Source organism: Bacillus sp. RC51 (assembly GCF_044908115.1).
GTDB lineage: Bacteria > Bacillota > Bacilli > Bacillales > Bacillaceae_G > Bacillus_A > Bacillus_A mycoides.
On sequence record NZ_JBIYCW010000006.1, the window covers coordinates 55,655 to 170,997 of the forward strand.

Here is a 115,343-nt window from a genome sequence, read left to right on the forward strand (position 1 = left end):
ATTTTATTAATTATCGGTGCAATACAAATGTTTTATGATGAAGATTCTACAAATGATCATTTCGGTTGGTTATTTATGATGGTCTTTTTTGGAATTAAAATAATTTCTAATTTTATGATAACTTTAAAAGAAGGAGATAAAAAGTCAGTATTTATTGATTTAGGTTTAGTAGTTTTTGTTGTTCTTCTTTTAGTTGTTTCTAGTGTGAAATATTTTTCTTGAAGGTTAATATATTCATTAACGAGGCTTTAATGGAATAAGCCTCGTATCTTTCTGTGTTATTTAATACTTGCGTCTGATTGTAAAAAATCACTCTATATTAGGTGTTTTTCTTTGAAAATAGGACTTAATTCACTCCAAACATCAAATTTATTACCATCTAAATCATAAAAAATAAAATTCTTCCCAGCATGCCCTCTGTTTTCAATCTCTCCAACTAGAATTTCCTTTTCAATAAATTCACTATGAATTGATTTTAGTGTATGTAATCCATTAACTTCGAATGTTATAGAAAAGCGTTCTTCACCGTGAAAATCAAAAAAATTTAAGGTTTGATTATCTTGGGATTTAACTAGAAAAAAGCTTTGATTTGCAAAGTTAATAATAGCTTTGTCTTCGTCTTTAAAGTTCAACTCTGCTCCCAATTTGTTCACATACCAATTTGAAGAAAGTTCTACGTTGGTAACTGGAATATAAGTCGTTCCAACTCTTAATAATTTTTCTTTCACCCTATTTCCCTCCTTTAGCAAAACAGCACTAATAAACTTGTTCTCTCTTCCTAGACTTATTGCCTTTGTGAGTCCTTAATTTTCTTTTTAATCCCAAAAAATTCTTGAGTAATAGAAGTAAACCGACTGGCTTCTTCCAAAAAAGGATAATGGTTACTGTCCTCAAACGGCACAAAAATAGAATTACGAATGCCCCCATGCATTTCGATAGAATATTGAATTGGGCACTGCACATCATGTCTTCCGCAAATAATTAGCGTTTTTATATTGATAGAAGGTAAGTACTTTCTTAAATCAAATGAAGGATATTCGTGAGAGAAAGAGTTCATCCGGCTAGCGGACATTGTTTTTTCGATTGGTTTACCAAAATAAGAGTTGTAGTTTTCTGGTTTATACAATGATAATTTTGTTCTCTTAGTAGATAATTCTTTTCGTTCTGCATTTGTAAGATGAGGGCTTTTCAAGTTTTCGATGAGTTCTTGCATATAATGAAACTGTGGATGTTTTGGATGATAAATACAAAATGGTGTTTCGGTATAGTTACTTGCTGCGGCTCCAACGATAACTAATGATTGCAAGGAAGTTGGATATGTAATGGCATATAAAAGTCCAAGCATACCGCCTGTTGAATGACCAGCGAAATGCCACGATGGAAGTTGTAAAGCATCTCTTATTGCTTCTAAGTCATGAATCGTTTCAATCATGGTCAATTCTTTTTCTGAATTGGCTTTTACAGAATTACCAGCATCACGTAAATTAATAAGGAATACACGATGCGTAGAAGTGAAAACATCCGCAAAGTAATCACCAGTTTCATTAAATTGCGAATAGTGATGTGTAATGCAAAGCGGTTCGCCATTTCCTTTTGTAAAGATTTCAAATGTGCCACGTTTCGTGTTGATTATTTGTTGTGTCCACATAATATCACGACCTTTTCTCATAAAAGTTGGACCGGCTAATTCTTAAATAAAATATATCAGCGAATCTCAAAATATATCGACTTACCGACGGAAAACGACAATAATAGCTAGCTATAAAAGAAAGGAGGCTGTTCAAAAAGCGAGCCTCCTCTCTGTTTAATATAAGGATTTTGTCATATTATTCCGAATAATTTCAAGAGATTTCGCTACAGTTAATGCATTTTTTTCTTCGATTTCTGGTTTTCTAGGGATAGGTTGATACATGTTGTCTGGATCTTCCCATGTAAGGGGAAGGTCGGTTTCTGCTTGTCCTTTCCAAGCGTCAATCCATTCTGGAGGGAGATAACCTGAGATGTTTTGGATGTTGTTCATTTCGAGCCAAATGAGTGCCCAAGCTCTTGGTACGACGCGCCAGTGATCATAGCCACCACCGCCGACAGCAATCCAGCGACCGTCGCAATATTCATTAGCGATTTCACGAGCGAGCTTCGGTATTTCACGGTAAATGTTCATCGTTGCGCAAAGGTGTGTAAGTGGATCGTAATAATGTGCATCAGCACCATTTTGCGTTAAAATAATATCCGGTTTAAAGTATGCTGCCACTTCTTTTACAACTGTTCGATATGAATCTAAAAACGATGCGTCTTCTGTAAAAGCGTCGAGTGGAACGTTAAAAGAATAATTATATCCATTTCCTTGTCCACGTTCATTTACTGCGCCAGTTCCAGGAAATAAATAACGCCCAGTTTCGTGTAATGAAATGGTGCATACGTTAGGATCGTCGTAAAAAGACCATTGTACCCCGTCACCGTGATGAGCATCTGTATCAATATATAAAACGCGTAAACCGTATTTCTTCTGAATATATTTCATTGCGATAGAGCTATCGTTATAAATACAAAAGCCAGATGCTTTACCACGGAAGCCATGATGTAAGCCGCCGCCTAAATTGAGGGCGTGCTTTACTTTTCCGGAAAGAACAGCATCGACAGCTGTTAATGTTCCGCCAACGAGTAATGCACTTGCTTCATGCATATTTGGAAACATCGGTGTATCTTCTGTTCCGAGTCCGTATGTCATCGCAATTGATTTTTCTAACTTACCTTCTCCAGCACGTTTTACCGCATTTATGTACTCCTCTGTATGAACATAGGCAATCTCTTCATCTGTAGCCATCCGTGGCGCGATGACTTGAGAGGAAGAGATAAAACCGCTCTTTTGTAATAAATCATACGTGAGTGTGACGCGCAGTTGGTTAAAAGGATGATCAGGGCTAAAAGAATAGCCCCGAAAGTCATCCGAATAAATGAACGCGCTACTCATGCTTGCATCCCCATTATATTCGGCCATAAAACACGATAGCCTTCTGTTTCAAGTGCTTCAATCACCCTTAAAGGATTCATCGTTTGAATGCGGAAAACGAGTACTTTATCATTCTCATCTTTTGCTGGATAGACGAGAACGCTCACAATATTTATTTGTAAATCACTAAAAATAGCAACGACTTTTCCAAGAATACCAGGTTCATTTTTCACTTGAATTTCAATTTGTGAACTCGGTTGATGAGCTCCTGTTAATTTTACTAACGTGTGCAGCACTGTAGATTCAGAAATGATACCTACGAGTTTTCCAGCTTTCGTAACAGGAAGACAGCCTATTTTATTTTCAAAAAATAAAGTCGCAATTTCCTCAACGAAATCGAGAGGATGAGAAGTCATAACAGGGTGTTTCATTATGAGTTCAAGCGGTTGCTTCAGCATATCGAGTGAAACTTGTTCATCTAAAATAGACGGACTTGCATCTCTTACATCCCGATCAGAAATAATGCCTACGACATGATTATTTTGATCGACAATTGGAATGTGCCGAATGCCTTTCGTACGTATCGTTCGGATTGCTGTTTCGATTGTATCGTTTGGATGTAGTGTTACTACATTTTGATTCATAATTTCTTCTACAATCATTCCAGTTGCCCCCTTTATTAATACATAAAACGATTGTGAAAACGTAGACGATCGAATGCTTGAATGGAATCCGTATCAACACGTTTACCGATGCGGACCATTAGACAGTTGGCAGGATGTGAACAAATTTCAGGATCATCTGTAGCCATCCATTGTAAACCACCAGCATTCATCATTTTTTCCATTACTTTTCGGTATTCCCAAACATTTAAGCCTGTTTGTTTTAAATCCCAGTGCCAATAATATTCAGTCGTTAATATAATGTAATCTTCCATATGATTGTCCATCATTGAAACTTCTAATAAATTTTTTCCGACAGAGCAACCGCGAAAGGCTGGGACAACTTCAATCGCCCCGAGTTCAATTAAGTTTTCAATCTTTCCTTCTGACCATCGCTCGAGCGGATCAGGATATAAGTATGTAACATATCCAACGATCGTTTGGTCATGTCTAGCAATAATGAGACGAGCTTCTGGTAATTTAGAAATTTCGACAATTGCTTTATATTGCTGCTCGGCAGGACGAAACGCAATTAAGTCTGGATGAAATTCATACATTTCAAGATTATGTGTAGAGACAGGACCTTCAATAATTAAAGTGCCTTTCGCTGTTTTTAAGTTTCTGGCATTATATATTTTTTTATGAATCAATTTATTGCTCACCACCTTGAGGGTTTGTGAATCTATTAATATCGTACTTTATAATATATGCGATGTGAATCGAATTTTGTCATTAAAAATTTGTCTAAAAATCAACAAAAATACTGAAAATTTTAAATAATGTTATTATAATAGATAATAGAATACATAGGAGGGGGATGTAAAGTATGAAAGTGGAAACGCTTCCTGTCATTAAAGGAGAAAATAATTTGCCGAATTATGAAGAGGCATACGCGAATTTTAACTGGGAAGAGGTTAATAAAAATTTTACTTGGAATGAAACTGGCCGAGTAAATATGGCGTATGAGGCAATTGATAAGCATGCGAAATCCGATCGAAAGAATAAAGTAGCACTTTATTATCAAGATGGATCGCGAAAAGAGAAATATACGTTTAAGGAAATGAAGGATTTTTCTAATAAAGCAGGAAATGTCCTGAAAAACTATGGCGATGTTGAGAAAGGCGATCGCGTTTTTATTTTTATGCCGCGTTCCCCAGAATTATATTTCGCACTTTTAGGTGCAGTGAAATTAGGGGCAATTGTTGGACCATTATTTGAAGCATTTATGGAAGGCGCAGTTCGCGATCGTTTAGAAGATAGCGAAGCTAAGGTGTTAATTACAACTCCTGAATTGTTAGAGCGCATACCATTAAATGATTTACCTGCTTTAAAAACAGTCTTCCTTGTTGGAGACAATGCAGAAGAAGGCGGTAAAACTGTAGCGTTCAATCCTTTATTTGAACAAGCTTCAAAAGAATTACATATCGAGTGGTTAGGCCGTGAAGACGGTTTAATTCTACATTACACATCTGGTTCTACTGGTAAGCCAAAAGGCGTCCTTCATGCTCAAAACGCAATGGTTCAGCACTATCAAACAGCGAAATGGGTATTAGATTTAAAAGAAGATGATGTATATTGGTGTACAGCTGACCCAGGCTGGGTAACTGGAACAGCTTACGGTATTTTTGCACCGTGGTTAGTGGGAGCATCAAATGTTATTTTAGGCGGGAGATTTAGTCCAGAGGCATGGTATGAAGCACTGCAAGATTACGGTGTAACAGTTTGGTATAGTGCACCGACAGCGTTCCGTATGTTAATGGGAGCTGGACAAGACGCAATTAAAAAATATGATTTATCACAAGTGCGTCACGTATTAAGTGTTGGTGAGCCATTAAATCCAGAAGTAATTCGCTGGGGTATGAGCGCATTTGGACTTCGTATTCATGATACGTGGTGGATGACAGAAACAGGTGGACAAGTTATTTGTAACTATCCTTGTATGGAAATCCGTCCAGGTTCAATGGGGAAACCAATTCCAGGTGTGAAAGCAGCGATTGTTGATAATGAAGGAAATGAAGTGCCTCCATACACAATGGGGAACTTAGCGATTGGTAAAGGTTGGCCAGCTATGATGCGTGGAATCTGGAATAACCCACAAAAATATGATTCTTACTTCATGCCGGGAGATTGGTACGTATCAGGTGATTCAGCTTATATGGATGAAGACGGATACTTCTGGTTCCAAGGGCGCATTGATGATGTAATTATGACGTCAGGTGAGCGCGTTGGTCCATTTGAAGTAGAAAGTAAATTAATCGAGCACGCTGCTGTAGCAGAAGCCGGTGTAATTGGTATTCCTGATCCAGTACGCGGGGAAATCATTAAAGCATTTATCGCGCTTCGCGTGGGATACGAACCGTCTGATGAATTAAAAGAAGAGATTCGTCAATTTGTGAAAAAAGGCCTAGCAGCTCATGCAGCGCCAAGACAAATTGAATTTAGAGATAAATTACCGAAAACGAGAAGTGGTAAAATTATGCGCCGCGTATTAAAAGCGTGGGAATTAAACTTACCAACAGGCGATTTATCAACGATGGAAGATTAAAAGAGGAAGGGTCTGAATGAATACGTTCAGACCCTTCTTTTTTATGTTATTATAAACTTATATATACGTGTTGGGAGGGGAGAAGGAAATGAAAACAGAAACAGAAAAAGAAAAGATGATACAAGGGGAAATGTACATACCTGCTGATCCCGTTTTAGTACAAGAGAGGGAGCAAGCTCGTATATTAACAAGAAAGTTAAATGAAACACCAGAAGTAAAACTAGAAGAACGTAGTGCAATCGTAAAAGAATTATTCGGAACGACTGGAGATAACATTCATCTTGAATCTTCTTTTAGATGCGATTACGGTTATAACATTCACGTTGGTGAAAACTTTTACGCAAACTTTGACTGTACGATTTTAGACGTATGCCCAGTTACAATCGGAGTGAACTGTATGTTAGCTCCAGGTGTTCACATTTATACAGCAACGCATCCGCTTGATCCGGTAGAGCGCATAAGCGGATCAGAGTACGGAAAACCAGTTACAATTGGCGATAACGTATGGATTGGCGGAAGAGCGATTATTAATCCGGGCGTAATAATTGGAGATAATGCTGTCATCGCATCTGGCGCTGTTGTAACGAAAGATGTGCCAGGTAATGTAGTAGTTGGCGGGAATCCTGCGAGAATCATAAAAAAAATAAAATAATATTTGAACGAAGCGCCTTCCTCGTCTGTATACATTTATGAAAGAATAGATGAGGAGGGCTTTTTTATGTCTAATAAATTGATGCTGACTTTTGCTTTAATTGGAATTATAGTTGTGTTTTCTTGTGGTATGTTATTACCTATACCAATTGGATTTAAAATTTCAATGATTACATTTGGAATTATTATGATTGTTATTTTTTCAATCCTTATTCCGTTTGATAAGAAGTATATTGTGCGAAAAAATGGAAATAAAATTGATTTTACAAAAACAAAAATATATTTTCGTTGGAATGTATTTGATACAATTTCGGTCTGTCTTGCAGTGTATGCATGTATATGTGTGCTAGCGTTAAATATTTTAGTTTCAACCGGCCATACGATTCAAAACCCATATATTCAATTTTTTACGAATCAGTCACAAGCATGGGTCATTGTCGCAAGTGCATATTTAATTTCCCGTATTTCATTAACGTTAAAAGGAATAAAGGAGATCAAAAAAAATGGCGCAGATTGGGATTGAGGAGGAGCTCATGCTTGCGTACCAAAATGGAGATAAGCAAGCTGGAGAAAAACTATATGTTTTAATCAAACCAGCGCTATATACATTTTTGTATCGATTTAATCGTGATGAACAACTGAGTATAGATCTCGTTCAAGATACGTTTTTGACTCTAGAGCGTAAGAAACATATGTATGAAACCCGAAAAGGAAAAATTAAAACGTATTTATTTCAAATCGGTTACCGTCTTATGATTAATAAATTAAATAGAAGAAAAAAGTGGCGTTCGCTCTTACCGTTTTTAGTACCAATGCAAGAGGTAGAGTTTTCCCACGAAGACCGGCTTACGGTAAGAGAAGCAATTTTGAAAGTTCCTGAAGAACAGCGAGCGGTCCTGATTCTTTCTTATTATCATGATATGCAGCAAAAAGAAATTGCAGAGGTACTGGATATTCCTGTTGGAACAGTGAAGTCGAGACTTCATAACGGGATAAAGAAATTAAAACAATTGCTGGAGGTGGATGAAATTGAACGAAAATCCCTTTAAGAATGAATATAAATTAAAGCAGCATTTAGATAGCGATCATGTAGAAATACCGGATTTTCCAAAAACGGTAAGCCGCTTCGAGCGATTACTTGGATTTCTTGCTTCTCCAGCGAAAGATCCTGTGGAAGCGACGATTGGGAATGATTTATCGGTTGTGTTTCATGTGTCGTTATTAGTTGGTGTTCCAGTTATTTCTCTTATTACGATATTCCTTGCGACTTTATGAAGGATTGGTAGGGAAAGAACTCATACCTCTATTTGACACGCCTATATAAATGATGGTATAAAGAAAAGTATATGAATAATTGAGCGTGGAAAGGGAGAAGTAGTGATCATTTCCCTGTTTTAGAGAGCTGATGGTCGGTGGAAATCAGCACATAGATGATCGCGAATTACGCCCCTAGAGCATCTTTTTTCGATTGAATTGTATTCAAAAGGGAAAAGACGGTGCTAAGCCGTTATGTAAATAAGGTGGTAGGCTTTTTTTGCCTGCAACTAGGGTGGTAACGCGATAATCAAAATCGTCCCTTATTTAAGGGGCGATTTTTTTATGTTTTCAACCTTCACGCCAGTAATGAACTTAAAGGAGAGTATGTAGGATATGGGTATTTTACAAGATCTTGAATTTCGCGGTTTAATTAATCAGCAAACAGATGCTGAGGGACTTGAGCAATTATTAGAAAAAGAAAGCGTTAAATTATACTGTGGTTTCGACCCGACAGCGGATAGCTTACACATCGGTCATATGTTACCAGTATTAATGTTACGTCGTTTCCAATTAGCTGGTCACCAACCAATTGCACTTGTTGGCGGTGGTACTGGCATGATCGGTGACCCAAGTGGTAAAAAAGCAGAGCGTACATTAAATACGAAAGATACAGTTGCTTACTACACAGAAAGCATTAAAAACCAACTTTCAAACTTCTTAGAGTTTGAAAACGTGGACAACCCAGCAACAATGGCTAACAACTATGATTGGCTTGGTAACTTAGATGTAATTTCATTCTTACGCGATATCGGTAAAAACTTCGGTTTAAACTATATGTTAGCAAAAGATACAGTAGCATCTCGTTTAGATACTGGTATTTCATTCACTGAGTTTAGTTATATGATTTTACAATCATACGACTTCTTAAACTTATACCAAAACCATAATTGCCGTCTACAAATCGGTGGTAGTGACCAATGGGGTAACATTACAGCTGGTCTTGAATTAATCCGTAAATCAGAAGAAGATGCGAAAGCATTCGGTTTAACAATTCCGCTAGTTACAAAATCTGATGGTACGAAGTTTGGTAAAACAGAAGGCGGCGCAATTTGGTTAGACCCAGAGAAAACAACTCCTTACGAGTTCTACCAATTCTGGATCAATACAGATGACCGCGATGTAGTTAAATACTTAAAATACTTCACATTCTTATCTCATGAAGAAATTCTTGAGCTTGAGAAGCAAGTAACTGAAGCACCAGAAAAACGTGCAGCACAAAAATCATTAGGATCTGAAATGACAAAACTTGTTCATGGCGAAGAAGCGTTAGAGCAAGCAATTAAAATTTCAGCTGCATTATTCAGTGGCTCTGTAGCAGAACTTACTGCAAGCGAAATCGAGCAAGGATTCAAAGACGTACCATCTGTAGAACGTACTGCAGAAGATACAGTATTAATCGACTTACTTGTAGAAAGCAAAATTTCACCATCTAAACGTCAAGCACGTGAGGATGTAACAAACGGTGCAATCTACGTAAACGGTGAGCGTACACAAGCGTTAGACTACGTTGTAACAGAAAACGACCGCATCGAAGGTAAATTCACAATCATTCGCCGCGGTAAGAAGAAATATTTCTTAATTCGTTACTAATCAGAAAAGAATTTAAAACAAATAGTACCCCGAATGGTAGGCTGAAAAGTCTATCGTTCGGGGTTTTTATGTATGCATTTAAATTGCCTCATGATTTCTTTTAAATAGAATATGAAGAATTAATGCGAGCATGTAAAGTAAGCTAATTAGCATAACGACAAATGCCCCGGGATAAAATTTTGCCGCATATATAAAGAAATCGATTTGATAAATATCGTCATAATGTGAAACGTACCCTTTAAAATAATTCGTAAACTTAGCGCTATATTTCCATTCATCAGGATTATCTATTAAATTACTCCCTTGATACCAACTCATAAGTGCTGAAGTAATAAAAAGCATACAGGCACTACCCAATTGAACCATTTGATTTATTGTCAAAATGAAACAACCTCCTATTTAATGGTTATTATAGCGTGCATTCGTATTCCTGTAACCTTTTTGTTGTAATCTCCTTTTCGAGTTCATACGGAAATCACATGTAAGCGGTATGATAAATGTATAACAAATAGAAAGGAGTGGTAAAACAAAATGTCACTAGAAGCGCTCATTATTTTTTCTTTGCTAAACGCTGGTCAGCTTGCAGAGAGCACGAAGGTTGATGTACATAAAGAGCAGAAAGATGCTTATGTATATGTTCAAAAAGAGGAAAATAAATAATTTTATTTTATATATAAACGAAAAAAGCCAATCCAGAGGATTGGCTTTTTGTCAGGGGTTTGGAAAAAGAATGGGAATTTCTCTCTTTTAAACATTAGCTAAAATTTGATCATAGCAAGAAATAATAAGTGGTTCCAAATCTTTTAAATCATTAACATTATCAATGAAAATTCTACTCACTCCCTGTGATTTTGGGGCTTGTTCAACCACGAAATTAGAGCATAGCTGCTTAGTAGCTTCTAAATCTAATCTTACCACTAAGGATTTTGCTTCTCCATCGAGGAAGAGACGTATAAACCATTTTGTGATTACACGATTCATGATGCAAAAATAACTAATGGTATCTTTATATTTAAGGTCGCTGATGTTTCTTTGATTTTCAGTTAATATCTCTTTAACAATGTTAAAGGCAGTCAGTTCATCTTCGGTAGTGAAAACTTTATCTGTTTTGTCTTCTTTGCTAATATCTTCAATTATTTCGGTAGAAGCGGCTGCAACTAGGCTTGTTTCTATTTTCTCCGATGTTTTTGTTTCTTTTGGTGTTAAACCATCACTGATTATTTCTAATAGTGTTCGATTAATTGCTTTTTTAACAATTGGTCGAAATCGTTCTAAAACGTTATTTGTAATTCTAGTTGAGCTAAAGTCTTTAATTAGAAAACGAAGGAAGTCATCTGAAGGGTTTTTAAATAATTCTTTAATTGTAGAGTTTAAATTGGTCATATAAATAAGCTCTTCGGCATATTTTACGATTTCTTCAGCTTCAAAATTTTCTTTTGTAAAAGTTTCAATTGTTTCAATATCTAAATTGGTTAAATTATCCATTCTGAATGTGAAGAAAGGTTTTTCATCCATCACATTGTCATTTGTTAAATCGGTATAAAACTTGTATTCTACACCATTAGTTAGTACCCCTACTTTGACATCAGGTAAGGCATTGAAATACCTAGATAGTTGCGCATCGTGTTTAAGGAGATTTTCTGTTACAGATTTTGCCTCAATTAAAATAATTGGAACTCCATTTTTGAAAACCGCATAATCGACTTTTTCTCCCTTTTTAGTTCCAAAATCTGCAATATACTCAGGTCTAACTTCTAAAGGGCTAAAAACGTCATAACCTAGCTTTTGAAGAAAAGGAATAATTAATGATTGCTTGGTCATTTCTTCATTAGTTATGTACTCTTTTCGTTCTAAAATTTGGTTAGCTATTTTGTTTATGTCATTTCTGAATTCCATATCAACGTCTCCTCGTTATAAAGTTTAAAAAGCCTTAATATTATTGTTATTCTGCGAAATTTCATAATATAACAGGAGTTCTGTATGAAAATAGGAAGGTTATTCTTTTTGTTTGAATTTGATTAAATAAAAAATATTTGTTTTAGAGGGGAGTATAGAGTATTGGGACTTTTGTGTTACGTGGGATATAAAAAATTATGGTGAGAATTGAAAAAAGCCAATCCAGAGGATTGGCTTTTTGTCATTAACGAGAGTAGAACTCTACGATTAATGCTTCGTTGATTTCAGCTGCTAACTCAGAACGCTCAGCGTGACGAGTGTAAGTAGCTTCTAACTTATCAGCATCGAAAGTTAAGTATTCTGGTACGAAGTTGTTAACTTCGATCGCTTCTTTAACAACAACAAGGCTGTTAGATTTTTCGCGAACGCTGATAGTTTGGTTAGGTTTAACGCGGTAAGATGGGATATCTACGCGAGCGCCATCAACCGTGATGTGACCGTGGTTTACTAATTGGCGAGCTGCACGACGAGTGCGAGCTAAGCCCATGCGGTAAACTAAGTTGTCAAGACGAGCTTCAAGAAGGATCATGAAGTTTTCGCCGTGCTTACCAGGCATTTTACCTGCTTGGTCAAATGTGCGACGGAATTGACGTTCAGTCATGCCGTACATGTGACGAAGTTTTTGTTTCTCTTGTAATTGTAAACCGTATTCTGAAAGTTTCTTACGTTGGTTAGGGCCGTGAGGACCTGGTGCGTAAGGGCGTTTTTCTAATTCTTTTCCTGTGCCGCTTAGAGAGATTCCAAGACGACGAGACAGTTTCCATGCTGGACCTGTATAACGAGCCATAGTTGACTCCTCCTTTAAAAATGTTTTTATTTTCGTAAAATAAAAACAGACGTAATCGATATTTACGGGTATTTTGTTTTCATGTACCTTCGCTCCAGCAGCAGGGAGTTACGAGATACACCTCCGCAGAGGAACAAAATACAAACGATAAACTCACATTACAAGGCTGCCTTTTTATTTTACACAAACGCTATTATATCTTTTACTTACAGTTTCGTCAAGAGACTCCCTTTTGGTTTTATGCAGATAAATTTTGGAAATTAACAAGAAGGAATTTAAAACAATATAAAAGAAAAGATAGAAACACAAATAAAACGCTTACATAAAATGTGGTAAAAACGTTCATCAGTTTTTTCCTGGTGGATATGTGGCAATAAAGACATAAGGGGGATGTTTTTATGAAAAAGAAGCATATGGAGACAGCGTTAATTCATCACGGTTATACATCAGAGGAACATAAAGGAAGTTTAACACCACCTTTATTTCAAACTTCTACATTTACGTTTGAGACAGCACAGCAAGGAGAAGCGAGTTTTGCGGGAGAAGATCCATCTTATATTTATTCAAGGCTTGGGAATCCAACTGTGAAATTATTTGAAGAACGTATGGCTGTTTTAGAAGGTGGAGAGGAAGCGCTGGCGTTCGGTTCAGGTATGGCAGCCATTTCAGCAACGTTAATCGGTTTTCTAAAGGCTGGAGATCATATTATTTGTTCAAATGGATTATATGGATGTACTTACGGTTTTTTAGAAGTATTAGAAGAGAAATTTATGATTACTCATTCGTTTTGTGATATGGAGACAGAGACTGATATTGAAAATAAAATTCGTCCAAATACAAAGCTCATTTTCGTTGAAACACCGATTAATCCAACGATGAAATTAATTGATTTAGAAAAGGTGATCGGGGTAGCGAAGCGAAATGACTTGCTTGTTATTGTCGATAATACGTTTTGTTCACCTTATTTACAAAGACCTCTTGAGCTTGGTTGTGACGCCGTCGTTCACAGTGCGACAAAATATATTGGTGGTCACGGGGATGTTGTAGCGGGTGTAACAATTTGTAGAACGAAAACGTTAGCTGACAAAATCCGTCCGATGCGAAAAGATATCGGAGGTATTATGGCACCGTTTGACGCGTGGTTATTGTTACGTGGATTAAAAACATTAGCAGTAAGAATGGATCGTCATTGTGATAATGCGGAAAAAATTGTATCGTTTTTGAAAAATCATGAAGCAGTAGAAGGTGTTTGGTATCCGGAGGGAGAATTAGCATCTCGGCAAATGAAACGAGGTGGGGGCGTTATTTCTTTTTCAATTAAAGGCGTGAAAGAGGAAACACAGTCGTTTATCAATGACCTCCATTTTATTACAATTGCCGTAAGTTTAGGTGATACAGAAACGTTAATTCAGCATCCAGCGACGATGACACATGCAGCTATTCCGGCTGAACTAAGAAAAGAAATGGGTATTTTTGATAATTTAATACGCCTATCTGTCGGCTTAGAATCATGGGAAGATATCGTTTCTGATTTAGAACAGGCACTAAAGAAGATATCTACTGTTAGTAATCAATAAAATGAAACTTTAATCAGTGGGGGTTTTGTCCATCCCCGGCTGATTATTAGCCCTCACCAATCGGGCTTTTACGGGCAGTTATCTCCCACTTAACTTCCTTGTATTCGCCGAATTTACTGCTCGTTAATGCGGGATAAAAAAGAGTGAGCTATCGGTTTCGTACGTTACGTACGTAATCGATAGCTCACTCTTTTCTTTATTAAATATGTTTTAGGAGTGTTTCCACAAACTTTTCTAAATAGTGCTGATCTACTTCATCGAAACGATTTTTTTCAGGACTATCAATATCAAGCACACCAATGATATTTCCTTCTTTTATAATCGGTACAACGATTTCAGAATTAGAGGCACTATCGCAAGCGATATGTCCTGGGAATTGGTGAACATCTGCTACAAGTTGCGTTGTTTTTGTTTCAGCTGCAACGCCGCAAACACCACGTCCGAACGGAATACGCACGCAAGCTGGCATCCCTTGGAATGGTCCAAGAACAAGTTGATTTCCTTCTGTTACATAAAAGCCAACCCAATTAACGCGATCTAAAAATTGATTTAATAGTGCGGACGCATTTGATAAGTTTGCGACTACGTTCGGTTCGCCAGTTAATAATGCATCCAGTTGTTTAATTACTGTCTCATATTGCTCTTCACGAGATCCTGCATAACTTTCTTTTGTAAACATGGAAACAACTCCCTTTTTAGCGAGATATGTAAAACGATAGCAAAATACGATGTATTTCACATGACTTTGTCGATAGAAAATTAAAGGAATTTGTCTTAAAAGTCAAGAAATTTAAACTATAGCTGTTCATTGAGAGGAAGTGAGCGCATGAAACAGACGAAACAAAAAGTAATTGATGCGGCAATATCGTTGTTTAACACGAAAGGTTATGATGGAACGTCGGTGCGAGAAATTGCAAAGCGAGCGGATGTGAATGTAGCGAATATTTCATATTATTTTGCTGGAAAGCAAGGGTTATTAGAACAGCTTATTACTGATTTTTTAGAAGGATATATTCACGTAATTGAAACGTCATTTGAACAGAGAGAATATTTATCGGCTAAAGATGTGATGGTGCAAATGGTGCGCGGGATTTTACGATATCAATTTGATAATAGAGAACTGACACGTTTTTTTTATAGAGAGCTTTCGCTTGATACGACATTAATTCGTGAAGTGATGACCGTCTATTTTTCTAGAGAAAGATATTATATAGAGCAAATCATTAAACAAGGACAAATGAAGCAAGAATTTAAAAAGGTATCTTTTACAATGTTTATGACGCAATTAAAAGGCATGATGAATATGCCGTTTTTATATCCACAATATATATCAGAGGTGCTACACTCATTTCCGTCTGAGACGTTTTTCTTAGAAATGTATACGAAGGAAATTGAGCAATGGATGGAACGAACATTATATAAAGCGAGTATGTATTATGAACTACCAAGAGCTGTTCATATGTGAAAAATCCCCACCTAACGAACTGAGGTGGGGATTTTTATATGTTGTTTTCTTTGCCATAAATTGTTGCATACTAGCGCAATAATTGTTAATGAGGCAACGGCAATTTCTATGTTATCGACAGTATAACTTTGAAACATAGAACCGATAAGTGCAAATACAGGAACTAAATTCATAAATAATATGCCGTTAATAGATGAAATATATCGATTTCCCGTGTTCCAGCAAAATACAGTGATACCCCCCGCAACAATCGACATATAAAGGAGTTCAAAACGAACGCTCATAACGGTATGTAGTGACGGTACAGAAATTATATTTGTACCGAGTTTAGCGGCTCATTACATATCAAAGTGTAAAGACTTATTAGAGGATACATATGAAATAGAATGGAAAATTGAGCATATGAAAGTATTAATAGAGTTATTTAAAGAGTGAAAAGTTGAAGCGATGTTCATCGATTCAGTAGTAGAAGGCGCTACATATATATAAGAAATGCGGGAAGAAAAAATCGTTTGTGCTGTTTCAAATGATCATCCGTATAGAGTGAAAAAGGTAATCCGAATGGAAGAGTTGCAAAATGAACAGCTAATTGTATACCCAGAAATATGTGATGTAAGGAAAATGATTATGAATGTGTTTCAATGTATGGGCGCGAAACCAATAATTGCGATGGTAGGAGCTGGACTTGGTATAACATTGCTTCCGGAAACCGCTTTACAGTAAGCCGTAATGCAAGGTAACGTACGTGCGATTTCTGTAGAACCACCACTAATGCGAAAGATTTATTTCGTCTCTCATATGAAAGAGAGCTCGTTATCCTGCATTAACTGCCCGTAAAAGTCTTACCTTTATTGCATTCATTTGAGGACGGATAATGGAATAAGTGGAATATTAAGAAATATTACAATCACATGTAAAGAAACATGAAATTTTAAAAAAAACTAGGTCAAAAACACGTCATTACATGGTATGATTAGAACATTGTTAGTTGTTAAATATAGGGGAATTCCCTTTTTATACATAATGCCTTCCATTTCATAAACGGAACGGACAAAAAAAGAGATATAACTAGGAGGCTTTTTTGCATGGATTCTATCCTGACGATCGTTATCATTGTAGTAAGCTCTATTCTAGTGCTGCTCATGATAGAGCTTGTGATAAGAAATCGTTCATATAAAGATATTGAAGCACTGGAGCAGTGGAAACAAGAGATAAAAGATAAACCTGTGGCAGATGAACTAAAGCGGGTAAAAGATTTAAATATGACAGGTCAAACGGAAGAGCTGTTTGGTAAATGGCGTGAAGAGTGGGATGAAATTGTATCAACAACTCTTCCGAAAGCTGAAAAAGATTTAGGGCAAGCGCGAAAATTCGCCTCGCAATTCTCCTTCCGCAAAGCAAAGCATGCGATGAAAGAATCCATAAGTGGTTTAGATGACGCTGATAATCGTATTACAGACATTTTAAATGAATTACAGCAACTGTTAGAAAGCCATGAGAAAAATAGCGCGGAAATTGAAGGGTTACGTGATACATATCGTAGTATGAAAAAGAGCGTTCTTGCTCATCGACACATGTATGGAGCAGCTGAGCAAAAAATTGAAGAGATGTTAGATGTTGAATCCGAGAAGTTCAAAACTTTTGAAGAGGCAACAGATAATGGTGATTATTTAAAAGCGAGAGAAATTGTTATTAGTTTAGAAGAAGGTTTAGCAAGTTTAGAAATCGTTATTCATCAAATTCCGGATTTATTGGTAGAGTGTCAAGCGACATTACCAGTTCAGCTGGAAGATTTATTACAAGGCCATGATGATATGATAAGACAAGGCTATGTATTAGAGTATTTGGAAATCCCTAAAGAAGTCCGCGATATGACGACACAACTACACACATGTTTAATGGATATACAGGAACTTCATATAACAGAAGCAGCAGAAAAAGTAGAGAACTTAAAAACTCGTTTAGACAGTTTTTATGATCAACTTGAACAAGAAGTGCATGCGAAACATTATGTGGAGCAAAAAACACTGTCTGTTTATGAAGATTTAGAAGAAATTCGTACAGAAACAATTGAAACGAAAATAGAAACACAACTTGTGAAACAAAGTTATCAATTACAAGACAAAGATATTGAGTCACAAAAAGTAATTGAAAAGCAAATGCATATTTTAATGAAACGTTTTGAAGTGTTACAAATACGCGTTGCTGAACAAGATATTGCATTCTCTATTATTCGTGAGGAACTAGAAGAGGTTTATGAGCAATGTGAAACTTTAAAAGTACTTCATGCAGAATATAAAGAAATGCTGCAAACGATGCGCAAAGAAGAATTTGAAGCACGTGAGAAGTTACAAGAAATGCGAAATACAATTTTTGAGACGAAACGTTTTATGCAAAAGTCGAATTTACCAGGTCTTCCAGAGAGTATTATGGAAGATTTACAAAAAGGGCAAATGGCGATGCAAGCTGTATATGAGCAATTAGAAGTAAAGCCGTTAAATATGAATACTGTAAATAGCAGTTTAGAAGAAGCATACACAGTTGTGAATGGTGTATCTGAAATGACAGAAGAATTAATTGGACAAGCTTATTTAGTGGAAAAACTAATTCAATACGGTAACCGATACCGCAGTCATGATGAGAATCTTGCAGAAAGCTTAAATTATGCGGAGAAATTATTCCGTGAATATCAATACGATGCAGCTTTAGAACAAGCGGCTTCTATATTAGAGCAACTTGAACCTGGTGTTGTTCAAAAAATAGCTGAATATGTAGACAATGAGCAAACCCTTTAATAAAGGGTTTGTTTTTTTGTGTAATTTTGAAGTCGATGTTGCTATAATGAATAGCGGAATACAGTAAGGTTGTTCGTTTCAAAATAAAGTGAAACCATAAGTGATGGGGTTTCATCCACCACTGATTATTAATCTTCACCACTCAGTATGCCTGCAAATGGCCGGGGAAAATGTACACTTTTATATAAAAACGGAACCTTTGAGTAGTCTTAGCGTAATTACACGTATTTGTGATATGATTATATGATGTGATAGCGCTGAAAGGGGAAGAACGATGATCTATTTTGATAATAGTGCGACGACGAAGCCATATCCAGAAGCGCTTCAATCGTACGTAACGGTTGCAGGGAAATATTTTGGTAATCCTTCTTCTATTCATTCGCTTGGAGGAGAGGCAGAGCGTCTATTAACACAATCGAGAACGATTGCGGCACAGCTCCTTCACGTTAAACCTGCTGAAATTATTTTCACATCAGGTGGAACGGAAGGGAATAACCTTGCGATTAAAGGGATAGCGATGAGGAATCGTTCGCGCGGCAAACATATCATTACAACAAATATTGAACACGCGTCTGTGTTTGAAGCATATAAACAATTAGAAGATCTCGGTTTTGATGTAACGTATTTACCGGTTAACGAGCACGGTGTTGTATCGGTAGAAGATGTAAAACGAGCACTTCGTGAAGATACGATTCTTGTGTCAATTATTCACGTGAACAACGAGACTGGAGCGATTCAGCCCGTTACTGAAATTGGAGCATTATTAACGAACTATCCGAAAATAAGATTCCACGTGGACCATGTACAAGGGATAGGAAAAGTACCACTTGATTTATACGCTTCTCATATTGACCTTTGTTCAATATCTGGACATAAATTTCATAGCGTAAAGGGGACAGGTCTTCTTTACGTACGTGATGGTGTAAGATTAGATCCAATCTTATCAGGTGGTCAACAAGAGCTCAAGTATCGTTCAGGTACAGAAAATTTACCTGGTATTGTAGCGATGGTGAAAGCACTTCGTATGACGATGGAACAAGTGAAAGAAAAGATAGTTCATTTGCAAAATTTACAAACAGAGCTGGTCCGTTTCTTTAAAGAGATGGAAACTGTAACGATTAATACATCACTTGAATATGCGGCACCGCACATTTTAAATGTATCATTTGTCGGTTTAAAACCAGAAGTAGTCGTTCATGCTTTAGAAGAGCATGGTGTATATGTATCGACGAAGTCTGCTTGTTCTTCAAAAGCAAATGAAGTGAGCAGAGTACTAGTGGCAATGGGAGTACCGCACGCCGCAGCTACAAGTGCGATTCGCATTAGTCTAGCACCAGACAACACGATGGAAGAAGTAAAACAATTTGAAGGTATTGTTAAAGAGACGATGCCAAAATTATATGAAGTGATGAGGTAAAGAAATATGATGACATATGAATATATTTTAGTTCGTTATGGAGAAATGACGACAAAAGGAAAGAACCGTTCTAAGTTTGTAAGTACGTTAAAAGATAATGTGAAATTCAAATTAAAAAAATTCCCAAACATTAAAATTGATGCAACACATGATCGTATGTACATTCAGTTAAATGGTGAAGACCATGAAGCAATTTCTGAAAGATTGAAAGATGTATTTGGTATTCATAAGTTTAACTTAGCAATGAAAGTACCATCAGAATTAGAAGATATTAAAAAAGGTGCATTAGCAGCTTTCTTACAAGTAAAAGGTGATGTGAAAACATTTAAAATTACAGTGCACCGCTCTGATAAGCGCTTCCCAATGAAGACGATGGAGTTACTTCCAGAAATCGGTGGGCACATTTTAGAAAATACAGAGGATATCACAGTAGATGTTCATAATCCAGATGTGAATGTACGTATAGAAATTCGCAGTGGTTACAGCTATATTATGTGTGGTGAGCACATGGGAGCTGGCGGTTTACCAGTTGGTGTTGGCGGAAAAGTAATGGTACTTCTTTCTGGTGGTATCGATAGCCCGGTAGCAACTTACTTAACGATGAAACGCGGCGTATCTGTGGAAGCAGTTCACTTCCATAGTCCACCTTTCACAAGCGAGCGCGCGAAACAAAAAGTAATCGATTTAGCACAAGAGTTAACGAAATACTGTAAACGTGTAACACTTCACCTTGTTCCATTTACTGAAGTGCAAAAAACGATTAATAAAGAAATTCCATCTAGCTATTCTATGACAGTTATGCGTCGTATGATGATGCGTATTACAGAGCGTATTGCAGAGGAGCGTAATGCACTTGCAATTACGACTGGTGAAAGTCTTGGACAAGTAGCGAGCCAAACGTTAGATAGTATGCATACGATTAACGAAGTGACAAACTATCCTGTTATTCGCCCGCTTATTACGATGGATAAATTAGAAATTATTAAAATTGCAAAAGAAATTGGAACGTATGATATTTCAATTCGTCCATATGAAGACTGCTGTACAGTATTTACACCAGCAAGTCCATCGACGAAACCGAAGCGTGAGAAAGCAAATCGTTTTGAAGCGAAGTACGATTTTGCGCCGTTAATTGAAGAGGCTGTAGCGAACAAAGAAACAATGGTATTACAAACAGTAGAAGTAGTGGCTGAAGAAGAAAAATTCGAAGAACTTTTCTAAACCCATAAATTACCACATTCAAATGTGCATGAAGTCATGTTGTTTATCACACTCTATACTCACAAGGAGGTGATACAACATGGCAAGCACAAATAAATTAGCAGTATCTGGTGCTCAAGCAGCATTAGATCAAATGAAATACGAAATCGCTCAAGAGTTTGGTGTTCAACTTGGAGCTGATGCAACATCTCGCGCTAACGGATCTGTTGGTGGCGAAATTACTAAACGTCTAGTTTCACTAGCTGAGCAACAATTAGGCGGTTACCAAAAATAATCCCATATACGATGGCTTAGAAAGAGCGGGTTCTCCCGCTCTTTCTTTTTGTCGTTTTCGTCGTTATTTGCCGATGAATCGTTATGTTAAAAACAACGTCGCTATACATTCATACATCATTTCGACATAAATATAAAAAAATTGTCAAAAGAAGAGGGTTCAAAATTTACTGAAAATTCTTTATTATATAAGGGAGGCATAGAAATAAAGGAGGATGTTATATGAAGAGAGAGGAATTGTTAGCGCCGCCGTCTTATAATTTAGTTTCGGAAATAGAGAAATATACGAGTGATAAAGAGAAGCTTGCTTTAATTTGGCAAGATGATAAAGGGAATAGACGAGAGATTACATATTTTGAATTAATGCAAGGTGCGAATAAAATTGGAAACGCTTTTATAAAAAGTGGCTTACAAAAAGGGGACAAGCTCCTTATTATGATGCCGCGCTTAATTGAAGCTTACATGACGTATATTGCTGCAATTAAAGCAGGATTTGTCGTTATTCCAAGCTCAGAAATGTTGCGTAAAAAAGATATTGAGTACCGTATTGGGCACGGAGAAGTGAAAGCAATTGTAAGTTACGAACCGTATATTGGACAATTCGACGGCGTAGAAGCGGTGGAATCTCTTCAAAAATTCGTTTTGAGCGAGCGTTCAGTAGATGGATGGACGAATTTAAAAACAGCATTAGAAACGGAAAGTGATACGTTAGAAATGGCGAAGACGGATAAAGAAGATATGGTCTTTTTATCTTATACGTCAGGGACGACAGGAAATCCAAAAGGAGTTGTTCATACGCATGCATGGGCATACGCTCATTTACGTACAAGCGCCCCGAACTGGCTCGGAATCGAAGAAGAAGATGTTGTATGGGCAACGGCTAGTCCAGGTTGGCAAAAATGGATTTGGAGCCCGTTTGTAGCGACTCTCGGTTCAGGTGCAACAGGATTTGTATACAATGGTAAGTTTGAACCAAAAACGTATTTAAATTTATTAGGCGATAATAAGGTGAATGTGCTTTGTTGTACGCCGACTGAGTATAGATTAATGGCAAAGGTAGAAAATTTAAGTGAGTACAATTTAGAAGCGTTACATAGCGCTGTATCAGCTGGTGAGCCGTTAAACAGGGAAGTTATTGAAACGTTCCAAAGGCATTTTGATATTACGGTAAGAGACGGTTATGGGCAAACGGAAAACACATTACTCGTTGGGATAATGAAAGGGATGGACATTAGACCAGGATCAATGGGAAAACCGACGCCAGGAAACCATGTTGATATCGTAAATGAAGAAGGAACTCCTGTACAGGTAGGAGAAGTTGGTGATATTGCAGTTCACATTGAAACACCAGCACTCTTTAAACAATATTATAAAGACGATGAGCGCACAGCGATGCAATTCCGCGGTGATTATTATATTACCGGTGATAAAGCGAAAAAAGATGAAGAAGGCTATTTTTGGTTTGAAGGTCGCGGTGATGATATTATTATTAGCTCTGGTTATACAATTGGACCGTTTGAAGTCGAAGATGCACTTGTAAAACATCCATATGTAAGAGAATGTGCGGTTGTCGCAAGCCCTGATGAAATTCGCGGAAGTGTCGTGAAGGCATTTATCGTATTAAGAGAGAATATAGACAAGAACGAAGAAACATTAATTCCAGTGCTCCAACAACACGTCAAAGAATTGACTGCACCATATAAATACCCTCGCAAAATTGAATTTGTAGATGAACTACCAAAAACGATTTCCGGAAAAATTCGCCGTATTGAACTTAGAAAACAAGAGATGGAGCTGCCTTCAAAATAATTTTGAAAATAGTGAAGTAAATAGTTGAATGAAATGTTAAATGTATGATATTATAAAAACGAACATAAGTTCGATTTTATAAATTAAAAAAAGAGGTGTCCGTATGATTTTAGGTATTAATCCGTACTTAGTTTTAGATGGTGGTGGGCAAGAGGCTGTACAGCTTTATAAAGAGGCGTTAGACGCAAAAGTAGAAGTAATGCAAACTTTTGGTGAGATGCCTGAAAATCCAGAATACCCAATTCCAGCTGAAGCGAAAGAGCGCGTTGCACATGCTCATTTGAAAATTGGTAATACGGAACTTATGATTTCTGATACATTCCCAGGTCAGGGGCATACGATTGGATCTCAAGTGACAATTGCAGTTCGAATTAGTAATGCAGAAAAAGCGAAAGAAGTATTCGATAAGTTACAAGAAGGTGGAGAAGTTATTATGCCACTTCAAGAAACTTTCTGGAGCCCAGCTTACGGACAAGTAAAAGATAAATTTAGCATTGAATGGCAAATTACAACGAATCCTACTGAACAAAATTAATTTTTGGAAAAGTACCATTTTTAATCGAAATGGTGCTTTTTTTATACGAATGAATTTCGTAGACTAAAGGGAAAAGGGGGATGAGTATATGGGAGAAATTTGGTATGGCGGCACCATTTACACTATGCGAGAAGAGAATGAAAAAGTAGAAGCTACTTACGTTGAAAATGGCGTCATTGTTGATATAGGGAATAAAGAAGAGTTAGAAAACCGATATTCAGAAGTGAAGTTATATGACTTAAAAGGGAAAACGATGATTCCAGGGCTGGTTGATAGCCATATGCATCTTATTGGGCATGGGGAGAGGTTACTTCGTCTAGATCTATCAAATTGCAAATTTTATAGCGAAGTACTTACTCTTGTTCAGAAGCGCGTAGAAGAAGCGCCAAAAGGATCTTGGATTATCGGAGAAGGATGGAATGAAAATAATTTTACAGATACAAAACAAGTTCATGTACGTGATTTAGATGAAATCTCTAAAGAACATCCGATTTTATTAAAGCGTGTTTGTCGTCACGTGACATGGGTGAATTCATACATATTGCAAGAAGCGAACATAAGAGAAGCGACGCAAGATCCAAAGGGCGGGAAAATTGGCCGTGATGCGTCAAATAATTTAACAGGACTTTTATATGAGCAAGGACAAGAGTTAATTAAACATGTTCAGCCCGAAATAGATGGAGTGTATTTGCAAAGTGCGCTGCAAACGGCGATTTCAGACTGCTGGCAATACGGACTCGTTGGCGGACATACGGAAGACTTAAATTATTATGGCGGCTTTCAAAAAACGTACAATGCGTTTTCACACGTTATAAAAGAAATGCGGTTTAAAGCGCATTTACTCGTTCACCATGAAGTAGCGAATGAACGAAAAGAATATGAAAATGAGCACTATATTGAATTTGGTGCGATGAAAATTTTTTCTGACGGCTCTTTTGGCGGAAGAACAGCTTTATTAAGTGAACCGTATGAAGATGCGAAGGAAACAAATGGAGTTGCCATTTTCTCACGTGAAGAGCTTGCAGGTTTAGTGAAAAAAGCACGAGATTTACATATGCCAGTTGCGATTCATACAATTGGTGATTTATCGCTTGAATATGTCATTGATGCGCTTGAATTACATCCACCAGCAGAAGGATTACGTGACCGTATTATTCATTGTCAGCTAGCTCGTGAAGAGTTGATTGAAAGAATGAAACAATTGCCAGCTATTATTGATATTCAACCAGTCTTTGTTTCATCGGATTTTCCATCAGTGATTGAAAAACTAGGAGACCATCGTCTTCGTTATGCGTATGCTTGGAAGACGTTACTGGATGCAGGATTACACTGTAATGGAGGCTCTGATGCTCCAATTGAACAAGTGAATCCGTTTTTAGGTATATATAGTGCTGTTACACGTAGAAGTTTTATTGATGGTGTATGTTATATCCCAGAAGAAAGATTAACGGTATATGAGGCTGTTTCTTTATTTACAACAGGAAGTGCGTATGCAATTGGAAAAGAAGGAAAGCGAGGACAAATTACAAAAGGATATGAAGCAGACTTTACGATATTAGACCGCAATATTTTTGAAATTGAGGCGGAAGAAATAAAAGAAGTACAGGCAGAAATGACCGTCATTGATGGGAAGATTGTTTATAGAAAAGACGTCTAAAAATTTGAGGGAGCGGCTCCGAAAATACATTTTGGTGCTGCTTCCTCTTTTTAGATAGGTTGATGATGTCGGTAAATTGATATTTTGGGTAAAATCGTTGATATAATTTCATATACTGTTGTCCTGTTCCAAAATGTTTTGTGAAACAGCGTCAAGTTGCATTTGATAAATAAAAAACCCTCGAATTATGGAAATTCCATAATTCGAGGGTTTTTTGATTACTATAAAAACGTTCTCTGTACTTTTTCCCAGAAAGAGTTGTTTTTTAATTTAACAGTTTTAATTTGTTTATCGCTTAAACGAACAACGGCTTTTTCCACTTGTTTAATGCTAAGTGCTTCGTTATCCATTCCGATAACAGGATAATCATTTCCATCTGGTTTAAGTGTTAAAGTTAACGTACGCTCGTGATTTAAAAGGAACGGTGACCCGAGTGTACGGTATGTGTTGTTATTTAAAGATGCTAGTTCGCTTACTTGGAAACATGGGATAAGTGGATCGACAACTGCACCATGTAATGATTTATTGTAAGCGGTACTTCCTGTTGGTGTGGAGATAACTAATCCATCACCTCTAAAGGTTTCGAAATGTAAATTGTCGACGTGTACATCTACGACAAATGTTTTAATGATACTAGAGCGTAATGTGAATTCATTTAAACAATGGAAAGATGTACCGTGATCTACATCTACTTTAATTGTTGGATATTTTCGCACTTCAATTTCGTTTTTTGTAATTTCTTGAAGGGCTGTATCAACGTGATCGATGTGGAAATCGCAGTAGAAAGAAATTTCATCTTTCGTAGAAATACCTGCGTATAAGCAATCTTCTCTAAAGCCGGTTTTACGAACGGCTTGTAAGAAAGTCCCATCATCTCCAACGCTGACGATAGCGTTTGCATTTTTTGGATGATCTAATATGGTAAATCCATTCTCCTCTAAAATACGATATACTGGTTTCATTTTTTCAACGAGCGTTACTTTGTCATCACCATAAAAGAAAAATAAATTGCGACGATTTGCCATTATGTATCCCTCCACTGCAGTTAAATTTTCTAGTCTTAGTGCTACATATCGTCAGAGTATGTTTCTGGATGATATGTTCAAATAGTATATTTCGATATAAATTGTCAAAATTCCTTTTTATTTTTAGAAAAATTTTTATATTCAATTTTATCAAAGTCTGTTTAATGATGAATAAACTTGTCGATAATGGGTATGGAGTGAAAGGATGGTACGAATGAAGTGGCTCGTAATTGGAATGATAATTCTTCTACTTTTTATTTTGCTTATACTATTATCGAAAATATCGCTTAAGGTGACGTTTTTATATTCAGAAATGGAAAAACAATGTTTGTTTCAAGTGAAAATATGGATGATTCGATATACGTTTGATGTATTGGAAAGAATTGAAAAACAGCAGAAGAAGACAGGACAAAAAATTAAAAAAGCTGAAGAGGACGGCGGAATAGATAATAAAATTATGGCACAACTCGATAGTATAGGGGAACTGATAAAAAAGCTTCAAGACGTTCATACTATTGTTAAAGATTTTCTCAAAAGAGTGAAAATCAATGGTTGGAAATGGCATACGCAAATTGGAGCAGGCGACGCGGCTAGTACTGGAATTGTCACTGGATATGCATGGGGGACAAAAGGAATGGCTGCTGGAGTTGTAGGACAATATATGCATATTGTCGACGTACCAGAATTTGAAATTACTCCTGTTTTTCAAGGAAAGGGATTTGCATCAAGATGCGAGTTAACAGCATCTTTTCGTATATTCCGTACTGTAAAAACAGCGATAAAATTACTCATGTTTATGAGAAAGCAAAAATCTGGTATGACAGAAAAATCTGTTCAAGCATAGGGGGGATATAGAATGGACCATCCAATTCAAGGTTTAATGACAACCGCAATGCAGCATTTAAAACAAATGACTGATGTAAATACAATTGTTGGTGACCCAATTAAAGCGGCAGATGGAAGTGTAATTCTTACAGTTTCGAAAGTCAGTTTTGGATTTGCTGCTGGTGGAAGTGAATTTGGTAAAGTAGAACATTCAGGCCGTCATCCATTTGGCGGGGGAAGTGGTGGAGGAGTTTCTATTAATCCTGTTGCCTTTCTTGTTATAAATGGAGAAGGTGTGAAAGTATTACACTTAGATAAGCAAACACACGTCATCGATAAAATAATTGAATTAGCGCCACAAGCTGTTGATAAAGTGAAAGAAATGATGGATAAACGAAAAGAAGATGATCCTGAATTTCAAATTTAACGAATAAAGAAGCTGATCAGTGGATTAGCTTCTTTAATTTTTTTGTAAATAAAGCGATTTTATTTGCATTATCGATAGGGACAAACTATCATTTACATTGTACATATTTTGTTTAAAATAAGGGAGGATTTTTAAGTGGCAAATGTAACTTTTAAAGGTAACCCAATGACTTTAGTTGGAACAGAAGTTAAAGTTGGCGATCAAGCGCCTAACTTCCAAGTATTAGCAAATGACTTATCTCCAGTAAGTTTAGAAACATACAAAGGTGAAGTGAAATTAATTAGTGTTGTACCTTCAATCGACACAGGTGTATGTGATGCACAAACTCGTCGTTTTAACGAAGATGCAGCAGGTATTGAAAACGCGAAAGTATTAACAATTAGCGCTGATTTACCATTCGCTCAAAAACGCTGGTGTGCAGCAAACGGTTTAGAAAATGTTGTAACACTTTCTGATCACCGTGACCTTTCATTCGGTGAAGCTTACGGCTTAGTAATGAAAGAACTTCGTTTACTTGCTCGTGCAGTATTCGTAGTAGATAGCAATGACAAAGTAGTTTACGCAGAATACGTAGGCGAAGGTACAAGCCATCCAAACTATGAAGCAGCATTAGAAGCAGCTAAATCTGCGAAGTAATGTAAATGAAGACGACCTCTCATTAAAGTTTTACTTTAGAAGAGGTCGTCTTTTCTCATGTATTGTTAACCGAACCAATATATGAGAAAAGACGTTACATCATAAACAACTTGAAGGGGAGCTCTTTGCAAGAGGTCGCTTTTTCTTTTGGGAAAAATTTAGATTATGGTATGATATAAGTTATGTGTAAAAGAGAGAAGGAGGAATGTACGTGAGTCAGGCAGTAGAAACATTATTTTCTATTTTTGATTCTTCTACGGTAGTTTTACGTAAAGAATTAGATGTAACATATTTAGAGGCGCTTGTAGAAACAGGTGATAACTTGTTTGAAGGAGCGATTTTACAAGAGGAATTATCCGAATCAACAATTGAAAGGTTGAATCGTGAATATAGTACGTTTAATGAAGAAACATATAAAGGGGAAGAAATTCGTAAAGCATTTCAGCTAGCCATTTTAAAAGGAATGAAAGAGGGCGTACAAGCGAATCACGAAATGACGCCAGATGCAGTTGGAATGTTCATGAGCTACTTATTCCATAAATTTATGCAAGGTCAAAAAGAAATTACTGTTTTAGACCCTGCAATTGGAACTGGTAACTTAATGACTACATTGTTTAATAGCGCCAAAGAAGAACTAACAATGAGTGGATTTGGTGTAGAAGTGGATGAGGTGTTAATTAAACTTGCTTTAGTAAATGCAAATTTACAAAAGCATGCAATCGAATTCTTCCACCAAGATGGACTAGCACCACTTTATATTGATCCAGTTGATGCAGTCGTTTCAGATTTACCAATTGGTTATTATCCAAATGAAATTGTTGCAAGTGAATATACATTAAAAGCAGATGAAGGAATGTCATATGCACATCACTTATTTATTGAACAAAGTGTGAAACATACGAAAGAAGGCGGGTATTTATTCTTCTTAGTACCAAACTTCATTTTTGAAAGTGATCAAGCGCCAAAGCTACATGCATTCATTAAAGAGACATGCTTTATTCAAGGATTATTACAGCTTCCTGTTTCCATGTTTAAAAACGAGAAAAATGCAAAAAGTATATTTGTTCTCCAAAAGAAAGGTCAAGGTGTAACAATGCCGAAACAGGCACTACTAGTGGAATTACCTAAATTCTCTAACATGAAGGCTATGGAGAACATTATGGATCAATTGAATACTTGGTTTGCAACACATAAATAATAAGATATATATGTAACAGGGTTAGTAATTAATGTAGTACAGTTTTATAGGATATGTAATGTTTTTTAATATATACAAGATTTAACTGAATTTTTTTGAAATCTGTAATATATTTTTTTTCTTGGTGTTATAATTTTTTCACTTGAAATATATGTCGGACGATGTTTAAATTAAAATCGTGAGTATAAAATTTACTAATGATGAAACGTTTTCATAATGAGTGAATTTAATTAGATAAAATCGAGCGGTTTGTGGAATGATCCACACAACTACCAAGAGAAAAAGGGGCGAAAGACTAGATGTCAAAAATCATCGCGATTAACGCAGGAAGCTCTTCCTTAAAGTTCCAATTATTTGAAATGCCAAGTGAAACAGTATTAACAAAAGGTTTAGTAGAACGTATCGGTTTAGAAGATAGTATCTTCACTATTACTGTAGATGGCGAAAAACAAAAAGAAATTACAAACATCCCAGATCATGCAGTAGCAGTTAACATGCTTCTTAAGAAATTAACTGAAAACGGAATCGTAAAATCTCTTGATGAGATTGGCGGTATCGGTCACCGTGTTGTACACGGCGGCGAAAAATTTGCTGATTCTGTTTTAATTGATGCTGAAGTATTAGCTGATATCGAAGAATTAAGCGATTTAGCACCACTTCACAACCCAGCAAACCTTGTTGGTATTAAAGCATTCCAAGAAGTACTACCAAACGTACCAGCAGTAGCAGTATTCGATACAGCATTCCACCAAACAATGCCGGAATCTGCATTCCTATACAGCTTACCATATGAGTACTATGAGAAATTTGGCATCCGTAAATACGGTTTCCACGGAACTTCTCATAAATATGTAACTGAGCGTGCGGCTGAATTATTAGGTCGTCCAATTGAAAGCTTAAGCCTACTTTCTTGTCACTTAGGTAACGGTGCAAGTATCGCAGCAGTAGAAGGCGGTAAGTCTATCGATACTTCTATGGGCTTCACTCCACTTGCTGGTGTAACAATGGGTACACGTTCTGGTAACATTGACCCTGCGTTAATTCCATACATCATGGAAAAAACAGGCCAAACTGTAGAAGAAGTAGTTAGCGTATTAAACAAGAAGAGTGGTATGTTAGGTCTTACTGGTTACTCTAGTGACCTACGTGACATCATTGCGAAAGAAGAAGAAGGCGACCACCGTGCGAAAGTAGCACTTGACGTGTTCGTGAGCCGTATCCATAAATACATCGGTTCTTACACAGCTCGTATGAAAGGCGTTGACGCTATCATCTTTACAGCTGGTGTAGGTGAAAACAGTGCAATTATTCGTGAGCGCGTATTAGAAGGCCTTGAGTACATGGGCGTATACTTCGACGTAAAACGCAATAACGTATTCGGTGAAGAAGCATTCATTAGCTTCCCACACTCTCCAGTAAAAATTATCGTAATTCCAACTGACGAAGAAGTTATGATTGCTCGTGACGTATTACGTCTTGGAGATATTGGTTAATATACTATATAAAAAAGACGAGATCCTATAGGATTTCGTCTTTTTTCTTTTGGATATAGTTTAAAATTCCATCTGGATATAGCACTTTTTCCTTCTGAATGAAAGCTGTAATGGGAATCCATTTCGCATACGATACGGTTTGCTCATCTTGTATATTCATTTTTTCCATTTCATATAGTGATGTGTCTAATAAGCGTAAAGAATATAGCTGAATGATTTCATGACCAATTTCTCCATCAAGATGAAAGATATTTTCTAAGCAGCCTAAATAATTGGTGATTTCCACTTCTGTGTGAAGCTCTTCTTGAAATTCGCGAATAACAGTATGTGCTGATTTTTCACCAAGTTCAATTGATCCGCCAAGAGGTCGGTAATATGTTTCATCGCCTGTATGATATTCTTGTACGAGAAGGCGACCGTGATGTATAGCAATGCCAAAAGCTTTTGCACGTGGATACATATATAATCACTCCTTATTTATTTTGTATAAGGATGATTATAAGGCAGGGTGTGATAAAAGGTGACGTGTATTTAAGCGTTTGGCCGAATCGTGATTCCATCAAATAAGTCATTCCAAAATGCTTCATTGTACTGATATACATCCATAATAGGGCATTTTATAACACAAATGTTTTGTAATCCCCAATCTTCTTGGGCGATAGTTGGTACATCTTCAGGAATGAGTAATAGGACAGAGAATGTATGTTTAACTATTTGAGATAAAATTTGTTCCAAGGAACGTGCTTCTTCGTATGTTCCTCCCGTCCGAATAAACAATGTGGATTCTGCCGTTTCGATTGTAGTTAGAAAACGATTAATTCGATGCTCATAGTTTAACTTAATTTCTGTATAAGAAGGCCAGGATGTTGGTGTGTTTACATCTGTTTTAAAGTCGTGACAGGAGTCGATTTCATATAGGTTGTCACGGAGTCTTAATTTCGCATCATCATCCCAAAATGAGATGAAGGATAAGTTTTCGAACTGTAAAAAACGGTCAAATCGATTTTGTAATAATAAATTCACTTTTTCTAATGAAGGGCTTAGCATAAAATCGATAACACCAAAAAATGGTGATAATTCGAATTGATATAAAGCCCAAGCAGGCCAGCAGTTTTGTCCTAAGCTGAATACTGCATTATATTCTTTTTTTATATTGGATAGATTCATGTGATTCATCTCATCCTTTTTGCTAATATTTTATGTCACTAAAAAATGGTATGTGAATAAAGATAGACAAGCATATTTGCAAAGAACAAGCGGAAATATGTTACAATAGAAAAAAATCGAACGAGGTGGTTGTTGCGATGCGATCGAAGCGAGAACAAGCCATTTTAGACAATATAAAAGAATGGGAATCGCAATTAGTTGAGCAAGAAGCGACCGATTTTCAAAAAATGTTTGATAAATGGGTACATACTACAATTGCGAAATTGCCTGAGAAAAAACGAAAAGATTTCTTTACGAAAGCAGATGGATGGCTCTTTCATTTGCATGCACTTATTCAAAGTTCACAATCACAGTTAGATGCACGTAATCGCATTTTAGGAACATCGAGATTATTTGATGAATCAATTGAGCAACTTGAAGATTTGAAGGCGTTATCTATTGATCAATTAACATACATAGCAGAGCAGCAAACAGCACGTCATCGTCTATATTCATTCGTACAAGGCGGAGCAACAGGTGCTGGTGGTTTATTATTATTAACGGCTGATTTTCCGGTTATGATTGCGTTAAATGTGAAGGCTGTCCAACTTGTTGCGACATCATTTGGGCATGATGTGAACAAGCCGTATGAAATGATGCTTGCGTTAAAGGTATTCCATGCAGCATTATTGCCGGCGAGACTTCAGCAATATGCATGGTACAATTTACTGAGAGAACTCGAACAAGAGGATTCATTCTTCTATGAAGGAGACGAAGCAGTATTAAAGCCAGCTTCTACTGAGGTTGTGTTAAAACAAATTTTGAAGACGTTTTCGATTTATGCTCTTCGTCGTAAAGTATTCCAAGGCATTCCTGTACTCGGAATGGCGATTGGCTCTACAGTGAACTATCGCTTAACGAGGAATGTTACTGAATTTGCAAATAAGTTTTATCAAGTACGCTACATATTAGAAAAAGAAAAGAGAGCATGAAAAAAAGCGAGAGGCCGAAGCCTTTCGCTTTTTAGTTTGTCGCATGTTTTTTGGATATTGGAATAGAAACGGGTTGCTTTGCTGCTTTCTTTTCTGTTTTTGGATAGTAAATTAAATCCAATGTTTTTGCCTGTACGGCAATCGAAAGAATAGTAAAAGCAATTTCTGTCCAATTTAAATAATATAATGAAAGCGCAAGAACAATCGCGTCAAAGACGAAGAAAATTTGCCCAATTGTAAACCGAGTTCGTTTACTTAATATAATTGTTAAAATATCGTCTCCACCGGTTGCACCGCCAAATCGCAATATAAAACCGAGTCCAATACCAGCTAACGCACCGCCAACTACTGCAGCTACAAATAAATTATTTGATAAATCTACCGTAAAAGGAGAATAATTTTCCATAAGGGAATAAAATACTCCAAATGAAAGTGAACCTAAGAATGAATAGCCAACCATTTTTCTACCTAAAAATGAAGCACATAGTAAAATAATAGGGATATCCATTACTACAGTTGAAATAGATGGTGAAATATCATAAAAATTTTGGATAAATAGTGCAATACCTACAAAGCCACCTTCTGTTAAGTGGTTTTGGAAGTGAATGTGATATAGCGCTGCTGCTAATATAAATGAACCGATTAAAACCATAAAAACTTCTTTAATAATTTGTCGACTTTGGATGTTCCTCATCGTTATTCCTTCTTTCCGTAGTTAGTAGTCCTTTTGGTGTTGTAAACTAACTACGAGCTCACATGTAGCTTTCAGTTAGTTTACGAAAAAAACTAACTACGCTATATGTCGCTGAAGAAATAACGAATAATCCTCTCGTCCATCAATTCTCCCTACCTTCGTTTTAGTTTAAGTCTTAAAGCGACTAAACAAAACGGGGAGTAGGATTCTTCATTTAGCAATCCTGCTCTTCTTTGTTTTGTTTAGCTAGTAACAATTAAGTCCTAAACAAAACGCTATGTGTAAGAAGAGTCTTTTTTTTGCCAAATTATCCTTCGGGCAATCATAATTTCCCCACTCTCGTATTTTTTTTCGCTAGACTAAAGTATCTGAGCTAAAAAATACGCTACGTGTATGATTCGTCAATACGATGCCACATGCTCCTTCGAGCGATCATGATATCAAAATCCCTTCCTTCAAGATTTATATTATTATATCATACTTTCAAAAAATACATGCGGATGGAAACCGACAATAACCGGAGGGAATCTACAAAAAATGTTATGTTTAAATATTTTTGTAGAAAAGCCTAAGTTATTTCGTAGAACTGGACAACTTTTAGAAGTTTGTCCAATAAGTAAGAAAAGAAGGGTTTTTATTCAATTGTATTGTTCTCATCACTTTTATCTTTAAAAAATGCATCCCAGCTAATGATACTTAAAAAAGTTAAAGCGATAATAATGAAAGCTCGCATAAGTTTGAGACCTCCTTTTGTACATAGTATATGAATAATTTGTTTCGGAATGTGTCATTTTTTTACAAGCTCTAACTATTATGAGAGTATATTAATATAGATAGATGAGGGGGAGAATGGAGATATGCTAAAAGACATGTTTAAAAGAAAAGAATTAAAATGTGTTTCATGTCAGAAAAAGATTCAATATGAAGAAGAGCTAGTTGCTTTTGTAAAGTTGCCGAAAGAAAGAAGTATATTAGTAGGCCCGTTTGATGTATGTTTAGCAAAAACGGCGCAAGAAATATATTGCAAAGCTTGTTACGACAAAAAAGCATGACCCAAATTAATTGAGGGGCATGCTTTTTTCATTGGTGTGCTTTTCCCTCAGATACGTTTTGGGTTAGACGATACCAAAGCCAAAGATCGTTAATAATTGAAGCAAGATCGGCAATTTCTGAATTTAGCTTGCAAGAAATTCCAAAGTCTTCTTCGTTATTTAAGTGGTGTTGTTTAGCGTTAATATGGTGCTCAAGTTCCTTTATGCGATCAGGTATTTTTCCGCGAACTTGCTCCCATTTTAATAAAATAGAATGCTGCGCTTGTTCAGAGATGTCTTCCCATTTTTCTTGTATGTTCGGTACTTCAATTCCTAGATGTTCATTGTATATAAAATACTTTTTCATAGACACCCCTCCATTTCCCTTCCTCTATTTTACATAAAAAAAGAAAGAAGTTCGACGGAATTGTTTGAAAAAATTTTATAAATTCCCCTTGATTCATTTTATGAAAGGTGATAAAGTTTGGATTATTATAAGGAAAAATGAATATTTATTCTTTAGGGGGATGCAAAATGGAGAAGAAAAAAGTTGTATTAGCATATTCCGGAGGTCTTGATACTTCCGTTGCAATTAAATGGTTACAAGAGAAAAATTATGATATTATCGCGCTTTGCTTAGATCTAGGGGAAGGTAAAGACTTAGCGTTTGTAAAAGAAAAAGCACTTTCAGTAGGTGCAATTAAATCATATATGATTGATGTTCAAGAAGAATATGCGAATGAATATGCATTGATAGCGATGCAAGCTCACACGTTATACGAAGGGAAATATCCTCTTGTCTCTGCATTATCTCGTCCGCTTATTGCAAAAAAATTAGTAGAAATTGCAGAGCAGGAAGGCGCAAGTGCAGTTGCACATGGATGTACAGGAAAAGGGAATGACCAAGTTCGTTTTGAAGTTTCTATTCAAGCGTTGAATCCATATTTAGAAGTTATTGCGCCCGTACGTGAATGGAAATGGTCACGTGAAGAAGAAATTGCATATGCAAAAGAAAATGATATACCGATTCCAATTAATTTAGATAGCCCGTTTTCAATCGATCAAAACTTATGGGGACGCAGCAACGAATGTGGAATTTTAGAAGATCCATGGGCAGCGCCGCCAGAAGACGCATACGAGATGACGTTGGCATTAGAAGATACACCGAATAAACCAGAGTTTGTAGAAATCGGATTTGAAGCAGGGGTACCGACGACTTTAAACGGCACTGCATACCCACTCTCAGAACTAATTAAAACGTTAAATGCACTTGCTGGAAAACATGGCGTGGGACGTATCGACCATGTAGAAAATCGCCTTGTCGGTATTAAATCTCGTGAAGTATATGAATGCCCAGCAGCAATGACATTAATAACAGCGCATAAAGAACTTGAAGATTTAACACTTGTGAAAGAGGTCGCTCATTTCAAACCGATGATTGAGCAAAAACTAACAGAATTAATTTATAACGGTTTATGGTTCTCACCTTTAAAACAAGCGCTCAATGCTTTCTTACAAGAAACGCAAAAAAATGTAACAGGTACAGTACGTGTGAAATTATTTAAAGGTCATGCGATTGTAGAAGGGCGTAAATCTGAGTACTCTTTATACGATGAAAAATTAGCAACGTATACTGCCCAGGATGAATTTAATCATGATGCAGCAGTTGGATTCATTTCATTATTCGGTTTACCTACGAAAGTATACAGCCAAGTGAATCAAAAGAAGGTGGAAGCGTGAGCAAACTTTGGGGCGGACGTTTTACAGAAGAAGCGGAAGCGTGGGTTGAAGAGTTTGGAGCATCCATCTCCTTTGATCAACAATTAGTAAATCAAGATATAAAAGGGAGTATCGCACATGTAACGATGTTAGCAAAGCAAGGCATCGTTACGAAAGAGGAAGCAGAGAAAATAAAGATAGGGCTTCAATATTTACTAGAGGAAGCGAAACAAAATAAATTGAATTTCTCAGTCGAGGCTGAGGACATTCATTTAAATATTGAAAAGATGTTAATTGAAAGAATCGGTGAAGTAGGAGGGAAACTTCATACAGGCCGAAGCCGTAACGATCAAGTAGCGACAGATATGCATTTGTATTTAAAAGAAAAAGTAGAAGATATTATAAAAGCTACAAAACAATTGCAAACTGTTCTTGTTCATCAAGCGGAAAATAACATTGAAACAATTATGCCCGGCTATACGCACTTGCAACGTGCACAGCCGATTTCATTTGCGCATCATATTCTTGCTTACTTTTGGATGTTAGAGCGCGATGTGAATCGTTATGAAGATTCGTTAAAGCGTATTAACATTTCACCATTAGGAGCAGGAGCACTAGCTGGTACAACATTCCCGATTGACCGAGAATATAGTGCGGAGCTTCTTGGATTTAATGGAATCTATGAAAATAGTTTAGATGCGGTAAGTGATCGTGATTTCATACTGGAGTTTTTAAGTAACTCATCTATGCTCATGATGCACTTATCACGCTTTTGCGAAGAACTTATTTTATGGAGTAGCCAAGAGTTTCAATTTATTGAAATGAGCGATCAATACGCAACAGGAAGCAGTATTATGCCGCAAAAGAAAAATCCGGATATGGCGGAACTTATTCGTGGTAAAACGGGCAGAGTATACGGTAATTTATTCAGTTTACTTACAGTAATGAAAGGATTGCCGCTCGCTTACAATAAAGACTTACAAGAAGATAAAGAAGGAATGTTTGATACAGTGAAAACAGTAGAAGGATGCCTTCATATCATGGCAGGCATGCTTGAAACGATGACTGTAAACAAAGAAAAAATGGGGCAAGCTGTGACGCAAGACTTCTCTAATGCAACAGAAATTGCTGATTATTTAGCAAGCAAGGGACTGCCGTTCCGTCAAGCTCATGAAATTGTCGGGAAACTAGTTCTTCATTGTACGCAAAAAGGAATCTATTTATTAGATGTACCACTTGAAGCGTATAAAGAAATGAGTCCGTTATTTGAAGAAGATTTATATGAAGTTCTTTCACCTTATGCAGCTGTAAAGCGTCGTAACAGTGCTGGTGGGACAGGGTTTGAGCAGATTGAAAAGGCTTTGGAGAAGGCGAAGGGGTTAGCAATAGAGTTTGTTGGAAGTTAAATGATATATGATATAGAAGGTAAGGTGCTTTTTTAGAAAGTACCTTACCTTTTTGTATTTAGATTTTTAGGTATGTATCTATCATTTCATAATTATGTTTCATAATCATAAAATGATGCTTCTCATGAATCGCTAATAGTTGAATAGATTGAATAAGGTTAGGGTAGTGAGCAATTGGATCTAAAAATACGATATGTCCTGCAATATTTTCTTCTGTATTTTGAACTAGTTTTTTTATTTCATCTGTTTCACGTGAAAGTAAGTCTTCTAATTCTGTTACATTCATAGAATCATAAACTTTCTTTGAAGGGATTAAAATCCAAGGTGCTTTCATTCCTCTGCCATGCTTCTCCTTGTATTCGGCATAAATGTCATGCATGTCAGTTGCGAATGGGGTGTTTCTTCTTAGTTTGGCATAGGGGATAAGAGTGAAAGAGAATTTAATCGCTACTTTTAGCATCCTTGTAATTAAATATAAGTGATAAAAGTGCTCTCCAATAGACCATTTTCCGTCCTCTTTTCTATGCCATAGTTGTTCTTGTGAAAGTGAATGAAGCTCAGGAAGGAACTGGTTTCTTTGCACATGTAATGTGTGAAAATGTTTTGAGATATTTTCAGATTTCATATTCTGGTATCCTCTGCGTTTTTTTTCCTAATTATAACATTTTTCGTATAGATGTAATTAAGCCTAGAACAATATGTTCTAGGCTTAAAGCTTCATTGATTAATCATACTTGTGGCGATCTTCTGTAATTCGAATGTATTCAATATCCATTAAATCTCTAAGTAATGCACCGTGACTTAGTTCAAAACCATGTTTTTCTTTAAAATGCTCGCGAATCGTATTTAACATTTCGAGTTCTGTACCGTTCACATCTAAAATAATACGTTCATAATCATCCATGTAGCATCCTCCTTTTCTAAACACATATATTTTGTCCGTCTATTTCTAAAAAATGTATGTTAACCTAATGTTAGGAAATGAGAAAGGAATGGAAGATGAGACGTATTTATCCCGCATTAACGGGCAGTAAGACCCCCACCTCAAAATTCAGCGAAAGCAAAGAAGTTAGGTGGGGGATCAACTGCCCGTAAAAGCCCGATTGGTTCAACTAATAATCAGTGGGGGATGAACAAAACCCCCACTGATTAAAGTTTCACTTTATTTTGTAGGGTTAATTTTGTACACGTTAATCGTATTACACGTTGCATTCCCGATTGTATTTTCATTTGAGAATGTAGAAACAATACACGTTGCGATATTTATCTTTACTTTATTTGTAGTAGATTGCTGTATTTCTGTATGGCTTTCTAGAAAAAAGAAAGTACAAGAAGTAAAAGATAAAAAAGAAATAGAACGGAAAAAGAGAAAACGTTCATTTTGGATGACGACGTATTGTTTTTCTTTAGTGATTGCTGCTGCATTTTTTAGTGAGCATATTCCACTAGAAAGATTGGATATTGAATTTTGGGCAATTGTATTTGCATGTTATTTTTTCATGCATTTTCTTCCTTATATGAAAGAAAGGCGAGGAGAAGAGGAAGATCCGATTGAAGAAGAAGTGAGAGAACAAGAGAGTAAGAGAATAGAAGAAGACATAAAGAAACTTGGAGAACACAAGTGGTATTTAAAATCTAAAATCATATATGTTCTTTGTTTTATTACGCCGCCAATTGGTTATTTGTATGTTTTTTTACTTCGCAAAAAAATGACAGAAGATGCAAAACAAACGTACTTAACGGTTGCGACGATAATGATGGCGCTATGGTCTTTGAAATTCCTTCCGCCCTATGTGTTGGCAGTTACCGTTGTTGTTGTGGCTTGTCTTGTATTTATAGTGAAGTTTGTGAAATGAAAAACACCAAGCCCATGTGGACTTGGTGTTTTAATTATAAATTAAAGATCACCTTGCTCCTCATCACCACGAACAACAAGGACATCGCATTTCGCATAGCGAATAATATGTTCAGAGACGCTACCAATTAGGAAACGTTCTACAGCATTTAAACCAGTTGCACCACACATAATTAAATCCACTTTATTGTTTGGAGCGATTTCTTTTGAAATTTTAGATTTAGGATTACCAAATTCTAATACAGTTTCTACTTTTTCAAGACCAGCTTCAAGCGCAGTTTTTTTGTAGTCTTCTAATAAGTCTTCTGCAAATAGATTTGCACGTTCAGCAATTGCGCGGCTATAAGCCTCTACTGCTGAGTATGCTTTTACATCAACGATATGAGCAATTGTTAATGTTGCGTTGTTTCGTTTTGCAACTTGAATTGCTTTTTTAAAGGCTTTTTCTGCTTCTTTAGAACCGTCCACCGCAATTAAAATATTTGTATATGTATTATTCATAGTAAATTCCTCCCAATCATTTTTATTACCGTTTACAACTTTATTATAAAACAAATTTTGGTAATGTGCTTGTCGGAAACGTTACAGAATTTTGAAAACTTTGTTTCAATTCATTTTAGTTGTAATTGAAGCGAGAACTTGTTACATATGGAGTATAGCAATTTAAAAGGAGGCATGTTTGTGAGACACGCGCTCATTACAGCCGGTACGAAAGGTTTAGGAAAGAAAGTAACAGAAAAGTTATTGGATAAAGGATATTCAGTAACAGTAACATATCATAGCGATACAAGTGCTATGGAAACAATGAAAGAAACATATAAAAATATGGAAGAACGTCTACAGTTCGTGCAAGCTGATGTCACGAAAAAGGAAGATTTACATAAAATAGTAGAAGAAGCGATGAGCCGTTTTGGCAAAATTGACTTCTTAATTAATAATGCTGGTCCTTACGTATTTGAAAGGAAAAAATTAGTCGATTACGAAGAAGACGAATGGAATGAAATGATCCAGGGTAATTTAACAGCGGTGTTTCATTTATTAAAACTTGTCGTACCGATTATGAGAAACCAGCAATTTGGCCGTATTATTAACTATGGATTTCAAGGGGCAGATAGCGCGCCTGGATGGATTTATCGTTCAGCCTTTGCAGCTGCGAAAGTCGGACTTGTTTCTTTAACGAAAACAGTCGCATACGAAGAAGCTGAATACGGTATTACTGCGAATATGGTATGTCCTGGTGATATAATTGGTGAAATGAAAGAGGCAACGATTGAAGAAGCACGAAATCTGAAAGGTAGTAACACACCAATTGGTAGATCTGGAACAGGGGAAGATATCGCAAGAACCATTTCGTTTTTATGTGAGGACGATTCTGATATGATTACTGGCACGATTATTGAAGTAACAGGCGCTGTTGATGTTATTCATAGACATCGATAGAATTAAATAAAGTGAAGTTTCGAATAATTGGACAGTTTATCCTTTATACTGAGAGGTACGGATAATACTGTCCTTTCATGTAAGATTAAATCTATCGGAAAACTCGCATTATTTTTTGTCAAATATTGAGATATTATGTTAGAATATAAGAGTATAGAAAGCGCTTTAAAAAAAGATTCAGGGGTCATTTCATAACTCAAGGGGGAACTAATAATGCGTATCGGTATTCCAACAGAAATTAAAAACAACGAAAACCGCGTGGCAATGACGCCAGCGGGAGCTGTACATTTAGTACAAAATGGTCATGAAGTTTTTGTTCAAAAAGGATCAGGTGTAGGATCAGGCTTTACAGATGAAGAATACGTACAAGCTGGTGCGAAACTTGTTGAAACTGCTGAAGAAGCATGGAATCAAGATATGGTTATGAAGGTAAAAGAGCCAGTTGAAAGTGAATACGGTTATTTCCGCGAAGGTTTAATTTTATTCACATACTTACACTTAGCTCCAGAGCCAGAATTAACGAAAGCATTAATTGATAACAAAGTGGTATCAATTGCATACGAAACAGTACAATTAGACAATCGTTCTTTACCATTACTTGCACCTATGAGTGAAGTAGCTGGTCGTATGTCTGCGCAAATCGGTGCACAGTTCCTTGAGAAAAACAAAGGCGGTAAAGGTATTTTACTTGCAGGCGTTCCAGGGGTGAAACGCGGCAAAGTAACAATTATCGGCGGTGGTCAAGCTGGTACAAACGCAGCGAAGATTGCAGTAGGTTTAGGTGCAGATGTAACAATCATCGACTTAAGTGCAGAACGTCTTCGTCAATTAGATGACATTTTCGGAAACCAAGTAAAAACTTTAATGTCTAACCCGTATAACATTGCAGAAGCTGTAAGAGAATCTGATCTTGTAATCGGTGCAGTATTAATCCCAGGTGCAAAAGCGCCAAAACTTGTAACAGAAGAAATGATTCAATCAATGGAACCAGGTTCTGTCGTTGTAGATATCGCGATTGACCAAGGTGGTATTTTCGAAACAACTGACCGTATTACAACTCATGACAACCCAACTTACGAAAAATATGGCGTTGTTCATTATGCAGTTGCAAATATGCCAGGTGCGGTTCCACGTACATCAACTCTTGCATTAACAAACGTAACAGTACCATATGCAGTACAAATTGCTAACAAAGGCTACAAAGAAGCTTGCCTAGGCAACACTGCATTATTAAAAGGTATTAACACATTAGATGGCTACGTAACATTCGAAGCAGTTGCAGAAGCGCACAGCTTACAATACGCTGATGCAAAAGAGCTTCTTGAAAAAGCTCCTGCTTTATCATAATAGAAATAAAATAAAGACCTTTCCTTTGTAGGAAGGGTCTTTTTGTTTAAACTAATTATCTAATTTCTTCACAATTTTCAAGCCGAACATCATTGTGAAGAAAAGAATTCCAAACAAGTAATACAGGGCATACTCTACTCGTATCGTCGAATTTTTGTCAGTAATATATAAAATAAATAGTATCGCAGAGCCGATTAAATGAGAGAGACCGAAAATTTGCGCCATAAGCTTTAAGCCCATTTTTTCAATTCTTTCATCTGTCTCAGGTAATGGGTATTGCTCGGACTCTTTCTTTTTTTTCTTAAAGAATATTCGTTTCACTACTAATAGTACCAAGGCTAAGAGTATGTATACGCTAGCGAATAGAAGGACAGAACGAATCTTTTCTTCATCACTACTATTGAAATAAAGAAAGGCCGATCCTAACACTAAAATAGTAAGATGCGAAGCAAACCCTTGGATAAAATTATTTTTCATTTTTTTCCTCCCCAGTCTTATCTAATTGAAATAAATCCTCCACTTTACAGCCGAAAAACTCACATAATTTCAATGCTAATTCTAAACTTGGGTTGTATTTATTCTTCTCGATAGCGATGAGGGATTGTCTGGTAATTTGAACAGAGGAAGCTAATTGCTCTTGGGTGATGTCTCTAACGACGCGGAATTGTTTTACTTTATTTTTAATCAAATATACAAAGTCTCATTTTTGTAAATTTGTTACATTTATAATATCCATTTTTAGGTAAAAAGTAAATGAAACTTTACAAAAAGTAAATGAAACTTTACGAGAAATATTGCTTGTTACAATGTATATTTTTGTGATAATTTGGAATTAAACGGAAAATGAAGGTCGATAGAGGGGATTGGGTGTGGAGAACTATGGAAACAGTAAATCTATTAGAACTAACAAAAGATATTAAAGGCCAACATAAAAACTTCATCGTTTCAAATGTAAATAGTCATTGCTTACGAATCGCTGTATTTACTGGCGAATATGATTGGCACTATCATTCTAATTCGGATGAATTATTTATTGTGCTAGAGGGAGAACTATTGATCGATTTTGAAGATGGAGAAACGGCGGTTTTAAAGCCAAATGATTCTATCTTAATTCCAGCATGCACGATTCATAGAACGAGAGCATTCAAGAGAACGGTAAATCTTTGTTTTGAAAATATAGAGGCTGATACGATTAAAGTGGAGCAATTATGAAAACATTATCTGTAGCCGAGTATAGAAAAATTCTTCCGATTTTAGAAGGTCATACAAGGACAACAACCTTTGCTCATGCGGTATGTGATCAAATGATAGATGGTGAAGTTTTTGCAAACGAGAAGTTAACAGCAGGACTAATTCGTACAGCTAATGGTATCTATTATTTATTTGGTGATACGGATGATCAAAATTATAACGAATATTTATTTGCGTATTTAAAAATGGCTATTGAAAAAACAGAGAAGAGATTTACATTGTTCACTTCGAGTGACGAGTGGGAAATGATGTTAGAAGAGCGTTTTAGTAATGCATTTCGGAACATCCCACGAATGACATTTCAATTTCAAAGAGAAGTTTTTGAAGATAGAAGAATAGAATTAAACAAAAATACATATGAAATTAAACGTATTGATAAAAGTGATATAGAACGAAGTAATGAATTTACAGAGGATTATTACAAAGAATATTGGGGATCAAAAGAAGTGTTTTTAAATAACGGCTTTGGTTTTTGTATAGAACAAGATGGGATGATTGTAGCCGAATGCGTCTCAATATTTAGAGGGAATGGTTTTGCTGAAATTGATATTGCAACACATGAAGCACATCAAGGGAAAGGGTTAGCTCAAGCTGTCGCAACACGTTTCATTGAACAGTGTATACAAAATCATATTACACCATGCTGGGATTGTAATGTAGATAACATTCCCTCACAAAAATTAGCTAGTAAATTAAGCTTCCATAATCCAGTAGAATATGTTTTGTTTGTCCGCAAGAAAATGGGGGAATAAAAGATGAACGTAGAATTAACAAGATTCAAAGTCAAGCCAGGTAAAAGTCATCGCGTAGATGAATGGATGCAGCTTCTTAATGATAATATGAAAGAAGTGCTTTTGACATTAAACGACGAAAAGATGTATGTAGAGACAATTTTCCGGGAAATAAGAGATGGAGAAGAGTACTTATATTGGTATTCTGTGCAAGGAGAAGGCGGGGCTCTTGTCGAAAATTCTCATCATGAAATTGATAAAAAGCATTTAGCGTTTTGGTATGAATGTATTGATGAAGAAACACCGTCTGTTGATATGGAAACAGAAGTTGTTATGATTCAAGATGTTGTGAAGGAAGTAATGAAATAATAGAATAGTATGTTGGAGAGAAGCGCATCAAAATAGATGTGCTTTTTATTTTGAAAAAAATTTTAAAGAAAAGCGATTTTTATGTAGGGTTAAAAGATCCTAAAGATGGTGCGATATTAAATGCGGAAATGGCAAAAAATGTTTTTGGATTTGAAGGAAGTTATTCAAAAGTGAAAGAAGATATGAAAAAAGATATAACAATAAACTCAAAAGAATTTCTATACCAAATGAAGTATTTAGCAAAAAATAGTGAAGGTATACCAAGTGATTATTTTGAACAATATTATAAAGAAATAAAAAACACGAAACCAAAAGACCTACCAATATACGGTATAGTTGTAACAGGGAAAACAGAGGATTTACAAGGTTTACAAGGAGCACCATATATTAAGGCGGCTGTAAGAGGCGTAACAGTTGAGAAATATTGATCACAATTAATTAATGTGAATAATCAGAAAATTTATGTTATAATATGGGAAAAGGAGGCTTATATGAGGCAAATACATGGAGCAATTTATATTTACATAACAATGTTTTTCGTAGGAGCATCTTATGGATTAGGGCATGTGTATTCGCATCCTATATTAACTTTTTTAAGCGGAGCATGTATGGTGTTTGCGTTTCTTGTCCACCTTTTCTCAGTTTGGATCGTGAAATTTCAAATAAATATTAGTGAGATAGAAGAAGGCACTTTTTGAGTGGCCTTCTTTTTTAGTAATAATATTTATGAAGTTCTTGTAGTAATTTTTCAACTTCACGTTCAGTTTTTTTACATATAGACATTGTACGTAATTTGAAAAATAAGCTGCGCAAGAAAGATTTTATATTTCCGTATAGAAATTCATACGAGTCAATATGTAGTGTCGGTTTTTGAACTTGTAATTGAGCTACTAGATCACGAAGGGCTAATATGAGTATTTCTTCCTCCAAGCCATTTTGCAGCATTACGACAATCGGATAAACGAGACGCTCATCTTCTTCATATTTGTAATAAATGGAATGGACACAAACTTTGTTTAATAAAGTTTGTAGTATTTTTTCGTAATGTGAAGTTTCCAGTTTAGGATTATTAACAAGTGCCTCAAATGTATCGGAAGCATGAGCGATACTATGTGCCCAGCCTTGGTCTTGTACATACCCACGGAAATCCTGTTCTTTGTTCATATATAGAATTAATTTATCTTTTACATTTAAAATATCAGTCTGTGATAAGAAATTATGATTTGTATCAGCATCAATAATGAGAGCGATTAATAATGTTGTAAATGCACGGGTAAATACAGCATCGTCTTTATCCGAATGAATCTTATAAAATAAATATTTTTCACTGATGCTTTCTGATAATAGTTTCTGTAAGTGGGTGTGTGAAATATAGTCCTTCTTGATTAGATGATAAAAAGTAGAGTAAATGAGTTTGTCCCTTAAATAGCTATCAGTAACACCGATATGTTGAAGCATACTTGAACTTAAAGAATCAATATTGAGAGCACCATTGATTACGTAATTATTATCACGAATTTCTTCTAACTGTTTTTGTAACATGTAAACCCTCCTGTTTTAGAAAATTCTGTATATTATTAGTATAATGAGAGGAAGAAATAGACAAGAAATAAGTGCTTTTGAATGGGGGGACATTATGAAGAGAGCATTATTCTTTTTTATTAGTATTTTCTTTTTTGGAAGTTGTTCGATTTCGTATGTTACTTTTTCTAGCGAGAGCAAAAGTTGGACGGGGCAATATAAAGGTCATATTAAGGATGACAGTGAAGATGGAATGTTTACGTTTCAGTATAAGGGCGGAGATGGGATGATAAGTATGAAGAGAAGATGGTTTTAAAGCGGAAATAGCGAAGAGTGAGGGATTAAAAATGAATAGAAATATGAAAATTTCTATGCATATATTTTTAAGTGTACTTCTAATCATATTATCAGCGTGTACTACGAAAACAGTAGAGCAAGTAGGAGTAAAAGAAGAATCTAAAGAAGGGTATGTAATATTGAGAAATGGCACAATATTTTTTGACAGTGATAAAACTTTTAAAACAAAAGTAGAGTTGCAAAATTATATGGAACAACAAATGAATAAAGAGCATCCATCACATACAGTCTTGAGTTTTAAGAATAAAGACGCATATAATCAATTAAAAACAGGGGATAAAATAAAAGTATGGTCTTCTCAAACACTTGAGAGTTATCCATCAAAAATGATTGTAGAGAAATTTGAAATAGTAGAGAAATAGAAAAGGCAGCAATTACGCTACCTTTTTTATTATTTCACAAATTGTAATTCTTTCGGGAATTTCGTTAAGATTTCTGATCCGTCTTTTGTGATATAAATATCATCTTCAATACGAACGCCGCCTACGTTTGGTACGTAAATACCTGGCTCGATTGTGAAGACCATACCTTCTCTTAATGGAGACTCGTTACCAGCTTTTACATCTGGATATTCGTGTACGCTAATTCCAAGTCCGTGACCAAGGCGGTGCGGGAAGAAGTCGCCGTAACCTGCATCTGCGATAACAGAGCGAGCAGCGTTATCGATTGCGCCAAATGTAACACCTGGTTTACATGCTTCAACTGCTTGTAGTTGTCCAGCAAGTACAGTGTTGTAAATGCGAGTTTGTTCTTCAGAAATATCACCAAATGCTACTGTACGCGTAATGTCAGAGCAATAACCTTCAATGATTACACCTAAATCAAATAGTACGAAATCACCGCGTTTCATTTTGTTTGCACCTGGAATACCGTGTGGAAGAGCAGAGTTTGCACCTGCTAATACCATCGTATCGAATGACATTTTATGGATGCCTTTTGTTTTTAATTCATGCTCAATAATTGCTAATACTTCTAGCTCACTACGATTTTCTTTAATTGCATTTACACCAACTTCAACAGCATAATCTGCCATTTTAGCCGCTTCACGCAAAATAGAAAGTTCTTTTTCGTCTTTAATTAAGCGAAGCTCGCGAACTTTCTCTTCAGCTGATTTGAAAGCTGCATTTGGGAATAACTTTGTTAATTCTTCGTAACGTTCTACGTTTAAATGCTCTTTTTCAATTGCAACTGCATTTGCATCAATACCGCGATCTTTAATTGCTTTTGCAATCATATCCCATGGTCTGTCCGTATCAGTAAATCCGATAATCTCATGTGCCCAGCCAGCGTTACGTGCTTGACCTTCTTCCATTTTAGGACAAATTAAAATAGGCTCTTTTTCTTGGAATACAAACATACCAAGTAGTCTTTCATGTGGTTCACAGTGGAAGTTTGTCATGTAGAAGACGTTCGGTGTAGAAGTTAAGAACGCAGCTTCTACGTTTTTTTCTTTTAGCCATTGCATTAAATTTTCTAATCTAGCATTCATCGATTGGCACCCCCGAGATATTTAATTACAAATATAACTTTACATCGGAGGAAAGCGTTATGACAAGTAAATCGATGTTAGAAAAGACAGGGGATTGAGAAATCATGTAGAATAAAAAGTGAGAATATGAATAGGGAGGAATGTAATGATGAAAGTATCGTATCACGGGCATTCAGTTATAAAGATTGAAACGAATGGAAAAGTTATTTTAATTGACCCATTTTTAACGGGAAATCCGAAAACAGATTTAAAGGCTGAAGATGTAAAAGTTGATGCGATTATTTTATCGCACGGACACGGTGATCATGTTGGGGATACAGTAGCGTTAGCAAAGAACAATAATGCGGTCGTTGTGGCACCGTTTGAATTAGCGACATTTTTAGGATGGCAAGGTGTAAATACGCATCCAATGCATATTGGTGGTTCACATGAATTTGACTTTGGAAAAGTGAAATTTACTCAAGCATTCCACGGCTCTAGTTATATTGATGAAGAAAATAAGACGATTACATATACAGGTATGCCAGCTGGTATTTTGTTTACAGCAGAGGAGAAAACGGTATATCATGCAGGAGATACTGCTTTATTCTCTGATATGAAGTTAATTGGAGAACTGAATAATATTGATTTAGCATTTTTACCAATTGGCGATAATTTCACAATGGGGCCAGAAGATGCTGTGTTAGCAGCAAAATGGATAGAGGCGAAAACAGTTGTACCGATGCATTACAATACGTTCCCAGTTATTGAACAAGATCCATATCAATTTGTAGAAAAGCTACAAAATTGTACAGGGAAAGTATTAGAAGCTGGAGAAAGTATTACACTATAAAAAAGAAACCCTTCATTTGAAATGACAAGTGAAGGGTTTTTTATGTGTGTAGTACAGTTTTTAAAGTCTGTATTTGTTTAGCTGATTCTTCTCGTTTTGTACGTGGCTGTTCGGGTGTTTCATTCAACTCCATTGCAACTTTTTTCCCATCTACGAAAGCTAAAAATACAGCACCTACAACCTCTAAAAATTTTTTCATCATGTATTCGCTCCTTTGTTTCATTTCTTGTCTTAATTGTATATGGAATCGGGTGGACAAACTATCGAACGAGATGACAACAGCATTACATTGTTGTAATAGAATGACTGGTGGAATGTAAGGGGTATTTTGTTATAAAAAAAATGGTACAGGCATATAAAGAGAGAGTGTAACAGTTTTGAAAATATAGTATACTGAAAATACAACACATGAAGAATTTAGGGAAAAGAAAGTATGGTGAAACCATTTGGCTACCAAACATAATCAAATTTTAGAACATATTAATAGCCTGCCGGTAGGGCATAAAATTTCTGTGAGGCAAATTGCGAAAGATTTGAGTGTAAGTGAAGGGACAGCTTACCGTGCAATTAAAGACGCAGAAAATAAAGGGTATGTTAGTACAATTGAACGTGTCGGAACAATTCGAATTGAACAAAAGAAGAAAGAGAATATCGAAAAACTGACATATGCAGAAGTCGTTAACATTGTCGATGGTCAAGTACTTGGAGGCAGAGAAGGACTACATAAAACATTAAATAAATTCGTAATCGGGGCTATGAAATTAGAAGCGATGATGCGCTATACAGAAGCAGGGAATTTACTTATCATAGGTAACCGTACGAACGCACATCAATTAGCACTAGAAGCAGGGGCAGCAGTGTTAATTACGGGCGGATTTGATACGGAAGACCATGTGAAGAAATTAGCAGACGAATTAAAACTTCCAATTATTTCAAGTAGTTATGATACATTTACGGTCGCAACGTTAATTAACCGTGCAATTTATGATCAACTTATCAAGAAAGAAATTGTACTCGTTGAAGATATTTTAACGCCAATTGAAGAAACATTATATTTAAAGCCAAATGATACAGTACAGCAATGGCATGCGTATAATGAAGAAACGATGCATGGACGTTATCCAATTGTTGATGAAAATAAAAAGGTGTTAGGTATTGTAACTTCAAAAGATATGATTGGTGTCGTGAAAGAAACACCAATTGATAAAGTGATGACAAAGCATCCAATTACGGTAAACGGAAAAATGTCTGTCGCAGCTGCAGCACGTATGATGGTGTGGGAAGGTATTGAGTTACTTCCTGTTGTGGAAGAAGGGAATAAATTGCAAGGGATCATTAGTCGCCAAGATGTACTTCAGGCGTTGCAAATGATTCAACGTCAACCGCAAGTTGGGGAAACAATTGATGACATTGTAACGAACCAATTTATGACGCCGAAAGAAGCGAAAAATGAGCATTTGTATCAATTTTCAGTGACGCCACAAATGACGAATTCAATCGGGACGTTATCTTACGGTGTATTCACAACAATTGTGACAGAAGCAACAAACCGTGTCATTCGTGCGCAGAAGAAGAGCGATTTAATTGTTGAAAACTTAACCATTTATTTCGTAAAGCCAGTTCAAATTGATAATGTTGTATCAGTTCATCCGAAAGTATTAGAAATTGGGCGTAAATTTGGTAAGATTGATGTAGAAGTGCATCATGAAGGTAATGTTGTCGGGAAAGCATTACTTATGGTGCAATTGATCGATAAATAAAAAGATGGAACAAATCGCTTTGGTTTGTTCCATCTTTTTTGTTTTATTGAGTTTGGAAGTTATTACTAAAGATGTGGAAGAGTTTTAGCGGGAAATATATATAAGGAGAGATGATTGTATAATTAGAAAAAACAGAATATTAATTCGTTTAGAATGTATACTATGATATAATTAGATTGTAAGATAATGGATGTCGGAAGGGGATGCAATATGTCAGCAGAATTACTCTTTTTTGGTGGTATCGCACTCTTTTATTTCCTTGTGATGATACCAATTCAATACTTATACTTACAAGGATTAAATGAAAAAAAGAAACGAACAGGATTATCTCAGCAAGAACTATACAAACAGATGTCTTTTGAAGAAGAACAATTACATTTTCACGTGCAAGGTAATCCCTTTAATATACCATCTGCGTTTGTTGCATATATGATTTTGAAAGTGAAGGGACGTAAAAAAGCATCACAATGTTGATGCTTTTTTACGTTGTTTTATAAGATTCGGCTTCTTTGACTGCTAATGGTAGAAAATGTTTATATTGGCGGAATCCATTAAATGTACTCGCGCTGCCAAGTAAAATAAACAAAACACCAACGATAATGCGTGCAGTTGAAAGTTCTAAAAAGAATTGGTTTATCCCAAAGAATAGGACGAATAAGCCGAGTGCCATTGCGGATTTTCCTGAGAGCCAACCTTTCTCCATTGGACGTTTTGTACGAAAGAACTTTGTTTTGTAGAAGAGGTACAACACAAATGAGATGATAATACAAAAGACGAATATTGGCATAATACACGCTCCCATCGATTGGTATAAAAATAACAATTTAGAAAAAAGAAAAATCTAAACTTTCTAATTTTTATTATAAAGCAATTGTTCGCATGTATGAAATGTTTTCCGTTATAATGGGGGATAAAGTGAAACTTTAATTAGTGTGGGGAGATCCCAAGTACTAATTATTAGCCCTCACCAATCGGGCTTTTACGTGCATTCAGGCTCCAAATTAATTTTGCCCCATTGTTTTTAATACTTTTGAGGTGGGAGTCTTACTACACGTTAATGCGGGATAAAATGAAGAAGTTGAATAAAAAGGAGATTATACATATGCATGAGCAAATTTTAGGAGCAATTAAAGAGTTTGATACAATTATTATTCATCGTCATGTACGTCCGGATCCGGATGCGTTAGGTTCTCAGTGCGGACTTGGTACAATTCTGCAAGAATCGTTTCCAGAGAAAAATATTTATATGGTTGGGTACAACGAGCCTTCTTTAGCGTTTTTACGAGTAATGGATGATATTGAAGATAGTGTATATGAAGATGCACTTGTTATCGTATGTGATACTGCGAACCAAGAACGTGTTGACGATCAACGCTATGCAAAAGGGAAGATGCTAATTAAAATTGATCATCATCCGAATGAAGATCCGTACGGAGATATTACGTGGGTAGATACGACATCAAGTTCTACAAGTGAAATGATTTATGAGTTTTACAGTTATGGAAAAGATAAAGGATTACAGATAACGAAAGAAGCAGCTCGTCTTATTTTAGCGGGTATTGTTGGGGATACAGGTCGTTTCTTATTCCCGAATACAACAGCGAAAACACTTCGTTACGTAAGTGAACTCGTTGACATGGATGTAAAATTCACAGATTTATACAATGAAATGTATAAAACGAAAGAAAAAATTGCTCGTTTAAACGGTTATATTTTACAAAACTTTACGATGGTAGAAGAAGGTGCAGCGTACATTAAATTAACGAAAGAGGTACTAGAAGAGTTTGATGTACTTTCTACTGAAGCATCTGGTGTTGTCGGGGCACTTGGTAATATTGATGGATTAAAGGCGTGGGTTCTATTTTTAGAGGAAGATGATGTTATTCGTGTTCGTCTTCGTTCAAAAGGACCAGTTATTAATAAGTTAGCAATGCAATATAATGGCGGAGGACATCCGATGGCTTCTGGTGCAAAAGCATCTTCTTGGGAAGAAGCAGATCGCCTGTTTGCTGATTTACGTGAGCTGTGTAGATAAAAATTGTATGTTGAACGAAAGAGAAGGAGAGGCACTGAAGCCCTCCTTTTTTTTATTTTTCTTTCTCTATATCAATACTAATTTCAAGTACGGTATCAAAAGAGACTGTGTCTACTTTAAAGCGGTATATACGATCGTAATGTTTGTACGTTTTATTTTCGATGACTTTTTTGAGCAGGTCTTTATTTTTTGCGATGCTTTGAATGTTTTTCGTTAAAAGATGCTGGAGATCATTATGGATAGAAGTGGTCATGTTTTCAAGTGTAAGATTGTCTAAATCATATTTTTTTCGATTTATAATTTTTATTTTGATTTCTTGAATTGTTAAGAGCCGTTTATTTTCTGTGTTCAATTTCTCTTGGTCTTCGAGAAGGACGTGGAGTTTTGCTTCTTGTTTTTCGATAATTTCTTTTTGTTCTGCTATTTTACTAGTTTGTTCTTCTTGAAAAACACCGTATATGTACAAAAAAACAAACCAGCTCAAAACTCCTCCAACAGCAGCGCCAGCTAAAACTAAATACCACCTTTTGGCTGTATTGGCACTGGGTACTCTCATACATGTTCCTGTGTAAGCCATTTAATAATAATAAGACCAGTTTGCATACCGCCAGTTGCAAAAAAAATAAGGAGAATTTGTTTTACGATATCTTTCATATCTCCACCAAAGAAGCTTCTTTCAAAGCTATAAAAGGTATCGAACGTTCCGCCAATTGCTGCAACGAGTGCCCAAATTCTTAAATTTTGGGCGAATTGATTAATATAAGTTAGAGTTGGTTTTCCGATGAGAAATGCACCAAATCCGCCTATTAATGAACCACCAAGTATAACTCCAAAGGCAATAAAATAACTAATAATAAGCAGAGAGAAAAAAGTATGTTCTCTTACATCCATCGTCATTCCCCTTTCTTCTTCATATATATGGACAAAGTATGAGAAGTATGTTTTGATTTCCGCTTTCCTCATCACCTATAATAAAAGTAGTCACATAGGTAAAGAGAGGGTACAACAGTGAAGTTTGTGCATTTACAATGTCAAACCGTTTTTAGTTTATTAAAAAGTGCTTGTAAAATTGATGAGCTTGTCATTCGGGCGAAAGAGCTTGGATTTTCATCGCTGGCCATTACAGATGAAAATGTTATGTATGGAGTTATTCCGTTTTATAAAGCATGCAAGAAAAATGGTATACAGCCTATTATCGGCTTAACAGCTTCTATTTTTAGTGAAGAAGAAGAAAGGTCTTATCCACTTGTCTTACTTGCTGAGAATGAAATAGGCTATCAAAACTTATTAAAAATCTCTAGCAGCATTATGACGAAGTCAAAAGAAGGTATCCCGAAGAAGTGGCTTGCTCATTATGCGAAAGGGTTAATTGCAATTTCACCAGGGAAAGATGGAGAGATTGAACAGCTATTATTAGAAGACAAAGAGAGTCAGGCTGAAGAAGTAGCTCATACGTATCAAAATATGTTCAGCAATTTTTATATAAGTTTGCAGCATCATGCAATTCAAGATGAACTGCTTTTACAAGAAAAACTGCCTGAATTTATTAATAAGGTAAACGTTCCAGTCGTTGCAACAAATGATGTTCGCTATATTAATCAAAGTGACGCACTTGTTCATGAATGTTTATTATCTGTTGAAGGCGGAACGAAAATGACTGATCCAGATAGACCGAGAATGAAAACGGATCAGTATTATTTAAAGTCATCGGATGAAATGGGAGCACTATTTTCTCATGCTGAGGAAGCGGTTCAAAATACAATAACAATCGCGGAACGTTGCCAAGTAGAAATTCCTTTCCATGTAAATCAATTACCGAAATTTCCTGTTCCATCTAACGAGACGAATGATACGTATTTGCGCCGTGTTTGTGAAGAAGGCTTGCAGAAACGCTATGGTACGCCGAAAGAAGCGCATATAGGACGTTTGGATCATGAATTAAATGTTATTTCTCGTATGGGATTTAGCGATTATTTCCTCATCGTATGGGACTTTATGAAATATGCACATGAAAATCATATTTTAACTGGGCCAGGCCGTGGATCGGCAGCTGGTTCACTCGTTTCTTACGTATTGGAAATTACAGATATTGATCCGATTGAATATGAATTATTATTTGAAAGGTTTTTAAACCCTGAACGTGTGACACTTCCAGATATTGATATTGATTTTCCAGATATAAGACGTGATGAGATGATTCGATATGTGAAAGATAAATATGGTCAGCTTCGTGTTGCTCAAATTGTAACGTTCGGAACTCTTGCAGCGAAAGCCGCAATTAGAGACATTGCTCGTGTAATGGGGCTCCTTCCAAGAGATATTGACATATTTTCAAAACTTATCCCATCAAAGCTTGGTATAACGTTAAGAGATGCATATGAGGAATCGCAATCGCTCCGTGAGTTTATACAAGGGAATCTGTTACATGAGCGTGTGTTTGAAATTGCAAAACGTGTAGAGGGATTACCGCGTCATACGTCTATTCATGCAGCTGGCGTTATTATGAGCCAAGAACCGTTAACGGGAAGTGTAGCGATTCAAGAAGGGCATAACGATGTTTATGTTACGCAATATCCAGCTGATGCATTAGAAGAACTTGGATTGCTCAAGATGGACTTTTTAGGCTTACGTAATTTAACGTTACTTGAAAATATTATAAAATTTATTGTTGAAAAAACTGGGAAACAAATTGATATAAGAAATTTACCTCTGCAAGATGAAAAGACGTTTCAATTGTTAGGAAGAGGGGATACAACAGGTGTATTCCAGCTTGAATCAGGTGGTATGCGAAATGTACTTCGTGGGTTAAAACCGAATGAATTTGAAGACATAGTCGCTGTTAACTCGTTATACAGACCAGGACCGATGGAACAAATTCCAACCTTTATTGAATCGAAGCATGGGAAAAGACAAATTGAATATTTACATCCGGATTTAAAGCCGATTTTAGAAAGAACATACGGCGTAATTGTATACCAAGAACAAATTATGCAAATCGCATCGAAGTTAGCTGGATTTTCGCTTGGAGAAGCGGATTTGCTGCGCCGTGCAGTGAGTAAAAAGAATCGTGATATTTTAGATCAAGAACGTAAGCATTTTGTTCAAGGTTGTTTGGAAAACGGATACGATGAGACATCTTCAGAACAAATTTATGATTTAATTGTAAGATTTGCGAATTACGGTTTTAACCGAAGTCACGCTGTAGCTTACAGTATGATCGGATATCAGCTTGCATATTTAAAAGCAAATTATACGCTGGAATTTATGACTGCGTTATTATCAAGTGCAATTGGAAATGAAGATAAGATTGTGCAGTATGTACGAGAAACGAAGCGGAAAGGTTTTCACGTTTTACCGCCGTCTCTTCAGAGAAGTGGTTACAACTTCCAAATAGAAGGGAATGCGATTCGATATAGTTTACTTTCGATTCGGAATATCGGGATGGCTACCGTGACGGCATTACTCGAAGAACGAGAGGAAAAAATGTTCGAAGATTTATTTGAGTTTTGTCTTCGTATGCCATCAAAATTTGTAACAGAGCGAAATTTAGAAGCGTTTGTCTGGTCTGGTTGTTTTGACGGTTTTGGTGTTTCGAGGACGACGTTATGGAGAAGTCTTAAAGGAGCGTTGGAGTATGCAAATCTTGCACGTGATTTTGATTTAGGGGATGCTGTTCCGAAATCAAAATACGTACAAGGAGAAGAGCTATCCTTTATTGAACAGTTAAATAAAGAGAAGGAAGCACTCGGTTTTTATTTATCTAGCTATCCGACAGCGCAGTATGCGGAACTAGGAAAAGAATTAGAAATTCCATCTCTTGCTCAGGCGATGCGACATAAGAAAAAAGTACAAAGAGCGATCGTATATATAACAAGTGTGAAAGTTATTCGTACGAAAAAGTTGCAAAAGATGGCGTTTATTACATTCTGTGATCAAAATGATGAAATGGAAGCCGTTATTTTTCCAGAAACGTATATACATTTTTCAGACAGGTTACAAGAAGGTGCAATCGTTTTAGTTGATGGTACGATCGAGCAAAGAAATCATAAGTTGCAATGGATCGTGAATGGACTATATCCGCTAGAAGAAATGGCTGTTTATGAAGGGATGAAAGAAGCGTCTGTTTACGTGAAATTGCCGTCTCAATATGAAAAAAAGCTTGTAAATCAAGTTACGAAAATATTGTTTGATTATTCAGGTTTTACGAAAGTACTAATTTATTATGAAAAGGAACATAAAATGGTACAATTATCTCGAAGTTTATCGATTCATCCAAGTGAAGAATGTCTAGGAGCACTTCGTAAAATTGTCGGTGACGAAAATGTCGTTGTGAAAATATAATGGACAATTTCCCTACACTTCGATTATTATAGTAGTAGTGTTCGTGGTCAGACCACTTGGAGAAATTGATATCAGCAAGCATAATTTGAGGAGAGTGGATAGTTTGTCAACACTTCGTGAAGAAGCACTTCACATGCATAAAGTGCATCAAGGAAAATTAGAAACTGTATCAAAAGTAAAAGTAGAAAATGCAAAAGATTTAAGTCTTGCATATTCTCCAGGGGTTGCAGAGCCTTGTAAAGAAATTTATGACGATAAAAGTAAGGTATATGAATATACAATGAAGGGAAATATGGTAGCAGTTGTGACAGATGGAACGGCTGTACTTGGTCTTGGTAACATTGGACCTGAAGCATCTCTTCCAGTAATGGAAGGTAAAGCTGTATTATTCAAGAGCTTTGCTGGTGTAGATGCATTCCCGATTGCCTTAAATACAAACGATGTAGATAAAATTGTTGAAACTGTAAAATTAATGGAGCCAACTTTTGGCGGTGTAAACTTAGAAGATATCGCAGCGCCAAACTGCTTCGTTATTGAAGAACGTTTGAAAAAAGAGACAAACATTCCAATATTCCATGATGATCAACACGGAACAGCTATCGTAACAGTAGCAGGCCTTGTGAACGCGCTGAAGTTAGTTGGAAAGAAAATGTCTGACATTAAAGTTGTCGCAAATGGTGCAGGTGCAGCAGGTATTGCAATCATTAAACTTTTATATCGCTATGGTGTACGTGACGTTATTATGTGTGACCGTAAAGGTGCAATCTATGAAGGTCGTCCTGTCGGTATGAATCCGGTGAAAGATGAAGTTGCAAAATATACAAATAAGAGTCGTATAGAAGGTTCTTTAGCTGACGTTTTACAAGGTGCGGACGTATTCATTGGTGTATCTGCAGCAGGTGCATTAACTGAAGAGATGGTTCGTACAATGAATGACGATGCAATTATTTTTGCAATGGCGAATCCGGTTCCAGAAATTATGCCAGAATTGGCAAAAGCAGCGGGCGCAGCTGTTGTTGGAACAGGTCGTTCTGACTTCCCGAACCAAGTAAATAATGTACTAGCGTTCCCAGGTATTTTCCGCGGTGCACTTGATGTACATGCGACACAAATTAATGAAGAAATGAAGATGGCAGCTGTACAGGCCATTGCAGAGCTTGTATCAGAGGATGAGTTGAATGCAGATCATATCATTCCAGCACCATTTGACGCGCGTGTAGCGCCTCAAGTAGCGGCTTACGTTGCGAAAGCAGCAATGGAGACAGGAGTAGCTCGCCGTCAAGTAGATCCAAATGAAGTCGCTGAGAAAACAAAACAATTAGCGCTGATTGGTAAAGAATAAGCGAGGAATTTCCATTGACATCATCAAATACAAAAGTATATCTCGAAATTGTAAAAAAAATCCGTTCCATTATGGAAGAGGATTGTTTAGTAGCAGGAGATCGTTTGCCATCTGAGCGTGAGTTAAGTTCACGCTTAAATGTTGGACGTTCCTCTGTAAGAGAAGCATTACGTGCGTTAGAGCTGGTAGGATTAATTGAAACGAGACGTGGTGAGGGAACGTTTATTCGAAACTTTTACGATAACGGTCTTGTACAATTAATTGCTCCGTTCTTGCTGCAAGATGAGAAAACAATTCGTGATTTATTACAAACAAAACGATTGCTTGAGAAAGATATGATTCGACTTGTATGTAATTTACCGAAAGAAACGTTTTCTGAAGTACTAAGTAAATTACACCAAGTGCTTGAAGAAAACGAAAGCTCAATTCCGGTGCTTCATCAAACGTTCTTTAAAACACTTATTGAACAATTCAATAATTATTTACTCTATCGCATTTGGATGATCGTAAATGATTACGTTGCAACTCTTTCTTGTGAAGTTTCAGGAGATTCTATCGAAATGTATAGAAAGCTTTATGCTACTTTGGAAGCGAAACAAGAAAATGATGCGTTAAAAATTTACGATGAATTAGTAGAGAATATACAGTTTCACTCGTAATGTATAAAATTTGTCGAAATGACCATGACACGTTATGACAAACATTCTACCGCATAGCGGTTAAAGTTAAACGTAAAGAGAGAGGTTATTAGACAGATTGAGAAGATAAGGCTAACATCAAACATTGGTGTTAGCCCCATTTTCTTCTTACGCTAACCTTAGCTCTCAATGAAGGGGGTCAAATTGTGCTAAGAGATTTATTCGTGAAAAAGAAAAAGTACGCTGCAATACCTTCAGAACAAGTACGAAAAGATGTACCAGATGGCGTTATGACAAAATGTCCGAAATGTAAAAAAATCATGTATACGAAAGAGCTTCTTAAAAATTTAAAAGTATGCGTGAATTGTGGATATCATCATCCGATGAATGCATGGGAACGCCTTGATAGTATATTGGACGAAGGTTCATTTCGTGAGTATGACAAAGAGATGGTTTCACTAAATCCACTTGAGTTTCCGGGATATGAAGAGAAACTAGAAAACGATCGTAAGAAGACTAAATTGAATGAAGCGGTTGTAACTGGTGAAGGAACAATTGATGACATGCTTGTTGTTGTTGCAGTAATGGATTCTCGTTTTCGAATGGGCAGCATGGGCTCTGTTGTAGGAGAGAAAATTGCCCGTGCGGTTGAAAAGGCATACGACTTACAAGTTCCATTTATTATCTTTACTGCTTCGGGTGGTGCTCGTATGCAAGAAGGGATATTAAGTTTAATGCAAATGGCAAAAACAAGCGTAGCTTTGAAAAAGCATAGTAATGCAGGAGGGTTATTTATTTCTGTTATGACTCACCCAACGACGGGCGGGGTTTCAGCGAGTTTCGCTTCACTTGGTGATTACAATCTTGCAGAGCCAGGTGCACTTATCGGATTTGCTGGTAGACGCGTAATTGAACAAACAGTGCGTGAGAAACTGCCGGAAGATTTCCAAACGGCAGAATTTTTACTAGAGCACGGTCAATTAGATGCGGTGGTGCATCGTGATGATATGAGAGAATCGCTCCGTAAGATTTTAGAAGTTCATCAAGGGGGGGAAATGGCTGTATGGCAGAGCTAGAATTTGAAAAACCAGTTGTTGAGCTAAGAAATAAGATTCGTGAACTGAAAGACTATACGAAAAACAGCCAGATGGACTTCAGTGAGGAGATTCGTATTTTGGAAGACAAGCTAGAAAAACTAGAGGAAGATATATACGGCAATATGAAAGTATGGGACCGTGTTCAAATTGCTCGTCATGCAGAACGACCGACAACGCTCGATTATATTGAGCACTTATTTACTAATTTTTTTGAATGTCATGGAGATCGCCTATTTGGCGACGATGCAGCGATTGTCGGCGGCATTGCGAAATATAAGGGGATGCCCGTAACTGTAATTGGGCACCAACGCGGAAAAGATACGAAAGAAAATATTCGTCGTAATTTTGGGATGCCTCATCCAGAAGGATATCGAAAAGCACTGCGTCTAATGAAACAAGCGGAAAAGTTTAATCGTCCCATTATTTGTTTCATCGATACGAAGGGAGCTTATCCTGGTAAAGCAGCTGAAGAACGTGGACAAAGTGAGGCAATTGCCCGTAATTTATTTGAAATGGCGGGTTTAACTGTACCTGTTATTTGTATCGTTATCGGTGAAGGTGGTAGTGGTGGTGCGTTAGGTCTTGGAGTAGGAGATTACATTCATATGCTGGAAAATTCCACTTATTCTGTTATTACACCAGAGGGTGCGGCGGCGATTCTTTGGAAAGATGCTGGTAAAGCAAAAGAAGCTGCAGAAGCGATGAAAATTACAGCATTAGATTTGAAAGAATTAGGTGTAATTGACGAAATTATTCCAGAGGCAAAAGGCGGAGCACATCGTAATGTTTTGAAACAATCAGAAAATATAGATTTAATGCTTAAGAAAACTTTTGAACAATTAAGCGGAATTTCGAAAGATGAATTAATCGAAAAACGTTATGAAAAATATATGAAAATTGGGCAAGTTTCGTTTTCAAACGCTTCCATTGGGATAAAATAAGAAAAGCGTGCGTTCCTCTTCGCGAATGCACGTTTTTATTATGAAAAGACACATCTTCTCCATTGTGTTTTTGTATTTTTTCGTGTTATTTTATTATAAGGCAAATAATCTTTATGAGGTGAGTACAAATGAAACGTATTGGTGTATTAACAAGTGGTGGAGATTCACCTGGTATGAATGCTGCCATTCGTGCAGTTGTTCGTAAAGCGATTTTCCATGATATTGAAGTATATGGTATTTACCATGGATACGCTGGTTTAATTTCTGGTCATATTGAAAAATTAGAACTTGGTTCTGTTGGCGATATTATCCACCGTGGTGGTACAAAATTATATACAGCAAGATGTCCTGAGTTTAAAGACCCAGAAGTACGACTAAAAGGAATCGAGCAATTAAAGAAACATGGTATTGAAGGACTTGTCGTTATTGGTGGAGATGGTTCGTACCAAGGCGCAAAAAAATTAACTGAGCAAGGATTCCCATGTGTAGGTGTACCAGGTACAATCGACAATGATATCCCTGGAACAGACTTCACAATTGGTTTCGATACAGCTTTAAATACTGTTATTGATGCAATTGATAAAATCCGTGATACAGCTACATCTCATGAACGTACATATGTTATCGAAGTAATGGGACGTCACGCTGGAGATATCGCATTATGGGCTGGTTTAGCTGATGGTGCAGAAACTATCTTAATTCCAGAAGAGAAGTATGACATGGATGATGTTATCGCTCGTCTAAAACGCGGTAGTGAACGTGGTAAAAAGCACAGTATTATCGTTGTAGCTGAAGGTGTTGGAAGTGCAATTGACATCGGTAAGCACATTGAAGAAGCAACAAGCTTTGATACTCGTGTAACTGTATTAGGTCACGTACAACGTGGTGGATCACCAAGTGCACAAGACCGTGTATTAGCTAGTCGTCTTGGCGCAAGAGCAGTTGAATTATTAATTGCTGGTAATGGCGGACGTTGTGTTGGTATTCAAAATAATAAACTTGTTGATCATGACATTATCGAAGCGTTAGCTCAAAAGCATACAATCGATAAAGATATGTATCAATTATCTAAAGAATTATCTATCTAATCGGCTTAATGCCATGTATTTGGGAACGGTTTCATAATTTTCGGAGGTGCAATATGCGTAAAACTAAAATTGTATGTACTATAGGTCCTGCTAGTGAAAGTATTGAGAAATTAGAGCAATTAATGGAAGCGGGTATGAACGTTGCTCGTTTAAACTTCTCTCATGGTAGCCATGAAGAGCATGGAGCTCGTATTAAAAATATTCGTGAAGCTTCAAAGAAAACTGGTAAAACAGTTGGTATCTTACTTGATACAAAAGGTCCAGAAATCCGTACACATGACTTCGTAGACGGACAAGCTGAGCTTGTAACAGGTGCAGAAGTAATTCTTTCTACTGAACAAGTATTAGGAACTGCAGAGAAGTTCTCTGTATCTTATGCTGGTCTTTATGATGATGTTGATCCAGGTTCTCGTATTCTAATCGATGACGGTCTTATCGAACTAGAAGTAATCGAGAAAGCTGACGGAAACATCCGTACAAAAGTATTAAACAGCGGAACTGTAAAAAATAAAAAAGGTGTTAACGTACCAAACGTAAGCATTAAGCTTCCTGGTATCACTGAAAAAGACGTGCAAGATATCGTTTTCGGTATCGAGCAAAAAGTTGATTTCATCGCAGCATCTTTCGTACGTAAAGCATCTGACGTATTAGAAATTCGTGAATTATTAGAAGGGCATAACGCTCAATACATCCAAATTATACCGAAAATCGAAAACCAAGAAGGTATCGACAACATCGATTCAATCTTAGAAGTTTCTGACGGTTTAATGGTTGCTCGTGGTGATATGGGTGTAGAAATTCCACCAGAAGAAGTACCGTTAGTACAAAAACGTCTAATCAAAAAATGTAACGTATTAGGCAAACCAGTTATTACTGCAACACAAATGTTAGATTCTATGCAACGTAACCCACGTCCAACTCGTGCGGAAGCAAGTGACGTAGCAAACGCAATCTTCGATGGCACAGATGCAATCATGCTTTCTGGTGAAACTGCAGCGGGTCAATACCCAGTAGAATCAGTAACAATGATGGCGAACATTGCAGTACGTGTTGAAAAATCATTACAATACGAAGATATGTTCAAAAAACGTATTAAAGAGTTCACTCCAACAATTACAGATGCAATTAGCCAATCTGTTGCGCATACAGCACTTGCTCTTGATGTAGCTGCAATCGTAGCTCCAACAGAAAGTGGACATACTGCGAAAATGATCTCTAAATACCGTCCGAAATCTCCAATCGTAGCTGTAACATCTGACGAGCAAGTAGGACGTCGTCTTGCACTTGTTTGGGGTGTTCAAGCATTTATGTCTGAGAAACGTGCAGCTTCTACTGACGAAATGTTAGATACAGCAATTCAAACAGGTATGGATGCGGGTCTAATCGGACTTGGAGATACTGTAGTAATCACTGCTGGTGTTCCAGTTGCTGAAACTGGTACAACAAACTTAATGAAAATCCACGTTGTTGGTGAAAAAGTTGCTAAAGGGCAAGGGATCGGTCGTAAATCTGCAAAAGGTAAAGTAGTTGTAGCGAAAACAGCTGCTGAAGCTGTAGCGAACGTAAACAAAGGTGATATCCTTGTTACAACAAGCACAGATAAAGATATGATTCCTGCAATTGAAAAAGCTGCTGCTCTAGTTGTAGAAGAAGGCGGTCTAACAAGCCATGCAGCTGTTGTAGGTGTATCAATCGGTATTCCTGTTATCGTTGGTGTAAACGGCGTAACAACAACTTTAAAAAATGGCCAAGAAGTAACAGTTGATGCAGCACGCGGAATTGTTTATAATGGACATGCGGAAGTGCTATAAGAAGTAATACGGAGAGAAGGATCGGAGTCCTTCTCTTTTTTTTACACAAAAAAGGATAGAGATAGCTTTAAATACCTGAAATCGCTTTGAAAAACGTTTATTATAACGTTTAGTGGAAGAGGGTTATTTGTCCTTTATGAAGCTTGTATGGGCGTTTTAAGGGGCTTATAAGGGGTTTTGCAAGGGTGATACTTTCAAACCTTTTAAATGAAATGTGAAGGAGTGCGAGCTATGAAGTGGTTACTGTTCTTACTTATTTTAGTGCCGGCGATTGAGATTACGGTGTTAATAGGGTCGAGTCATGTAATAGGTTTATGGTCTACGTTCGCTATGATTGTATTTACGGGTATTGTGGGTGTATATTTGGCGAAACGACAAGGGTTTAAAGTACTTAGAGAGATTCAATTTAGGTTAAATAGAGGAGAAATGCCGGGTGATGCGGTTCTAGATGGTATTTTTATATTCGTAGGAGGTATTCTTTTAGTACTGCCTGGATATGTGACGGATATAATAGGTTTTATCTTTGTTGTTCCTATAACGAGGGCTTTATTGAAGCCGGCTGTTATGAAGTGGATTGATTGGAAATTTAGAAAGAGAACTACTATTATTGTTCAGAAATAACGCGTAGATTATAGCGATCTACGCGTTATTTTTTTATTTGCTATTTATAGTCAATTGTTAGCTTCCTGCTCGGGTTGGATTTTTGTTAGTTATTAAGCGATAGGATGCAGAGGGTTCTTGTGAATGAAAAGTGTTACATTAGGATGATGTTTTTTGCTTGTAATAAGATTCGACTAGTGAGCAGAAGTTAGACAGGAGAAGAAAAATTACTGATTAAAGGGTTCACCTGCCTTATTTTGTATATTTATTCATTTACATAAAAAGTAATAAATGTAAGTAATAATTATGAAATATATAGAATAAAAATGTATTTTTCCCCTAAAATATGCGTTTCCATGCAAAAAAATAAGAGGATTATCCTTTTTTAGGAAATTCTCTTATAGATGTAGGTAGTACAAAAAAAGTACAGTGAATAATCAGTGGGAATTTCCCACTGATTACAGTTGATTTTTTATTGTGTATGAATTAGGAAATATTATTTTGATGGTGAACCCTTAATGAATTTCCATAAGTCGTGGAATACATGAGCTTTGTGTAATGTATTAAGTAGTACTAATATGACTGGACCGATGATTAATCCTAAAAAACCAAAGAGCTTAAAGCCGACAAATAGAGCGATGAGTGTCGCTAATGGATCTAGTCCAATATTAGATGAAAGTACTTTTGGCTCCATGATTTGTCTTTGGACAATCACGACGATGTATAGGATGAGAAGACCGATGGCGAATGCAGTATCGCCTGTGAAAAATACGTATATAACCCAAGGAACGAAGACGGCTCCAGTTCCTAAATACGGGAGTAAATCTACAACCCCTGTAATAATCGCGATAGTAATTGCGTATGGCACGCGTAATATTAAAAGGCCGATTAGTACAATGATAGTTGTCATAGATACGAGTGTAAGTTGCGCTTTAACAAAACCAAACAAAGCTTTTCTTAAATCGACAAAAATAGTTTTTCCGTATCCATGCACACGATTAGGTAGAAGTTTTCTTACTTTATGAGCAAGACGGTGCCAATCGTAACTAATGAAGAAGGTGGCTAATAAGACGAAGACAAGGACAGTTAAAGTTGTTGGTAATGCACTAATGAAATTTGTTAACCCACTTATAATGGCGGTTAAAAGTTCTTTCATTTGTGTCGTTGCTTCGGTGCCTAAGTTTTGAATGTTTTGTGTAATAGTGTATCGCTGTGGTTCTCCGAGATGATTAAATTTAGAGATTAAATCATCATAGAGAGGCATAATATGGTTAAGTGCAAATTGTTGGGCGAATGCAACGATATCTGGAAACTTTACTGTAACAATTTGTAGTAAGTACGTTGTGGCAGATATTGCTTCAGTTACAAGGTATGTAACAAGTCCAACGATAGCTCCGAATACGAGAATTAAGCTAACGAGTACCGCTAATGCGCGAGGGAATTGTAGTTTTTGATTAAGGAAATTGACGACAGGATTAATCAAATAAGCGAATGCAAAAGCGATAATAAAAGGGTAGATAAGGCCTGACATGTACAGCAATGCATAGAACCCAACTACCGTTGCTACAATGACAAATATGAGTCGTAATATCATATATAGTAAGTTTCGGTTCAAAGATGTATACCTCCCATTCCAATTTGGATTATCCTAATTCGTTCAACTTATAACTAGTGAGATTCACTGATCAAAGTTTCACTTTATGTTATAGTGGAATGATGGATTTTTCCTGCTTTTTCAGTATATGAGTGACCGGAAAAGCTTGGTGTTGATGCTTCTACTATATGGTAAAAACTTCATTTTCTCTTCTTTTTATTTTACCTGTTTCTTAATAGAAAAGAAAGGAGAGACGACCGTTTTTAAAAATGTATACATGCTTAAATTTTTGATGGTTAGAGTTTCAGTTTGTCATTTTAAAATATGAAAAAAATGAAGTGGTTATTGTTGCATATACATCGATATAGCATGTATAACGATAGGTTTAAAGGTATTTTTGTTTGGAAGTGAGTTCATTATTTTCAGAAAGGAAGTGTAATCATGATTAGTCAGTCAACGTTATTTTTATTCATACTACTTATTATAGGACTAATTGCTAAAAACCAATCGCTTACTGTAGCTGTTGGAGTGTTATTTTTATTGAAGTTTACGTTTTTAGGAGATAAAGTCTTTCCTTATCTACAAACGAAAGGGATTAACCTTGGTGTAACAGTCATTACAATAGCGGTGCTCGTACCGATTGCGACAGGGGAAATAGGCTTTAAACAACTCGGAGAAGCAGCGAAATCGTATTATGCATGGATTGCTTTAGCCTCAGGTGTGGCGGTCGCTTTGTTAGCGAAAGGCGGCGTACAATTATTGACGACGGACCCACATATTACAACCGCACTTGTTTTTGGGACAATTATAGCTGTAGCTTTATTTAATGGAGTTGCTGTAGGTCCATTAATTGGGGCTGGAATTGCCTATGCAGTTATGAGTATTATACAGATGTTTAAATGAGGAATTTTATAGTAATATAAAATTTTTGAATTCTTTCTGTTCACAAAAGTCAGATAATTGTTTATAATAGGATTAGAAACTTTGAAAAGTTACATAACAGCAGAGAATTTACACCAGATAAAATAAAAACAACATAAAACAATTTTATAATGATATTGTTTTATGTTGTTTTTATCATAAACTCTTCGGAATTCATTTTCCTCACTAACTTGTTGTTCTGAGCGTGAGGATTCGGGGAGACATTCACGCTCATGCTTTCCATGTAAGCAATGGACAATAAGAGGGGAACATCGCAATAAATTTGCATGAACGTGCATTTTGCTTGCCTAAAGAGTGAACGAGCGTTCATAATTTATAAGGGGAGCAAATAGATATAAGGAGCAAGGTTGGGAGAATTTTCAGGAAAAGGAGAGAATGTCATGACTGTTATTCGAGGTTTAGAAGGGGTAGTAGCAACAACATCATCTGTGAGCTCTATTATTGATGATACATTAACTTATGTTGGGTATAATATTGATGATTTAGCTGAGAATGCTACGTTCGAAGAAGTAGTGTACTTATTATGGCACCGCAAGCTTCCTAACGAAAAAGAACTAGCGGAATTTAGTGGAACAGTATCTGAATACTATAAAGTACCAGGTGAGATTTTAACATATTTGAAACAAGTAGATTTAAAAATCGCGCACCCAATGTCGGTTTTACGAACTGCGATTTCCATGCTATCATTATATGATGAGAGCGCTGAAATAATGGATGAAAAGTCTAATTATTTGAAAGCGGTTAAATTACAGGCTCAAGTCGGAACTTTAATTGCGGCTTATGCAAGAATTCGCAAAGGTTTAGATGTTGTTGAGCCAAGAAAAGATCTATCATTAGCTGCAAACTTCTTGTACATGTTAAATGATCGTGAGCCAAATGAAGTTGAAATTGAGGCTTTTGATAAGGCGCTTGTACTTCATGCCGATCATGAGTTAAACGCTTCTACATTTACTGCACGTGTTTGCGTAGCTACACTTTCAGATGTGTATTCTGGTATTACAGCAGCAATCGGTGCATTAAAAGGTCCTCTTCACGGCGGGGCAAATGAAAATGTAATGAAGATGTTAACTGAAATTGGCGAAGAAGAAAATGTAGAATCATATATTCATAATGCTCTTCAAAATAAAGTGAAAATTATGGGATTTGGTCATCGCGTATATGAGCATGGTGATCCACGCGCGAAACACTTACGCGAAATGTCTAAGAGATTATGCGTGCTTTTAGGAGAAGACAAATGGTATAATATGTCTATCAAAATTGAAGACATTGTAACAAAAGAAAAAGGTCTTCCACCAAATGTTGATTTCTATTCAGCTTCTGTATACCATTGTTTAGGAATTGACCATGACTTATTTACACCTATCTTTGCAATTAGCCGTATGTCAGGCTGGTTAGCTCATATTCTAGAACAATATGAAAACAACCGTTTAATCCGTCCGCGTGCTGATTATGATGGACCGACACATCAAGTGTACGTTCCGCTAGCGCAACGATAAGCGAAAAACACTATTTTGATAGTGAAAATACGCTTTCAAAAGTCTGATTTTTTTGGGAAGATGTAATGATTAGAATATTTAAATTTGACTAACGGTTTGAACTGAGGGGTTATTCCCTCAGTTTCATACATATGAAATTTCAAACATGGGGGTTATCACATTGACAACAGGTGAAAAAATTACTGTAACTAATGGTGTTATGAATGTACCAAACAATCCGATTATTCCATTTATCGAAGGAGATGGAATTGGTCCTGATATTTGGGCTGCAGCATCTCGCGTAATAGAAGCAGCAGTTGAAAAAGCTTATGATGGTGAGAAGAAAATCGTTTGGAAAGAAGTGCTTGCAGGGGAAAAAGCATTCAACCAAACAGGCGAGTGGTTACCAGAAGAGACTTTAAATTTAATTCGTGAATATTTAATCGCAATTAAAGGTCCACTTACAACTCCAGTTGGCGGTGGTATTCGTTCTCTAAACGTAGCGCTTCGTCAAGAATTAGATTTATATGTATGTCTACGTCCAGTTCGTTATTTTGAAGGTGTTCCTTCACCTGTAAAACGTCCGGAAGATACTGATATGGTTATTTTCCGTGAAAATACAGAAGACATTTACGCTGGAATTGAATATGCACAAGGTTCTCCAGAAGCAGAAAAAGTTCTTGCTTTCTTAAAAGAAGCAATGGGTGTTAATAAAATCCGCTTCCCAGAAACATCAGGGATTGGTATTAAACCAATTTCAGAGGAAGGGACAAAGCGTCTTGTTCGCGCTGCAATTCAATATGCAATTAACGAAAAACGCTCTTCTGTTACATTAGTTCATAAAGGAAACATTATGAAATTTACAGAAGGTGCTTTCAAAAACTGGGGTTACGAAGTAGCGGAACAAGAATTCGGCGACAAAGTATTTACTTGGGCTGAATATGATCGCATTGTTGAAAAAGATGGAAAAGATGCAGCGAATAAAGCGATGGCAGACGCAGAAGTGGCTGGGAAAATTATCGTAAAAGATTCTATTGCAGATATCTTCTTACAACAAATTTTAACTCGTCCACGTGAGTTTGATGTTGTTGCAACAATGAACTTAAACGGAGACTACATCTCTGATGCACTTGCTGCACAAGTAGGTGGAATTGGTATTGCACCTGGTGCAAACATTAACTATGTGACTGGACATGCTATCTTTGAAGCTACACATGGTACAGCTCCAAAATATGCAGGTTTAGATAAAGTAAACCCATCTTCAGTTCTTCTTTCTGGTGTATTATTATTAGAGCACTTAGGATGGAACGAAGCTGCGAATTTAGTAACTGATTCAGTTGAGAAAACAATTGAATCAAAAGTAGTAACTTATGATTTCGCACGCTTAATGGAAGGTGCAACAGAAGTGAAATGTTCTGAGTTCGCTAATGAACTTATTAAAAACATGGATGTAGCGATAATCAAAAACGCATAATTAAAGCGGGGGGTAAATTATGACAATCAAACGCAAGAAAGTTTCAGTCATCGGTGCAGGATTTACAGGAGCAACAACAGCATTCTTATTAGCACAAAAAGAACTTGCAGATGTTGTATTAGTGGACATTCCACAGCTGGAAAATCCAACAAAAGGGAAAGCGTTAGATATGTTAGAAGCGAGCCCAGTACAAGGTTTTGATGCTAACATTATTGGTACATCTGATTACGCAGATACTGCTGATTCTGACGTTGTCGTTATTACAGCAGGTATTGCGCGTAAGCCTGGTATGAGCCGTGATGACTTAGTAGCAACAAACTCTAAAATTATGAAAAGTATTACGCGCGACATTGCAAAACATTCACCAAATGCGATTATTCTTGTATTAACAAATCCAGTTGATGCAATGACATATTCTGTATTTAAAGAAGCAGGATTCCCGAAAGAGCGCGTTATCGGTCAATCGGGCGTATTAGATACAGCTCGTTTCCGTACATTTATTTCACAAGAGTTAAACCTTTCTGTGAAAGACATTACAGGATTTGTTCTTGGTGGACATGGTGACGATATGGTACCTCTTGTACGCTATTCCTATGCAGGTGGCATTCCGTTAGAAACATTAATTCCAAAAGAGCGTTTAGAAGCAATCGTAGAACGTACACGTAAAGGTGGCGGTGAGATTGTAGGCTTATTAGGAAACGGTAGTGCATATTACGCACCAGCTGCTTCTTTAGTTGAAATGACAGAAGCAATCTTAAAAGATCAACGCCGTGTATTACCGGCTATTGCGTACCTTGAAGGTGAATATGGTTATAGTGACCTTTACTTAGGGGTACCAGTAATTCTAGGTGGTAACGGAATTGAAAAAATTATTGAATTAGAACTTCTTGCAGATGAGAAAGAAGCGTTAGATCGCTCTGTAGAATCTGTACGTAACGTTATGAAAGTTCTTGTTTAAAATTAAATATAAGTGGAAAAAGATTCGGGGCCCCGAATCTTTTTCTACTATATATTGAAATGTTTTTTTGAAATAATATGAAAACGCTATCATTTGGTGTATCCTATAATGAAACTATAGACTTATACTATACATTGCCCTCATCACAGTAAATTTCGGATAAGGTATCGCTTTTAGTAGGATAATAAGGTGAAAAAATCGGAGGGGGTTGTAACATGTTAAAGAAAAAAGTTCAAATTGGTCGTAGAATGGATGAAATTACAGTAGGAGAGAAATTATCTATCACTGAAAAAATTGAGGATAAAGATTTGTTATTGTACTTAGGGTTAACGAATGATGCCAATCCATTATATATTCAGCATGATTACGCATCCCAAACTCCGTATGAAAAGCCGATTGTCCCAAGCATTATGCTAACAGGACTGATTACAACGGCGGTTACGAAATATTTACCAGGTCCAGGTAGTCATATTACTAGGAAGGACCTTACGTTCGTGAAACATGTTCACCATTATGAAACGTTACAAATCCACTTTGAAGTTGTGGCTGTTTCAGAGGAGGAACATACAATTGATATGCTTGTATTTGCTCATGATGAAAAAGGAGAAACTGTTGTAAAAGGTTCATTAACAGTAACACCACCTTTTAAATCTGTTTCCATTATGGAAAAAGCATTAGATAACTTTTAAAAAATGAAAGTTAGAATGATATAAAAGTAGCGTTAGTCATATTCTTATTAAGGGTATGCTAGCGCTACTTTTTGTTTGGAAAGGGTGATATAACTGTGAAATGGGAGAGGGAAGACATTATTTTTGAAACGATAAGAGAAGCTGAAGTATGGGCCGATTCAATCGCGAATGAAATGTACGGGAAAGTATTTGATGGATATGAAACACCAGATTATAAAATAGCGTATGCTCTTTCGTTTTTCCTAGCGCAAAATCGAGAGTTTATAGTTCATACGGAAGAAGAGTTTAAAAAAGATAGATTCATCTATAAAGTTTGGATAGCGACCGGATAGAGGGAATGAAGTTACGATTGCTTTTATTTTCCGAAACTCTAGTACAAACGAGCTCCATGAATAGACAATTATATTGAGGGAGACCTTGTTTTCTAGTATGATGAGAATAACGGGGAAAATACTAGGATGAAGAAGGTTTCAAGTCTATAACTTGGAGGAAAAGAATGAACAATCGTATTTTAGTAGTTGATGATGAGGAATTTATCTTAACTTTAATTGAATTTAATTTACAACAAGCTGGGTTTGAAGTTATTACAGCAATGGATGGAGAAATGGCGCTTCAAAAAGCGACTACAGAACGCCCAGATTTAATTATATTAGATTTAATGCTTCCAAAAATGGATGGTATGGAAGTTTGTAAAGAATTACGATTGCAGCGTATTATGACGCCGATTTTAATGTTAACAGCAAAAGATGATGAATTTGATAAGGTGCTAGGTCTTGAGCTTGGGGCTGATGATTATATGACGAAGCCATTTAGTCCAAGGGAAGTTGTTGCTCGTGTGAAGGCGATTTTGCGCCGTACGAAATTACAGCAGGAAGAACAAGTTTCAGAATCGCCAGATGAAGAGAGCATCAAAATTGCAGAGCTTAAAATTTTACCGGAGTTTTATGAAGCGTACTTCCAAGGAAGGAAACTGGAATTAACACCGAAAGAATTTGAGTTACTTGTTTATCTTGCGAAAAATAAAAGTCGTGTATTAACTCGTGACCAATTATTAAGTGCTGTATGGAATTATGATTTTGCCGGTGATACAAGAATTGTTGATGTCCATATTAGCCATTTGCGCGATAAAATTGAACAAAATACGAAAAAACCGACGTACATTAAAACGATACGTGGTTTAGGTTATAAATTAGAGGAGCCAAAAGTGGATGAATAAGTTTCGTTCCAGGCTTCTTTTTACATTTGTTTCTCTTATCGTTTTTATTTTAGTTGGACTAGGTGTATTATTAGAAACTGTATTTGAAAACTACTATATAGATCATGCTAAAGAGAGAATGATAAAAGAGACACAGTATGTTGCGGTATTAGCAGAAGAGCAGGGGTTTGATGCTGTTTTAAAAAAGCCTTATGTATTTGAAAAGTTAGAAGAAAAAATACCAGCTTCTATTATATTTGTTGATGAAAAAAAGAAAGTTCAATATAGCGGAGGGCAACCATCTGCATTTAGTCAAGAGATGATTAAAGAACTTTCTTCCGAAACAGCAAAGAAAGAAAATAAAGTCATTACGAAAGAAACAGATCAAAAGAATGAATTTTATCATGCTGTGTTCGTCCAGGATGTAGAAGGGAAACAAGGATACATTTTGGTGAAAAGTACAATTGATACTTTGAGGGACGTTCACCAAAAAACGTGGGGATTATTAATTATCGGATTTGTCATTGCTTGTCTTGTAGTTGTATTCCTAGGTGTCAAAATTACAGGACAATATATTAGGCCGATTGAATCAGTTACGAAAGTTGCGATTGAATTAGCGAAGGGTAATTATAAAGCGCGTGCATATGAAAGTCATTCGGATGAAACAGGAATGCTGAGTAAAGCAATTAATATTTTAGCTCGTAATTTACAAGAGATGACACTCGAACAAGAAATGCAACAAGATCGTTTGCACACATTAATTGAAAATATGGGAAGTGGAATGATTTTAATTGATAGCCGTGGTTATATAAACCTTGTAAACCGTTCTTATAAGGAGACTTTCCACGTAACAGATGAAGAATATTTAGACCGTTTATATTATGAATCATTTCACCATACGGAAATTATTGAGCTTGTGGAAGAAATTTTTATGACAGAAGTGAAAGTGCGTAAACAAATGTTATTGCCACTTAGTATTGAGCGAAAGCATTTCGAAGTATATGGAGCGCCAATTATTGGGACGAACCATGAGTGGAAAGGGATTGTTCTCGTATTCCATGACATTACTGAGCTGAAGAAATTAGAACAAATAAGAAAAGACTTTTTAGCGAATGTTTCTCATGAACTAAAGACACCGATTACTTCTATTAAAGGTTTTTCAGAAACACTCTTGGACGGAGCGATGGATAATAAAAAATTCTGCGAACATTTCTTACATATCATTTTAAAAGAAAGTGAGCGCATGCAAGGATTAATTGAAGATTTATTAGATTTGTCAAAAATCGAGCAGCAAGGGTTTAGATTAAATATGGGTACGGTTGATATGAAGGGGATTCTTGAAGACATTCACATGGTGCTTGATAATAAAGCGGGTGAAAAAGAAATCTCTTTACAAGTGAATGGATTGAAACGAGTTTCCGTTATTGGAGATCCAGGCCGCTTGAAACAAATCTTTATTAATTTAATTAATAACGCGATTGTATATACACCGGCTGGAGGCGTTGTTTCTGTTGAATTGGCAGAAGATAAATATAATGCTTATATAAAAGTATCTGATACTGGAATTGGTATTAGTAAAGAGGAAATTCCACGTATTTTTGAACGCTTTTACCGAGTGGATAAAGCAAGAAGTAGAAATACGGGTGGAACGGGTCTTGGTTTATCAATTGTAAAACATTTAGTTGAAGCGCACCAAGGTACGATTACGGTGGATAGTGAGGTTGGGGAAGGAACAACATTTACAGTTGTTTTACCAAAATCAGCTACTGAAAAATAGGATGAAGGATATTTACAATATATTAACAATGGCTTAATTAAATATTAATAAAGCTCTGTTAATATAATATATGAAAACCCCTTCATCCAAGGAGTAATTTTGGACGAGAGTAGTTATGCTATTCTCGTCACTTCCCTTTATGCCAATGTAAGTCTGTTTATATATGATAGAAAAAAACCGTTATTTTTCTTCTCTCTATTAGTCATGTTAATATAGAGAGAGGACAGGAACGGTTTTTTTCTGTGGGAAAAATCGTTTCAAATATGTATGGGGAGGTTTGTAGTTTGGAAAAAAAAGTCGTATTAGTAGATGGTAATAATATCGCGTATCGTGCTTTCTTTGCACTACCGCTTTTAAATAACGACAAAGGTATACATACGAACGCAATTTATGGTTTTACAATGATGTTAATGAGGATACTAGAGGAAGAAAAACCGACGCATATGCTTGTGGCGTTTGATGCGGGGAAAACAACATTCCGTCATAAAACGTATAGTGATTACAAGGGAGGGCGTCAAAAGACTCCACCTGAGTTATCAGAGCAATTCCCGTTTATTCGTGAGGTGCTTGATGCATTCAATGTACCGCGTTATGAGCTGGAAAATTATGAAGCGGATGACATTATGGGAACGTTAGCGAAAGAAGCGAGTGAGCAAGGGTTTCATGTTAAAGTTATTTCAGGAGATAAAGATTTACTGCAACTTGTTTCAGATAATACACTCGTATGTATTCCTCGCAAAGGGATTACGGAAGTAGATGAATATACGAAAGAAGCTTTATTTGAGAAATATAGCTTATCACCAAAGCAAATTATCGATATGAAAGGTTTAATGGGAGACCAATCGGATAACATTCCAGGTGTACCAGGTGTTGGTGAGAAGACCGCCATTAAATTATTAACGCAATTTGAAACGGTAGAAGCAGTATATGAAAACTTAGATCAAGTGAGTGGAAAGAAATTAAAAGAAAAGTTAGAAGCGAATAAAGAACAAGCTCTTATGAGTAAAGAACTTGCGACTATTATTACAGACGCACCGATTACTGTGCATGTAGATGATATGGAATATAAAGGGTATGAACCAAGCGATTTGATTCCAATGTTCGAGAATTTAGGATTTACATCCCTTTTAAATAAGTTAGGTGTTACGCCGGAGGAAACGGCTCCAGCTGAATTAGATGATATTACATTTGATATTGTAGAAGAAGTTACAGAAGAAATGCTTCAGCAAGATAGTGCGCTTATTGTTGAAGTGCAAGAAGATAATTATCATAAAGCCGATATTCAAGGTTTTGGTATTCAAAATGAAAATGGTTGTTACTTCATTCCGGCCGATGTTGCTCTTAAATCGGATGCTTTTAAAGAGTGGCTTGCAAATGGAGAAATGAGAAAACATACATTTGATGCGAAGCGTGCTATCGTTGCTCTCAAGTGGAAAGGTGTAGATATTCAAGGGATTGACTTTGATTTATTAATCGCTGCTTATTTACTTGATCCAGCTGATACGGATAAAGATTTCCGTACTGTAGCGAAAATGAAAGAAACGCATGCCGTAAAATCGGATGAAGAAGTTTACGGAAAAGGTGCGAAGCGTGCTGTTCCGGAGCTAGAGGTAGTAGCGGAGCATGTAGCTCGTAAAGTGCATGTATTATATGATGTAAAGCAAACGTTCTTAGAAGAATTAAAAAAGAACGAGCAATATGAATTATTTACGGAATTAGAATTACCACTTGCACGTGTATTAGCTGATATGGAAGTGAAAGGTGTAAAAGTTGATACGGAGCGTCTTCGTAATATGGGAGAAGAACTTGCAGGTAGATTAAAGGAAATGGAACAGGAAATTTATAAGCTTGCGGGAACAGAATTTAATATTAATTCACCGAAGCAACTTGGGGTTATTCTGTTTGAGAATTTAAACTTACCAGTTATTAAAAAGACGAAAACAGGTTATTCTACATCGGCGGATGTATTAGATAAACTTATGGATCGTCATGAAATTATTCCGAATATTTTACATTACCGTCAATTAGGAAAGCTAAATTCAACTTACATTGAAGGTTTATTGAAAGTTGTACATGAAGATTCATCTAAAATCCATACTCGTTTTAATCAAGTATTAACGCAAACAGGTCGATTAAGTTCAACAGACCCGAACTTACAAAATATCCCGATTCGATTAGAAGAAGGAAGAAAGATTCGTCAGGCATTCGTTCCATCAGAAGAAGGATGGATCATGTACGCGGCTGATTATTCACAAATCGAACTTCGTGTGCTTGCTCATATTGCAAATGATCCAGGATTAGTTGAAGCGTTCCAACATGACATGGATATTCATACGAAAACAGCTATGGATGTATTTGGTGTTGGGAAAGATGAAGTAACATCTAACATGAGACGACAAGCAAAAGCTGTTAACTTCGGAATTGTGTATGGTATTAGTGATTATGGTCTTTCGCAAAACTTAGGAATTACAAGAAAAGCAGCAGCGGAATTTATTGAAAAGTATTTAGAAAGTTTCCCTGGTGTACAAGAATACATGGATGAAATCGTAAAAGACGCGAAACAAAAAGGATATGTGGTTACATTATTAAATCGTCGCCGTTATATTCCGGAAATTACGAGTCGTAATTTCAATTTACGTAGCTTTGCTGAGCGTACAGCTATGAATACACCAATTCAAGGTAGTGCGGCTGATATTATTAAAAAAGCGATGATTATTATGGCAGATCGTCTAGAAGAAGAAGGATTACAAGCACGTCTTCTTCTGCAAGTACACGATGAATTGATATTTGAAGCACCAAAAGAAGAAATTGAAAAATTAGAGAAGCTTGTACCTGAAGTAATGGAGCATGCAATTGAACTAGCCGTTCCATTGAAAGTTGATTATTCTTACGGTCCAACTTGGTACGATGCGAAATAAGGACGTGATGAAATGCCGGAATTACCAGAGGTTGAAAACGTTAGACGGACGCTTGAAAATCTTGTAACAGGAAAAACGATTGAAGATGTCGTTATTACTTATCCCAAAATAGTAAAACGACCGGATGATGCAGAAATTTTTAAAGAAATGCTAAGAGGCGAGACAATTGAAAATATAAAGCGAAGAGGAAAGTTTTTGCTTTTATATGTAACGAATTATGTCATTGTTTCACATTTGCGCATGGAAGGTAAGTTTTTACTTCATCAAGAGGATGAGCCGATTGATAAACATACGCACGTCCGTTTCTTATTTACAGATGGAACTGAATTACATTATAAAGATGTGAGAAAATTTGGTACGATGCATCTCTTTAAGAAAGGTGAAGAGTTGAATCAAATGCCTCTTGCTGACTTAGGCCCGGAGCCATTTGATGCTGAATTAACACCGCAGTATTTACAAGAAAGATTGCAAAAAACAAATCGAAAAATAAAAGTCGTATTATTAGATCAGCGTCTTTTAGTAGGGCTTGGAAATATATATGTAGATGAAGTGTTATTCCGTTCTCAAATTCACCCAGAACGAGAAGCTGCATCTTTAACAGAAGAAGAAATAGAAAGAATTTACGAGGCGATTGTTACAACGCTGGGTGAAGCTGTTAAGCGAGGCGGAAGTACAATTAGAACGTATATTAATTCACAAGGACAAATTGGTTCGTTCCAGGAACTTCTAAATGTATATGGGAAAAAAGGAGAACCGTGTGTGACTTGCGGTACGCTATTAGAAAAAACAGTTGTTGGCGGAAGGGGAACACATTACTGCCCAATTTGCCAACCTAGAACATAGAAAAGGGATAACATCGGATAGGCATTTGTCATATACATAGAGCAGAGCTATGTATAAGGGAGGAGCTTACCGATGTACCTTTATTTATCTCTTATTTTATTAGCTTTTACATTAAGCTTAGATAGCTGTAGTGTAGGGCTAACATACGGGTTAAGGAGCGTAAGAATTCCACTAAGATCAATTATAATTATCGGGATCTGTTCAGCAGCTGTAATGCTCGTTTCCATGGGAATTGGACATATGATCGCGAAAATATTTTCACCTGTTATCGCAACGCGTATCGGCGGATTTGTTCTTATTGGAATAGGTATTTGGGTATTATATCAATTTTTTCGAAGTGATAAAAAAGAAGAACCGAAGCAAGAGGAGAAGGTTTGGAAACTAGAAATTGCTTCGCTAGGGTTAGTGATTCAAATTTTGCGGAAGCCGACTGTTGCGGATTTTGATAAATCAGGAACTATCTCTGCAGGAGAAGCGCTACTTCTCGGTATCGCTCTTTCTATAGATTCGTTTGGTGCTGGAATTGGTGCATCTTTATTAGGTTATGCACCCGCGATGATGGCGGCATTAGTCGCGGTTATGAGTTCTTTATTTTTATTTATTGGAATGAAGCTCGGTACGATTTTATCAAATATGAAATGGTTACAAAAATTTACATTCCTGCCTGGGGTATTACTCATTATTATTGGAATTTGGAAAATGTAAGTATGGGCGTGGAACATTAGTTTCGCGCCTTTAATATTGTGAGGAGGATTATTATGACAGTAGTAATTGGATTAACAGGAGGCATTGCAAGCGGAAAAAGTACGGTATCAGAAATGTTTCGTGAAATGAGTATACCGGTTATTGATGCAGATATTATTGCGCGAGAAGTTGTAGAACGAGGAAAACCGGCATATAACAAAATTGTAGAGGTGTTCGGAACGGAAGTGTTACAAAAAGATGGAGAGCTTGATCGACCAAAGCTTGGGAGTGTCGTTTTTTATAATGAAGAAAAACGATTGCAGTTAAACGAAATTGTTCATCCTGCAGTGCGTGAAGAAATGAATTCACAAAAGGAGATGTACATAAAAGAAGGTATGCAAGCGGTTGTGTTAGATATCCCTCTTTTGTTTGAAAGTAAATTAACAAATCTCGTTAATCGTGTTTTAGTTGTAGCAGTCACACCGAATACGCAATTGGAACGTTTAATGAAACGAAATAACTTTTCAGAAGAAGAAGCAACGGCTCGTATTCAATCTCAAATGCCATTAGAAGAAAAAGTAAAGAAGGCAGATGAGGTGATTTATAATGATGGCACAATTACTGGAACGAAAACACAATTAGCTTCTATTTTGAAAGAATGGAACATTATTGATTAAAAAATTGTGAAATTAATGAAAATGCTTAGTGACATATCTCCTTTTTGTGTTATACTATTATTGGGATTGGAGATAAATAGTATAACGCATTCAAGGGGGATAACATATTATGACTCGTGTGGCAATTAATGGATTTGGACGTATCGGGAGAATGGTATTTCGTCAAGCAATAAAAGAAAGCGCATTCAAAATTGTAGCAATCAATGCAAGCTATCCATCAGAAACGTTAGCGCATTTAATTAAATATGATACAGTTCATGGAAAGTTTGACGGAACAGTGGAAGCATTTGAAGATCACTTACTAGTTGATGGGAAAATGATTCGCCTTTTAAACAACCGCGATCCAAAGGAGTTGCCTTGGAAAGATCTAGGTGTTGAAGTTGTAATTGAAGCAACTGGTAAATTTAACTCGAAAGAAAAAGCAATTCTTCATGTTGAAGCTGGAGCGAAAAAAGTTATTTTAACAGCACCTGGTAAAAATGAAGATGTAACAATCGTAGTTGGTGTGAACGAAGACCAATTAGATATTACAAAACATACTGTTATTTCAAATGCATCTTGTACAACAAACTGTTTAGCGCCTGTTGTAAAGGTGTTAGATGAGCAGTTCGGAATTGAAAACGGTTTAATGACAACTGTTCACGCTTATACAAATGACCAAAAAAATATTGATAACCCACATAAAGATTTAAGAAGAGCGCGTGCTTGCGGACAGTCTATCATTCCAACAACGACGGGTGCTGCAAAAGCGCTAGCAAAAGTTCTTCCACACTTAAACGGAAAACTTCATGGTATGGCACTTCGTGTACCAACACCAAACGTGTCTCTTGTTGATTTAGTAGTAGACGTAAAACGTGATGTAACAGTTGAAGATATTAATGAAGCATTCAAAACTGTTGCAAACGGTGCGTTAAAAGGAATTGTAGAATTCAGCGAAGAGCCTTTAGTGTCTATCGACTTTAATACAAATACACACTCAGCTATTATTGATGGTTTATCTACAATAGTAATGGGTGATCGTAAAGTGAAAGTGCTTGCTTGGTATGATAACGAGTGGGGCTACTCTCGTCGTGTTGTAGATCTTGTAACGTTAGTTGTTGATGAATTAGCAAAACAAGAAAATGTGCAACATATTTAAGTGAAATAGAGAGAGGGCAAGTAAATATTTGCCTTCTTTTTTTATTTTTTTCTGAAAAGGGAAAAAATTATATGAATATATTTTCAAATAGTGGACATACCACGAAACGTTGGGATTACTGTATTCGTGAATCATTAATTTTTTTTAGGGAAAAGTAAAGAGGAAAATATGACAGAAAATCGAAAAAACTGTTGTTGCAAAATGAAAATAAACAAAGTATACTAACACTCGTAAACTTAAGAGCTGAGGTACGTAGTCACTACTTAAAGGGTTAGGACCTCTCTGGACTAACTTTCCCCCGTGGTAGTGGAGCAAGCCAAATTGCAAATTAGTTTTCAATTCGAACAGTTAGAATAAATTTACAAGGGGGAACTGTAGAATGGATACTATGGATACGATGGGTCGTCACGTGATTGCTGAACTTTGGGATTGCGATTTCGACAAGCTTAATGACATGCCGTATATTGAACAATTATTTGTGGATGCAGCACTAAGAGCTGGTGCTGAAGTACGTGAGGTTGCTTTTCATAAATTTGCACCACAAGGTGTAAGTGGAGTAGTAATTATCTCGGAATCACATTTAACAATTCATAGCTTTCCGGAGCACGGTTACGCAAGTATTGATGTTTATACTTGTGGGGATCGTATTGATCCAAATGTTGCTGCAGAATATATTGCAGAAGGTTTAAACGCGAAAACGCGTGAGAGCATCGAGCTTCCTCGAGGCACTGGTAGCTTCGAAATTAAGCAGAGAGAAACAAAAGCTCTTTAAAAAAGAACATAATTGATTTAAAATGTAAAGAGGTGTATAATGCACCTCTTTTTTAGTTTATATAAAATAGGATCATGATATGTAATAACTTAGAGTGGTCATTATAGAAGAATGAGTTATATAATATTGTATATATATTTTCACATGTAGGTGAGTAGCGAAAGAATAAAGATTATAGTGTAAAGGAGTGAATGAATTGCGTTGTCCATCCTGTTTTCATAATGGAACAAGAGTGTTAGATTCGCGTCCGGTAGACGAGGGGCGCTCTATTCGAAGAAGAAGAGAGTGTGAAAGTTGTTTAAGTCGCTTTACGACCTTTGAAAGAGTAGAAGAATCACCTCTTATCGTTGTTAAAAAAGAAGGAACACGAGAAGAGTTTAATAAAGAGAAAATTTTACGCGGTTTAATTAAAGCGTGTGAAAAAAGACCTGTATCTTTAAGGCAGTTAGAGGAAGTAACACAAAGTGTGGAGCGTGAACTTCGTAACTTAGGTATATCAGAAGTGAAAAGTGATATGATTGGTGAAATTGTTATGGAAGAACTTCGTGATATTGATGATGTTGCTTACGTACGTTTTGCTTCTGTGTATCGTCAATTTAAAGATTTAAATGTATTTATTGAAGAATTAAAAGATATACTGCAAAAAGAGAGAGAGTAGAAGGAATCTCTTTATATACTGTAAGTAAACGAGATAAGAGAGCTAGAAGCGGAAGCTAATAGCTCTTTTTCGCTAATAAATTATATAATAAAGATAGAACGAGTGAAATGTAGGTTAGATTGGATGAGAGAAAGGAAAAGCAAGAATGGAAAAACAGTCATGGATGGAGCTATTGCCGATTGATCGTTATAAAGTAAGTGCGAAAGGGTTGTTACATAATTACGACCGGAAAGTATTAACGATGTTGTATCAGCCGTTAATAGGTAGTAGAGCTTTTAGCTTATACATGACACTATGGGGAGAGTTAGAGCAAGATCGTGTGTTTGGAAAAGAGAATACACATCACTCCCTTATGGTGACTATGCAAATGCAACTTCCTGAAATATATGGGGAACGAGTAAAGTTAGAAGCGATTGGTCTTTTAAATGTATATATTAAGAAAGAAAAAGATATTCGAATGTTTATATATGAATTGCAACCACCTTTATCTCCGAAGCAGTTTTTTGATGATATTGTTTTAAGTATCTTTTTATATAATCGCTTGAGTCGGACAAAATACAACCAAGTAAAGCAATATTTCTTAGAAGAAGAATTCGATTTTGGTTCTTATGAAAATGTTACGCGCTCCTTCAACGATATATTTGATTCGTTTAACCCAGGTCAGTTTGAATATGCGCAAGAAGAACTGCGTATCCCGAAAACGACAATTATGCCAAGTAACGAGAATGGGGATGCTCCGAAAGTTTGGAACGACTTCTTTGATTTCTCTTTATTTGTAGACGGACTATCAGCGCTTGTTCCTAAAAAGGCGATTACAGATCAAGTGAGAGAATGTGTTATTACACTCGCTTATGTGTACGGTGTGGATGTGTTATCGATGCAAAATATCGTTCTTGGCGCAGTGACAGAAGTGCAAACAATTGATATCGAAAGGCTTCGGAAGGGAGCACGCGATTGGTATCAATTCGAAAATGGCCAAGCGTTACCTGTATTAAGTGAAAGAGTGCAACCTCATGCTGCTCGTACAATGAAAGAGAAAGAGCCATCTACGCAAGAAGAGATGCTAATGAAGCAGTTAGAGGAAATCTCGCCAAAACAACTATTGAAAGAGATTTCAGGCGGTGCAGAGGCGACGAAAGCGGACTTGCAAATCGTTGAGGATGTAATGATAAATCAAAAGTTAACGCCAGGGGTTGTGAATGTACTTATTTATTACGTTATGCTACGCTCAGATATGAAGCTTGCTAAAACGTATGTCGAGAAGATTGCTGGACATTGGGCGCGAAAAAAGGTCGGTACAGTAGGCGAGGCGATGGCGCTAGCGAAAGAAGAGAATCGTCAATATCAAGAGTGGGCTGAGACGAAGAAAAAAGGTCGTACAGCGAAGAAAACAGTGCGAAAAGAAATGGTACCAGATTGGCTTAAGGAAGAGTCGAAAGAAGAAGAGAAAGAACCTGTAAAAAATGACGTAAGTGCGAAAAAAGATGCAAGTACGTTAGAAGATGAACGGAAACGATTAGAAGAAGTATTGAAAAAATATAAGCGTGATTAATAAAAGAAAATGAACGCTCTTTGAGGTGAGAAAATGGAGCATATTCAAAATTCATTTACGAAATTAATGGAAAATAAAAACTTTAAAAATAGATATGAAGTCTTAAAGGCAGAAGTGATGGCGCACCCTCGTGTGAAAGAATTTATAGACGAACATAAAGGTGAAGTAACGACTTCTATGATTGAACGAAGTCTTGTGAAGTTATATGAATATATTGGACAAAGTGTAGGGTGTGCGGATTGTCCAGATTTAGGGTCATGTAAAAATATGCTACAAGGATATGAGCCGAAGCTCGTCATTCAAGGTAAGATGATTGATATTCAATACGATCGTTGTATTAGAAAAGTAGCATATGATGAGAGAAAAAAATATGAAAAACTCGTTCAAAGTGTATATATGCCAGTTGACATTTTGCAGGCAACTATGGAAAATTTAGACCCTTCAGATTTAGATGCACGTATTGATGCAATAGGTGCAACGAATGAATTTTTAAACACATACGAACCAGGTAAAAAAGCACAAGGTTTATATTTGTACGGTAAATTTGGTGTAGGGAAAACGTATCTTTTAGGGGCAATTGCAAATGAGCTTGCGCGAAAGAAAATTAGTTCGATGCTCGTATACTTCCCTGAATTTTTACGTGAAATTAAAAGTTCGATTCAAGATAATTCGATTAGCGGAAAGATTGATGCTGTCAAACGTGTACAAGTATTAATGTTAGATGATATCGGGGCAGAAGCAATGTCAAGTTTTGTACGTGATGATGTACTCGGTGCAATCTTGCAATTCCGTATGTTGGAAAATTTACCGACGTTCTTTACATCTAACTTTGATTTCAAACAGTTGGAACATCATTTAACGTATACACAGCGCGGTGAAGCAGAAGAGATGAAAGCGGCCCGTATTATGGAACGAATTAAATATTTAGCGAAGCCAATTCCAATTGGTGGGAAGAACCGTCGTAATAAGTAAAGAGCGAGCTGAGAAGCTTGCTCTTTTTTATCCCGCTATTGGCGGGCAGTAAGACTCCCACCTCAAAATTCGGCTGTAAAGCAAAGAAGTTAGGTGGGAGCCCTGCTGCCCGTAAAAGCCCGATTGGTGCGGGCTAATAATCAGTGGAGGATGGACAAAACCTCCACTGATTAAAGCTTCACTTTATTTTAATCATTTTTTCAGAGTAGCTTGTATCATTTTTTTCTCCCTCCCTTAATATATATAAAATTAGCAAGCCATATCGAGTGGATGTTCTAACGATGGGAGATAGGTTTCTACTAAGAGTGAACTTCCATAGATCGGACTCTTATAGGATTTGTAACGTATAGATGCAATCCTTTAGAGCGGGGATAAAAGGGGGGACAAAAGTGATTGAAATTTGCTTCGAAGAAAAAAATGATGCTGTGTACGTATACAGACAACTAACGAAAAGAACAGAATCCTTATATAAGGAAACAAGTGTATATTTAAACGAACAAAAGGTTGTTATTCATATACCATTATGTGAATCAAATTATATTGAAAAGATTTTATTGCCAGTATTACTATATTTCATTATGAATGTGAAACAAAATGAATGGATTCATACCATTTTAAAGGAAAAGTTTTTTTATGAAGAACAAGAAGAGTGTCATCAAATATTGCATATGGCACATGAGATTTTAAAGGAAAGAAGAAAAGGAGTAGCTAGTGATTTAACACATCAAAAATTTGAATCTTATATTGCGTCGTCTTTGAATGAATGGCTTTGTGATCCGCTCTCATTCTCGTTTTCATCATACGTTCGTTTTCGTCTTCGTACATATAGGGAAATGGTAACTAAGCTTGCTGAAGTTGCAATTGATGAGTATAAGATGGAGCAGGAATACCAAATATTTATTGAGACACTTCGCCAACAAGTAAGTAGCCGGAAATCACGTTTGTCCTGTGTACATCTTATTTTTGACGAAAGTTTTATTTTCTATGATGATAAAGGTAGGCGTTTAAAACAGGAGAAATTGGTTCAATATATAGATGAAGAATTATTAAAGAAACAGGATGTATATATCGATACGAAAGTAATTGCACCACTTCTTTCTATTTCGCCGAAAAAGATTTATTTATATACGAAAGAACAAGATCATAACATGATTGTTACTTTGCGAAATGTATTTCAAGAACGGGTCCAATTACATGGTTTGCATGAGTTTGAGCGCAATGTGAAAAATTTAAAAAATAAAGGTAACGCCCTTGATTTTCTAAGTTTTTGAGCATATAATTACCTACATAAATGAAATATATTGAAATGTCATGATGAGGACATGAGTAGTTATCTACGATTTTCAGAGAGGGAAGCCTTAGGGTGCGAGCTTCCTAGTACGGGATTATTACTTACCACCTCTAAACTTTAGCAGTGAACGTTTTTCTAGTAATTGCTAACGGACAACACCGTTATGTTGAACTTGAGCAATTAACAATAAGGTTAATTGGAACAAGGGTGGAACCACGAATTCAACACTCGTCCCTTTTTATGGGATGAGTGTTTTTTATTTTGAAAAAAAAGAGGAGTGACCAGTGATGGCAGATGTAGTTAAAATTACTTTCCCTGATGGAGCTGTGAAGGAGTTTCCAAAAGGAGTAACAACTGAAGAAATCGCAGCTTCTATTAGCCCAGGCTTAAAGAAAAAAGCTGTGGCTGGAAAATTAAACGATGAGATGATTGATCTTGTTACACCAATCGAAGAAGATGGTGCAGTTTCTATTATTACATTAGATTCTGAAGATGGCTTATATATTTTACGCCACTCAACAGCTCACCTTTTAGCACAAGCGTTAAAACGTTTATATAAAGATGTTAAGCTTGAGCTTGGCATTGGTCCAGTAATCGAAAATGGCTTCTACTACGATATTGATATGGAAGAAGCAATTACAGTTGAGGACTTCAAGAAAATCGAAAAAGAAATGCAAAAAATCGTGAACGAAAACTTAGAAATCGTTCGTCATGAAGTACCACGTGCAGAAGCACTTCGTCGCTTTGAAGAAATCGGCGATGAGTTAAAATTAGATTTAATTAACGATCTTCCAGAAGATGCAGTTATTTCAATCTATGAGCAAGGCGAATTCTTCGACCTTTGCCGTGGTGTTCACCTTCCATCTACAGGGAAGATTAAAGTGTTTAAATTATTAAGTGTTGCTGGTGCTTACTGGCGCGGCGATAGCAATAATAAAATGTTACAACGTATTTACGGTACTGGATTCGTTAAGAAAGCAGAATTAGATGAGCACTTACGTATGCTTGAAGAAGCGAAAGAGCGCGATCACCGTAAATTAGGTAAAGAGTTAAAACTATTTACTAATAGCCAAAAAGTAGGACAAGGTTTACCACTTTGGTTACCAAAAGGTGCAACAATTCGCCGTATTATCGAGCGTTACATCGTTGATAAAGAAGCAAGCTTAGGCTATGATCACGTATACACTCCAGTATTAGGAAGTAGAGAACTTTATGAAACTTCTGGTCACTGGAACCATTACCGTGATGGCATGTTCCCATCAATGGAAATGGATAATGAAGAGTTAGTTCTTCGTCCAATGAACTGCCCTCACCATATGATGGTTTATAAAAACGATATTCACAGCTACCGTGAATTACCAATCCGTATTGCGGAACTTGGAACAATGCACCGCTATGAAATGTCTGGAGCATTATCTGGATTACAACGTGTACGCGGAATGACTTTAAATGATGCGCACATTTTCGTTCGTCCAGATCAAATTAAAGAAGAATTAAAACGTGTTGTAAACTTAACGTTAGAAGTGTACAAAGATTTCGGTTTAGAAAACTATTCATTCCGTCTATCTTATCGTGACCCAGCAGATACTAAAAAGTATTATGCTGATGATGAGATGTGGGAAAAAGCACAAGGTATGTTAAAAGAAGCTATGGATGAAATGGGTCTTGATTACTATGAAGCTGAAGGTGAAGCGGCATTCTATGGTCCGAAACTTGACGTTCAAGTTCGTACTGCTCTTGGAAAAGACGAAACACTTTCAACTGTACAATTAGACTTCTTACTTCCAGAACGCTTTGAATTAACTTACGTTGGTGAAGACGGTAAACAACATCGTCCAGTTGTAATTCACCGTGGTGTTGTATCAACTATGGAACGTTTCGTAGCCTTCTTAATTGAAGAATACAAAGGCGCATTCCCAACTTGGTTAGCTCCAGTTCAGGCGCAAGTAATTCCAGTTTCTCCGCAAGTACATTTAGACTATGCGAAGAAAGTACAAGATGAATTACGACGTGCTGGTATCCGTGTTGAATTAGACACTCGTGAAGAGAAAATTGGTTACAAAATCCGTGAAGCACAAATGCAAAAGATTCCGTACATGCTTGTAGTAGGTGACAATGAAGTTACTGAAAATGGCGTTAACGTACGTAAATATGGTGAGCAAAAATCAGAAACAATCGCATTAGATGCGTTTGTTGACATGATTAAGGTAGAAGGAAAACGATAAGAAAGAGCCGCGGTATACCGCGGCTTTTTTATGTATAATAAAAAAGAAAATCTAGAAAAAATAACCAAACAATACTTATCATAAAAAAGTATTGCAAGTATGCTGGTTGTTTGTTACAATATTTCTTGTTGTTAGTAAAACACATCGCGTCTTCTTGACAGACGTCATGTCCTATGATAAACTCATCAAGGATAATAGAATATGGTTTTGACAAGTAGAAGCACCCGCTTCTCACCTGATGGACGCATTCGCAGTTAGCAGGTAAATGTATTTCTTACTAAAGATATTACAAGTGTGGGTGCCGTGTGCCCGCACTTTTTTTGTTCGGGTTCTACAATTGCAAAACGTATTCTAAGAAAACCTTGGAGGTGGCTTACTATTAGCAAGGATATGATGATTAACGAGCAAATTCGTGCACGTGAAGTACGCTTAGTTGGCGCAAACGGCGATCAACTTGGAATCAAGTCTCGTAATGACGCTTTAGACTTAGCTGCAGGTCTTAATCTTGATTTAGTATTGGTTGCTCCAAATGCGAAACCACCAGTATGCCGCATTATGGACTACGGTAAATTCCGCTTTGAGCAACAGAAGAAAGAAAAAGAACAGCGCAAAAATCAAAAAGTAATTAGCATGAAAGAAGTTCGTTTAAGTCCAACAATTGATGAACATGACTTTAACACAAAACTTCGTAATGCTGTCAAGTTTTTAGAGAAAGGCGACAAGGTTAAAGCGTCAATTCGCTTTAAAGGACGTGCCATTACTCATAAAGAAATCGGTCAACGTGTTTTAGATCGCTTCTCAGAAGCTTGTGCTGAAGTTAGTACAATTGAATCTAAGCCTAAAATGGAAGGACGTAGTATGTTCTTAGTTTTAGCACCGAAAAACGATAAGTAATAGATAGAGGAGGAAATACCTATGCCTAAACAAAAAACTCATCGCGGCGCTGCAAAGCGTTTCAAAAAGACTGGATCTGGTAAACTGAAGCGTTCTCACGCTTACACAAGCCATTTATTCGCTAACAAATCTACAAAAGCTAAACGTAAACTACGTAAAGCTGGTGTAGTTAGCGCTGGTGACTTCAAACGCATTCGTCAAATGCTTGACAACTTAAAATAAGTTCGGCTGATATATAGAACAAACTAGGAGGTAATATTATGCCAAGAGTAAAAGGTGGTACAGTTACTCGTCAACGTCGTAAAAAAGTTATAAAATTAGCAAAAGGTTACTACGGTTCTAAGAGTACATTATTTAAGGTTGCTAACCAACAGGTTATGAAATCTCTAATGTATGCATTCCGTGACCGTCGTCAAAAGAAACGTGACTTCCGTAAATTATGGATTACACGTATCAACGCAGCAGCTCGTATGAATGGTCTTTCTTACAGCCGCTTAATGCACGGTTTAAAAAATGCTGGCATCGAAGTTAACCGCAAGATGCTTGCTGACTTAGCTGTTCATGACGAAAAAGCTTTCGCTGAATTAGCAACAGTTGCAAAAAACAACATTAACTAATTGTTTAAAACCTTAGAAGATTTTCTTCTAAGGTTTTTTTATTTGCATTTATTGTAAAATCTTCCACTTATTATCGTTATTTCTTGCTCAAGTATATTAAGATGTGCTTGTAAGAACTTTTGTAACGATAACGAGGAGGCTTTTACATGAAAGTAGGAAAGATTAACGGATGTGTCGTTATCGATATGACAAAATCAATATAAAAGCTATAGCGATATAAAAGAATATATATATAAAGTCAGGAGAATCCTCCTGACTTTTTTTATCCCCCTATTTGCGGGCAGTAAAACTCCCACCTCAAAATTCAGCTGGAGCAAAGAAGTTAGGTGGGAGATCAACTGCCCGTAAAAGCCCGATTGGTGAAGGCTAATAATAAGTGGGGATGAACAAAACCCCCCCACTTATTAAAGTTTCACTTTATTTGAACTCATTCGTGAGAAGTGCATCTTTCCTAGCAGAAACGACACTGCTATAATGGAAAGATGATATGGAACTTTCATCAAGTGAACAATATATGAGTGATGATTGAAACGTATTTGCAAATTAAGGACAAGCTATCTTTATAAAGATGTAGGTAGCTGACTTGTTAATAAGAAACGAAAAATAATAATGAACTTTGAGATGAAACAACATTGTTGCGGAAAATGCGATGTTGGAGGAGGACAATAGAATGGACTTACTACAACTATTTAAATTACAAAAAGAATTAGATGACCGTATTGTGAAAGAACATGACTTACAACCGAAGAAATTGTTAAAAGAAAAAATGTTAGCTCTTCTTGTAGAAATTGGAGAACTTGCAAATGAAACACGTTGTTTTAAATATTGGAGCAATAAACCAGCTTCAGAACGTGAAGTAATATTAGAAGAATACGTAGATGGTTTGCATTTTATTTTATCAATCGGAATCGATTTAGGAATTGATAAAAACTTCTTATTCTATAAATGTGCGCAAACGAATAAAACACAAGTGGAAATTTTCTTAGACACATATGCGAAAGTAATTCGTTTTACAGATCAACCTTCTATTACGAACTATATTGAACTATTTACAAGCTATCTTCGCCTTGGACAAGCGCTTGAATTTGAACAAGATGAAATTGAAAAAGCATATTTAGATAAAAATGAAGTAAATCATCAGCGTCAAACACAAGGATACTAATTTAATTTTTGAATATTTCAATTTCCTTTTGTATAATAAAGTGACTGAAGAAAAAGGAGGGTGTTGGCAATGATAAAATTAGACGAGACATTGACAATGCTAAAAGAATTAACAGACGCACGCGGTATTGCGGGTAACGAGCGCGAACCACGTGAAGTAATGAAGAAATATATTGAGCCGTTTGCAGATGAACTTTCTACTGACAATTTAGGAAGTTTAGTTGCGAAAAAAGTTGGGGAAGAAAACGGCCCGAAAATTATGGTTGCAGGTCATTTAGATGAAGTTGGCTTTATGATTACGCAAATTGATGACAAAGGCTTCCTTCGTTTCCAAACGGTGGGTGGCTGGTGGTCGCAAGTTATGCTTGCACAGCGCGTAACGATTGTAACGCGTAAAGGAGATGTAACAGGTGTAATTGGTTCAAAACCACCGCACATTTTACCTCCAGAAGCTCGTAAAAAGCCAGTTGAAATTAAAGACATGTTCATCGATATTGGTGCTTCTAGCCAAGAAGAAGCGATGGAGTGGGGCATACGACCAGGGGATCAAGTTGTACCGTACTTCGAATTCCAAGTGATGAAGAATGAAAAGATGTTACTTGCAAAAGCATGGGATAACCGAATTGGTTGTGCAATTGCAATTGACGTATTAAAACAATTAAAAGATGAAAAGCATCCAAACGTTGTATACGGCGTTGGTACTGTACAAGAAGAAGTTGGTCTTCGTGGTGCGAAAACATCTGCAAACTATATTAAGCCCGATATCGCATTCGCTGTAGATGTTGGTATTGCTGGGGATACACCAGGTGTAACGGCGAAAGAAGCGCAAAGTAAAATGGGCGATGGACCGCAGATCATTTTATATGATGCTTCTGTTATTGGTCATACAGGTTTACGTGATTTCGTAGTTGATGTTGCTGATGAATTACAAATTCCATACCAATATGACTCTGTAGCGGGCGGGGGAACGGATGCAGGAGCAATTCACATTTCTGTAAACGGTATTCCGTCTATGGCAATTACGATTGCGACACGCTACATTCATTCTCATGCAGCGATGTTACATCGTGATGATTATGAAAACGCAGTGAAGTTAATTGTGGAAGTTATTAAACGTCTTGATAAAGAGGCTGTACATAACATTACATTTAATTAATAGAAAAAAGCGAAGGATAATTTCCTTCGCTTTTTCCATTTTTAAAACGGTCGTTCTAATCCTGCTGCAGTATGGGCTCCTAAAATAATTAAGCGAGTTAATTGCATTGCCATAAAATGCGGGGTATAAATCATGCCTCTTTTTAACCATGACATAATCATTCCGATATGAGCCCCTGTAACATAACTAATAAGAATGTCACGAGGAACCATGAGTTCTTCATCATCAGGTTGTGAAATAGATAAGCTTAATGTTAAATGTGTTTGGACTGTTTTCATCATTTTATAAGAGTAGTTTCCAGCGGCTTTATCACCAAGCATAACGTTATAGAAGTTCACATTTTCTGCTATATGTTCAAACAAAGCTAAAAAGGTTGGATGCGGTGAATCAAAAGTGAGCTGAAAATCTTCTTTATTTCGATTTTGTGGTTTAATTACTTCAGCTAATTTTTCTAACATTTCTTCTATGCTTTTGTCTAATAAATCATATTTATCATGGTAATGGCTATAAAATGTAGCGCGATTTACAGGAGCACGTTCCGCGATATGTTGCACAGTTACATTTTCGAAGCCCTTTTCGCCTACTAAAGCGACAAAAGCATCCTGTATGAGTTGTCTCGTTCGTTTTACACGTGGATCATTTGTATTTTTAATAGACATTTTTACTTCACCTCGTTTAATTTTTTGAATTTAAACAACACATGTATAGTGTAATGTTGTTTAAACAACATATAGGTTTAAATTGTTGGTTGTAGATTCGGGATAATTATTTATAATTATAAACGATAGTCCTTTAGAAATCAGCACCGCTAGGATGCAGACAAAACATAGTTTGCATCGTAAAAGGTGTGCTTTTTTTGTTTAAAGGTTAATATAATTAACAATTAAACAATATAAACACTAAGGGTGTAAATAGTTTAGAAAAAAATTATATGCGATATAAGGAGAGGAATGCAATGAATCAGTTTCGAAGAATGGTAATTATCAACATTATCACATTAATTGTATTAGTTGGCGGCGGTATTGGCGGTTATTACTATTACAATCAATCGGAAAACTATTTAAAAACAGAAAATGCAAAGATTGATGGGAAAGTAATCCCAATTGCATCACCAGTAGCAGGTAAATTAACAGACTGGAAAGCTGAAGTAGGAAAAAACTACAATGAGAACGATAAATTAGGTGCGGTTACTGTAGCAGGAGCAAATGGTGAGCAAACAGTAGATGTAACAATTCCACAAAATGCAACAGTTGTACAATCAAACGCAACACCTAATGCGTTCGTTGGAGCAGGAAGCCCAATTGCTTACGCATTTGATATGAACAATTTATGGGTAACAGCAAATATTGAAGAAACAAATATTGATGATGTTCAAAAAGGCCAAACAGTAGATGTGTATGTAGATGCATACCCAGATACAACGTTAACAGGAAAAGTAGAACAAGTTGGATTAACAACGGCGAATACATTCTCGATGTTACCATCAAGTAACTCAACAGCGAACTATACGAAAGTAAAGCAAGTTGTACCAGTTAAAATTTCTTTAGATCATAGTAAATCAGTAAATATTGTTCCTGGAATGAATGTGTCAGTTCGTATTCATAAGTAAGGGGGAGATGAGATGTCCTCAATTGCAATTGTAGGATATGCACTATTTTGTATAATCGTCTTCTTCCTTATAAATCGTCTTTTACGAAAGAAAAAAACGAATGTGGGAGAAGAACAAGTCCCAGCCGTAAGTAAGATAGAAGTAAGTCAAGCAGAAACAGTAGAGAAAGAACTTGAACAAAAACAAGAAACAGAAGCTTCTAACGTAGTGGAATTAGAAACAGGGAAGCAAGAGCAAGTAAAACAGGAAAAAGAAATGCTGAAGAGACAATTGCCGGTAGAGAATGTGAATGTAAAAGCAGTTGTAGCTGTATTAATTCTCGGTATGTTCGTTTCTATTTTAAACCAAACGATCATTAATGTTGCACTGCCTCCATTAATGAACGAATTTAACGTATCAACTTCAACAGCACAATGGTTAATTACAGGCTTCATGCTTGTAAACGGAATTTTAGTACCAATCAGTGCATTTTTAGTTTCACGATTTACGTATCGTAAATTATTCATAGCAGCAATGTTATTCTTCACTGTAGGATCTATCATTTGTGCTACATCAGGAAACTTCACAATGATGATGACGGGCCGCGTTATTCAAGCGGTTGGTGCAGGTATTTTAATGCCAGTTGGTATGAATATCTTCATGACATTATTCCCGCCTAATAAACGCGGAGCAGCTATGGGACTACTTGGGGTAGCGATGATTTTAGCACCAGCTATCGGACCAACTGTAACAGGTTGGGTAATTGAAAACTATAGCTGGAACTTAATGTTCTATGGGATGTTTGTTATCGGTTTAATTATTACGTTCTTATCTTTAAAATTCTTTACACTAGCTCAGCCAGTGTCTAAAACAAAGTTAGATGTATTCGGTGTTATTAGTTCAAGTATTGGACTAGGTAGCTTACTGTACGGATTTAGTGAAGCTGGAAATAATGGCTGGACTAGTGCAGAAGTTGTTATAACACTTATCATCGGTGTCATTGGTTTAGCTGTATTTATTTGGAGAGAGTTAACAACAGACAATAAAATGCTTGATTTACAAGTGTTTAAATATCCGACGTTCACTTTCACATTAGTAATTAACGCGATTGTAACGATGGCCTTATTCGGAGGTATGTTATTACTTCCAGTATACTTGCAAAACATTCGCGGTTTTACACCGATGGAATCTGGTTTATTATTACTTCCAGGATCATTAATTATGGGGATCATGGGACCAGTTGCAGGTAAACTATTTGATAAGTATGGTATTCGTCCGTTAGCAATTGTCGGATTAGCCATTACGACATTTGCGACATATAAATTTACAACGTTATCGATGGATACGCCGTATAGCGTTATTATGACGGATTATATTATACGCTCAATTGGTATGTCATTCATTATGATGCCAATTATGACAGCTGGTATGAATGCATTGCCGATGAAATTAATTTCTCACGGCACAGCAACGCAAAATACGTCAAGACAAGTAGCTGGTTCAATTGGAACGGCGATATTAATCACGCTTATGACGCAACAAACTACTGCTCACGTAGCGGATTACGGCAATATGTTAACAACGTCAAACCCGATTTTAGTTGATAAAGTATACGGTATGGGCCAAAGCTTAGCGGCATTAGCCGGATCAGCTCAAGCAGGAGATGCGATGAGTACACAACTATTATTCGGACAAATTTCAAAGCTATCTGCAATTAACGGTATTAACGATGCCTTCTTAATTGCAACTATATTAGCCGGTATTGCTTGGGTGTTATCGTTCTTCTTACCATCAGGCAATAAACCAAATAGAAAAGCAGGGAATTAATTTCCCTGCTTTTTTGTCTTTTTAAAGAGTGAGATATAAAAAATGATAACCAGCTACGGAGCACAGCCCTGTTATAAACAAAATTGTCCCCATAGCACGAATGCTGGATATTTGTCTGCCACTTATAATAGCTAATAGCCCAGCTAAAGAGAAGAAACACTAATATAAAATTCCTGAAATTGGAAGTGTCCCCTCTGAGTCTATTCCAAAACCTATACAAATGATAGGAACAACGATAAGCGATATGCTAATTAAACCAGCTATAATAGTAAGTGATTTACGATATTTAATGCCAGCAATAATTAAAAAAATGCCAACGATGAATTGGCATAACATCAAAGTAAGAGCCAAAACCATCCAAGTTAATATTCCAAACACTTCTGTATTACCTCCGATAAAATACTATATATAGAATGAATCCCCTACAGACATAAGTACCCAGAAAATAACCCCTAATATGCCAGCGATAAAAATAATGAATCCCATATTACGTATACTTTTAATCTTTGCCTGTAATCCATTTAATCCTGCCAATAATCCAGTTAAAGAAAACAGTATCCAATATAAAGTAGTTGAAATAGGGAGGATCGTATCGCTATTCACCCCCATGCCCCAAAAAACAAAAGGTAGTGTGACAAAAGATAGACTAAGTAGCCCCATTAAACCCACAAATAATTTAAGATGTTTAATGCTAGTAATAATAAAAAAATACCACCGAAAAATCCGCATAAAACAAGAAGTGGCATATAAAAAATCCAAAGTAAGCTCGACATAAATACTCTTCTTCTATGGTGATGAGTTATATTTTACTACATGAGGTTTATTTTGGATGTTATTAATAAATATGTATAAATTGATAGAAATGAGAAGTGATGATACGAATTAATAAAAGAGGTATCGCGATGATACCTCTTTCTAACTCAAGAATGCTAACATATTATTCATAATATGAAATAACATAGCTGGAATAATGGAATTTGTTTTTTTACATAAAATAGCCATTAATAATCCCATGAAGAAAGTAATTACCATTACTCCAAGTGAGTATGTATGAGCGATACCGAAGAAGAAGCTTGTTAAAATGGCTGCAATCCAAAATGGAAAGCGTTCTGAGAAGAAGCGAAGTATAAAACCACGGAAAATAAGTTCTTCAAAAATTGGTGTGAGTATAGCGAAGCCGAGAAGTAATAATATTTGATACTGCTTAAAAATGTCTAAGTTTAGTGCGGAAGATTGTTGCTTCGTTGCGTCTTGGAACACATAATTTAACAAGATGTAATTGAGTATAATGTTTATAGCGAAGAAAAGAAGTAAGTATACGTATGTACGCCATTCTTTAAGTACTTTAAAGTTAAAAGATTTTAGTAGTAATTTTTTTGCGGGTTCGAATTTAAAAATGAAGAATAACAACACGGCTAGTTGTAATACGATACTTGCAGTATTTGCAATAGATTCATACAGGGCAATTTGTTTTTTATCTGTAAGACCGGCTGTATAAATTGTTAAGGGCATTGCGAGGAACACAGTAATAAGTCCGGTTCCGAAAAAAGCGAATAAAACGGAGCTAATAAATTGTCCCCATGACATAGAGTATTTCTGTTCATTAGAAAGTTGTGTAGCGGGTTGCATTTGTAAAATCACCTCTTTATATTTGTATATTTAATTATAAAGTATTTTGCTTTTGAGTGTAACATTTAAATATTACATACAAAGGTGTATTTTTCGCAAAATAATAAAAGAGGTATCACCCTATAGTGATGCCTCTTTCTCATTGATAACTATGTTCTGCCTTGTCATTCAATTTCTTTTGCTCTATTTGTAATTCACGCTCTACCAATCGGTCTAATTGCTGAATAGCTTTAAGTGCTTTTTCGTAAGAAATCGTTCTATAATGGTGCGCTCCACCCGGTTCTTCATCTGCTTCGTCTGCCCATTTAATAATGTTTTGAAGAGATGTTCTTTCAATTTCTTGCTGTACTAAGAAAGAATCTGTATGAAGAAGAATCGCAATAGAAATTTCTTTTGCTAGTTTAGGATGTTCTCCTAATCTAATAAGCAATTTATGAGATCTTTCTGCCCCTTTAATCGCATGTATATCATTCTTTTTATACAAGTCATAGTCCCATTCGCCGCCTGTGTACCACGTATGATGTCCGATATCATGAAGGAAGCCAGCCTTTGTCGCAGCATCGACTGAGGCGTGATGCTTTTTGGCTAAGTGAAACGCATGGTAAGCGACAGCAATCGCGTGGACCATTCCAGAACGGTTTACATATTTTTGTGTAATGTGATGTTTAAAAACTTGTTCAAGCGTAATACGTTGCATAAAACATTCACTCCTTTTATCCAATGATGTATATGAAGAAAATCGATCGGTTTAAATGTATTTTGAATATTGTACTCCATCAATCAGCGTTAGTAAAGTAGAAATGTTTAGGAGAAGAAAAATTTTATAGACATAAAACGTCACCTTAGTTTTTTTTCTAAGGTGACGTTTTATTGTTTATTTTTTTAATCCTTGCTCCAGTGTTCCTAACATTTCGTGTTTTTCATTTTCATCAGCATTTTTCCAAATGACTTCGAATAAAACGCCAAGACCTGGAAGCATTTTTTCTTCACCGCTTTGAATTGCATCGACAATCGTTTCTTGTAATTGATCTTGTGAATTTCCAGATACATTCGCTAATACCGCGCCGCGTAAATTAAAACTCATTATCTTCACCTCTTCTTCAGAATTGAAACTGACGTTAGTTTTTGTTCTTTTTTATGTAAATATGTATGAAAAATAGGCTATAATGATAAGACAAGAAGAGAGGGAAATACATATTATGAAAAACATTGATTCAGTACAAAACCCGCGTGTGAAGCAGTGGAAAAAGCTGCAGACGAAAAAAGAGCGCGATAACAAAGCTTTATTTTTTGTAGAAGGATTCCATTTAGTAGAGGAAGCGTTAAAGGCAGGAGTTGTAACAGAACTTATCGTTTCAGATCAGACAGATCTTCCGAAAGATTGGACAGTTAATGATGTTGAAATGTATATTGTGCCTGAAGCAATTGTAAAAGTACTTCGCGAAACAGAAACAACGCAAGGTGTATTTGCTGTTTGTGAGAAACATGAAAAAGAAGTAGCTCTTACTGATGGGAAATTTCTTTTATTAGACGGCCTTCAAGACCCAGGTAATTTGGGAACGATTATTCGTACAGCGGATGCAGCGGGTATTCATGCCGTTGTGCTTGGAGAAGGGTGCGTTGATGTTTATAATAGTAAAGTACTACGATCTACACAAGGTTCTATTTTCCACTTACCGGTTGTGAAAGGGAACTTAGAAGAATGGGTAGACAAGTTAAAAGAAAATAACGTCCCTGTATATGGAACAGCTCTTGAAAATGGAGTTCCATTTGGTGAAGTAACCCCGGCTGGAAGTTTTGCATTAATTGTAGGGAATGAAGGAAGCGGCGTACGCCAAGAAATTCTTGCGAAAAGTGATCAAAACTTGTATATTCCGATTTACGGCGGGGCAGAATCATTAAATGTTGCGGTTGCAGCAGGGATTTTAACGTATTATTTACAAAGCCCAGTTGCGAATCGATAAAAAACTTCTTATAATAAGTTGAAGTGCATGTTCATAAAAAAGTGGTGAAATGAGTATCGAACTTTTTTGAACATATAATAAAAGTATATTAATGAAAAACGTTGATAGAGAAGAGTAGCTTACAAAATCGCCATATAGGGAGAGAGTGCCGTAGACTGAAAGCATTCTTATGGTAGATGGAAGTGAATTCACCTCTGGAGTTGGCGCCAGGACCATTTATATGTAAAGGCGTTCCGGTCAGAATTGATCGTTATAACTAATGAGTGGGCAGACTTGTTCTGTCAATTTAGGGTGGTACCGCGAATTTACCTCGTCCCTTTTTGGGAGCGGGGTTTTTTTATTTTTAAAATTAGGAGGGTTCCAAATGGAAGCACGTTTAAAAGAGCTAAAGCAAAAAGCGTTAGAGCTTATTGAAGAAGCGAAAGAGCTAAAGGGCTTAAACGACGTACGCGTAGCGTATTTAGGGAAAAAAGGTCCAATTACAGAAGTATTACGCGGCATGGGAAAATTATCAGCAGAAGAGCGTCCACGTATGGGAGCATTAGTAAATGAAGTACGTGAAGCGATTCAAACGCGTCTAGAAGACAAAATTGGTAACTTAGAAAAAGCAGTAATTGAGGCGAAATTAGCTACTGAAACAATTGATGTTACACTGCCAGGTCGTCCTGTTGAAACAGGTTGTCACCATCCGTTAACAGCAGTTGTTGAACAAATTGAAGATGTATTCATCGGTATGGGTTATGAAGTAGCTGAAGGAACAGAAGTAGAAAAAGACTACTACAACTTCGAAGCATTAAACTTACCGAAAGATCACCCAGCGCGTGATATGCAAGATACATTCTACATTACAGAAGAAACGTTACTACGTACACATACATCTTCTGTGCAAGCACGTACGATGGAAAAGAATAAAGAAAAAGGACCGATTAAAATTATTTGTCCTGGTAAAGTGTATCGCCGCGATGACGATGATGCAACGCATTCACACCAATTCATGCAAATTGAAGGTCTTGTAATTGATAAAAACATTCGCATGAGTGACTTAAAAGGTACACTGCAAGTATTCGTGAAAAAGATGTTCGGTGAAGATCGTGAAATCCGTCTTCGTCCAAGTTTCTTCCCATTCACAGAGCCGTCTGTAGAGATGGATATTTCTTGTATGATGTGTCACGGTAAAGGTTGCGGCACTTGTAAAGGGACTGGCTGGATTGAAATTTTAGGCGCAGGTATGGTTCATCCGAACGTACTTGAAATGGCTGGTTATGATTCAAAAGAATATCAAGGTTTCGCATTCGGTATGGGCGCAGAGCGTATCGCAATGTTGAAATACGGCGTAGATGACATTCGTCATTTCTATACAAATGATGTACGTTTCTTACAACAATTCAAACGAGCGTAAGGGAAGGAGAGGATAAATATGTTCGTATCATATCGTTGGTTACAAGAGTATGTAGATATTAAAGATGTAACGGCACAAGAACTAGCAGACAAAATCACGAAAAGTGGTATTGAAGTAGAAGGCGTTGAAGTATTAAATAAAGGTGTAAAAGGTGTTGTAGTTGGTCACGTATTAGAATGTGAAAAACACCCAGAAGCTGATAAATTAAGCAAATGCTTAATCGATATCGGTGAAGAAGAGCCGGTTCAAATTATTTGTGGAGCTGCTAATATTGCAAAAGGTTTAAAAGTACCAGTTGCAAAAGTTGGCGCTGTACTTCCTGGTAACTTCAAAATTAAAAAAGCAAAACTACGCGGTGAAGCTTCTCACGGTATGGTTTGCGCTCTTCAAGAGCTTGGCATTGATGGGAAGTTAGTTTCAAAAGAATACGCAGATGGTATTTTCATTTTCCCAAGTGACGCTGAAGTTGGTGCAGATGCACTTGAAATTTTAAACTTACACGATGAAGTACTTGAGCTTGGTTTAACACCAAACCGTGCAGATTGCTTAAATATGTTAGGTGTTGCATATGAAGTAGCTGCTATTTACGGCCGTGAAGTAAAGCTTCCAGCTATCGACTTACAAGAAACAGCAGAAAAAACTTCTGATTACATTTCTGTAAGTGTAGAAGCGAAAGAAGAAAACCCATTATATATTGCAAAAATGGTGAAGAACGTAAAGATTGGTCCATCACCAATGTGGATGCAAACTCGTCTTATGGCAGCTGGCATTCGTCCAATTAGTAATGTAGTTGATATTACAAACTACATTTTAATGGAATACGGTCAACCGTTACATGCATTCGATTACGATAAATTAGGTTCAAAAGAAATCGTTGTTCGTCTTGCAAAAGAAGGCGAAAAGATTCAAACATTAGATGCTCAAGAACGTACGTTACAAAGCCACCACCTTGTTATTACAAACGGTGAAAAAGCGTTAGCTGTTGCTGGTGTAATGGGCGGAGCGGATTCTGAAGTTGATAGCGAGACAGTAAACGTTCTAATTGAGTCTGCATACTTTGCAGGTCAAACAGTGCGTCGTACATCAAAAGACTTAGGTCTTCGTAGCGAATCAAGTGCACGTTTTGAAAAAGGAATCGACCCAACACGTACATTTGAAGCAATTCAGCATGCAGCTGCTTTAATGGCAAAATACGCTGGTGGAGAAGCACTTGAAGGTGTAGTAGAAGCTGATAACTTACAAGTACAAGAACGTACAGTATCTGTTACAGCTGAAAAAGTAAACCGTGTATTAGGTACAGATATTTCTGCGAGTGAAATGGGTACAATGTTCACAAACTTAAAATTCCCATTCACAGAAGTAGAAGGAACATTCCATGTAAATGTACCAGCACGTCGTCCTGACATTACAATTTCAGAAGACTTAGTAGAAGAAGTAGGTCGTCTGTATGGTTATGATCACATTCCAGTTACATTACCATCTGGAACAATGACACGTGGTAAATTAACATCAGCACAAACGAAACGTCGTAAAGTACGCCGCTTCCTAGAAGGTGCTGGTTTATATGAAGCAATCACATATTCATTAACAAGCGCTGACAAAGCGAAACAATATATGGTTGAGCCGAACGAAAAAGCTCCTGTAAATCTTGCGCTTCCAATGAGCGAAGAGCGTAGCCAACTTCGTTTAAGCTTAGTGCCACAATTGTTAGAAGCAGTTTCATACAATGTTGCACGTAAAAACGACAGCGTTGCATTATATGAAGTAGGTTCTATCTTCTTACCAACAGAAGCAGGAGAACTTCCGAAAGAAGAACAACATCTTGCAGGTGTTATGACAGGTCTTGCTCTTCACCATGCATGGCAAGGTGAGAAGAAAGTTGTAGACTTCTTCGTTGTTAAAGGTGTATTAGAAGGATTATTCGACGTACTTGGCGTGGCAAATCAAATCACTTATGCACCAGCAAAACGTGAAGGCATGCACCCAGGCCGTACAGCTGACATCGTATTAGATGGTGAAGCAATCGGATTCATCGGTCAATTGCACCCGGAAACAGAAAAACAATTAGATGTGAAAAATACATTCGTATTCGAATTATCTCTTGCAAAAGTATTCGGTGCAGACGCTGAGGGAACTTACTACTCAGCAATTCCACGTTTCCCATCTATGACACGTGATATGGCTGTTGTAGTAACAACAGAAACAAAAGCTGGTGAAATGAAGCAAGTCATTGCTGAAGCTGGCGGAGAACTTCTGAAAGACGTAGCACTATTCGACTTATACGAAGGTGAAAAAATGGAAGAAGGCAAGAAATCACTTGCATTCTCTATGAACTACTTCGATGCAGAACGTACATTAACAGACGAAGAAGTAACAGAAGCACATAACCGTGTATTAACAGCGGTAGAAGAGAAATTTGGTGCGGAGTTACGTAAGTAATAAAAAATTGCCGGATTAAGTCCGGCAATTTTTTTTATGGCACGATTGTCGGAAAATGTCGGTAAGTCGATATATTATAAAAATCGCTGATATATTTGGAGTTACGGTCGATATATTGCGAAAATCGCTGATATATTTTCTGGCATCTTGCATCTTTCTCTCGAATGTAGTACATTAATTTTAGTTTAACAAAACGAAAGACGATGATAAGGAAAAGTAGTATATACTTAATCCAAAGCGAGTCAGGGACGGTGAGAGCCTGATGAGGCGGTATATGTGAAGAACACCTTGGAGTTGCTAACCGAAATTGAAGCTTGTATTCAAGAGTAGACTTAGACGGGAATCCGGCCTGTTACAAACCGGGAAGTATGTATTACATACGAGTTAAAGTTGGTCTTTATGACAAATTGGGTGGTACCGCGAAGTTTAACCTTTCGTCCCTTTATGGATGAAAGGTTTTTTTGTATTTAAATATATGAGTAAAGGAGAATTTTACTATGGAAAACACATTAGTAAAAAGTCTGTATAGAGATACAGAAAAGTATGCAGATCAAACAGTACAAGTATCGGGTTGGATTCGTAACTTACGTGATTCAAAAGCATTTGGTTTCATCGAATTAAACGACGGTAGCTTCTTCAAAGGTGTTCAAATCGTTTTCGATACAGAATTAGAGAACTTCAAAGAAATTGCAAAGCTTCCACTTAGCTCTTCAGTTAAAGTAGAAGGTAAAGTAATTGCAACGCCTGGAGCGAAGCAACCATTTGAAATTAAAGCAGAAAAAATTGATATCGAGGGCTTATCAGATTCTGATTACCCACTTCAAAAGAAGCGTCATACGTTTGAATATTTACGTACAATCGCTCACTTACGTCCAAGAACAAATGCATTCTCTGCAACGTTCCGCGTGCGTTCTATCGCAGCATTTGCAATTCACCAATTCTTCCAAGAGCGTGGATTTGTACATGTTCACACACCAATTATTACTGGTAGTGATACAGAAGGTGCAGGCGAAATGTTCCGCGTAACAACGCAAGATTTAAACAACGTACCAAAAGGTGAAGACGGACAAGTTGACGAATCAAAAGACTTCTTCGGCAAAGAAACAAACTTAACAGTAAGTGGACAGCTGAATGCTGAAGCTTATGCATTAGCGTTCCGTGATGTGTACACATTCGGACCTACATTCCGTGCAGAAAACTCAAACACAACTCGCCACGCAGCTGAGTTCTGGATGGTTGAGCCTGAGATTGCATTCGCTGAGTTAGGCGATGTAATGGATCTTACAGAAGATATGCTGAAATATGCAATGAAATACGTACTAGAGCATGCACCAGAAGAAATGGACTTCTTCAACAGCTTCGTTGATAAAACAGTTCTAGAGCGCATGAACAACGTGATCAACTCTGACTTCGGTCGCATCACTTATACAGAAGCAATTAAAGTACTTCAAGAATCAGGTGCTGAATTTAAATACCCAGTAGAATGGGGTATTGACTTACAAACAGAGCACGAAAGATACTTATCAGAAGAAATCTTCAAACGCCCTGTATTCGTAACTGACTATCCGAAAGACATTAAAGCATTCTACATGCGTATGAACGAAGATGGTAAAACAGTAGCAGCTACTGACCTTCTAGTTCCTGGCATCGGCGAATTAATCGGCGGAAGTCAACGTGAAGAAAGAATGGACGTTTTAGTAGACAGAATTAAAGAATTAGGTATGAACGAAGAGGACTACTGGTGGTACTTAGAGCTTAGAAAATACGGCGGTACAAAACACGCTGGATTCGGTCTAGGTTTCGAGCGCTTCCTAATGTACATTACTGGCATGGCTAACATCCGTGACGTAATTCCATTCCCAAGAACTCCAGGTTCTTCTGAGTTTTAAGATAAAAAAAGTGAGAGCAACTGCTCTCGCTTTTTTTGTTTGGAAAAATGTTGTTCATAGGTTCGTTCATCTCTCAGATATAGTAAAACGAATGAAATATTTATGGGCAAGGGAAGGGGTTCTTGTACAATGGGGGAGATTCCAAGTCATACAAAGTGGACATTGCGTGACAAGTATATAGTAATCACTGGTGCCACAAGTGGTATTGGATTAGCGGCAGCTAAGGCATTTGCGGAGCGTGGTGCCAAGCTAGGAATTATTGCACGCAACGAGGCAAAAGCGAATGATGCTATGACTCAAATTAAGGATGTAACGAATGGGAATGTGGTGGTAGATTTATTTCTGGCTGATATGGCTTCCCAACAATCTATACGCCGGGTAGCTACTGATATTTTAGAAAGGTGTCCGAGAATAGATATATTAGTGAATAATGCTGGTGCTTTATTTCAAACAAGGCAAATTACGGAGGACGGTTTGGAGATGACCTGGGCAGTAAACCATTTAGGTCCATTCTTACTCACTAATTTGTTGTTGGAGCGTTTAAAAGAAAGTGCTCCTGCTCGTGTCATTACCACCGCATCTCACGGTCACAAAATGGCTAAAAAGGGAATTGATTTCGGTGATCTAGATGCAGAACAACTGTATCGCGGTGTTAAGAAGTTCATGGGCGGTCCTACAATGCGTTATGCGCAAACAAAACTAGCTAACATTTTATTTACCTCTGAATTGGCACAGCGGTTGGAGGGAACGAGTGTTAGTGCTTATAGCTTTGACCCGGGGCTAGTGAATACGAATTTTAACCAGGACAATGGTCTGGTTGCTCGCTTAACTATGGCGGCAATGAAACCTTTCTCTCGTACACCCGAGGAAGGTGCGGAAACTTTAATATGGCTAGCAGAATCAAATGGATTCATTGACCATAGTGGCTGTTACTATGCCGACAAGCAAGTGGGGAAAACATCTGAAGCCGCTTTGGATAAGGATGTCGCAAAACGTCTATGGGACATTAGTGAAAAGCAGACAGGAGGATAAAAGAGTAGCCAGTATATGTTCAGATGGTTATGTTGAATAGTTTTTTACCCTTAAGTAAAAAGTAATCTTGGGGGTGATTGTAATGAGTAAGAAAGTGAAAACAGATCATTCTAGATCAGTCCTAGGTTCTCCAGAGGTGGAAGGACAAGGAACAACAACGCATGAAACCGGTTCTCATAAAGTACCTTCATCAAATAAGAAGCAGAAACGAAGCTAACATAAAAAAGGAGAGTCTTGGCGGCTCTCCTTTTTTTATGTATTACATCTTATTATCATTAATCTCTTTTGTAATTTTATCTACATCTTTGTCTAATCGATCTAAATAGAAAAACCACAGTAAGCTTATGAGCACGTAATAGATGGCCATAACACAAAGATTATCAGATATATTTTCGAATGTGGATTTGGAAGTGAAAAAAGCTCCCCAAATGATAGAGATTGTAAGGTAAGAAAGAGGGAACACGAGGTGTACGAAAACATATAATAACTTTTTAACTTTAACAGAGTTCATATGAATTCCCTCCTTATGTAAACAATCTTTTTCTTCTAATCATAAGTTCAAGTTCCTCACAGAAGTGTTGCAGCTTTACTGGATTATGTATTAACAAGCGGGCATCGTGTTTCCCGATAAATCTTCGAATCCGAAAGTTTAATAAGAAAGGTCGGCGATAGTGCTCTATTAAATCGTTGAACACTGGTTGTTCACTTAGTAGCTGAATGTTTTCTCTAATTTCGAACTGTCTTTCGTGTGGATCACCTAGTAAAATATTTAGAATCATTTGTAGAAGTAGTAATAGGAACTCATATGTTTGAAAAATATGTATATTTTAATTATAACAAAAATACACAGGCGATAGTAGAGTGGACTAAAGCGAAACAAAAAACAGGAGTTTGTAGGCTCCTGTTTTTGTCGATACTATTTTAATAAGCGAGACGCCTTCTCTGTATTAGCAAAATGCACTTTCACAAACTCAGGTAGTCTTTCTTTACCGACTTTTTGAATTAATTTAGCAGCGGCAATATCAACTTGTTTACCAGCACCTTTCGGAAGTTGCATACCAGCTTTTTTGCTTAGTTCGTCAAATTGTTTTACGAATGAGTAACGAGCTAAAATGGAAGCGGCGGCTACTGCTAAATGGACACTTTCACCTTTTGTAGCGAAGTAAACATTTTCACGCTGTACCTGTTTTTGTTTCGCTAAATATTTATAGTATGTATCAGGCTGTGTAAATTGGTCGATTAAGATGCCTTCTGGTTTTGTAGGCGCGATTTTTGCCAATAAGTTTGTGATGGCTTTGTTATGCAGTAAAGCTTTTAGTTTACCTTGGTTGTTTCCTTTATCAAATAGCTCGTTATATTTTTCATTATGAAGAACGAGGGAGCTGTAAGGAACAACGTGAAGGAGTTGTTTGGCAATCTCAGCAATTTGAGCATCATTTAAGTTTTTGGAGTCTTTTACACCGAGTTCTTTTAAAAGTGGAATTTGCTTCGCATCCACATATACAGCAACAACTGTCATCGGTCCAAAGAAATCTCCAGTACCTACTTCATCGGACCCTAAAATCGACATTGTACCAATAGAAGAAGGTGGTGCATATTGATGCGAATTGACCGATTTTTTTACAGCGGATTTTGGTGTTTGAGAGACAGTTTGCCAACGAGAAGCCTCTGCTTCAGCACGTCCACCTTGAAACATTACTTTCCCTGATTTATAGGCTGTAATTGTGCAAGATGGAACCTTTGCCATAAAGATACCGCCTTGCGGAATTTTGGGGCTAAGTGCTTGTTTGTATTGTTGTTTCATGTCTTCAATTACTGTAGAACTTGTTTGTATTACGATAGAATTTGACAAAATGGTCGCTCCTTTTTTATGTTGTTATTTTTATCATATCGGATTGTTCTTTCTGTTTCCATATTATGATGGTTCATGGTATGATAAACTTTAGGATTCTGTACGTGATTGGAGGCCGGTGAGTTGTCACAACAAAAGGGAAATAAAAGTCGAATTAATGTAGAAATATATGGCCAACAGTATTCAGTTGTTGGCGATGAAAGTACAAGTCATATCCGCATGGTAGCAGCGATTGTGGATGATAAAATGCGCGAACTCAATGCCAAGAATCCTTCGCTTGATACGAGTAGACTAGCGGTATTGACGGCGGTAAACGTCATACACGATTACATAAAATTAAAAGAAGAACATGAGAAGTTGAAAGAAAGTATGACACAAAAAGGAATGGAATAAACATGATTGATATTATTATCATTTTATTGCTTGTTATGGGATTTTTCCTCGGTTTACGCAGAGGATTTATTTTGCAACTTGTAAAGTTAACAAGCTTTATTATCGCATACCTCGTTGCATACTGGTACTGTAAAGATTTAGCGCCAACGCTTGCGAAATTTATTCCGTATCCATTCGATAAGAATGTATCTGTTCCAGAATGGATAGATGCGAATAATATTGAGGGTGTCTTCTATCAAGCAATTGCGTTTATTGTATTATTTATTATTACAAAAATCGCACTTTCACTACTTGGTAATTTACTGAATATGTTTGCAGAAATCCCAGTTTTAAAGCAAGTCAATGCGGTTGCTGGGGCACTTCTTGGCTTTTTAGAAGTGTATATCGTTCTGTTTGTCTTAATTATTGTTGGAACAATTCTTCCAATTGAACAAATACAAACACCATTACAAAAATCATCAATTAGCAAAATAATTGTAGACGATACACCGATTCTTTCTGAAAAGGTGAAGGAACTATGGCAGACAGGTAGCAGAGTGTAACTTCTCTTTTTTCGGAAAGAGAAGTTTTTTTCTATGAAAGAAAGGCGGGGCAATGATGAAAGTGAATAAAAAACAAGTTATCAAATTACTAGAGACAATCGGCCTATTTATGGAACTAAAGGGCGCGAATCCATTTAAAATATCTGCATTCCGTAAAGCGGCGGCAGCACTAGAAAGTGATGACCGTAGTCTTTCTGAAATTGAAGATTTCACAAAGATTCCAGGTATCGGAAAAGGAACGGCAGCAGTTATTCAAGAATATATAGAATCGGGAACATCTGAAGTACTACAAGAACTTGAAAAAGAAGTACCAAGCAGTTTATTACCACTATTAAAACTACCAGGCCTTGGTGGTAAGAAGGTGGCCAAGTTATACAAAGAACTTGGTGTTGTTGATATGGAAACGTTAAAAGCTGTTTGTGAAGAAAATAAAGTACAAGCTTTAGCTGGATTCGGTAAGAAAACAGAAGAGAAAATATTAGAAGCAATTGATCAAGTAGGCTCTCGTCCAGAGCGTTTACCAATTGCGATGGTATTGCCTATTGCCGGGGAAATAGAGGAGAAATTGTCGAATGTTGCTGAAATAATTCGTTTCTCACGCGCTGGTAGTTTACGCCGTGTTCGTGAGACAGTGAAGGACTTAGATTTCATCATTGCAACGACAGAGCCAGCAGTAGTGCGTGAACATTTACTACAATTTGATAATATGATTGAAGTGATTGCAAGTGGAGATACGAAAGTATCTGTTCGTCTTCAATATGAATATGATATTTCAATTGACTTCCGCTTAGTAAAACCAGAAGAATTTATTACAACTCTTCACCATTTCACCGGATCAAAAGACCATAACGTAAAAATGCGCCAAATTGCGAAAGATAGAGGCGAGAAAATTAGTGAATACGGTGTGGAAATCTTAGAGACCGGTGAAGTGAAAACATTCGAAACAGAAGAAGCATTCTTTGCCCACTTTGGCCTTCCATTCATCCCACCAGAAGTGCGTGAAGATGGAAAAGAAATTGAATTAATTAAAGAGTATCCGAACTTAATTCAGTTCTCTGATATACAGGGTGATTTACATATGCATACAACGTGGAGTGACGGTGCTTTTTCAATTGAAGAAATGGTACAAGCGTGCCGCGCTCGTGGATATAAATTTATGGCAATTACTGATCACTCGCAATACTTGAAAGTAGCGAACGGTTTAACGAAAGAGCGTCTTCGTGAACAAGCGAAAGAAATTGAACGTATGAATGAAAAGTATCCAGACATTACAATTTTGCGCGGGATTGAAATGGACATTTTACCAGATGCGACACTTGATTTTGACGATGAAGTATTAGCAGAACTAGATTATGTCATTGGAGCCATTCACTCTAGCTTCTCACAAGACCGTGAAACGATTATGAAGCGTCTTCGCACTGCACTTGAGAATAAGCATGTCACAATGATTGCCCATCCGACAGGACGTCTTCTTGGGCGCCGTGAGGGTTACGATGTAGATACAGATTTATTAATCCAGCTCGCAAAAGAAACAAATACAGTTTTAGAATTAAATGCAAATCCAAACCGTCTAGATTTAAGCGCGAAATTATTAAAACAAGCACAAGATGCTGGTGTAAAAGTAGCGATTAATACGGATGCCCATACACTTGAAATGTTAGAAGATATGGAAACAGGTGTAGCAGCAGCGCGTAAAGGTTGGATTCAAAAAGATAACGTGATTAACACATGGGATATTGAACGTTTATTAGACTATATTAAACGTAATAAGTAATACAGGGGGGACCTGCAACATGTTAGAACGAACGTTGCGTGTATTAGAATACAATAAAGTAAAAGAACAATTACTTGAACATACAGCATCTTCACTTGGTCGTGACAAAGTGAAGAATTTAGTGCCAAGCACAGATTTTGAAGAAATTGTGGAATTGCAAGAAACAACGGATGAGGCAGCGAAAGTCATCCGTTTAAAAGGACATGTACCACTTGGAGGGATTTCTGATATTCGTTCAAATATTAAGCGTGCGAAAATTGGAAGTATGTTAAGTCCTCATGAATTAATTGAAATCGCAAGTACGATGTACGGTAGTCGCCAAATGAAACGTTTCATTGACGATATGATTGACAACGGTGTTGAACTTCCAATTTTAGAAACACATGTCGCGCAAATTGTGTCTTTATATGATTTAGAAAAGAAGATTACAAATTGTATTGGTGACGGCGGTGAAGTAGTCGATAGCGCAAGTGACAAATTGCGTGGTATTCGTAATCAAATTCGTACTGCGGAAAGCCGTATTCGTGAGAAATTAGAAAATATGACGCGTTCTTCAAACGCGCAAAAAATGTTATCAGATGCAATTGTAACGATTCGTAACGAACGCTACGTAATCCCGGTAAAACAAGAATACCGCGGCGTATATGGTGGTATTGTTCACGATCAATCTGCCTCTGGACAAACATTATTTATCGAACCGCAAGTAATCGTGGAATTAAATAACGCACTTCAAGAAGCACGTGTGAAAGAAAAACAAGAAGTAGAACGCATTTTAATGATGTTAACGGAAGAAGTAGCAGTGGAAGCTGATATCGTTTTATCAAACGTAGAAGTAGTTGCAAATCTTGATTTTATTTTTGCGAAAGCTCTTTATGCGAAGCGAATTAAAGCGACGAAGCCAATCGTAAATAATGAACGCTACATGGATTTAAAACAAGCACGCCATCCGCTTATTGATCCGGAAATTATCGTGCCAAATAACATTATGCTTGGTAAAGACTTTACAACAATTGTTATTACAGGACCGAATACAGGTGGTAAAACAGTTACACTTAAAACAGTCGGTATTTGTGTCTTAATGGCGCAATCTGGTCTTCATATTCCAGTAATGGATGAATCAGAGATATGTGTATTTAAAAACATCTTTGCTGATATCGGTGATGAGCAATCGATTGAACAAAATTTAAGTACATTCTCTTCTCATATGGTAAACATTGTAGATATTTTAGAAAAAGCTGATTTTGAAAGTTTAGTCCTATTTGATGAATTAGGTGCTGGGACAGATCCGCAAGAAGGGGCTGCACTAGCGATTTCTATTTTAGATGAAGTATGTAACCGTGGTGCTCGCGTTGTTGCAACGACGCATTACCCAGAATTAAAAGCATATGGATACAATCGTGAGCAAGTTATTAATGCGAGCGTTGAGTTCGATGTGAATACATTAAGCCCAACGTACAAATTATTAATCGGTGTACCAGGACGTAGTAACGCCTTTGAAATTTCGAAGCGTCTTGGTTTGTCTGATCGAGTTATTGATCGCGCTCGTAACCATATTAGTACAGATACGAACAAAATCGAAAATATGATTGCAAAGCTAGAAGAAAGCCAAAAAAATGCAGAGCGCGAACGAAAAGAAGCGGAAGAGCATCGTAAGCAATCTGAAAAACTTCATCGTGAATTACAACGTCAAATTATTGAATTTAACGATGAGCGCGATGAAAAATTATTAAAAGCGCAAAAAGAAGGGGAAGAAAAAGTCGAAGCTGCAAAGCAAGAAGCAGAAGGCATTATTCAAGAACTTCGTCAATTGCGTAAAGCACAGCTTATAAACGTGAAAGACCATGAGCTTATTGAAGCGAAGAGCCGTCTAGAAGGGGCAGCGCCAGAGCTTGTGAAGAAACAAAAAGTAAATGTGAAAAATACAGCGCCGAAACAACAATTACGATCAGGTGATGAAGTAAAAGTGTTAACGTTCGGTCAAAAAGGTCAATTGCTTAAAAAAGTAAGTGATACAGAGTGGAGCGTACAAATTGGTATTCTGAAGATGAAAGTGAAAGAATCCAATATGGAATACATTAATACACCGAAGCAAACTGAGAAAAAAGCAGTCGCAAGTGTGAAGGGTAGAGATTATCATGTGTCGTTAGAGCTAGACCTTCGCGGCGAACGTTATGAAGATGCAATGATGCGCGTTGAAAAATATTTAGATGATGCACAGCTTGCAAGCTATCCTCGTGTATCAATTATTCACGGTAAAGGAACAGGAGCGCTTCGCCAAGGTGTACAAGATTACTTGAAGAAACATCGCGGCGTGAAAACCTATCGCTACGGTGACATGGGCGAGGGAGGCCTAGGCGTAACAGTTGTCGAATTAAAATAGCAAACAACCAAACAAAAGGGGAAACCATTATATGTTTATGGACAAACTTGCAAAAGTATTGTTAGCTTGTTGCGGAATATTTTTGGTAATTGGGGTTATTTATTTAGTTGTTTTTGCGAAGTAAAGGAGCGTCAATCTTGGCATAATGATATTGCCATGGATTGACGCTTTTAATCTATAAGAAAAGGAACAAAACATGAAAATCAACCAATACATAAGCGAAGCAAAATCCTGCTCAAGACGTGAAACAGACCGTCTCATTAAAGCAGGACGTGCCTGTATTAACGGTGAAGTATGTACGCACGGTGCACTCGTTAATGAAGGTGATATTGTAACGATTGATGGGCAGGTTATTGAAAAAGAAAAGAAAGAAAAGGTGTATATTGCCTTCCATAAACCAGTCGGAATTACTTGTACAGCAGCCGAAAATATTGAAGGAAACATTATTGATTATATCGATTATCCAGAACGAATCTTTCCTGTTGGACGATTAGATAAAGCATCGGAAGGACTCATCTTATTAACGAATGACGGTGCGATTGCGAATCAAATTTTGCACGGTGATCATGAGCATGAGAAAGAATATGTTGTCACTGTTGATAAGCCGTTTACAGATTGGTTTATTGATGAGATGTCCAGCGGTGTAAAGATTAAAGATGGAATGACGAAGCCATGTAAAGTGACGAGAGTTAATCAGTCTACATTCCGCATCGTTTTAACGCAAGGAATGAATAGGCAAATTCGTAGAATGAGTCGTGCTTTCGGATTTACTGTAACAAAGCTAAAGCGAGTGCGCATTATGAATATAGAGCTAAATGAGCTTGAAGCTGGAAAATGGCGAGACATTACACCTAAGGAATTAGAAATATTAATAGGGCAGTTATAGGGAGGAAAGTTTTCTCCCTATATTTTTTTGTCAGAAAAAATAAAACTATTGATTTTTTAAAAAATAGCCCATATAATAAAAAACAACAAGTTTCGACAACATATTTTATAAAAGTAATGATGAGGACATGAGTTGTTTTTGACGATTTTCAGAGAGGGAAGCCTTAGGCTGTGAGCTTCCTAATACGGAAAGACAAACTTACCACCTCTAAACTTCAAGAGTGAACTGCAGATGCATTGTAATTCTTGGCGGATAAAACCGTTATCAATTTACACGAGCTATAAAATGAGCTTATTTCGTTATAAATTCATTTTATTAGAATAAGGGTGGAACCACGATTTCAACACTCGTCCCTTTGTTAGGGACGGGTGTTTTTTGCGTTCTTTTACGGGGAAGTATGCTTGAAAGAGGATATGTGACGGATTTTAATTCAGAATATTTTGTCAATGAAATAATTAGGAGGTAGTAGAAATGAAGTCATCTTTAAAGTTTTCTGAGATGTTTGCAATAAGCTTAATGTTATTCGCACTGTTTTTCGGTGCCGGTAATATGATTTTCCCACCAGCGTTAGGGCAAGGTGCTGGAACAGATGTATGGATCGCGTTATTTGGCTTTATCGTAACAGGTGTAGGACTGCCTTTATTAGGAGTTATTGTTATAGCTCTAAAGGGAGATATTAATGAATTAGCAGGACGTGTACATCCTGTATTCGCGCTAATTTTCATTACTGCAATTTATTTATGTTTAGGCGTATTTGTTAGTGTGCCACGTACAGGGACTGTTGCTTATGAAATGAGTGTTGCACCGTTTTTACCAAGTGAGATAGCTGGTCAATCCTATCCACTTGTTATCTTTACATTTATTTTCTTTGCAGTAACTTTCTATTTAGCATTAAACCCATCGAAATTAGTGGGGCGCATTGGTAAAGTGTTAACTCCAATTTTATTAGCTGTTATTGCAATTATTGTAGCGAAAGCAATTATGACTCCAATGGGAGAGTTTGGTGCCCCTACAGAAGCGTATAGTGCCCCGCTCTTTAAAGGTTTTATTGATGGATATTTAACTTTAGATGGACTTGCAGCACTTGTTTTCGGAAATGTTGTGATCAATGCTTTAAAAGCAAAAGGCATTACAAATAAGAACAGTATTGCAAAAGTAACAATCTTTGCAGGATTTATTGCAGCACTTGGCTTACTTCTTGTTTATTTAGCACTTGCTTACCTTGGAGCTTCTAGTGTTTCACTTGGAATGGGAGCAAACGGTGGAATTATTTTAACAAACGTCGTGAATCATTTATTTGGTAGCTACGGAACATTATTACTAGGTATCGCAATTACAGCAGCATGCTTAACAACTTCTGTCGGTATTGTTGCAGCTTGTGGAGAATATTTTTCTTCGTTACTACCAAAGCTTTCTTATCAAAAAGTCATTTTCATTTTCTCT

General features: G+C 36.7%; 117 protein-coding genes, 6 pseudogenes and 6 other annotated features (2 of these 129 running past the window's edge). Of the genes and pseudogenes, 87 read left to right on the forward strand and 36 right to left on the reverse strand.

Annotated elements, in window-relative coordinates; all coding sequences use genetic code 11:
• Positions 1-222 carry the 3' portion of a hypothetical protein gene (locus ABH959_RS14185; protein WP_113935749.1) on the forward strand. 66 nt of this gene lie to the left of the window's left edge, so the window shows 222 of its 288 coding nt (coding positions 67-288); its start codon lies off the left edge, out of view; it ends in the stop codon at positions 220-222.
• 92 nt (positions 223-314) lie between these two features.
• On the opposite strand, the gene ABH959_RS14190 is transcribed toward ABH959_RS14185, so the two are convergent.
• From ABH959_RS14190 to acuA, 5 genes are all read right to left on the reverse strand, one after another.
• The gene (locus ABH959_RS14190; protein ID WP_113935748.1) at positions 315-728 is read right to left on the reverse strand and encodes a VOC family protein; all 414 of its coding nucleotides are present in this window, start codon (positions 726-728) and stop codon (positions 315-317) included.
• A gap of 56 nt (positions 729-784) precedes the next feature.
• Positions 785-1,648 (reverse strand): alpha/beta fold hydrolase, encoded by an 864-nt coding sequence (locus ABH959_RS14195; RefSeq protein ID WP_404492765.1) that lies wholly within the window; start codon positions 1,646-1,648, stop codon positions 785-787.
• 156 nt (positions 1,649-1,804) lie between these two features.
• Positions 1,805-2,971, reverse strand: a complete 1,167-nt coding sequence (acuC, locus tag ABH959_RS14200; protein WP_082179662.1) for an acetoin utilization protein AcuC — start codon at positions 2,969-2,971, stop codon at positions 1,805-1,807.
• Positions 2,968-3,612 (reverse strand): acetoin utilization AcuB family protein, encoded by a 645-nt coding sequence (locus ABH959_RS14205; RefSeq protein WP_016092442.1) that lies wholly within the window; start codon positions 3,610-3,612, stop codon positions 2,968-2,970. The genes acuC and ABH959_RS14205 overlap by 4 nt, the downstream gene beginning before the upstream one ends.
• Before the next feature lie 17 nt (positions 3,613-3,629).
• A complete protein-coding gene (gene acuA, locus ABH959_RS14210) occupies positions 3,630-4,262 on the reverse strand; it encodes an acetoin utilization protein acetyltransferase AcuA (protein WP_002138645.1) in 633 nt (210 codons plus the stop codon).
• A 176-nt stretch (positions 4,263-4,438) separates the two neighbouring features.
• Here acuA and acsA point away from each other — a divergent pair, with 176 nt between their 5' ends.
• The 6 genes from acsA to tyrS all read left to right on the forward strand — a co-directional run bounded on the left by acsA (position 4,439) and on the right by tyrS (position 9,715).
• Positions 4,439-6,157 (forward strand): acetate--CoA ligase, encoded by a 1,719-nt coding sequence (acsA, locus tag ABH959_RS14215; RefSeq protein ID WP_002067621.1) that lies wholly within the window; start codon positions 4,439-4,441, stop codon positions 6,155-6,157.
• Positions 6,158-6,245: 88 nt separating this feature from the next.
• Positions 6,246-6,809 (forward strand): maltose acetyltransferase domain-containing protein, encoded by a 564-nt coding sequence (locus tag ABH959_RS14220; RefSeq protein WP_404492766.1) that lies wholly within the window; start codon positions 6,246-6,248, stop codon positions 6,807-6,809.
• A 66-nt stretch (positions 6,810-6,875) separates the two neighbouring features.
• The gene (locus ABH959_RS14225; protein WP_002129423.1) at positions 6,876-7,331 is read left to right on the forward strand and encodes a hypothetical protein; all 456 of its coding nucleotides are present in this window, start codon (positions 6,876-6,878) and stop codon (positions 7,329-7,331) included.
• Complete coding sequence (locus tag ABH959_RS14230) at positions 7,312-7,857, forward strand: RNA polymerase sigma factor (protein ID WP_002129421.1); 546 nt, start codon at positions 7,312-7,314, stop codon at positions 7,855-7,857. The genes ABH959_RS14225 and ABH959_RS14230 overlap by 20 nt, the downstream gene beginning before the upstream one ends.
• Positions 7,838-8,083, forward strand: a complete 246-nt coding sequence (locus ABH959_RS14235; RefSeq protein ID WP_016092439.1) for a hypothetical protein — start codon at positions 7,838-7,840, stop codon at positions 8,081-8,083. The genes ABH959_RS14230 and ABH959_RS14235 overlap by 20 nt, the downstream gene beginning before the upstream one ends.
• 77 nt (positions 8,084-8,160) lie before the next feature.
• Positions 8,161-8,389, forward strand: a binding site (T-box leader).
• A gap of 69 nt (positions 8,390-8,458) precedes the next feature.
• Positions 8,459-9,715: a tyrosine--tRNA ligase gene (gene tyrS / locus ABH959_RS14240; RefSeq protein WP_002015575.1), complete on the forward strand. Its 1,257-nt coding sequence runs from the start codon at positions 8,459-8,461 to the stop codon at positions 9,713-9,715.
• A gap of 78 nt (positions 9,716-9,793) precedes the next feature.
• Here the strand turns inward: tyrS and ABH959_RS14245 are convergent, their stop codons facing one another.
• Positions 9,794-10,096, reverse strand: coding sequence for a YjdJ family protein (locus tag ABH959_RS14245; RefSeq protein WP_404492767.1), 303 nt, complete (start codon positions 10,094-10,096; stop codon positions 9,794-9,796).
• A gap of 150 nt (positions 10,097-10,246) precedes the next feature.
• Between ABH959_RS14245 and ABH959_RS14250 the strand changes: the two genes are divergently transcribed.
• Complete coding sequence (locus ABH959_RS14250) at positions 10,247-10,375, forward strand: hypothetical protein (RefSeq protein WP_002015573.1); 129 nt, start codon at positions 10,247-10,249, stop codon at positions 10,373-10,375.
• An 87-nt stretch (positions 10,376-10,462) separates the two neighbouring features.
• Here the strand turns inward: ABH959_RS14250 and ABH959_RS14255 are convergent, their stop codons facing one another.
• A complete protein-coding gene (locus ABH959_RS14255) occupies positions 10,463-11,611 on the reverse strand; it encodes a type I restriction endonuclease (protein WP_404492768.1) in 1,149 nt (382 codons plus the stop codon).
• Between the two features lie 244 nt (positions 11,612-11,855).
• Positions 11,856-12,458, reverse strand: coding sequence for a 30S ribosomal protein S4 (rpsD, locus tag ABH959_RS14260; protein WP_002015568.1), 603 nt, complete (start codon positions 12,456-12,458; stop codon positions 11,856-11,858).
• 398 nt (positions 12,459-12,856) lie between these two features.
• Here rpsD and megL point away from each other — a divergent pair, with 398 nt between their 5' ends.
• On the forward strand, positions 12,857-14,035 hold the full coding sequence (gene megL / locus ABH959_RS14265) for a methionine gamma-lyase (protein ID WP_215573977.1): 1,179 nt from the start codon (positions 12,857-12,859) through the stop codon (positions 14,033-14,035).
• A 199-nt stretch (positions 14,036-14,234) separates the two neighbouring features.
• On the opposite strand, the gene ABH959_RS14270 is transcribed toward megL, so the two are convergent.
• Complete coding sequence (locus ABH959_RS14270) at positions 14,235-14,714, reverse strand: GAF domain-containing protein (RefSeq protein WP_002129416.1); 480 nt, start codon at positions 14,712-14,714, stop codon at positions 14,235-14,237.
• Positions 14,715-14,861: 147 nt separating this feature from the next.
• On the opposite strand from ABH959_RS14270, the gene refZ reads away from it, so the two are divergent.
• A complete protein-coding gene (gene refZ / locus ABH959_RS14275; protein WP_002088994.1) occupies positions 14,862-15,500 on the forward strand; it encodes a forespore capture DNA-binding protein RefZ in 639 nt (212 codons plus the stop codon).
• Positions 15,501-15,511: 11 nt separating this feature from the next.
• Here the strand turns inward: refZ and ABH959_RS14280 are convergent.
• Positions 15,512-15,820: pseudogene (locus ABH959_RS14280) on the reverse strand (EamA family transporter); the annotation flags it as partial.
• On the opposite strand from ABH959_RS14280, the pseudogene ABH959_RS14285 reads away from it, so the two are divergent.
• The 8 genes and pseudogenes from ABH959_RS14285 to ABH959_RS14320 form a co-directional block, all read left to right on the forward strand.
• A pseudogene (locus tag ABH959_RS14285) lies at positions 15,819-16,337 on the forward strand (substrate-binding domain-containing protein); the annotation flags it as partial. The pseudogenes ABH959_RS14280 and ABH959_RS14285 overlap by 2 nt on opposite strands.
• 248 nt (positions 16,338-16,585) lie before the next feature.
• Complete coding sequence (gene ezrA / locus ABH959_RS14290; protein ID WP_002129414.1) at positions 16,586-18,295, forward strand: septation ring formation regulator EzrA; 1,710 nt, start codon at positions 16,586-16,588, stop codon at positions 18,293-18,295.
• A gap of 274 nt (positions 18,296-18,569) precedes the next feature.
• A complete protein-coding gene (locus tag ABH959_RS14295) occupies positions 18,570-19,712 on the forward strand; it encodes a cysteine desulfurase family protein (protein ID WP_113935739.1) in 1,143 nt (380 codons plus the stop codon).
• A 6-nt stretch (positions 19,713-19,718) separates the two neighbouring features.
• Positions 19,719-20,933 (forward strand): tRNA uracil 4-sulfurtransferase ThiI, encoded by a 1,215-nt coding sequence (thiI, locus tag ABH959_RS14300; RefSeq protein WP_002067574.1) that lies wholly within the window; start codon positions 19,719-19,721, stop codon positions 20,931-20,933.
• A gap of 79 nt (positions 20,934-21,012) precedes the next feature.
• On the forward strand, positions 21,013-21,207 hold the full coding sequence (locus ABH959_RS14305; RefSeq protein WP_000168891.1) for an alpha/beta-type small acid-soluble spore protein: 195 nt from the start codon (positions 21,013-21,015) through the stop codon (positions 21,205-21,207).
• A gap of 221 nt (positions 21,208-21,428) precedes the next feature.
• Positions 21,429-23,015 carry an acyl-CoA synthetase MbcS gene (mbcS, locus tag ABH959_RS14310; protein ID WP_002167572.1) on the forward strand — a complete coding sequence of 529 codons (1,587 nt, stop codon included), beginning with the start codon at positions 21,429-21,431 and terminating at the stop codon, positions 23,013-23,015.
• Positions 23,016-23,118: 103 nt separating this feature from the next.
• Positions 23,119-23,550 carry a VOC family protein gene (locus tag ABH959_RS14315; protein ID WP_003191807.1) on the forward strand — a complete coding sequence of 144 codons (432 nt, stop codon included), beginning with the start codon at positions 23,119-23,121 and terminating at the stop codon, positions 23,548-23,550.
• Positions 23,551-23,638: 88 nt separating this feature from the next.
• On the forward strand, positions 23,639-25,207 hold the full coding sequence (locus ABH959_RS14320) for an amidohydrolase (protein WP_404492769.1): 1,569 nt from the start codon (positions 23,639-23,641) through the stop codon (positions 25,205-25,207).
• Positions 25,208-25,428: 221 nt separating this feature from the next.
• Here ABH959_RS14320 and ABH959_RS14325 read toward each other — a convergent pair whose 3' ends face one another.
• Complete coding sequence (locus tag ABH959_RS14325; RefSeq protein WP_002015552.1) at positions 25,429-26,232, reverse strand: NAD kinase; 804 nt, start codon at positions 26,230-26,232, stop codon at positions 25,429-25,431.
• Between the two features lie 205 nt (positions 26,233-26,437).
• On the opposite strand from ABH959_RS14325, the gene ABH959_RS14330 reads away from it, so the two are divergent.
• The 5 genes from ABH959_RS14330 to ackA all read left to right on the forward strand — a co-directional run bounded on the left by ABH959_RS14330 (position 26,438) and on the right by ackA (position 30,811).
• Complete coding sequence (locus ABH959_RS14330) at positions 26,438-27,076, forward strand: DUF2953 domain-containing protein (protein WP_002129404.1); 639 nt, start codon at positions 26,438-26,440, stop codon at positions 27,074-27,076.
• A 12-nt stretch (positions 27,077-27,088) separates the two neighbouring features.
• Positions 27,089-27,484: a GerW family sporulation protein gene (gene ytfJ / locus ABH959_RS14335; protein WP_000350005.1), complete on the forward strand. Its 396-nt coding sequence runs from the start codon at positions 27,089-27,091 to the stop codon at positions 27,482-27,484.
• Positions 27,485-27,619: 135 nt separating this feature from the next.
• The gene (gene tpx, locus ABH959_RS14340; protein WP_002015549.1) at positions 27,620-28,120 is read left to right on the forward strand and encodes a thiol peroxidase; all 501 of its coding nucleotides are present in this window, start codon (positions 27,620-27,622) and stop codon (positions 28,118-28,120) included.
• Between the two features lie 211 nt (positions 28,121-28,331).
• Positions 28,332-29,318: a class I SAM-dependent methyltransferase gene (locus tag ABH959_RS14345; protein ID WP_002088985.1), complete on the forward strand. Its 987-nt coding sequence runs from the start codon at positions 28,332-28,334 to the stop codon at positions 29,316-29,318.
• A 299-nt stretch (positions 29,319-29,617) separates the two neighbouring features.
• Positions 29,618-30,811, forward strand: a complete 1,194-nt coding sequence (gene ackA, locus ABH959_RS14350) for an acetate kinase (RefSeq protein ID WP_404492770.1) — start codon at positions 29,618-29,620, stop codon at positions 30,809-30,811.
• Positions 30,812-30,836: 25 nt separating this feature from the next.
• Here the strand turns inward: ackA and ABH959_RS14355 are convergent, their stop codons facing one another.
• Together ABH959_RS14355 and ABH959_RS14360 are read right to left on the reverse strand one after the other, a co-directional pair.
• Positions 30,837-31,271 (reverse strand): NUDIX hydrolase, encoded by a 435-nt coding sequence (locus ABH959_RS14355; protein WP_002138624.1) that lies wholly within the window; start codon positions 31,269-31,271, stop codon positions 30,837-30,839.
• A 71-nt stretch (positions 31,272-31,342) separates the two neighbouring features.
• Positions 31,343-31,978 (reverse strand): DUF1796 family putative cysteine peptidase, encoded by a 636-nt coding sequence (locus ABH959_RS14360; RefSeq protein ID WP_016092426.1) that lies wholly within the window; start codon positions 31,976-31,978, stop codon positions 31,343-31,345.
• 137 nt (positions 31,979-32,115) lie between these two features.
• Here ABH959_RS14360 and ABH959_RS14365 point away from each other — a divergent pair, with 137 nt between their 5' ends.
• Complete coding sequence (locus ABH959_RS14365) at positions 32,116-32,949, forward strand: EcsC family protein (protein WP_012261818.1); 834 nt, start codon at positions 32,116-32,118, stop codon at positions 32,947-32,949.
• A gap of 31 nt (positions 32,950-32,980) precedes the next feature.
• Here the strand turns inward: ABH959_RS14365 and ABH959_RS14370 are convergent, their stop codons facing one another.
• A complete protein-coding gene (locus ABH959_RS14370; protein WP_002015542.1) occupies positions 32,981-33,643 on the reverse strand; it encodes a YitT family protein in 663 nt (220 codons plus the stop codon).
• Positions 33,644-34,500: 857 nt separating this feature from the next.
• Here ABH959_RS14370 and ABH959_RS14375 point away from each other — a divergent pair.
• Complete coding sequence (locus tag ABH959_RS14375) at positions 34,501-34,695, forward strand: hypothetical protein (protein WP_002034321.1); 195 nt, start codon at positions 34,501-34,503, stop codon at positions 34,693-34,695.
• Between the two features lie 28 nt (positions 34,696-34,723).
• Here ABH959_RS14375 and ABH959_RS14380 read toward each other — a convergent pair whose 3' ends face one another.
• The gene (locus tag ABH959_RS14380) at positions 34,724-35,041 is read right to left on the reverse strand and encodes a hypothetical protein (RefSeq protein WP_002129395.1); all 318 of its coding nucleotides are present in this window, start codon (positions 35,039-35,041) and stop codon (positions 34,724-34,726) included.
• A 167-nt stretch (positions 35,042-35,208) separates the two neighbouring features.
• Here ABH959_RS14380 and ABH959_RS14385 point away from each other — a divergent pair, with 167 nt between their 5' ends.
• Both ABH959_RS14385 and argH read left to right on the forward strand, forming a co-directional pair.
• Positions 35,209-36,414, forward strand: a complete 1,206-nt coding sequence (locus tag ABH959_RS14385) for an argininosuccinate synthase (RefSeq protein ID WP_002088976.1) — start codon at positions 35,209-35,211, stop codon at positions 36,412-36,414.
• Complete coding sequence (gene argH / locus ABH959_RS14390; protein WP_404492771.1) at positions 36,411-37,799, forward strand: argininosuccinate lyase; 1,389 nt, start codon at positions 36,411-36,413, stop codon at positions 37,797-37,799. The genes ABH959_RS14385 and argH overlap by 4 nt, the downstream gene beginning before the upstream one ends.
• 58 nt (positions 37,800-37,857) lie before the next feature.
• On the opposite strand, the gene ABH959_RS14395 is transcribed toward argH, so the two are convergent.
• On the reverse strand, positions 37,858-38,424 hold the full coding sequence (locus tag ABH959_RS14395) for a DinB family protein (RefSeq protein WP_404492772.1): 567 nt from the start codon (positions 38,422-38,424) through the stop codon (positions 37,858-37,860).
• Between the two features lie 99 nt (positions 38,425-38,523).
• Positions 38,524-38,703 carry a ProA domain protein gene (locus tag ABH959_RS14400; protein WP_404492773.1) on the reverse strand — a complete coding sequence of 60 codons (180 nt, stop codon included), beginning with the start codon at positions 38,701-38,703 and terminating at the stop codon, positions 38,524-38,526.
• A gap of 244 nt (positions 38,704-38,947) precedes the next feature.
• Here ABH959_RS14400 and ABH959_RS14405 point away from each other — a divergent pair, with 244 nt between their 5' ends.
• Complete coding sequence (locus ABH959_RS14405; RefSeq protein WP_404492805.1) at positions 38,948-39,655, forward strand: hypothetical protein; 708 nt, start codon at positions 38,948-38,950, stop codon at positions 39,653-39,655.
• Positions 39,656-39,696: 41 nt separating this feature from the next.
• On the opposite strand, the gene ABH959_RS14410 is transcribed toward ABH959_RS14405, so the two are convergent.
• Positions 39,697-40,155 carry a universal stress protein gene (locus ABH959_RS14410; protein WP_002164984.1) on the reverse strand — a complete coding sequence of 153 codons (459 nt, stop codon included), beginning with the start codon at positions 40,153-40,155 and terminating at the stop codon, positions 39,697-39,699.
• Between the two features lie 147 nt (positions 40,156-40,302).
• Between ABH959_RS14410 and ABH959_RS14415 the strand changes: the two genes are divergently transcribed.
• Complete coding sequence (locus ABH959_RS14415) at positions 40,303-41,094, forward strand: SDR family oxidoreductase (protein ID WP_404492774.1); 792 nt, start codon at positions 40,303-40,305, stop codon at positions 41,092-41,094.
• Between the two features lie 213 nt (positions 41,095-41,307).
• Positions 41,308-42,441 (forward strand): alanine dehydrogenase, encoded by a 1,134-nt coding sequence (gene ald / locus ABH959_RS14420; RefSeq protein WP_098635277.1) that lies wholly within the window; start codon positions 41,308-41,310, stop codon positions 42,439-42,441.
• Positions 42,442-42,492: 51 nt separating this feature from the next.
• Here the strand turns inward: ald and ABH959_RS14425 are convergent, their stop codons facing one another.
• Positions 42,493-42,918: a hypothetical protein gene (locus ABH959_RS14425; RefSeq protein ID WP_002129385.1), complete on the reverse strand. Its 426-nt coding sequence runs from the start codon at positions 42,916-42,918 to the stop codon at positions 42,493-42,495.
• Entirely contained in the window at positions 42,908-43,129 is a 222-nt protein-coding gene (locus ABH959_RS14430; RefSeq protein WP_033731413.1) for a helix-turn-helix transcriptional regulator, read from the reverse strand. Before ABH959_RS14430 ends, ABH959_RS14425 begins: the two co-directional genes overlap by 11 nt.
• A gap of 191 nt (positions 43,130-43,320) precedes the next feature.
• Between ABH959_RS14430 and ABH959_RS14435 the strand changes: the two genes are divergently transcribed.
• The 5 genes and pseudogenes from ABH959_RS14435 (at position 43,321) to ABH959_RS14455 (ending at position 45,490) form a co-directional block, all read left to right on the forward strand.
• Positions 43,321-43,653, forward strand: coding sequence for a cupin domain-containing protein (locus tag ABH959_RS14435; protein ID WP_404492775.1), 333 nt, complete (start codon positions 43,321-43,323; stop codon positions 43,651-43,653).
• A complete protein-coding gene (locus tag ABH959_RS14440; protein WP_033709488.1) occupies positions 43,650-44,444 on the forward strand; it encodes a GNAT family N-acetyltransferase in 795 nt (264 codons plus the stop codon). The genes ABH959_RS14435 and ABH959_RS14440 overlap by 4 nt, the downstream gene beginning before the upstream one ends.
• A 3-nt stretch (positions 44,445-44,447) precedes the next feature.
• Positions 44,448-44,792, forward strand: a complete 345-nt coding sequence (locus ABH959_RS14445; protein WP_002067488.1) for a DUF6176 family protein — start codon at positions 44,448-44,450, stop codon at positions 44,790-44,792.
• A gap of 65 nt (positions 44,793-44,857) precedes the next feature.
• A pseudogene (locus ABH959_RS14450) lies at positions 44,858-45,220 on the forward strand (anti sigma factor C-terminal domain-containing protein); the annotation flags it as partial.
• A 63-nt stretch (positions 45,221-45,283) separates the two neighbouring features.
• Positions 45,284-45,490 carry a hypothetical protein gene (locus tag ABH959_RS14455; RefSeq protein WP_002129372.1) on the forward strand — a complete coding sequence of 69 codons (207 nt, stop codon included), beginning with the start codon at positions 45,284-45,286 and terminating at the stop codon, positions 45,488-45,490.
• Between the two features lie 13 nt (positions 45,491-45,503).
• On the opposite strand, the gene ABH959_RS14460 is transcribed toward ABH959_RS14455, so the two are convergent.
• Complete coding sequence (locus ABH959_RS14460) at positions 45,504-46,334, reverse strand: DUF2785 domain-containing protein (RefSeq protein ID WP_113935723.1); 831 nt, start codon at positions 46,332-46,334, stop codon at positions 45,504-45,506.
• 94 nt (positions 46,335-46,428) lie between these two features.
• On the opposite strand from ABH959_RS14460, the pseudogene ABH959_RS14465 reads away from it, so the two are divergent.
• Both ABH959_RS14465 and ABH959_RS14470 read left to right on the forward strand, forming a co-directional pair.
• A pseudogene (locus tag ABH959_RS14465) lies at positions 46,429-46,614 on the forward strand (hypothetical protein); the annotation flags it as partial.
• A 46-nt stretch (positions 46,615-46,660) separates the two neighbouring features.
• Entirely contained in the window at positions 46,661-47,032 is a 372-nt protein-coding gene (locus ABH959_RS14470; RefSeq protein ID WP_113935722.1) for a DUF3221 domain-containing protein, read from the forward strand.
• 29 nt (positions 47,033-47,061) lie between these two features.
• Here the strand turns inward: ABH959_RS14470 and pepQ are convergent, their stop codons facing one another.
• Positions 47,062-48,159 carry a Xaa-Pro dipeptidase gene (gene pepQ / locus ABH959_RS14475; protein ID WP_113935721.1) on the reverse strand — a complete coding sequence of 366 codons (1,098 nt, stop codon included), beginning with the start codon at positions 48,157-48,159 and terminating at the stop codon, positions 47,062-47,064.
• Between the two features lie 148 nt (positions 48,160-48,307).
• Here pepQ and ABH959_RS14480 point away from each other — a divergent pair, with 148 nt between their 5' ends.
• Positions 48,308-48,991 carry a metal-dependent hydrolase gene (locus tag ABH959_RS14480; RefSeq protein ID WP_404492806.1) on the forward strand — a complete coding sequence of 228 codons (684 nt, stop codon included), beginning with the start codon at positions 48,308-48,310 and terminating at the stop codon, positions 48,989-48,991.
• A gap of 40 nt (positions 48,992-49,031) precedes the next feature.
• Here ABH959_RS14480 and ABH959_RS14485 read toward each other — a convergent pair whose 3' ends face one another.
• Positions 49,032-49,193, reverse strand: a complete 162-nt coding sequence (locus ABH959_RS14485) for a hypothetical protein (RefSeq protein WP_088034667.1) — start codon at positions 49,191-49,193, stop codon at positions 49,032-49,034.
• Between the two features lie 244 nt (positions 49,194-49,437).
• Here ABH959_RS14485 and ABH959_RS14490 point away from each other — a divergent pair, with 244 nt between their 5' ends.
• Both ABH959_RS14490 and ABH959_RS14495 read left to right on the forward strand, forming a co-directional pair.
• The gene (locus ABH959_RS14490) at positions 49,438-50,751 is read left to right on the forward strand and encodes a CBS domain-containing protein (protein ID WP_002088951.1); all 1,314 of its coding nucleotides are present in this window, start codon (positions 49,438-49,440) and stop codon (positions 50,749-50,751) included.
• A gap of 210 nt (positions 50,752-50,961) precedes the next feature.
• A complete protein-coding gene (locus ABH959_RS14495) occupies positions 50,962-51,225 on the forward strand; it encodes a DUF3949 domain-containing protein (protein ID WP_113935720.1) in 264 nt (87 codons plus the stop codon).
• A 7-nt stretch (positions 51,226-51,232) separates the two neighbouring features.
• Here ABH959_RS14495 and ABH959_RS14500 read toward each other — a convergent pair whose 3' ends face one another.
• A complete protein-coding gene (locus tag ABH959_RS14500) occupies positions 51,233-51,538 on the reverse strand; it encodes a YtpI family protein (RefSeq protein WP_113935719.1) in 306 nt (101 codons plus the stop codon).
• A gap of 315 nt (positions 51,539-51,853) precedes the next feature.
• Between ABH959_RS14500 and ABH959_RS14505 the strand changes: the two genes are divergently transcribed.
• The gene (locus ABH959_RS14505; protein ID WP_219303655.1) at positions 51,854-52,786 is read left to right on the forward strand and encodes a DHH family phosphoesterase; all 933 of its coding nucleotides are present in this window, start codon (positions 51,854-51,856) and stop codon (positions 52,784-52,786) included.
• A gap of 52 nt (positions 52,787-52,838) precedes the next feature.
• Here ABH959_RS14505 and ytrI read toward each other — a convergent pair whose 3' ends face one another.
• Together ytrI and ABH959_RS14515 are read right to left on the reverse strand one after the other, a co-directional pair.
• On the reverse strand, positions 52,839-53,342 hold the full coding sequence (gene ytrI / locus ABH959_RS14510) for a sporulation membrane protein YtrI (RefSeq protein ID WP_002088948.1): 504 nt from the start codon (positions 53,340-53,342) through the stop codon (positions 52,839-52,841).
• On the reverse strand, positions 53,339-53,752 hold the full coding sequence (locus ABH959_RS14515; protein ID WP_002015507.1) for a YtrH family sporulation protein: 414 nt from the start codon (positions 53,750-53,752) through the stop codon (positions 53,339-53,341). The genes ytrI and ABH959_RS14515 overlap by 4 nt, the downstream gene beginning before the upstream one ends.
• 42 nt (positions 53,753-53,794) lie before the next feature.
• Between ABH959_RS14515 and dnaE the strand changes: the two genes are divergently transcribed.
• The 8 genes from dnaE to ABH959_RS14555 all read left to right on the forward strand — a co-directional run bounded on the left by dnaE (position 53,795) and on the right by ABH959_RS14555 (position 64,665).
• Complete coding sequence (dnaE, locus tag ABH959_RS14520) at positions 53,795-57,127, forward strand: DNA polymerase III subunit alpha (protein WP_113935717.1); 3,333 nt, start codon at positions 53,795-53,797, stop codon at positions 57,125-57,127.
• A gap of 133 nt (positions 57,128-57,260) precedes the next feature.
• The gene (ystJ, locus tag ABH959_RS14525; protein WP_161793975.1) at positions 57,261-58,469 is read left to right on the forward strand and encodes an NADP-dependent malic enzyme; all 1,209 of its coding nucleotides are present in this window, start codon (positions 57,261-57,263) and stop codon (positions 58,467-58,469) included.
• Between the two features lie 14 nt (positions 58,470-58,483).
• Positions 58,484-59,128: a FadR/GntR family transcriptional regulator gene (locus tag ABH959_RS14530; RefSeq protein ID WP_113935716.1), complete on the forward strand. Its 645-nt coding sequence runs from the start codon at positions 58,484-58,486 to the stop codon at positions 59,126-59,128.
• A gap of 185 nt (positions 59,129-59,313) precedes the next feature.
• Positions 59,314-60,183 carry an acetyl-CoA carboxylase, carboxyltransferase subunit beta gene (accD, locus tag ABH959_RS14535; RefSeq protein WP_002015500.1) on the forward strand — a complete coding sequence of 290 codons (870 nt, stop codon included), beginning with the start codon at positions 59,314-59,316 and terminating at the stop codon, positions 60,181-60,183.
• A complete protein-coding gene (gene accA / locus ABH959_RS14540) occupies positions 60,171-61,145 on the forward strand; it encodes an acetyl-CoA carboxylase carboxyl transferase subunit alpha (protein WP_000818787.1) in 975 nt (324 codons plus the stop codon). The genes accD and accA overlap by 13 nt, the downstream gene beginning before the upstream one ends.
• A gap of 128 nt (positions 61,146-61,273) precedes the next feature.
• Positions 61,274-62,233, forward strand: a complete 960-nt coding sequence (gene pfkA / locus ABH959_RS14545; protein WP_000821164.1) for a 6-phosphofructokinase — start codon at positions 61,274-61,276, stop codon at positions 62,231-62,233.
• 53 nt (positions 62,234-62,286) lie between these two features.
• Positions 62,287-64,044, forward strand: a complete 1,758-nt coding sequence (pyk, locus tag ABH959_RS14550) for a pyruvate kinase (RefSeq protein ID WP_002088940.1) — start codon at positions 62,287-62,289, stop codon at positions 64,042-64,044.
• 231 nt (positions 64,045-64,275) lie between these two features.
• Positions 64,276-64,665 (forward strand): FxsA family protein, encoded by a 390-nt coding sequence (locus tag ABH959_RS14555; protein ID WP_002088939.1) that lies wholly within the window; start codon positions 64,276-64,278, stop codon positions 64,663-64,665.
• 475 nt (positions 64,666-65,140) lie between these two features.
• On the opposite strand, the gene ytvI is transcribed toward ABH959_RS14555, so the two are convergent.
• Complete coding sequence (ytvI, locus tag ABH959_RS14560) at positions 65,141-66,259, reverse strand: sporulation integral membrane protein YtvI (RefSeq protein WP_002088938.1); 1,119 nt, start codon at positions 66,257-66,259, stop codon at positions 65,141-65,143.
• A gap of 420 nt (positions 66,260-66,679) precedes the next feature.
• Between ytvI and ABH959_RS14565 the strand changes: the two genes are divergently transcribed.
• The 24 genes from ABH959_RS14565 to ABH959_RS14680 all read left to right on the forward strand — a co-directional run bounded on the left by ABH959_RS14565 (position 66,680) and on the right by ABH959_RS14680 (position 92,306).
• Positions 66,680-67,141, forward strand: a complete 462-nt coding sequence (locus tag ABH959_RS14565) for a DUF441 domain-containing protein (protein WP_002112200.1) — start codon at positions 66,680-66,682, stop codon at positions 67,139-67,141.
• A gap of 386 nt (positions 67,142-67,527) precedes the next feature.
• Positions 67,528-68,676: a citrate synthase gene (gene citZ / locus ABH959_RS14570; protein ID WP_113935715.1), complete on the forward strand. Its 1,149-nt coding sequence runs from the start codon at positions 67,528-67,530 to the stop codon at positions 68,674-68,676.
• Positions 68,677-68,836: 160 nt separating this feature from the next.
• Entirely contained in the window at positions 68,837-70,129 is a 1,293-nt protein-coding gene (gene icd / locus ABH959_RS14575) for an NADP-dependent isocitrate dehydrogenase (RefSeq protein ID WP_002088934.1), read from the forward strand.
• A 19-nt stretch (positions 70,130-70,148) separates the two neighbouring features.
• Positions 70,149-71,087 carry a malate dehydrogenase gene (gene mdh / locus ABH959_RS14580; protein WP_002034284.1) on the forward strand — a complete coding sequence of 313 codons (939 nt, stop codon included), beginning with the start codon at positions 70,149-70,151 and terminating at the stop codon, positions 71,085-71,087.
• 215 nt (positions 71,088-71,302) lie between these two features.
• On the forward strand, positions 71,303-71,776 hold the full coding sequence (locus tag ABH959_RS14585; RefSeq protein ID WP_002015489.1) for a MaoC/PaaZ C-terminal domain-containing protein: 474 nt from the start codon (positions 71,303-71,305) through the stop codon (positions 71,774-71,776).
• A gap of 95 nt (positions 71,777-71,871) precedes the next feature.
• Complete coding sequence (locus tag ABH959_RS14590; protein WP_012261807.1) at positions 71,872-72,108, forward strand: hypothetical protein; 237 nt, start codon at positions 71,872-71,874, stop codon at positions 72,106-72,108.
• A gap of 164 nt (positions 72,109-72,272) precedes the next feature.
• A complete protein-coding gene (phoP, locus tag ABH959_RS14595) occupies positions 72,273-72,992 on the forward strand; it encodes a two-component system response regulator PhoP (RefSeq protein ID WP_002015484.1) in 720 nt (239 codons plus the stop codon).
• Positions 72,985-74,748: a sensory box histidine kinase PhoR gene (phoR, locus tag ABH959_RS14600; protein ID WP_002088930.1), complete on the forward strand. Its 1,764-nt coding sequence runs from the start codon at positions 72,985-72,987 to the stop codon at positions 74,746-74,748. The genes phoP and phoR overlap by 8 nt, the downstream gene beginning before the upstream one ends.
• Before the next feature lie 284 nt (positions 74,749-75,032).
• Positions 75,033-77,666 (forward strand): DNA polymerase I, encoded by a 2,634-nt coding sequence (gene polA, locus ABH959_RS14605; RefSeq protein WP_002164995.1) that lies wholly within the window; start codon positions 75,033-75,035, stop codon positions 77,664-77,666.
• A gap of 12 nt (positions 77,667-77,678) precedes the next feature.
• Positions 77,679-78,509 (forward strand): DNA-formamidopyrimidine glycosylase, encoded by an 831-nt coding sequence (gene mutM, locus ABH959_RS14610; RefSeq protein ID WP_113935713.1) that lies wholly within the window; start codon positions 77,679-77,681, stop codon positions 78,507-78,509.
• 72 nt (positions 78,510-78,581) lie between these two features.
• Positions 78,582-79,214, forward strand: a complete 633-nt coding sequence (ytaF, locus tag ABH959_RS14615) for a sporulation membrane protein YtaF (RefSeq protein ID WP_002190849.1) — start codon at positions 78,582-78,584, stop codon at positions 79,212-79,214.
• Between the two features lie 53 nt (positions 79,215-79,267).
• On the forward strand, positions 79,268-79,870 hold the full coding sequence (gene coaE / locus ABH959_RS14620; protein ID WP_113935712.1) for a dephospho-CoA kinase: 603 nt from the start codon (positions 79,268-79,270) through the stop codon (positions 79,868-79,870).
• A gap of 109 nt (positions 79,871-79,979) precedes the next feature.
• The gene (locus ABH959_RS14625; RefSeq protein ID WP_002088923.1) at positions 79,980-81,008 is read left to right on the forward strand and encodes a glyceraldehyde-3-phosphate dehydrogenase; all 1,029 of its coding nucleotides are present in this window, start codon (positions 79,980-79,982) and stop codon (positions 81,006-81,008) included.
• 388 nt (positions 81,009-81,396) lie between these two features.
• Complete coding sequence (speD, locus tag ABH959_RS14630) at positions 81,397-81,780, forward strand: adenosylmethionine decarboxylase (protein WP_002003660.1); 384 nt, start codon at positions 81,397-81,399, stop codon at positions 81,778-81,780.
• Between the two features lie 196 nt (positions 81,781-81,976).
• On the forward strand, positions 81,977-82,438 hold the full coding sequence (nrdR, locus tag ABH959_RS14635) for a transcriptional regulator NrdR (protein WP_001203686.1): 462 nt from the start codon (positions 81,977-81,979) through the stop codon (positions 82,436-82,438).
• Between the two features lie 145 nt (positions 82,439-82,583).
• Positions 82,584-83,990, forward strand: a complete 1,407-nt coding sequence (locus ABH959_RS14640; protein WP_113935711.1) for a replication initiation and membrane attachment family protein — start codon at positions 82,584-82,586, stop codon at positions 83,988-83,990.
• Between the two features lie 33 nt (positions 83,991-84,023).
• Positions 84,024-84,962: a primosomal protein DnaI gene (gene dnaI, locus ABH959_RS14645; protein ID WP_002015473.1), complete on the forward strand. Its 939-nt coding sequence runs from the start codon at positions 84,024-84,026 to the stop codon at positions 84,960-84,962.
• A 389-nt stretch (positions 84,963-85,351) separates the two neighbouring features.
• The gene (ytxC, locus tag ABH959_RS14650) at positions 85,352-86,233 is read left to right on the forward strand and encodes a putative sporulation protein YtxC (RefSeq protein ID WP_113935710.1); all 882 of its coding nucleotides are present in this window, start codon (positions 85,352-85,354) and stop codon (positions 86,231-86,233) included.
• Between the two features lie 31 nt (positions 86,234-86,264).
• Positions 86,265-86,492 (forward strand) — a binding site (T-box leader).
• Positions 86,493-86,540: 48 nt separating this feature from the next.
• Positions 86,541-88,478, forward strand: coding sequence for a threonine--tRNA ligase (gene thrS, locus ABH959_RS14655; RefSeq protein ID WP_002034275.1), 1,938 nt, complete (start codon positions 86,541-86,543; stop codon positions 88,476-88,478).
• A 206-nt stretch (positions 88,479-88,684) separates the two neighbouring features.
• Positions 88,685-88,805: a sequence feature (ribosomal protein L20 leader region), on the forward strand.
• Positions 88,806-88,868: 63 nt separating this feature from the next.
• On the forward strand, positions 88,869-89,372 hold the full coding sequence (infC, locus tag ABH959_RS14660) for a translation initiation factor IF-3 (protein ID WP_002015470.1): 504 nt from the start codon (positions 88,869-88,871) through the stop codon (positions 89,370-89,372).
• 21 nt (positions 89,373-89,393) lie between these two features.
• The gene (rpmI, locus tag ABH959_RS14665; RefSeq protein ID WP_001125945.1) at positions 89,394-89,594 is read left to right on the forward strand and encodes a 50S ribosomal protein L35; all 201 of its coding nucleotides are present in this window, start codon (positions 89,394-89,396) and stop codon (positions 89,592-89,594) included.
• A 38-nt stretch (positions 89,595-89,632) separates the two neighbouring features.
• Complete coding sequence (rplT, locus tag ABH959_RS14670) at positions 89,633-89,989, forward strand: 50S ribosomal protein L20 (protein ID WP_001138364.1); 357 nt, start codon at positions 89,633-89,635, stop codon at positions 89,987-89,989.
• A gap of 670 nt (positions 89,990-90,659) precedes the next feature.
• A complete protein-coding gene (locus ABH959_RS14675) occupies positions 90,660-91,151 on the forward strand; it encodes a dUTP diphosphatase (RefSeq protein ID WP_002015469.1) in 492 nt (163 codons plus the stop codon).
• Positions 91,152-91,220: 69 nt separating this feature from the next.
• Positions 91,221-92,306 carry a M42 family metallopeptidase gene (locus tag ABH959_RS14680; protein WP_002088917.1) on the forward strand — a complete coding sequence of 362 codons (1,086 nt, stop codon included), beginning with the start codon at positions 91,221-91,223 and terminating at the stop codon, positions 92,304-92,306.
• Between the two features lie 41 nt (positions 92,307-92,347).
• Here the strand turns inward: ABH959_RS14680 and ABH959_RS14685 are convergent, their stop codons facing one another.
• Positions 92,348-92,965, reverse strand: a complete 618-nt coding sequence (locus ABH959_RS14685) for a TetR/AcrR family transcriptional regulator (RefSeq protein ID WP_016092410.1) — start codon at positions 92,963-92,965, stop codon at positions 92,348-92,350.
• Between the two features lie 296 nt (positions 92,966-93,261).
• On the opposite strand from ABH959_RS14685, the gene ABH959_RS14690 reads away from it, so the two are divergent.
• Both ABH959_RS14690 and ABH959_RS14695 read left to right on the forward strand, forming a co-directional pair.
• Positions 93,262-93,915 carry an HlyD family secretion protein gene (locus ABH959_RS14690; RefSeq protein WP_113935709.1) on the forward strand — a complete coding sequence of 218 codons (654 nt, stop codon included), beginning with the start codon at positions 93,262-93,264 and terminating at the stop codon, positions 93,913-93,915.
• Positions 93,916-93,927: 12 nt separating this feature from the next.
• Positions 93,928-95,721, forward strand: coding sequence for a DHA2 family efflux MFS transporter permease subunit (locus tag ABH959_RS14695; protein WP_113935708.1), 1,794 nt, complete (start codon positions 93,928-93,930; stop codon positions 95,719-95,721).
• A gap of 21 nt (positions 95,722-95,742) precedes the next feature.
• On the opposite strand, the pseudogene ABH959_RS14700 reads toward ABH959_RS14695, so the two are convergent.
• The 5 genes and pseudogenes from ABH959_RS14700 to sspI all read right to left on the reverse strand — a co-directional run bounded on the left by ABH959_RS14700 (position 95,743) and on the right by sspI (position 98,434).
• Positions 95,743-96,099 (reverse strand): annotated as a pseudogene (locus ABH959_RS14700) (ammonia permease).
• A gap of 24 nt (positions 96,100-96,123) precedes the next feature.
• Positions 96,124-96,494, reverse strand: a pseudogene (locus ABH959_RS14705) (DNA-binding protein).
• A 142-nt stretch (positions 96,495-96,636) separates the two neighbouring features.
• The gene (locus ABH959_RS14710) at positions 96,637-97,350 is read right to left on the reverse strand and encodes a CPBP family intramembrane glutamic endopeptidase (RefSeq protein WP_113935707.1); all 714 of its coding nucleotides are present in this window, start codon (positions 97,348-97,350) and stop codon (positions 96,637-96,639) included.
• Positions 97,351-97,489: 139 nt separating this feature from the next.
• A complete protein-coding gene (locus ABH959_RS14715) occupies positions 97,490-98,047 on the reverse strand; it encodes an HD domain-containing protein (protein ID WP_002143328.1) in 558 nt (185 codons plus the stop codon).
• 177 nt (positions 98,048-98,224) lie between these two features.
• Positions 98,225-98,434, reverse strand: a complete 210-nt coding sequence (gene sspI, locus ABH959_RS14720) for a small acid-soluble spore protein SspI (RefSeq protein ID WP_000009511.1) — start codon at positions 98,432-98,434, stop codon at positions 98,225-98,227.
• Between the two features lie 82 nt (positions 98,435-98,516).
• On the opposite strand from sspI, the gene ABH959_RS14725 reads away from it, so the two are divergent.
• The 6 genes from ABH959_RS14725 to ABH959_RS14750 all read left to right on the forward strand — a co-directional run bounded on the left by ABH959_RS14725 (position 98,517) and on the right by ABH959_RS14750 (position 106,290).
• Positions 98,517-99,314, forward strand: coding sequence for a TrmH family RNA methyltransferase (locus ABH959_RS14725; protein WP_002015458.1), 798 nt, complete (start codon positions 98,517-98,519; stop codon positions 99,312-99,314).
• Positions 99,315-99,406: 92 nt separating this feature from the next.
• Positions 99,407-99,635: a binding site (T-box leader), on the forward strand.
• A gap of 43 nt (positions 99,636-99,678) precedes the next feature.
• Positions 99,679-100,713: a phenylalanine--tRNA ligase subunit alpha gene (gene pheS, locus ABH959_RS14730; RefSeq protein ID WP_002015457.1), complete on the forward strand. Its 1,035-nt coding sequence runs from the start codon at positions 99,679-99,681 to the stop codon at positions 100,711-100,713.
• 18 nt (positions 100,714-100,731) lie between these two features.
• Positions 100,732-103,152: a phenylalanine--tRNA ligase subunit beta gene (gene pheT, locus ABH959_RS14735; RefSeq protein WP_113935706.1), complete on the forward strand. Its 2,421-nt coding sequence runs from the start codon at positions 100,732-100,734 to the stop codon at positions 103,150-103,152.
• 194 nt (positions 103,153-103,346) lie between these two features.
• Positions 103,347-103,597: a binding site (T-box leader), on the forward strand.
• A 52-nt stretch (positions 103,598-103,649) separates the two neighbouring features.
• Entirely contained in the window at positions 103,650-105,041 is a 1,392-nt protein-coding gene (gene asnS, locus ABH959_RS14740) for an asparagine--tRNA ligase (RefSeq protein ID WP_002015453.1), read from the forward strand.
• Positions 105,042-105,170: 129 nt separating this feature from the next.
• The gene (locus tag ABH959_RS14745; RefSeq protein WP_088293471.1) at positions 105,171-106,073 is read left to right on the forward strand and encodes an SDR family oxidoreductase; all 903 of its coding nucleotides are present in this window, start codon (positions 105,171-105,173) and stop codon (positions 106,071-106,073) included.
• A gap of 82 nt (positions 106,074-106,155) precedes the next feature.
• The gene (locus ABH959_RS14750) at positions 106,156-106,290 is read left to right on the forward strand and encodes a YuzL family protein (protein WP_002138569.1); all 135 of its coding nucleotides are present in this window, start codon (positions 106,156-106,158) and stop codon (positions 106,288-106,290) included.
• Positions 106,291-106,332: 42 nt separating this feature from the next.
• On the opposite strand, the gene ABH959_RS14755 is transcribed toward ABH959_RS14750, so the two are convergent.
• From ABH959_RS14755 to rnhC, 3 genes are all read right to left on the reverse strand, one after another.
• Complete coding sequence (locus ABH959_RS14755; RefSeq protein WP_113935705.1) at positions 106,333-106,584, reverse strand: hypothetical protein; 252 nt, start codon at positions 106,582-106,584, stop codon at positions 106,333-106,335.
• 13 nt (positions 106,585-106,597) lie between these two features.
• Positions 106,598-106,852 (reverse strand): hypothetical protein, encoded by a 255-nt coding sequence (locus tag ABH959_RS14760; RefSeq protein ID WP_113935704.1) that lies wholly within the window; start codon positions 106,850-106,852, stop codon positions 106,598-106,600.
• 137 nt (positions 106,853-106,989) lie between these two features.
• Complete coding sequence (gene rnhC / locus ABH959_RS14765) at positions 106,990-107,925, reverse strand: ribonuclease HIII (protein WP_113935703.1); 936 nt, start codon at positions 107,923-107,925, stop codon at positions 106,990-106,992.
• A gap of 123 nt (positions 107,926-108,048) precedes the next feature.
• Between rnhC and zapA the strand changes: the two genes are divergently transcribed.
• The 6 genes from zapA to brnQ6 all read left to right on the forward strand — a co-directional run.
• Entirely contained in the window at positions 108,049-108,318 is a 270-nt protein-coding gene (gene zapA / locus ABH959_RS14770; RefSeq protein WP_002088902.1) for a cell division protein ZapA, read from the forward strand.
• Positions 108,319-108,320: 2 nt separating this feature from the next.
• Positions 108,321-108,860 (forward strand): CvpA family protein, encoded by a 540-nt coding sequence (locus ABH959_RS14775; RefSeq protein ID WP_016092403.1) that lies wholly within the window; start codon positions 108,321-108,323, stop codon positions 108,858-108,860.
• A 55-nt stretch (positions 108,861-108,915) separates the two neighbouring features.
• Complete coding sequence (gene polX / locus ABH959_RS14780; RefSeq protein WP_002088901.1) at positions 108,916-110,634, forward strand: DNA polymerase/3'-5' exonuclease PolX; 1,719 nt, start codon at positions 108,916-108,918, stop codon at positions 110,632-110,634.
• 19 nt (positions 110,635-110,653) lie between these two features.
• Positions 110,654-113,014, forward strand: a complete 2,361-nt coding sequence (locus tag ABH959_RS14785; RefSeq protein WP_113935702.1) for an endonuclease MutS2 — start codon at positions 110,654-110,656, stop codon at positions 113,012-113,014.
• Between the two features lie 196 nt (positions 113,015-113,210).
• Positions 113,211-113,900, forward strand: coding sequence for a 23S rRNA pseudouridine(2604) synthase RluF (locus ABH959_RS14790; protein ID WP_113935701.1), 690 nt, complete (start codon positions 113,211-113,213; stop codon positions 113,898-113,900).
• A 107-nt stretch (positions 113,901-114,007) separates the two neighbouring features.
• Positions 114,008-114,258, forward strand: a binding site (T-box leader).
• 113 nt (positions 114,259-114,371) lie between these two features.
• Positions 114,372-115,343, forward strand: the 5' portion of a protein-coding gene (gene brnQ6 / locus ABH959_RS14795; protein ID WP_002192417.1) for a branched-chain amino acid transport system II carrier protein BrnQ6. It continues 354 nt past the right edge of the window; 972 of the gene's 1,326 nt are visible here — the first part of the coding sequence; it begins with the start codon at positions 114,372-114,374; its stop codon lies beyond the right edge, outside the window.

Bases quoted from the DNA above. Each gene is read 5' to 3' on its own strand.
- ABH959_RS14195 (WP_404492765.1), bottom strand. From the start codon at position 1,648: ATGTGGACACAACAAATAATCAACACGAAACGTGGCACATTTGAAATC.
- acuC (WP_082179662.1), bottom strand. From the start codon at position 2,971: ATGAGTAGCGCGTTCATTTATTCGGATGACTTTCGGGGCTATTCTTTT.
- ABH959_RS14205 (WP_016092442.1), bottom strand. From the start codon at position 3,612: ATGATTGTAGAAGAAATTATGAATCAAAATGTAGTAACACTACATCCA.
- acsA (WP_002067621.1), top strand. From the start codon at position 4,439: ATGAAAGTGGAAACGCTTCCTGTCATTAAAGGAGAAAATAATTTGCCG.
- ABH959_RS14220 (WP_404492766.1), top strand. From the start codon at position 6,246: ATGAAAACAGAAACAGAAAAAGAAAAGATGATACAAGGGGAAATGTAC.
- ABH959_RS14225 (WP_002129423.1), top strand. From the start codon at position 6,876: ATGTCTAATAAATTGATGCTGACTTTTGCTTTAATTGGAATTATAGTT.
- ABH959_RS14230 (WP_002129421.1), top strand. From the start codon at position 7,312: ATGGCGCAGATTGGGATTGAGGAGGAGCTCATGCTTGCGTACCAAAAT.
- tyrS (WP_002015575.1), top strand. From the start codon at position 8,459: ATGGGTATTTTACAAGATCTTGAATTTCGCGGTTTAATTAATCAGCAA.
- ABH959_RS14250 (WP_002015573.1), top strand. From the start codon at position 10,247: ATGTCACTAGAAGCGCTCATTATTTTTTCTTTGCTAAACGCTGGTCAG.
- ABH959_RS14255 (WP_404492768.1), bottom strand. From the start codon at position 11,611: ATGGAATTCAGAAATGACATAAACAAAATAGCTAACCAAATTTTAGAA.
- rpsD (WP_002015568.1), bottom strand. From the start codon at position 12,458: ATGGCTCGTTATACAGGTCCAGCATGGAAACTGTCTCGTCGTCTTGGA.
- megL (WP_215573977.1), top strand. From the start codon at position 12,857: ATGAAAAAGAAGCATATGGAGACAGCGTTAATTCATCACGGTTATACA.
- ABH959_RS14270 (WP_002129416.1), bottom strand. From the start codon at position 14,714: ATGTTTACAAAAGAAAGTTATGCAGGATCTCGTGAAGAGCAATATGAG.
- refZ (WP_002088994.1), top strand. From the start codon at position 14,862: ATGAAACAGACGAAACAAAAAGTAATTGATGCGGCAATATCGTTGTTT.
- ezrA (WP_002129414.1), top strand. From the start codon at position 16,586: ATGGATTCTATCCTGACGATCGTTATCATTGTAGTAAGCTCTATTCTA.
- ABH959_RS14295 (WP_113935739.1), top strand. From the start codon at position 18,570: ATGATCTATTTTGATAATAGTGCGACGACGAAGCCATATCCAGAAGCG.
- thiI (WP_002067574.1), top strand. From the start codon at position 19,719: ATGATGACATATGAATATATTTTAGTTCGTTATGGAGAAATGACGACA.
- ABH959_RS14305 (WP_000168891.1), top strand. From the start codon at position 21,013: ATGGCAAGCACAAATAAATTAGCAGTATCTGGTGCTCAAGCAGCATTA.
- mbcS (WP_002167572.1), top strand. From the start codon at position 21,429: ATGAAGAGAGAGGAATTGTTAGCGCCGCCGTCTTATAATTTAGTTTCG.
- ABH959_RS14315 (WP_003191807.1), top strand. From the start codon at position 23,119: ATGATTTTAGGTATTAATCCGTACTTAGTTTTAGATGGTGGTGGGCAA.
- ABH959_RS14320 (WP_404492769.1), top strand. From the start codon at position 23,639: ATGGGAGAAATTTGGTATGGCGGCACCATTTACACTATGCGAGAAGAG.
- ABH959_RS14325 (WP_002015552.1), bottom strand. From the start codon at position 26,232: ATGGCAAATCGTCGCAATTTATTTTTCTTTTATGGTGATGACAAAGTA.
- ABH959_RS14330 (WP_002129404.1), top strand. From the start codon at position 26,438: ATGGTACGAATGAAGTGGCTCGTAATTGGAATGATAATTCTTCTACTT.
- ytfJ (WP_000350005.1), top strand. From the start codon at position 27,089: ATGGACCATCCAATTCAAGGTTTAATGACAACCGCAATGCAGCATTTA.
- ackA (WP_404492770.1), top strand. From the start codon at position 29,618: ATGTCAAAAATCATCGCGATTAACGCAGGAAGCTCTTCCTTAAAGTTC.
- ABH959_RS14355 (WP_002138624.1), bottom strand. From the start codon at position 31,271: ATGTATCCACGTGCAAAAGCTTTTGGCATTGCTATACATCACGGTCGC.
- ABH959_RS14360 (WP_016092426.1), bottom strand. From the start codon at position 31,978: ATGAATCTATCCAATATAAAAAAAGAATATAATGCAGTATTCAGCTTA.
- ABH959_RS14365 (WP_012261818.1), top strand. From the start codon at position 32,116: ATGCGATCGAAGCGAGAACAAGCCATTTTAGACAATATAAAAGAATGG.
- ABH959_RS14370 (WP_002015542.1), bottom strand. From the start codon at position 33,643: ATGAGGAACATCCAAAGTCGACAAATTATTAAAGAAGTTTTTATGGTT.
- ABH959_RS14375 (WP_002034321.1), top strand. From the start codon at position 34,501: ATGCTAAAAGACATGTTTAAAAGAAAAGAATTAAAATGTGTTTCATGT.
- ABH959_RS14380 (WP_002129395.1), bottom strand. From the start codon at position 35,041: ATGAAAAAGTATTTTATATACAATGAACATCTAGGAATTGAAGTACCG.
- ABH959_RS14385 (WP_002088976.1), top strand. From the start codon at position 35,209: ATGGAGAAGAAAAAAGTTGTATTAGCATATTCCGGAGGTCTTGATACT.
- ABH959_RS14395 (WP_404492772.1), bottom strand. From the start codon at position 38,424: ATGAAATCTGAAAATATCTCAAAACATTTTCACACATTACATGTGCAA.
- ABH959_RS14400 (WP_404492773.1), bottom strand. From the start codon at position 38,703: ATGGATGATTATGAACGTATTATTTTAGATGTGAACGGTACAGAACTC.
- ABH959_RS14410 (WP_002164984.1), bottom strand. From the start codon at position 40,155: ATGAATAATACATATACAAATATTTTAATTGCGGTGGACGGTTCTAAA.
- ABH959_RS14415 (WP_404492774.1), top strand. From the start codon at position 40,303: ATGGAGTATAGCAATTTAAAAGGAGGCATGTTTGTGAGACACGCGCTC.
- ald (WP_098635277.1), top strand. From the start codon at position 41,308: ATGCGTATCGGTATTCCAACAGAAATTAAAAACAACGAAAACCGCGTG.
- ABH959_RS14425 (WP_002129385.1), bottom strand. From the start codon at position 42,918: ATGAAAAATAATTTTATCCAAGGGTTTGCTTCGCATCTTACTATTTTA.
- ABH959_RS14435 (WP_404492775.1), top strand. From the start codon at position 43,321: ATGGAAACAGTAAATCTATTAGAACTAACAAAAGATATTAAAGGCCAA.
- ABH959_RS14440 (WP_033709488.1), top strand. From the start codon at position 43,650: ATGAAAACATTATCTGTAGCCGAGTATAGAAAAATTCTTCCGATTTTA.
- ABH959_RS14445 (WP_002067488.1), top strand. From the start codon at position 44,448: ATGAACGTAGAATTAACAAGATTCAAAGTCAAGCCAGGTAAAAGTCAT.
- ABH959_RS14455 (WP_002129372.1), top strand. From the start codon at position 45,284: ATGAGGCAAATACATGGAGCAATTTATATTTACATAACAATGTTTTTC.
- ABH959_RS14460 (WP_113935723.1), bottom strand. From the start codon at position 46,334: ATGTTACAAAAACAGTTAGAAGAAATTCGTGATAATAATTACGTAATC.
- ABH959_RS14470 (WP_113935722.1), top strand. From the start codon at position 46,661: ATGAATAGAAATATGAAAATTTCTATGCATATATTTTTAAGTGTACTT.
- pepQ (WP_113935721.1), bottom strand. From the start codon at position 48,159: ATGAATGCTAGATTAGAAAATTTAATGCAATGGCTAAAAGAAAAAAAC.
- ABH959_RS14480 (WP_404492806.1), top strand. From the start codon at position 48,308: ATGAAAGTATCGTATCACGGGCATTCAGTTATAAAGATTGAAACGAAT.
- ABH959_RS14485 (WP_088034667.1), bottom strand. From the start codon at position 49,193: ATGATGAAAAAATTTTTAGAGGTTGTAGGTGCTGTATTTTTAGCTTTC.
- ABH959_RS14495 (WP_113935720.1), top strand. From the start codon at position 50,962: ATGTCAGCAGAATTACTCTTTTTTGGTGGTATCGCACTCTTTTATTTC.
- ABH959_RS14500 (WP_113935719.1), bottom strand. From the start codon at position 51,538: ATGCCAATATTCGTCTTTTGTATTATCATCTCATTTGTGTTGTACCTC.
- ABH959_RS14505 (WP_219303655.1), top strand. From the start codon at position 51,854: ATGCATGAGCAAATTTTAGGAGCAATTAAAGAGTTTGATACAATTATT.
- ytrI (WP_002088948.1), bottom strand. From the start codon at position 53,342: ATGAGAGTACCCAGTGCCAATACAGCCAAAAGGTGGTATTTAGTTTTA.
- ystJ (WP_161793975.1), top strand. From the start codon at position 57,261: ATGCATAAAGTGCATCAAGGAAAATTAGAAACTGTATCAAAAGTAAAA.
- accA (WP_000818787.1), top strand. From the start codon at position 60,171: ATGGCAGAGCTAGAATTTGAAAAACCAGTTGTTGAGCTAAGAAATAAG.
- pfkA (WP_000821164.1), top strand. From the start codon at position 61,274: ATGAAACGTATTGGTGTATTAACAAGTGGTGGAGATTCACCTGGTATG.
- pyk (WP_002088940.1), top strand. From the start codon at position 62,287: ATGCGTAAAACTAAAATTGTATGTACTATAGGTCCTGCTAGTGAAAGT.
- ABH959_RS14555 (WP_002088939.1), top strand. From the start codon at position 64,276: ATGAAGTGGTTACTGTTCTTACTTATTTTAGTGCCGGCGATTGAGATT.
- ABH959_RS14565 (WP_002112200.1), top strand. From the start codon at position 66,680: ATGATTAGTCAGTCAACGTTATTTTTATTCATACTACTTATTATAGGA.
- mdh (WP_002034284.1), top strand. From the start codon at position 70,149: ATGACAATCAAACGCAAGAAAGTTTCAGTCATCGGTGCAGGATTTACA.
- ABH959_RS14585 (WP_002015489.1), top strand. From the start codon at position 71,303: ATGTTAAAGAAAAAAGTTCAAATTGGTCGTAGAATGGATGAAATTACA.
- phoP (WP_002015484.1), top strand. From the start codon at position 72,273: ATGAACAATCGTATTTTAGTAGTTGATGATGAGGAATTTATCTTAACT.
- phoR (WP_002088930.1), top strand. From the start codon at position 72,985: ATGAATAAGTTTCGTTCCAGGCTTCTTTTTACATTTGTTTCTCTTATC.
- mutM (WP_113935713.1), top strand. From the start codon at position 77,679: ATGCCGGAATTACCAGAGGTTGAAAACGTTAGACGGACGCTTGAAAAT.
- ytaF (WP_002190849.1), top strand. From the start codon at position 78,582: ATGTACCTTTATTTATCTCTTATTTTATTAGCTTTTACATTAAGCTTA.
- coaE (WP_113935712.1), top strand. From the start codon at position 79,268: ATGACAGTAGTAATTGGATTAACAGGAGGCATTGCAAGCGGAAAAAGT.
- ABH959_RS14625 (WP_002088923.1), top strand. From the start codon at position 79,980: ATGACTCGTGTGGCAATTAATGGATTTGGACGTATCGGGAGAATGGTA.
- speD (WP_002003660.1), top strand. From the start codon at position 81,397: ATGGATACGATGGGTCGTCACGTGATTGCTGAACTTTGGGATTGCGAT.
- ABH959_RS14640 (WP_113935711.1), top strand. From the start codon at position 82,584: ATGGAAAAACAGTCATGGATGGAGCTATTGCCGATTGATCGTTATAAA.
- dnaI (WP_002015473.1), top strand. From the start codon at position 84,024: ATGGAGCATATTCAAAATTCATTTACGAAATTAATGGAAAATAAAAAC.
- thrS (WP_002034275.1), top strand. From the start codon at position 86,541: ATGGCAGATGTAGTTAAAATTACTTTCCCTGATGGAGCTGTGAAGGAG.
- infC (WP_002015470.1), top strand. From the start codon at position 88,869: ATGATGATTAACGAGCAAATTCGTGCACGTGAAGTACGCTTAGTTGGC.
- rpmI (WP_001125945.1), top strand. From the start codon at position 89,394: ATGCCTAAACAAAAAACTCATCGCGGCGCTGCAAAGCGTTTCAAAAAG.
- rplT (WP_001138364.1), top strand. From the start codon at position 89,633: ATGCCAAGAGTAAAAGGTGGTACAGTTACTCGTCAACGTCGTAAAAAA.
- ABH959_RS14675 (WP_002015469.1), top strand. From the start codon at position 90,660: ATGGACTTACTACAACTATTTAAATTACAAAAAGAATTAGATGACCGT.
- ABH959_RS14680 (WP_002088917.1), top strand. From the start codon at position 91,221: ATGATAAAATTAGACGAGACATTGACAATGCTAAAAGAATTAACAGAC.
- ABH959_RS14685 (WP_016092410.1), bottom strand. From the start codon at position 92,965: ATGTCTATTAAAAATACAAATGATCCACGTGTAAAACGAACGAGACAA.
- ABH959_RS14690 (WP_113935709.1), top strand. From the start codon at position 93,262: ATGAATCAGTTTCGAAGAATGGTAATTATCAACATTATCACATTAATT.
- ABH959_RS14695 (WP_113935708.1), top strand. From the start codon at position 93,928: ATGTCCTCAATTGCAATTGTAGGATATGCACTATTTTGTATAATCGTC.
- ABH959_RS14710 (WP_113935707.1), bottom strand. From the start codon at position 97,350: ATGCAACCCGCTACACAACTTTCTAATGAACAGAAATACTCTATGTCA.
- ABH959_RS14715 (WP_002143328.1), bottom strand. From the start codon at position 98,047: ATGCAACGTATTACGCTTGAACAAGTTTTTAAACATCACATTACACAA.
- sspI (WP_000009511.1), bottom strand. From the start codon at position 98,434: ATGAGTTTTAATTTACGCGGCGCGGTATTAGCGAATGTATCTGGAAAT.
- ABH959_RS14725 (WP_002015458.1), top strand. From the start codon at position 98,517: ATGATAAGACAAGAAGAGAGGGAAATACATATTATGAAAAACATTGAT.
- pheS (WP_002015457.1), top strand. From the start codon at position 99,679: ATGGAAGCACGTTTAAAAGAGCTAAAGCAAAAAGCGTTAGAGCTTATT.
- pheT (WP_113935706.1), top strand. From the start codon at position 100,732: ATGTTCGTATCATATCGTTGGTTACAAGAGTATGTAGATATTAAAGAT.
- asnS (WP_002015453.1), top strand. From the start codon at position 103,650: ATGGAAAACACATTAGTAAAAAGTCTGTATAGAGATACAGAAAAGTAT.
- ABH959_RS14745 (WP_088293471.1), top strand. From the start codon at position 105,171: ATGGGGGAGATTCCAAGTCATACAAAGTGGACATTGCGTGACAAGTAT.
- ABH959_RS14750 (WP_002138569.1), top strand. From the start codon at position 106,156: ATGAGTAAGAAAGTGAAAACAGATCATTCTAGATCAGTCCTAGGTTCT.
- ABH959_RS14755 (WP_113935705.1), bottom strand. From the start codon at position 106,584: ATGAACTCTGTTAAAGTTAAAAAGTTATTATATGTTTTCGTACACCTC.
- ABH959_RS14760 (WP_113935704.1), bottom strand. From the start codon at position 106,852: ATGATTCTAAATATTTTACTAGGTGATCCACACGAAAGACAGTTCGAA.
- ABH959_RS14775 (WP_016092403.1), top strand. From the start codon at position 108,321: ATGATTGATATTATTATCATTTTATTGCTTGTTATGGGATTTTTCCTC.
- polX (WP_002088901.1), top strand. From the start codon at position 108,916: ATGAAAGTGAATAAAAAACAAGTTATCAAATTACTAGAGACAATCGGC.
- ABH959_RS14785 (WP_113935702.1), top strand. From the start codon at position 110,654: ATGTTAGAACGAACGTTGCGTGTATTAGAATACAATAAAGTAAAAGAA.
- ABH959_RS14790 (WP_113935701.1), top strand. From the start codon at position 113,211: ATGAAAATCAACCAATACATAAGCGAAGCAAAATCCTGCTCAAGACGT.